Origin of the sequence: Anaerobutyricum hallii (genome assembly GCF_900209925.1) — a bacterium.
In the GTDB taxonomy this organism is placed as follows: domain Bacteria; phylum Bacillota; class Clostridia; order Lachnospirales; family Lachnospiraceae; genus Anaerobutyricum; species Anaerobutyricum soehngenii.
In genome coordinates this window covers 2,128,015-2,243,357 of sequence record NZ_LT907978.1, presented here as the reverse complement: position 1 = coordinate 2,243,357, position 115,343 = coordinate 2,128,015, and the positions used below count along the sequence as shown (strand labels likewise).

The 115,343-nt window shown below is 41.3% G+C and carries 105 protein-coding genes, 2 pseudogenes and 1 riboswitch (2 of these 108 only partly in view); of the genes and pseudogenes, 96 read left to right on the top strand and 11 right to left on the bottom strand.

Going from position 1 to position 115,343, the window contains the following annotated elements; all coding sequences use genetic code 11:
• The 24 genes from lspA to EHLA_RS10120 form a co-directional block, all read left to right on the top strand.
• A protein-coding gene (gene lspA, locus EHLA_RS10230) for a signal peptidase II (RefSeq protein WP_021907119.1) crosses the window boundary here: on the top strand, positions 1-360 show its 3' portion. Its footprint begins 156 nt before the window's first position; 360 of the gene's 516 nt are visible here — the last part of the coding sequence; its start codon lies off the left edge, out of view; its stop codon occupies positions 358-360.
• Between the two features lie 2 nt (positions 361-362).
• Positions 363-1,322: an RluA family pseudouridine synthase gene (locus EHLA_RS10225; RefSeq protein ID WP_021907118.1), complete on the top strand. Its 960-nt coding sequence runs from the start codon at positions 363-365 to the stop codon at positions 1,320-1,322.
• A gap of 129 nt (positions 1,323-1,451) precedes the next feature.
• Positions 1,452-1,718 (top strand): 30S ribosomal protein S15, encoded by a 267-nt coding sequence (gene rpsO / locus EHLA_RS10220; protein ID WP_021907117.1) that lies wholly within the window; start codon positions 1,452-1,454, stop codon positions 1,716-1,718.
• A 108-nt stretch (positions 1,719-1,826) separates the two neighbouring features.
• Positions 1,827-2,483, top strand: a complete 657-nt coding sequence (locus EHLA_RS10215; protein WP_157908581.1) for a tetratricopeptide repeat protein — start codon at positions 1,827-1,829, stop codon at positions 2,481-2,483.
• 227 nt (positions 2,484-2,710) lie between these two features.
• On the top strand, positions 2,711-2,974 hold the full coding sequence (locus tag EHLA_RS10210) for an HPr family phosphocarrier protein (protein WP_021907115.1): 264 nt from the start codon (positions 2,711-2,713) through the stop codon (positions 2,972-2,974).
• Positions 2,975-3,002: 28 nt separating this feature from the next.
• Positions 3,003-4,712 carry a phosphoenolpyruvate--protein phosphotransferase gene (gene ptsP, locus EHLA_RS10205; protein ID WP_096240742.1) on the top strand — a complete coding sequence of 570 codons (1,710 nt, stop codon included), beginning with the start codon at positions 3,003-3,005 and terminating at the stop codon, positions 4,710-4,712.
• A gap of 139 nt (positions 4,713-4,851) precedes the next feature.
• Positions 4,852-6,855: an ATP-dependent helicase gene (locus tag EHLA_RS10200; protein ID WP_096240741.1), complete on the top strand. Its 2,004-nt coding sequence runs from the start codon at positions 4,852-4,854 to the stop codon at positions 6,853-6,855.
• Between the two features lie 117 nt (positions 6,856-6,972).
• Positions 6,973-7,791 carry an undecaprenyl-diphosphate phosphatase gene (locus EHLA_RS10195; RefSeq protein WP_096240740.1) on the top strand — a complete coding sequence of 273 codons (819 nt, stop codon included), beginning with the start codon at positions 6,973-6,975 and terminating at the stop codon, positions 7,789-7,791.
• Positions 7,792-7,853: 62 nt separating this feature from the next.
• Complete coding sequence (locus EHLA_RS10190) at positions 7,854-8,429, top strand: class I SAM-dependent methyltransferase (RefSeq protein WP_096240739.1); 576 nt, start codon at positions 7,854-7,856, stop codon at positions 8,427-8,429.
• Between the two features lie 132 nt (positions 8,430-8,561).
• Entirely contained in the window at positions 8,562-9,329 is a 768-nt protein-coding gene (locus EHLA_RS10185) for a dihydroorotate dehydrogenase electron transfer subunit (RefSeq protein WP_173854291.1), read from the top strand.
• Positions 9,326-10,228, top strand: coding sequence for a dihydroorotate dehydrogenase (locus tag EHLA_RS10180; protein WP_096240738.1), 903 nt, complete (start codon positions 9,326-9,328; stop codon positions 10,226-10,228). The genes EHLA_RS10185 and EHLA_RS10180 overlap by 4 nt, the downstream gene beginning before the upstream one ends.
• A gap of 146 nt (positions 10,229-10,374) precedes the next feature.
• Positions 10,375-11,049: an orotate phosphoribosyltransferase gene (gene pyrE, locus EHLA_RS10175; protein ID WP_021907108.1), complete on the top strand. Its 675-nt coding sequence runs from the start codon at positions 10,375-10,377 to the stop codon at positions 11,047-11,049.
• 20 nt (positions 11,050-11,069) lie between these two features.
• Positions 11,070-11,222: a hypothetical protein gene (locus EHLA_RS16430; protein ID WP_021907107.1), complete on the top strand. Its 153-nt coding sequence runs from the start codon at positions 11,070-11,072 to the stop codon at positions 11,220-11,222.
• A gap of 82 nt (positions 11,223-11,304) precedes the next feature.
• Entirely contained in the window at positions 11,305-11,811 is a 507-nt protein-coding gene (locus EHLA_RS10170) for a VanZ family protein (protein WP_096240737.1), read from the top strand.
• On the top strand, positions 11,808-12,113 hold the full coding sequence (locus EHLA_RS10165) for a hypothetical protein (RefSeq protein ID WP_021907105.1): 306 nt from the start codon (positions 11,808-11,810) through the stop codon (positions 12,111-12,113). The genes EHLA_RS10170 and EHLA_RS10165 overlap by 4 nt, the downstream gene beginning before the upstream one ends.
• A gap of 85 nt (positions 12,114-12,198) precedes the next feature.
• Positions 12,199-14,316, top strand: a complete 2,118-nt coding sequence (locus EHLA_RS10160; protein ID WP_096240736.1) for an aminopeptidase — start codon at positions 12,199-12,201, stop codon at positions 14,314-14,316.
• Positions 14,317-14,338: 22 nt separating this feature from the next.
• A complete protein-coding gene (locus EHLA_RS10155; RefSeq protein WP_021907103.1) occupies positions 14,339-15,607 on the top strand; it encodes a dihydroorotase in 1,269 nt (422 codons plus the stop codon).
• Positions 15,608-15,702: 95 nt separating this feature from the next.
• Complete coding sequence (gene pyrF / locus EHLA_RS10150) at positions 15,703-16,629, top strand: orotidine-5'-phosphate decarboxylase (protein ID WP_021907102.1); 927 nt, start codon at positions 15,703-15,705, stop codon at positions 16,627-16,629.
• Positions 16,630-16,729: 100 nt separating this feature from the next.
• Positions 16,730-17,242 (top strand): 5-(carboxyamino)imidazole ribonucleotide mutase, encoded by a 513-nt coding sequence (gene purE / locus EHLA_RS10145; protein ID WP_096240735.1) that lies wholly within the window; start codon positions 16,730-16,732, stop codon positions 17,240-17,242.
• A gap of 166 nt (positions 17,243-17,408) precedes the next feature.
• Positions 17,409-18,434: a phosphoribosylformylglycinamidine cyclo-ligase gene (gene purM, locus EHLA_RS10140; RefSeq protein ID WP_096240734.1), complete on the top strand. Its 1,026-nt coding sequence runs from the start codon at positions 17,409-17,411 to the stop codon at positions 18,432-18,434.
• Positions 18,428-19,054 (top strand): phosphoribosylglycinamide formyltransferase, encoded by a 627-nt coding sequence (gene purN, locus EHLA_RS10135; RefSeq protein WP_021907099.1) that lies wholly within the window; start codon positions 18,428-18,430, stop codon positions 19,052-19,054. The genes purM and purN overlap by 7 nt, the downstream gene beginning before the upstream one ends.
• A gap of 89 nt (positions 19,055-19,143) precedes the next feature.
• A complete protein-coding gene (gene purD / locus EHLA_RS10130) occupies positions 19,144-20,421 on the top strand; it encodes a phosphoribosylamine--glycine ligase (RefSeq protein ID WP_096240733.1) in 1,278 nt (425 codons plus the stop codon).
• 122 nt (positions 20,422-20,543) lie between these two features.
• Positions 20,544-21,245 (top strand): AzlC family ABC transporter permease, encoded by a 702-nt coding sequence (locus tag EHLA_RS10125; RefSeq protein WP_021907097.1) that lies wholly within the window; start codon positions 20,544-20,546, stop codon positions 21,243-21,245.
• Positions 21,235-21,552, top strand: coding sequence for an AzlD domain-containing protein (locus EHLA_RS10120; protein WP_021907096.1), 318 nt, complete (start codon positions 21,235-21,237; stop codon positions 21,550-21,552). Before EHLA_RS10125 ends, EHLA_RS10120 begins: the two co-directional genes overlap by 11 nt.
• A gap of 379 nt (positions 21,553-21,931) precedes the next feature.
• Here the strand turns inward: EHLA_RS10120 and EHLA_RS10115 are convergent, their stop codons facing one another.
• The 3 genes from EHLA_RS10115 to EHLA_RS10105 all read right to left on the bottom strand — a co-directional run bounded on the left by EHLA_RS10115 (position 21,932) and on the right by EHLA_RS10105 (position 26,799).
• Positions 21,932-23,491, bottom strand: a complete 1,560-nt coding sequence (locus EHLA_RS10115; RefSeq protein ID WP_096240732.1) for an AAA family ATPase — start codon at positions 23,489-23,491, stop codon at positions 21,932-21,934.
• Positions 23,492-23,851: 360 nt separating this feature from the next.
• Positions 23,852-25,411, bottom strand: coding sequence for an AAA family ATPase (locus EHLA_RS10110; RefSeq protein WP_096240731.1), 1,560 nt, complete (start codon positions 25,409-25,411; stop codon positions 23,852-23,854).
• A gap of 566 nt (positions 25,412-25,977) precedes the next feature.
• A complete protein-coding gene (locus tag EHLA_RS10105; protein ID WP_096240730.1) occupies positions 25,978-26,799 on the bottom strand; it encodes an AraC family transcriptional regulator in 822 nt (273 codons plus the stop codon).
• A 486-nt stretch (positions 26,800-27,285) separates the two neighbouring features.
• Here EHLA_RS10105 and EHLA_RS10100 point away from each other — a divergent pair, with 486 nt between their 5' ends.
• From EHLA_RS10100 to EHLA_RS10050, 11 genes are all read left to right on the top strand, one after another.
• Entirely contained in the window at positions 27,286-29,214 is a 1,929-nt protein-coding gene (locus EHLA_RS10100) for a helix-turn-helix domain-containing protein (protein ID WP_096240729.1), read from the top strand.
• Positions 29,215-30,005: 791 nt separating this feature from the next.
• Positions 30,006-30,515, top strand: coding sequence for a hypothetical protein (locus EHLA_RS10095; RefSeq protein ID WP_096240728.1), 510 nt, complete (start codon positions 30,006-30,008; stop codon positions 30,513-30,515).
• Between the two features lie 14 nt (positions 30,516-30,529).
• Positions 30,530-31,723, top strand: coding sequence for a leucine-rich repeat protein (locus tag EHLA_RS10090; protein ID WP_242970717.1), 1,194 nt, complete (start codon positions 30,530-30,532; stop codon positions 31,721-31,723).
• A gap of 120 nt (positions 31,724-31,843) precedes the next feature.
• Positions 31,844-34,453, top strand: coding sequence for a DUF4430 domain-containing protein (locus EHLA_RS10085; protein WP_096240726.1), 2,610 nt, complete (start codon positions 31,844-31,846; stop codon positions 34,451-34,453).
• A gap of 314 nt (positions 34,454-34,767) precedes the next feature.
• Positions 34,768-36,990, top strand: a complete 2,223-nt coding sequence (locus tag EHLA_RS10080) for an Ig-like domain-containing protein (protein WP_242970716.1) — start codon at positions 34,768-34,770, stop codon at positions 36,988-36,990.
• 43 nt (positions 36,991-37,033) lie between these two features.
• On the top strand, positions 37,034-38,374 hold the full coding sequence (locus EHLA_RS16650; protein ID WP_242970715.1) for a DUF4430 domain-containing protein: 1,341 nt from the start codon (positions 37,034-37,036) through the stop codon (positions 38,372-38,374).
• Between the two features lie 92 nt (positions 38,375-38,466).
• Positions 38,467-39,408 (top strand): energy-coupling factor transporter transmembrane component T, encoded by a 942-nt coding sequence (locus tag EHLA_RS10070; RefSeq protein ID WP_096240724.1) that lies wholly within the window; start codon positions 38,467-38,469, stop codon positions 39,406-39,408.
• A gap of 41 nt (positions 39,409-39,449) precedes the next feature.
• Positions 39,450-41,243 carry an ABC transporter ATP-binding protein gene (locus tag EHLA_RS10065; protein ID WP_242970714.1) on the top strand — a complete coding sequence of 598 codons (1,794 nt, stop codon included), beginning with the start codon at positions 39,450-39,452 and terminating at the stop codon, positions 41,241-41,243.
• Positions 41,244-41,246: 3 nt separating this feature from the next.
• The gene (locus EHLA_RS10060) at positions 41,247-42,221 is read left to right on the top strand and encodes an ECF transporter S component (RefSeq protein WP_096240722.1); all 975 of its coding nucleotides are present in this window, start codon (positions 41,247-41,249) and stop codon (positions 42,219-42,221) included.
• A 135-nt stretch (positions 42,222-42,356) separates the two neighbouring features.
• Positions 42,357-43,370 (top strand): TIM barrel protein, encoded by a 1,014-nt coding sequence (locus tag EHLA_RS10055; RefSeq protein ID WP_096240721.1) that lies wholly within the window; start codon positions 42,357-42,359, stop codon positions 43,368-43,370.
• Positions 43,371-44,063: 693 nt separating this feature from the next.
• On the top strand, positions 44,064-45,164 hold the full coding sequence (locus tag EHLA_RS10050; protein ID WP_157908580.1) for a GGDEF domain-containing protein: 1,101 nt from the start codon (positions 44,064-44,066) through the stop codon (positions 45,162-45,164).
• 799 nt (positions 45,165-45,963) lie between these two features.
• On the opposite strand, the gene EHLA_RS10045 is transcribed toward EHLA_RS10050, so the two are convergent.
• Positions 45,964-46,605: an orotate phosphoribosyltransferase gene (locus EHLA_RS10045; RefSeq protein WP_096240719.1), complete on the bottom strand. Its 642-nt coding sequence runs from the start codon at positions 46,603-46,605 to the stop codon at positions 45,964-45,966.
• Positions 46,606-47,320: 715 nt separating this feature from the next.
• On the opposite strand from EHLA_RS10045, the gene EHLA_RS10040 reads away from it, so the two are divergent.
• From EHLA_RS10040 to EHLA_RS10020, 5 genes and pseudogenes are all read left to right on the top strand, one after another.
• Positions 47,321-48,745 carry an acyl-CoA carboxylase subunit beta gene (locus EHLA_RS10040; RefSeq protein ID WP_096240718.1) on the top strand — a complete coding sequence of 475 codons (1,425 nt, stop codon included), beginning with the start codon at positions 47,321-47,323 and terminating at the stop codon, positions 48,743-48,745.
• 18 nt (positions 48,746-48,763) lie between these two features.
• A pseudogene (locus EHLA_RS10035) lies at positions 48,764-49,105 on the top strand (OadG family protein); the annotation flags it as partial.
• A 104-nt stretch (positions 49,106-49,209) separates the two neighbouring features.
• Positions 49,210-49,578: a biotin/lipoyl-containing protein gene (locus tag EHLA_RS10030; protein WP_096240716.1), complete on the top strand. Its 369-nt coding sequence runs from the start codon at positions 49,210-49,212 to the stop codon at positions 49,576-49,578.
• Positions 49,579-49,611: 33 nt separating this feature from the next.
• A complete protein-coding gene (locus EHLA_RS10025; protein ID WP_005349917.1) occupies positions 49,612-50,736 on the top strand; it encodes a sodium ion-translocating decarboxylase subunit beta in 1,125 nt (374 codons plus the stop codon).
• A gap of 72 nt (positions 50,737-50,808) precedes the next feature.
• Entirely contained in the window at positions 50,809-52,221 is a 1,413-nt protein-coding gene (locus EHLA_RS10020; RefSeq protein ID WP_096240715.1) for an oxaloacetate decarboxylase subunit alpha, read from the top strand.
• A 255-nt stretch (positions 52,222-52,476) separates the two neighbouring features.
• On the opposite strand, the gene EHLA_RS10015 is transcribed toward EHLA_RS10020, so the two are convergent.
• Positions 52,477-52,866, bottom strand: a complete 390-nt coding sequence (locus EHLA_RS10015) for a type II toxin-antitoxin system HicB family antitoxin (protein WP_096240714.1) — start codon at positions 52,864-52,866, stop codon at positions 52,477-52,479.
• 45 nt (positions 52,867-52,911) lie between these two features.
• A complete protein-coding gene (locus tag EHLA_RS10010; RefSeq protein ID WP_096240713.1) occupies positions 52,912-53,100 on the bottom strand; it encodes a type II toxin-antitoxin system HicA family toxin in 189 nt (62 codons plus the stop codon).
• Positions 53,101-53,324: 224 nt separating this feature from the next.
• On the opposite strand from EHLA_RS10010, the gene EHLA_RS16260 reads away from it, so the two are divergent.
• Complete coding sequence (locus EHLA_RS16260) at positions 53,325-53,483, top strand: hypothetical protein (RefSeq protein ID WP_157908579.1); 159 nt, start codon at positions 53,325-53,327, stop codon at positions 53,481-53,483.
• 185 nt (positions 53,484-53,668) lie between these two features.
• On the top strand, positions 53,669-54,901 hold the full coding sequence (locus EHLA_RS10005) for a DUF6273 domain-containing protein (protein ID WP_096240712.1): 1,233 nt from the start codon (positions 53,669-53,671) through the stop codon (positions 54,899-54,901).
• Positions 54,902-55,535: 634 nt separating this feature from the next.
• Here the strand turns inward: EHLA_RS10005 and EHLA_RS10000 are convergent.
• Positions 55,536-56,925 (bottom strand): annotated as a pseudogene (locus EHLA_RS10000) (transposase).
• Between the two features lie 305 nt (positions 56,926-57,230).
• On the opposite strand from EHLA_RS10000, the gene EHLA_RS16425 reads away from it, so the two are divergent.
• The 42 genes from EHLA_RS16425 (at position 57,231) to EHLA_RS09805 (ending at position 94,868) form a co-directional block, all read left to right on the top strand.
• Positions 57,231-57,398 carry a hypothetical protein gene (locus EHLA_RS16425; RefSeq protein WP_173854288.1) on the top strand — a complete coding sequence of 56 codons (168 nt, stop codon included), beginning with the start codon at positions 57,231-57,233 and terminating at the stop codon, positions 57,396-57,398.
• Positions 57,399-57,414: 16 nt separating this feature from the next.
• Positions 57,415-58,200: a ParA family protein gene (locus EHLA_RS09995; protein WP_096240711.1), complete on the top strand. Its 786-nt coding sequence runs from the start codon at positions 57,415-57,417 to the stop codon at positions 58,198-58,200.
• Positions 58,190-59,104, top strand: a complete 915-nt coding sequence (locus EHLA_RS09990; protein WP_096240710.1) for a ParB/RepB/Spo0J family partition protein — start codon at positions 58,190-58,192, stop codon at positions 59,102-59,104. The genes EHLA_RS09995 and EHLA_RS09990 overlap by 11 nt, the downstream gene beginning before the upstream one ends.
• Entirely contained in the window at positions 59,101-60,048 is a 948-nt protein-coding gene (locus tag EHLA_RS09985) for a DUF6017 domain-containing protein (protein WP_242970713.1), read from the top strand. Before EHLA_RS09990 ends, EHLA_RS09985 begins: the two co-directional genes overlap by 4 nt.
• 23 nt (positions 60,049-60,071) lie before the next feature.
• Entirely contained in the window at positions 60,072-60,317 is a 246-nt protein-coding gene (locus tag EHLA_RS09980; protein WP_096240708.1) for a hypothetical protein, read from the top strand.
• Between the two features lie 22 nt (positions 60,318-60,339).
• On the top strand, positions 60,340-61,071 hold the full coding sequence (gene srtB / locus EHLA_RS09975; protein ID WP_096240707.1) for a class B sortase: 732 nt from the start codon (positions 60,340-60,342) through the stop codon (positions 61,069-61,071).
• Between the two features lies 1 nt (position 61,072).
• The gene (locus EHLA_RS09970) at positions 61,073-61,534 is read left to right on the top strand and encodes a single-stranded DNA-binding protein (protein WP_096240706.1); all 462 of its coding nucleotides are present in this window, start codon (positions 61,073-61,075) and stop codon (positions 61,532-61,534) included.
• A gap of 43 nt (positions 61,535-61,577) precedes the next feature.
• A complete protein-coding gene (locus tag EHLA_RS09965) occupies positions 61,578-63,026 on the top strand; it encodes a leucine-rich repeat protein (RefSeq protein ID WP_242970769.1) in 1,449 nt (482 codons plus the stop codon).
• Positions 63,027-63,239: 213 nt separating this feature from the next.
• A complete protein-coding gene (locus tag EHLA_RS09955) occupies positions 63,240-68,486 on the top strand; it encodes an isopeptide-forming domain-containing fimbrial protein (RefSeq protein WP_096240702.1) in 5,247 nt (1,748 codons plus the stop codon).
• Positions 68,487-68,568: 82 nt separating this feature from the next.
• On the top strand, positions 68,569-69,087 hold the full coding sequence (locus EHLA_RS09950) for an immunoglobulin-like domain-containing protein (RefSeq protein ID WP_096240700.1): 519 nt from the start codon (positions 68,569-68,571) through the stop codon (positions 69,085-69,087).
• 6 nt (positions 69,088-69,093) lie between these two features.
• Complete coding sequence (locus EHLA_RS09945) at positions 69,094-70,173, top strand: hypothetical protein (protein WP_096240697.1); 1,080 nt, start codon at positions 69,094-69,096, stop codon at positions 70,171-70,173.
• Between the two features lie 12 nt (positions 70,174-70,185).
• Positions 70,186-70,608 carry a hypothetical protein gene (locus EHLA_RS09940; protein ID WP_096240695.1) on the top strand — a complete coding sequence of 141 codons (423 nt, stop codon included), beginning with the start codon at positions 70,186-70,188 and terminating at the stop codon, positions 70,606-70,608.
• Positions 70,609-70,821, top strand: a complete 213-nt coding sequence (locus EHLA_RS09935; RefSeq protein WP_096240693.1) for a hypothetical protein — start codon at positions 70,609-70,611, stop codon at positions 70,819-70,821.
• A gap of 5 nt (positions 70,822-70,826) precedes the next feature.
• Positions 70,827-71,150 carry a hypothetical protein gene (locus EHLA_RS09930; RefSeq protein ID WP_096240691.1) on the top strand — a complete coding sequence of 108 codons (324 nt, stop codon included), beginning with the start codon at positions 70,827-70,829 and terminating at the stop codon, positions 71,148-71,150.
• 10 nt (positions 71,151-71,160) lie between these two features.
• Positions 71,161-71,985: a hypothetical protein gene (locus EHLA_RS09925; RefSeq protein WP_096240689.1), complete on the top strand. Its 825-nt coding sequence runs from the start codon at positions 71,161-71,163 to the stop codon at positions 71,983-71,985.
• 9 nt (positions 71,986-71,994) lie between these two features.
• The gene (locus tag EHLA_RS09920) at positions 71,995-72,396 is read left to right on the top strand and encodes a PrgI family mobile element protein (protein ID WP_096240687.1); all 402 of its coding nucleotides are present in this window, start codon (positions 71,995-71,997) and stop codon (positions 72,394-72,396) included.
• Positions 72,368-75,016, top strand: coding sequence for a VirB4-like conjugal transfer ATPase, CD1110 family (locus EHLA_RS09915; RefSeq protein WP_157908577.1), 2,649 nt, complete (start codon positions 72,368-72,370; stop codon positions 75,014-75,016). Before EHLA_RS09920 ends, EHLA_RS09915 begins: the two co-directional genes overlap by 29 nt.
• Before the next feature lies 1 nt (position 75,017).
• Positions 75,018-77,306 carry a CHAP domain-containing protein gene (locus EHLA_RS09910; protein WP_096240683.1) on the top strand — a complete coding sequence of 763 codons (2,289 nt, stop codon included), beginning with the start codon at positions 75,018-75,020 and terminating at the stop codon, positions 77,304-77,306.
• A 22-nt stretch (positions 77,307-77,328) separates the two neighbouring features.
• Positions 77,329-78,123, top strand: coding sequence for a hypothetical protein (locus EHLA_RS09905; protein WP_096240681.1), 795 nt, complete (start codon positions 77,329-77,331; stop codon positions 78,121-78,123).
• Positions 78,124-78,238: 115 nt separating this feature from the next.
• Positions 78,239-78,790 carry a hypothetical protein gene (locus EHLA_RS09900; RefSeq protein ID WP_096240679.1) on the top strand — a complete coding sequence of 184 codons (552 nt, stop codon included), beginning with the start codon at positions 78,239-78,241 and terminating at the stop codon, positions 78,788-78,790.
• Positions 78,791-79,138, top strand: coding sequence for a hypothetical protein (locus EHLA_RS09895; protein WP_096240677.1), 348 nt, complete (start codon positions 78,791-78,793; stop codon positions 79,136-79,138). It abuts the gene before it with no gap.
• Positions 79,139-79,282: 144 nt separating this feature from the next.
• Positions 79,283-80,317, top strand: coding sequence for a DUF4238 domain-containing protein (locus EHLA_RS09890; RefSeq protein WP_096240675.1), 1,035 nt, complete (start codon positions 79,283-79,285; stop codon positions 80,315-80,317).
• A gap of 220 nt (positions 80,318-80,537) precedes the next feature.
• Positions 80,538-81,548 carry a hypothetical protein gene (locus EHLA_RS09885; RefSeq protein WP_242970712.1) on the top strand — a complete coding sequence of 337 codons (1,011 nt, stop codon included), beginning with the start codon at positions 80,538-80,540 and terminating at the stop codon, positions 81,546-81,548.
• A gap of 275 nt (positions 81,549-81,823) precedes the next feature.
• The gene (locus tag EHLA_RS17145; RefSeq protein ID WP_416791030.1) at positions 81,824-81,946 is read left to right on the top strand and encodes a hypothetical protein; all 123 of its coding nucleotides are present in this window, start codon (positions 81,824-81,826) and stop codon (positions 81,944-81,946) included.
• A gap of 74 nt (positions 81,947-82,020) precedes the next feature.
• Complete coding sequence (locus EHLA_RS09880; protein WP_096240673.1) at positions 82,021-82,683, top strand: HEPN domain-containing protein; 663 nt, start codon at positions 82,021-82,023, stop codon at positions 82,681-82,683.
• Between the two features lie 494 nt (positions 82,684-83,177).
• Entirely contained in the window at positions 83,178-83,453 is a 276-nt protein-coding gene (locus EHLA_RS09870) for a hypothetical protein (RefSeq protein ID WP_096240669.1), read from the top strand.
• A 38-nt stretch (positions 83,454-83,491) separates the two neighbouring features.
• Positions 83,492-83,794: a hypothetical protein gene (locus tag EHLA_RS09865; protein WP_096240667.1), complete on the top strand. Its 303-nt coding sequence runs from the start codon at positions 83,492-83,494 to the stop codon at positions 83,792-83,794.
• Positions 83,794-84,180 (top strand): plasmid mobilization relaxosome protein MobC, encoded by a 387-nt coding sequence (mobC, locus tag EHLA_RS09860; RefSeq protein WP_096240665.1) that lies wholly within the window; start codon positions 83,794-83,796, stop codon positions 84,178-84,180. The genes EHLA_RS09865 and mobC overlap by 1 nt, the downstream gene beginning before the upstream one ends.
• Positions 84,143-85,381: a relaxase/mobilization nuclease domain-containing protein gene (locus tag EHLA_RS09855; RefSeq protein WP_096240663.1), complete on the top strand. Its 1,239-nt coding sequence runs from the start codon at positions 84,143-84,145 to the stop codon at positions 85,379-85,381. The genes mobC and EHLA_RS09855 overlap by 38 nt, the downstream gene beginning before the upstream one ends.
• A 4-nt stretch (positions 85,382-85,385) precedes the next feature.
• Positions 85,386-86,180: a hypothetical protein gene (locus tag EHLA_RS09850; protein WP_123864852.1), complete on the top strand. Its 795-nt coding sequence runs from the start codon at positions 85,386-85,388 to the stop codon at positions 86,178-86,180.
• 12 nt (positions 86,181-86,192) lie between these two features.
• Positions 86,193-86,327, top strand: coding sequence for a hypothetical protein (locus EHLA_RS16790; protein ID WP_278277453.1), 135 nt, complete (start codon positions 86,193-86,195; stop codon positions 86,325-86,327).
• A 4-nt stretch (positions 86,328-86,331) separates the two neighbouring features.
• The gene (locus tag EHLA_RS09845; protein ID WP_096240659.1) at positions 86,332-87,363 is read left to right on the top strand and encodes a DUF5688 family protein; all 1,032 of its coding nucleotides are present in this window, start codon (positions 86,332-86,334) and stop codon (positions 87,361-87,363) included.
• A gap of 57 nt (positions 87,364-87,420) precedes the next feature.
• Positions 87,421-87,576, top strand: coding sequence for a hypothetical protein (locus EHLA_RS16255; protein WP_157908576.1), 156 nt, complete (start codon positions 87,421-87,423; stop codon positions 87,574-87,576).
• A complete protein-coding gene (locus EHLA_RS09840) occupies positions 87,560-89,242 on the top strand; it encodes a JAB domain-containing protein (protein WP_096240657.1) in 1,683 nt (560 codons plus the stop codon). The genes EHLA_RS16255 and EHLA_RS09840 overlap by 17 nt, the downstream gene beginning before the upstream one ends.
• 25 nt (positions 89,243-89,267) lie before the next feature.
• Entirely contained in the window at positions 89,268-89,408 is a 141-nt protein-coding gene (locus tag EHLA_RS16250; protein WP_157908575.1) for a hypothetical protein, read from the top strand.
• Entirely contained in the window at positions 89,401-90,675 is a 1,275-nt protein-coding gene (locus tag EHLA_RS09835; RefSeq protein ID WP_096240655.1) for a DUF5688 family protein, read from the top strand. The genes EHLA_RS16250 and EHLA_RS09835 overlap by 8 nt, the downstream gene beginning before the upstream one ends.
• 19 nt (positions 90,676-90,694) lie before the next feature.
• A complete protein-coding gene (locus EHLA_RS09830; RefSeq protein ID WP_096240653.1) occupies positions 90,695-91,396 on the top strand; it encodes a YodL domain-containing protein in 702 nt (233 codons plus the stop codon).
• A 14-nt stretch (positions 91,397-91,410) separates the two neighbouring features.
• Entirely contained in the window at positions 91,411-92,691 is a 1,281-nt protein-coding gene (locus EHLA_RS09825; RefSeq protein WP_096240651.1) for a hypothetical protein, read from the top strand.
• Positions 92,692-92,828: 137 nt separating this feature from the next.
• Positions 92,829-93,518 (top strand): aspartate/glutamate racemase family protein, encoded by a 690-nt coding sequence (locus EHLA_RS09820; protein ID WP_096240649.1) that lies wholly within the window; start codon positions 92,829-92,831, stop codon positions 93,516-93,518.
• Between the two features lie 30 nt (positions 93,519-93,548).
• Positions 93,549-94,040 carry a hypothetical protein gene (locus EHLA_RS09815; RefSeq protein ID WP_096240647.1) on the top strand — a complete coding sequence of 164 codons (492 nt, stop codon included), beginning with the start codon at positions 93,549-93,551 and terminating at the stop codon, positions 94,038-94,040.
• 58 nt (positions 94,041-94,098) lie between these two features.
• On the top strand, positions 94,099-94,431 hold the full coding sequence (locus EHLA_RS09810; protein ID WP_096240644.1) for a DUF3784 domain-containing protein: 333 nt from the start codon (positions 94,099-94,101) through the stop codon (positions 94,429-94,431).
• Positions 94,432-94,484: 53 nt separating this feature from the next.
• Entirely contained in the window at positions 94,485-94,868 is a 384-nt protein-coding gene (locus EHLA_RS09805) for a hypothetical protein (protein WP_096240642.1), read from the top strand.
• Positions 94,869-94,894: 26 nt separating this feature from the next.
• Here the strand turns inward: EHLA_RS09805 and EHLA_RS09800 are convergent, their stop codons facing one another.
• Positions 94,895-95,176, bottom strand: coding sequence for a hypothetical protein (locus tag EHLA_RS09800; RefSeq protein WP_123864851.1), 282 nt, complete (start codon positions 95,174-95,176; stop codon positions 94,895-94,897).
• 235 nt (positions 95,177-95,411) lie between these two features.
• Between EHLA_RS09800 and EHLA_RS09795 the strand changes: the two genes are divergently transcribed.
• Complete coding sequence (locus EHLA_RS09795; protein ID WP_096240638.1) at positions 95,412-97,673, top strand: VirD4-like conjugal transfer protein, CD1115 family; 2,262 nt, start codon at positions 95,412-95,414, stop codon at positions 97,671-97,673.
• 98 nt (positions 97,674-97,771) lie between these two features.
• On the opposite strand, the gene EHLA_RS09790 is transcribed toward EHLA_RS09795, so the two are convergent.
• Complete coding sequence (locus EHLA_RS09790; protein ID WP_173854286.1) at positions 97,772-98,716, bottom strand: Abi family protein; 945 nt, start codon at positions 98,714-98,716, stop codon at positions 97,772-97,774.
• 234 nt (positions 98,717-98,950) lie between these two features.
• The gene (locus tag EHLA_RS09785) at positions 98,951-99,154 is read right to left on the bottom strand and encodes a helix-turn-helix domain-containing protein (RefSeq protein ID WP_096240636.1); all 204 of its coding nucleotides are present in this window, start codon (positions 99,152-99,154) and stop codon (positions 98,951-98,953) included.
• A 209-nt stretch (positions 99,155-99,363) separates the two neighbouring features.
• On the opposite strand from EHLA_RS09785, the gene EHLA_RS09780 reads away from it, so the two are divergent.
• The gene (locus tag EHLA_RS09780; RefSeq protein WP_096240634.1) at positions 99,364-99,795 is read left to right on the top strand and encodes a BlaI/MecI/CopY family transcriptional regulator; all 432 of its coding nucleotides are present in this window, start codon (positions 99,364-99,366) and stop codon (positions 99,793-99,795) included.
• A 183-nt stretch (positions 99,796-99,978) separates the two neighbouring features.
• Here EHLA_RS09780 and EHLA_RS09775 read toward each other — a convergent pair whose 3' ends face one another.
• On the bottom strand, positions 99,979-101,016 hold the full coding sequence (locus EHLA_RS09775; protein WP_096240632.1) for a tyrosine-type recombinase/integrase: 1,038 nt from the start codon (positions 101,014-101,016) through the stop codon (positions 99,979-99,981).
• A gap of 422 nt (positions 101,017-101,438) precedes the next feature.
• Here EHLA_RS09775 and EHLA_RS09770 point away from each other — a divergent pair, with 422 nt between their 5' ends.
• The 10 genes from EHLA_RS09770 to EHLA_RS09725 form a co-directional block, all read left to right on the top strand.
• Positions 101,439-102,428, top strand: a complete 990-nt coding sequence (locus tag EHLA_RS09770) for a hypothetical protein (RefSeq protein ID WP_096240630.1) — start codon at positions 101,439-101,441, stop codon at positions 102,426-102,428.
• 48 nt (positions 102,429-102,476) lie between these two features.
• A complete protein-coding gene (locus EHLA_RS09765) occupies positions 102,477-104,192 on the top strand; it encodes a helix-turn-helix domain-containing protein (RefSeq protein WP_096240628.1) in 1,716 nt (571 codons plus the stop codon).
• Positions 104,193-104,272: 80 nt separating this feature from the next.
• Positions 104,273-104,469: riboswitch (cobalamin riboswitch) on the top strand.
• The gene (locus EHLA_RS16785; protein ID WP_278277452.1) at positions 104,427-104,549 is read left to right on the top strand and encodes a hypothetical protein; all 123 of its coding nucleotides are present in this window, start codon (positions 104,427-104,429) and stop codon (positions 104,547-104,549) included. Its footprint overlaps the riboswitch before it by 43 nt.
• A gap of 337 nt (positions 104,550-104,886) precedes the next feature.
• The gene (locus tag EHLA_RS16245) at positions 104,887-105,048 is read left to right on the top strand and encodes a hypothetical protein (protein WP_157908574.1); all 162 of its coding nucleotides are present in this window, start codon (positions 104,887-104,889) and stop codon (positions 105,046-105,048) included.
• Positions 105,049-105,207: 159 nt separating this feature from the next.
• Entirely contained in the window at positions 105,208-105,738 is a 531-nt protein-coding gene (locus tag EHLA_RS09755; RefSeq protein WP_096240624.1) for a hypothetical protein, read from the top strand.
• A 214-nt stretch (positions 105,739-105,952) separates the two neighbouring features.
• The gene (locus EHLA_RS09750; RefSeq protein ID WP_096240622.1) at positions 105,953-107,497 is read left to right on the top strand and encodes a helix-turn-helix domain-containing protein; all 1,545 of its coding nucleotides are present in this window, start codon (positions 105,953-105,955) and stop codon (positions 107,495-107,497) included.
• Positions 107,498-108,037: 540 nt separating this feature from the next.
• Positions 108,038-109,852 carry an Ig-like domain-containing protein gene (locus tag EHLA_RS16645; protein WP_242970711.1) on the top strand — a complete coding sequence of 605 codons (1,815 nt, stop codon included), beginning with the start codon at positions 108,038-108,040 and terminating at the stop codon, positions 109,850-109,852.
• 920 nt (positions 109,853-110,772) lie between these two features.
• Positions 110,773-112,329 (top strand): DUF4430 domain-containing protein, encoded by a 1,557-nt coding sequence (locus EHLA_RS09735; RefSeq protein WP_096240620.1) that lies wholly within the window; start codon positions 110,773-110,775, stop codon positions 112,327-112,329.
• Positions 112,330-112,545: 216 nt separating this feature from the next.
• Positions 112,546-114,831 carry an Ig-like domain-containing protein gene (locus tag EHLA_RS09730; RefSeq protein WP_157908573.1) on the top strand — a complete coding sequence of 762 codons (2,286 nt, stop codon included), beginning with the start codon at positions 112,546-112,548 and terminating at the stop codon, positions 114,829-114,831.
• Positions 114,828-115,343: the 5' portion of a DUF4430 domain-containing protein gene (locus EHLA_RS09725; RefSeq protein WP_173854284.1), read on the top strand. 705 nt of this gene lie beyond the right edge of the window; only the first 516 of its 1,221 coding nucleotides appear in the window; its start codon is at positions 114,828-114,830; its stop codon lies beyond the right edge, outside the window. The genes EHLA_RS09730 and EHLA_RS09725 overlap by 4 nt, the downstream gene beginning before the upstream one ends.

Below are 115,343 nucleotides of genomic sequence, written 5' to 3'. Positions count from 1 at the left end.
GCATTTGGAATCATGCAGAATAAACAATGGTTCTTTTTGATCATTACTCTGGCGGTACTGGCGGGTCTTATATGGATTTCGGGAAAGATACCGGAGGAAAGACATTTTACTCCGTTAAAGATATGCCTGTATTTCGTGGGAGCAGGAGCTGTAGGAAATATGATAGACCGTATTTTCAGGAAGTACGTTGTGGATTTTGTTTATTTCAGCCTCATTAACTTTCCAGTATTTAATGTGGCAGATATTTATGTGACAGTGGCGGCGGTTATGCTTGTTATTTTAATTTTATTCTTCTATCAGGAAGAAGATTTTGACAGGATATTTCCTAAAAAAACAAAAGAGGGCAGGCGGGAGTTGTAACGATGACAGAAACGGCAAAGCAAGAGAAAGTAAATCAGGAAAGTAAGCAGGAACAAAGATATTATTATACGGTTATGGAAGAACAGGAAGGGATGCGTTTAGATCAATTTCTCGCAGCAGAGTTAAAAGAACATTCCCGTTCTTATATTCAAAAGCTGATCAAAGAAGGGCAGGTTCAGGTAGGAGAGAAAAAACAAAAACCAGGATACCGTCTTCGTGTGGACGATGCCGTTGTGATCTGTGTCCCTCCATTAAAGGAATTAGAAGTTCTTCCGGAACAAATGGATCTGGACATTCTTTATGAGGACGAAGATGTTATTTTAATTAATAAACAAAAAGATATGGTTGTTCATCCTTGTCCGGGACGTTATAAAGGAACACTTGTAAATGGACTCCTTTATCATTGTAAAGATAATCTTTCGGGAATTAACGGTGTTTTACGACCGGGAATCGTTCATAGAATCGATAAAGATACGACAGGAGTTCTTGTTGTGTGCAAGAATGACATGGCGCACAAAAGCCTGGCAGAACAGTTAAAAGAACATTCAATCACAAGAAAATACGAAGCAATCGTATATAATAACTTTACGCAGGAAGAAGGAACTGTTGACGCACCGATCGGAAGAAGCCCGGTTGACAGAAAGAAGATGGCTGTCGAACCTAAAAACGGAAAGCGGGCAGTAACACATTACAAAGTACTCAGTCATTTAAATCATCAGGTGAATCATATTGAGTGCCAGTTAGAAACAGGCAGAACGCATCAGATTCGTGTGCATATGGCAAGCATACGCCATCCTTTATTAGGAGATACGATTTATGGTCCAAAGAATGATATGGGACTTACCGGACAGTGCCTTCATGCCAGAGTGCTTGGATTTGTTCATCCAAGGACAGGAGAGTATGTAGAATTTGAGGCGCCGCTTCCTGAATACTTCCAGAAACTTCTTGAAAAATATTCTTAAAAAAACTTTACAAAAAAAGAATAGTATGCTAATCTATGAAAGATGCTTTTAGCTAGAACCTTTGCCAGGGTATGGAGTCTCCGACCTTATCTTCGTAAAGGTGATTATAATAATAGGAGGAATTGTAACATGATTACAAAGGAAATGAAACAGGAAATTATGACAAAATATGCAAGAACAGAAGGAGATACAGGTTCACCTGAAGTACAGGTAGCACTTCTTACAGCAAGAATTAATGATCTTCAGAATCATTTTAAGGCAAACCCTAAGGATCATCATTCAAGACGTGGTCTTTTAAAGATGGTTGGTCAGAGAAGAAACCTTCTTGCATACTTAAAAGGTAAAGATATTGAACGTTACAGAACCTTAATCGAACAGTTAGGTTTAAGAAAATAATAATTTTTGAGGAAAGGATGCTGCGGCATCCTTTCTTTCGTTCAAGTATTCCCAAAGCTTTTGCACTTGATTTCAAAAGTGCATCATTTAAGAGAAATGAGGTTTTCTATGCGTAAAATTATCATTCGTGGTGCAATTGTCGTTGTGATTTTATTAGCCGGAACAGGTATTTTTCAGTGGCATAATTATCAGCAGAAGATCGAATACCGAAAAGAGGCATTGCTTTATTTTAAGGAAGAAGATTATTCTAAAACAATCTCATACCTGGAAGAAGCGTTAAAGCGGAAGTCTGTGTTTGCCAGAGAGATTGATCTGGATATGACCTGTTATCTGGCAGAGAGTCATTATCAGCTAAAAGAATATGATAAAGCGGAAAAAATATACAATAAACTTATTAATAATGACAGTAAAAATGCACAATATTATATGTTGAAGGGCGAGTGTGTCGCAAAGTCCGGTGATGCACAAGGAGCCGTAAAAGTGTATGAACAAGGCTGGAATCATACACAGGATACTGATTTTCTGGAAAAAATCTGTGAAATATATGTAGAAAAACAGAATTATGATAAAGCACTGAAGTATGTTCAGAAGGGGATTGAACAGGGCGGTGAAACGAAGGCAGATTTTATGTATGGAAAGATTGTCATCTATGAAAAAGCAGAGGCGTATGATAAGGCATACGAGGCAGCGAAAAAATATGTAGAGCTTTATCCAGATGATGAAGCTGGGAAGAAAGAGTATACGTTTTTATCGACAAGGATTTAAATTACATTTCTGAAAAAAAGTTACAGATGATTTTACCGGAGTCGGGACGCTGTTATATTGACAGTGTATATAAAAAATGGTAAAATAATGAATACTAAAGGAATAAGGGGAGGTATGATCGCAGGGTATAATACTAACCGAATGCATCAGCCAGCAGCACAATATCCTGTTTTCTTTAGCTATTATTTATTTTTATATTACCCTATTTAAGAAAAGGAGAAATAACTATGGTATCACAGAAAGTTACAATCAACAACCCACAGGGACTTCACATGAGACCGGCAGGAGTATTCGCTAAAGGAATGGCTAAGTTTGATAGCGATGTTACAATCAATTTCAACGGAAAAGCAACGAATGGTAAGAGCCTTCTTAACATTATCGGTGCTTGTATTAAGTGTGGTTCTGAAGTAGAGATCCAGTGTGACGGACCTGATGAAGAAGACGCATTAAAGACTGCTATCGAGATGATCGAATCCGGTTTAGGAGAATAATTGTAATTCAAAATTTGAGGTGAAGATAATGTATACTGGTATTGGTGCATCAGCAGGAATCGGTATCGGTTCCGCTGTTATTGTAAAAGAACCTTCCCTTGCATACGATAATAAAGCAGTCAGTGATGTTGATGCTGAAAAGCAAAGATTAACAGATGCCCTTGACAAATGTATCGCAAAGACACAGGCAATGGCAGATGACATGAAAGAAAGAGTAGGGGAGAAAGAAGCAGAGATTCTGGAAGGACATGTCCTTCTTCTTATGGATCCGGAGATGACCGGCCAGATGGAATCAAGCATCGCAGATGACAAGATGTGCGCAGAAGCTGCCGTAGAGAAGATTTGTGATTATTATATGCAGATGTTCGCAGGTATTGACGATGAGATGTTTCAGCAACGCGCAACAGATGTATGTGATATAAAGACAAGATTATTGAAGATACTTCTTGATGTCGAAGATGTCGATTTAGCAAGTGTGCCGGAAGGAACTGTTTTAGTGGCAGAAGATTTAACTCCTTCTATGACAGCAGGAATTAATCCAAAGAACGTAACAGGTATTCTTACAGAAGTTGGAGGCAAGACTTCTCATTCAGCAATTCTTGCACGTGCGCTTGAAATTCCGGCGGTACTCAGTATACCGGGAATCACAGAAGAGATTTCTAATGGCGATAATGTAGTATTAGACGGCTCAGAAGGACAGGTATATGTTAATCCTGATGAAGCACTTCAGGCAGAATATGAGCAGAAACGAGCTGCATATCTTGAAGAGAAGGCAGCGCTTGCTCAGTTTATTGGCAAAGAGACCGTAACAGCAGATGGTGTTAAAGTTGAACTTTGCGCTAATATCGGTAAACCGGAAGATGCATTGAAAGTAGTAGAATGTGACGGTGAAGGAATCGGTTTATTCCGTACAGAATTCCTTTTCATGGATCGTCCACAGATTCCTACAGAAGAAGAGCAGTTTGCTGCTTACAGAAAAGTAGCTGAGACTTTAGAAGGTAAGCCGGTTATTATTCGTACATTGGATGTTGGAGGAGACAAAGAGATTCCATATCTTGCTCTTGAAAAAGAAGAGAATCCTTTCCTTGGTTTCCGCGCGATTCGTTTATGCTTAAAGAGAGAAGACTTATATCGTCCTCAGTTAAAAGCATTGCTTCGTGCCAGCGCATATGGCGATATTCGTATTATGATTCCTATGGTTACCTGTTTAGATGAGCTTCGTGCAGTAAAAGATATGGTAGCAGAAATTAAGGAAGAGCTTAAAGCAGAAGGTGTTGCATATAATGAAGATATCAAGGTTGGTATCATGATAGAGACACCTGCAGCAAGTTTAATGGCAGATGTTTTTGCAAAAGAAGCAGACTTTTTCAGTATCGGAACAAACGATCTTACAGGTTACACTATGGCAGTAGACAGAGGTAATGCAGAAGTTGCATATCTTTACTCTGCGTATAACCCGGCAGTACTTCGTTCTATTGAGCGTGTGATCAAGGCCGGAAGAGCGGAGGGAATCATGGTTGGTATGTGTGGTGAAGCAGCTGCAGATCCATTACTTGCTCCATTATTAATTTCCTTTGGTTTAAGTGAATTTAGTGTAAGTGCTACTTCTATTTTAGCAACAAGAAAGGGAATCTCCCTTTGGACAAAAGAAGAAGCAGATGCCATTGCAGCAAAGGCTATGTCTATGACAACAGAAGCAGAAGTTGAGGCATATCTTAAAACTGTTGCAAAACATTAATAGCAAAGAATAGCAGAAAGAGTATCCTCGAATGGAGATTTAACTGCGTGAATGATAAAAGGGTGTTGAGAGACACCCTTTTATTTTGCAAGGATTTCAATGATTAGAGAATATATGTCAGGGGAAAGGAGGAAGAAACGTGCCAGGTACATTTAATAGAGAGCAGGAAGAGGCTATTACACATAAAGGTGGTCCGCTGATGGTTCTGGCAGGACCCGGATCGGGAAAGACACTGGTAATTACTTATCGTGTAAAGTGGCTTATAGAAAATGCAGGAGTTTATCCGTCTAATATTTTAGTAATTACATTTACCAGAGCAGCGGCAGAGGAAATGAAAAAACGATTTTTTATGTTTGACGGAATGGAAAATGCTCCGGTAACCTTTGGTACTTTTCATTCTATTTTCTTTATGATTCTTCGTTATGCATACCGTTATACTGCTGCAAATATTATCAGAGAAGATGTAAAGCGGCGATACATAAAAGAGATGACAGAGAATATGGAACTTGAGATAGAAGATGAGAATGAATTTCTTTCCGGAATTATCAATGAGATCAGTTATGTAAAAGGAGAGATGATGTCCCTTTCCTACTATCACAGTAATAACTGTTCAGACGAATTGTTTGCTCAGATTTATGAAGGGTATGAGAAAAGACTGCGGGAAGAGAATCTCATAGATTTTGATGATATGCTGGTTTTTTGTTATGAATTGTTAAGAGAGAGAGAAGATATTCGGACTTTATGGCAGAATAAGTTTCAGCATATTTTAATTGATGAGTTTCAAGATATTAATAAAGTGCAGTATGAGATCGTACGAATGCTGGCAGGTAAGGGAGATCATCTGTTTATCGTTGGTGACGATGACCAGTCTATTTATCGCTTCCGGGGAGCAAGACCGGAAATTATGCTTGGATTTGAGAAGGATTATCCAGAGGCAAAAAAGGTGATTTTAAATACGAACTATCGGTGCAGTGAAGAAATTGTAGAGAGTGCGGAACATCTGATCAGTCATAATACAAAGCGTTTTCCAAAGAATATGCAGGCGGCTCGAGGGAGTAAAGTGCCTATTACATTTCGAAATCTAAAAGATGCGGGAGAAGAGTGTACAGATATTTTAAAAGGAATACGTTTTTATTATAAAAAAGGAATTCCACTAGAAGATATGGCGGTTATTTTCCGCACCAATACGCAGCCGAGATTACTTGTTGGACGATTAATGGAATATAATATTCCATTTCAGATGCGGGATGTGATTCCAAATATATTTGATCACTGGATAGCAAGGAATATATTAACGTATATAAAGCTTGCTATGGGAAACAGAGACCGAAAGCTGTTTTTACAGATAATGAATCGGCCCAAACGATACATATCAAGAAGTATGATTACAGAACCGCAGGTAGATTTAAAAAAACTAAAGCAGCAGACCTTTGGGAAGAAGTGGCTTTATGAGAAGATTGATAAATTAGAAATGGATCTGTATCTTCTAAGGAAGATGGAGCCATATGCTGCGATTCAATATATACGTAACGGGATTGGTTATGAAGATTATATGAATGAGTATGCACAGTTTCGGAGAATGAACCCGGATGACCTTGAAGAAGTCTTGAATCAGATTCAGGAAAGTGCAAAGGAATATCACAGTTTTGAAGAGTGGTTTACTTACATAGAATCTTATGGAGAGGAACTCAGGAAACAGATGGAAGCCGGAAGGCAGCAAAAAAGCGGTGTGACACTTACAACGATGCATAGTTCAAAAGGATTAGAATATGAAGTTGTATTTGTCATGGATATAAATGAAGGAGTAACGCCACATAAAAAAGCAGTAAAAGAGGCAGATCTCGAAGAAGAGAGACGGCTGTTTTATGTAGCAGTTACAAGGGCAAAAACATATTTGTTTCTCTATTCGGTAAAGGAACTTTATCAAAAAGATGCACAGATTTCTCGTTATATAGGAGAACTTCGTTATGACAAGAAAGAATTTCAAAAAGGAAAAAGAGTGATCCATAAAAATATTGGTAAGGGAACGGTACTTGAATTAAAAGAAGATAAAATTAAAATAAAGTTTGATAACAGTAAAAAACCGCGGCTGTTTTCCATAAAGTATCTGATGGAACAGGGACTTTTAGAACTTGAAAAATAATTTTCCTGTAAAAAGTACGGAAAGACTTTTTTCTTTTTAGTATGCAATAAAGAGGACAAATACAGGAATCTGTGATAGAATGAAGCGATAAAATATTACAGGAGGTAATTATAGAAAATGTTAATTGAAATGTTAAAAGTAATTCTGCTTGGAATTGTGGAAGGAATTACGGAATGGCTTCCGATCAGTTCTACCGGGCATATGATACTTGTAGATGAATTCATTAAACTTAATGTATCGAAAGCATTTATGGAAATGTTTCTTGTAGTAATCCAGCTTGGAGCAATTCTTGCGGTCTGTGTGATTTATTTTCATAAACTCAATCCATTTAGTCCCAAAAAGTCAGCCAGAGAGAAAAGGGAAACTTTTGATATATGGGGCAAGGTAATTGTAGGATGTCTTCCGGCAGCGGTAATCGGTCTTGCATTTAATGATAAGATCGATGCACTTTTTTATAATGCGCAGACAGTAGCTTTTACATTGATTCTTTACGGTATTTTATTTATTGTTGTTGAAAATCATAATAAGAATAAAGAAGCACAAGTAAAAGAGTTATCCGATTTAACCTATAAGATTGCATTGATCATCGGATGTTTTCAGGTACTTGCTCTTATTCCGGGAACTTCCCGTTCCGGAGCAACAATCATCGGAGCAATGCTTCTTGGAACCTCTCGTTTTGTAGCAGCAGAGTATTCTTTCTTCCTGTCCATACCGGTTATGTTCGGGGCAAGTTTCTTAAAACTTGTAAAATATGGTTTCCATTATACAGGGAATGAAGTTGCTATTCTTGTAGTAGGTATGGTTGTAGCATTTATCGTTTCTATTATAGCAATCAAGTTCCTGTTAGGTTATATTAAGAAAAATGACTTTAAAGCCTTTGGTGTCTATCGTATTATTTTAGGTATCATTGTTGCTGTGTACTTTTTCATAAAGTAATAGGATAATCAGACGGAATAACGATAATAATTCTATTTAAAAATCGGAGAGTATAGATTATAATGAAAAGAAGAACACCTATTACACAGTATTGTCATGAGAGAATCCGCCAGCTTATAAAGAATCCCTCCTTGTGTATTGATGCGACAGCAGGAACAGGAAAGGATACGGTTTTTCTGGCGTCTCTTGCAGGTGCCAATGGCAGGGTTATTGCCATGGATATCCAGGAGACGGCGGTGGAACAGACAAGAAACCGCCTTATCAAAGAACATCTTTCGGACAGGGCAGAAGTTGTTTTAGATACGCATGCACATATGGATGCATATGCCGATGAGGGAAGTGTTTCTTTGATTATGTTTAATCTTGGCTATCTTCCAGGTGGAGATCATCATCTTGCGACAAAGGCAGAGACAACAATAGAAGCGCTGAAAAAGGGACTTACCTTACTTTGTGAGGGTGGTATGATATCTTTGCTGATCTACAGCGGGGGAGACAGTGGTTTTGACGAAAAGGAACAGGTGCTGCAGTGGCTTAAAGAATTGCCAGATGATCAATATACCGTACTTGTAGAAGCATTTTATAATAAGCCAAATCATCCGCCGTTACCAGTGTATATTATAAAGAATGAGACAGTTTAGATCAGATGCCGGCTGCAATGAAAAGCAGCAGTATGTGGATCGTTTGATTTATGTACTCTTGGAATCTTCTCATAAAAGCAAGTGCAAGAAAGACTCCGATAGTACATATTTAATAAAAAAGGAGGCATATATATGGAGATGATAAAAGAAACAGCGAAAGTTGTTCGTCAGCAGCAGATCGATGAAGGAATATTTGATATGGAATTATCCTTTCCAAAGGGAGCTGCCTTAGCAAAACCAGGACAGTTCATTGCAATGTACTGTAATGATAAGAGTAAGCTTTTACCTCGTCCGATCAGTATTTGCGGGATTAATCCAACAGAAGGAACATTGCGGGTTGTTTATCGTGTTGCAGGAGAAGGAACAAAAGAGTTTTCAGAAATGAAAGCAGGAGATACATTAGAAGTCATGGGACCTCTTGGCAACGGGTTTACAATGAAAAATGAAAAAGCAATTATTATCGGTGGAGGTATTGGAATTCCTCCGATGCTGGAGCTTGCAAAACAGTTAGATGCCGAGAAGACAGTTGTACTTGGATACAGAACATCCACTTTCTTAAAAGAAGAATTTGAAGAAGTGTGCGATGTAAAGATTGCAACTGAAGATGGAAGTCAGGGTGCTAAGGGTACAGTAATTGATGCAATTGAAAAGTATGGTGTAGAAGGAAAGGTCATCTATGCCTGTGGACCAATGCCGATGTTAAAAGCGCTTGCAGCGTATGCCGAAGAACATGGAATGGAAGCCCAGATTTCCTTAGAAGAAAGAATGGCATGTGGAATCGGAGCTTGTCTTGGCTGCATCTGTAAGTCAAAGACAAAAGATCATCACACGAACGTAAACAATACACGAATCTGCAAAGACGGTCCGGTATTTGATGCAAAGGAGGTAGTATTCTCATGAATTTAGAAGTAACACTGGCTGGAAAGAAGTTTAAGAATCCTGTGACAACTGCCTCAGGAACATTTGGTTCTGGTGCAGAATATGAACAGTTTGTTGATCTTGCAGCACTTGGAGCTGTAACAACAAAGGGGGTGGCAAATGTACCTTGGGAAGGAAATCCGACTCCTCGTGTAGCGGAAACATATGGCGGAATGCTTAATGCGGTTGGACTCCAGAATCCGGGAATCGACTTATTCTGTAAAAGAGATATTCCTCATTTAAAAGAAAAAGGAGCATCTATTATTGTCAATGTATGTGGAAGAAGTACATCGGACTATGTAGAAGTTGTAGAACGATTAGCAGATGAGCCGGTAGATTTATTAGAGATCAATGTATCCTGTCCGAATGTAAAAGAAGGTGGTATCGCCTTTGGACAGAATCCAGATGCATTATATGAGATTACGAAAGCGATCAAGGCAAAGGCAAAACAGCCAATCGTAATGAAGTTAAGTCCGAATGTCACAGATATTACGGAAATGGCACGAGCAGCCGAAGCAGGAGGCAGTGATGCTCTTTCTCTTATCAATACACTTACCGGAATGAAGATTGATATTCACAGACGTAAGTTCGTTCTTGCGAATAAGACAGGCGGTATGTCCGGCCCTGCAATTAAACCAGTTGCCGTTCGTATGGTATATCAGGTAAGCCATGCCTGCAAGCTGCCGATCATCGGTATGGGAGGAATCCTTACGGGAGAAGATGCTATTGAGATGATGATGGCAGGTGCCACAATGGTTTCTGTAGGAACTGCTAACTTCCACAATCCACGTGCCACAATGGATGTGTTAGACGGAATAAAAGCTTATATGGAAAGATATCATATTGAAGATATTAACGAGATTATCGGATGTATTGATTAAAAGAATCTGTTTATACATATTTTATCTAAGTTGAAAATACAAATAATCTGTGTTAGAATCAAAACAACAGATGTACTTTTGGAATCTTAAGTACGAGGAAGATTTCAAGAGAACATATAAATCAAAAGGATAAATCGGAGGCTGTTATGGAACAATACAAAAAAGAGTTTATAGAATTTATGATTGACTGCAATGTACTGAAGTTTGGAGACTTCGTAACAAAAAGTGGAAGAAAGACTCCATTTTTTGTTAATACCGGATTCTACCGTACAGGCTCTCAGTTAAAGAGATTAGGTGAGTATTACGCACAGGCAATTCATGATCATTTCGGTTTTGATTTTGATGTACTGTTTGGACCTGCTTATAAAGGAATTCCATTAAGCGTAGCGGCAACAATCGCCATTTCAGAAAAGTATGATAAAGATATCCGTTACTGCAGTAACCGTAAAGAAGTAAAAGATCATGGTGATAAAGGAATTCTCCTTGGAAGCCCGATTCAGGACGGAGATAAGGTTATCATCATTGAAGATGTTACTACAGCAGGTACGTCTATTCAGGAGACACTCCCAATCATTAAGGCACAGGGAGATGTAGAAGTTGGTGGTTTAGTTGTTTCTGTTGACCGTATGGAAAGAGGCCAGGGAGAGAAGAGTGCGCTTACAGAAATCAGTGAGAAATACGGAATGAAGACAACTGCTATCGTTACAATGGCAGAAGTTGTAGAGCATCTTTACAACAAACCATACAAAGGAAAAGTCATTATTGATGATGAATTGAAAAAAGCAATTGATGCATATTATGACCAGTATGGAGTAAAGTAGTATTCTGACAGGAGATTTGTATGAACGAAAAGATTTTTAAAACATTGGGACAGATTGGTGCTGCAGGAATTATAGTAGGAATTATCACAACAATTGTCGGAATTACAGCAGGAGTGATTTCTATTGTAAGTGGAGCGCGTGCCCTCAAGTTAAAAGGGAAAATAATGATTTAAAAATGATGGGAACCGGCGTTATGCCGGTTCCTTAAAATGTATTATAGGAGAATAATAATTATAAGAAAAGGCTGGAAAAAGAATGAATGAAAGCAGAAAGAGACTGGGGTCTCTGAGCCGTTTAATATTGATTTTATATGGCTGTGTTGTAATATATTTTGTATTATTCAGTGACCGACTGGGACGGGTAGATGGATATAGTACTTATCGCTATAATCTGGTTCCTTTCGAGGAAATCCGTCGTTTTATTATATACCGGAATTATGTTTCTATCGAAGCATTTTTATTAAACTTATTTGGTAATCTTCTTGTATTTTTCCCAATAGGTTTTTTAGTTCCGATATGGAGATTGGAGAAAACCGGATGTATCCGGATTATTATATATACGTTTTTATTTAGCCTTTGCATAGAAACATTGCAGCTTGTTACAAAAGTAGGAGTGTTTGATGTGGATGATCTGATGATGAACACTTTTGGAGGACTGTTCGGATGGATCAGTTATTGTATCATCCGTTTTATTTATCATAAATGGAAGGCCGATCATAAAAAGAAAGAAGAGAAAGAAAAGAAAGGAAAGGCAGAGATATGAATACAGGAAATATTTCTTTTTCTGAGAAAAAAGTTTCAAAAAATGCAGTACTTACTCTGGTCATGGGAATAGGGATACTGATTGGATTTGCTATTTTGACAGTGTTGTCTATCGTGACAGAAGGAAGATTGAATGTTGTCGGAGGTCTGCTTGGATGTATTTTCGTTGTACTGGCATTCTTTTGTGTCCTTTGGGGCGTGATGAGCTATGATGATGCTAAGACCAACCAGAAGTATAAGATATCCGGAATATGTATTAATATTGTGGCTATTTTTATAGGGATTACTTTTATCATGATGTAGGAAGATGACATGACGCGTATCTCGCAGCAAGAATGCCGGACATTCTTGAATTTGGGAATAACAGAAAGAGAGTGATATATTTTATATGGATTATAGAGAGTTGTTTAAAGAAAGCAATAAAGAAGTGGAAGAACGCTTTTTACTGACAAAAGAAAGAATCGAAGAGATTGCCGCAGGGGAGAAAAACGGCATGAACGAAAAGATTCAGAATTATTTTAAGAAGACAGCACAGCTTCTAAAAAAATGTGCAGAGGATTTTGTATGTATTTCTTCTGATGCGTGGAAGTCCCGTTCTTTTGAGCAGTTAAAGAGTGAGAATGCATTATTTTATCAGGATATCTTACCTCAGAATTACGGACATTCTTTTGCGAATCCGGCATTTGCAGTGCAGGAATTAGGAGAAGAGTTTGGCCGGATTCTGAGTTTTTTATATACGGAATTACGTTCGGAAAGAGCGTTTGTTTTTGAACAGAACCTTGAAAAAATCACGATTTTAAATGAACTTTTTCTGGAAATATACTGTATGTTTGAAGAAGGGGATGTAACATATAAACAGATTAAAGATACCATCTACTGGTTCCTCTATGATTATGCAGATGACTGGGCAGGCTACAGGGTACGAGAACTGGTGGACCCGGCACTTGATTTTGCAACATCAATTATCATGGATTCTGACCTTTTGGATCTGACGTATCTGTATTCTTATGGGGATTATATCTCAGAAGTGGAAATTGAAACGGCAAAGTTTTTAAACAGCCTTACGGAAGAAGAGATTTCACAGATAGCAGAAACATTTACAGAAGGATATCGAAGAGGATTTGAGTTAAAAGGGGTGGATGTTTCAAAGAAAGATACAGTGAATATCCGTTACCCGATTGGCTTTGAAAGAGTGATCCGCGCAGCAATCCGCCAGTTTGCCGACATGGGATTGAAACCAGTTATTTACAGAGAGGCGCTTAATACATTAAATAAACGCCAGAATCTCCGTATCGGATATATTTCAACAGATCCAAATCCACAGTATGGCTATGACCATCGTTTTGATAATGCTATTTACCTTGATAAGCGCATGATTGACCGGAAGCTTAGCTGTATGAGAAAGGCATACGAAGAATATGAACAGGAGGCGGCAGGATTTGCAGGTCCGGCATGCTTTGAAGTCTTTGGAGAAGAACCGTTTGAACCGGTAAATAAGCCGGAAAGCTATCATTTAAGTGAGCGGCAGCAGATTCTTTCCACAGAGTATTCCTCTTTATCTAACGAACTTTTGAATGAATTTATCAATCAGGAGGAAAGGAGTTTTACGATTATTGCGTACCCAGTTCCTTCGATCGGAGAGAATTTCCCGGAAATTTTTGAGGAGATTCGTAAAGTAAATACGTTAGATAACGAAGTGTACAAAAAGATTCAGCAAAATATGATTGATGTGCTTGATCAGTCAGAAGCGGTGCATATCATGGGACGTGGAAGAAATATGACGAATCTTACGGTTGCTCTATGCGATCTGAAAGATGCCAGCAAAGAAACGAAGTTTGAAAACTGTCTTGCCGATGTCAATATTCCGGTAGGGGAAGTATTTACTTCACCTAAGCTAAAAGGTACAAATGGTCTTTTACATGTGACAGAAGTCTATTTGAATGGTCTTTACTATAAAGATTTAAAGATTACTTTTAAAGATGGTATGATCGAAGAGTATTCATGTGCAAATTTCCCGGATGAAGAGGACGGACAGAAGTTCATTAAGGAGAATCTTTTATATAACAGAGAAACACTTCCGATTGGAGAGTGTGCGATCGGAACAAATACAACTGCCTATGTGATGGCTGAAAAGTATGGTATTATGTCTAAACTGCCTATCCTTATTGCAGAAAAAATGGGACCGCATATCGCAATCGGAGATACCTGTTATTCTTATTGCGAAGATGTTCGTGTATATAATCCGGATGGGAAAGAAATCGTAGCAAAGGAAAATGAATGTTCTGTACTTCGAAAAGAGGATCCAAAGAAAGCCTATTTTAACTGCCATACAGATATTACGATTCCGTATGAAGAGCTTTCAAGAATTACAGCCGTAACTGTGCGGGTTGTGGAATCAGAGGTCATGCATGATCTGGCAGAGGAACGGGTAGAGATTCCGATTCTTTTAGATGGAAGATTTGTGCTGGAAGGTACATTAAAGTTAAATGAAGCATTTGAAGGTTAAAATAAAGTGAGGAGATACAAAGATGAAGTTAGTAATTAAAAATGGACATGTGATGGATCCGGCATCTGGAAGAGATGAAGTTACAGATATCTGGGTGGAAGATAAGCGGATCATCGGATTTGGAGAACATCCGGAATGGGAAGAAGATGCTGAAAAACTGAATGCGGACGGCTGTATTGCGGCACCGGGACTTGTTGATGTGCATGTACATTTTCGTGATCCGGGTTTTACGTATAAAGAAGATCTGGAAACTGGAAGTCATGCAGCAGCAGCAGGAGGATTCACAACGGTTGTCTGTATGGCAAATACAAAACCAATCGTTGATACTCCAGAAGTAATTCAGGATATTTTAAAAAGAGCAGAGAACTTACCGATTCACGTAAAGCAGGTGTCTGCGGTTTCCAAAGGATTTGAGGGAAAAGAGTTAGTGGATTTCCAGGCGATGGTAGATGCTGGTGCCTGTGGATTTACAGATGACGGAATCCCGTTAACAGATGCCGGATTTATTAAAAAAGCAATGGAAGAGGCAGCGAAAATGGATATGCCAATCTCATTGCATGAGGAAGATCCAGCACTTAACGAAGTAAACGGAGTGAACAAGGGTGTGATTTCTAAAAAGATGGGGATTGGCGGAGCACCGGCAATTTCAGAAGATGTGATGGTGGCAAGAGATGTCATGCTGGCACTTGATACTGGAGCAAAGGTAGACATTCAGCATATATCTTCTGGTCGTTCTGTAGATTTGGTTCGTTATGCGAAAAAACGAGGAGCAAAGGTTTTTGCGGAGGCTACACCACATCATTTTACATTAACAGAAGAAGATGTACTTAATTATGAAACGATGGCAAAGATGAATCCGCCACTCCGTACAGAATGGGATCGAACAAAGATTATCGAAGGATTAGCAGATGGAACGATTGATATGATCGCGACCGATCATGCCCCTCATTCTATAGAAGAAAAAGAGAGAGAATTTACAAAAGCGCCAAGTGGAATCATTGGACTTGAAACATCATTATCTCTTGGTATTACAAGTCTTGTAAAAAGAGGCTATCTTACGATGATGCAGCTTCTTGAAAAAATGACGGTTAATCCGGCAAAGCTTTATAATTTTGAATGTGGAACATTAAAAGAAGGAGCGGCTGCAGATATCGTTATTTTTGCACCGGATGAAGTCCGAACAGTAGAATCTTTCGAGTCAAAAGCGGAAAATTCTCCGTTTCTTGGTGCACAGTTATATGGAAAAGTAAAATATACGATTTGTGATGGTAAAGTTGTATATCGCGGCTAAGAATAATCGTGTCGTTTTTTGGCATATCGTGAGTGTACATCTGAAAAAATTTATGCTAGAATGAAAAGGATATCAGTAGAATTCTGGAGGAAGTTATGATTAATCAGTTAGTAAAAGGAATCAAAGAAAAAGATGCGCCTATCGTTGTTGGTCTTGACCCGATGCTTTCTTATGTACCAAAACATCTTGTAAAAGATGCTTTTGCTGCATACGGAGAGACATTAGAAGGTGCATGTGAAGCAATCTGGCAGTTTAATAAGGGCATTATCGATGCAACTTATGATCTTATTCCGGCAGTAAAGCCACAGGTTGCCATGTATGAGCAATTTGGTGTTGAGGGATTGAAAGCTTTCAAAAAGACATGCGATTACGCAAAGAGCAAAGGACTTGTTATCATCGGAGATATCAAGAGAGGCGATATTGGCTCTACATCCGAAGCATATGCGATCGGACACCTTGGAACAGTAAAGATTGGTGAACATGTATATTCTCCATTTACAGAAGACTTTGTAACGGTGAACCCATATCTTGGTTCTGATGGTGTAAAGCCTTTCTTAAAAGTGTGCAAAGACACAGATAAGGGTGTATTTATTCTTGTAAAAACATCCAATCCATCCAGTGGAGAATTCCAGGATCGTCAGATTGATGGAAAGCCACTTTATGAGATCGTTGCTGAAAAGGTAGCTGAGTGGGGCGAAGATGTTATGGGCGAAGACTACAGCTATGTTGGAGCCGTTGTAGGAGCTACTTATCCGGAGATGGGAGCAGCACTTCGAAAGATCATGCCTAAAAACTATATTCTTGTACCGGGATATGGTGCACAGGGTGGAACAGGTAAAGATTTAGCACCGTTCTTTAACGAGGATGGACTTGGTGCTATCGTAAACTCCAGTCGTGGAATTATCTGTGCTTATCAGAAAGACCCGTATAAAGAGAAGTTTAGTTCTGTAGACTATGCGGATGCCAGCCGCCAGGCAGTCCTTGATATGAAGGAAGATTTAAAGAACGCTTTTGTAAAATAAAGCATTTTGTTATAATTTTATAAGTTAGTTATAAACATTTCACCATAAAAATATACTCTTGGAATTTTAGAGTATATGTAATGAAAAAAAGGAGCAGACAATGGCTAAAGTAGGTATTGTAATGGGCAGCGATTCAGATATGCCAATCATGGCAAAAGCTGCAGATGTACTCAAGGAACTTGGAATTGACTTTGATATGACGATCATCTCTGCACACAGAGAGCCGGAAGAATTTTTCGCTTACGCAAAAGGTGCAGAAGAAAAAGGTTATAAAGTGATTATCGCAGGAGCCGGTAAGGCAGCACATCTTCCGGGAATGTGCGCAGCTATTTTCCCAATGCCGGTTATCGGTATTCCAATGAAGACATCAGATCTTGGAGGAGTAGATTCCCTGTACTCTATCGTGCAGATGCCAACAGGTATTCCTGTAGCGACAGTAGCGATCAACGGTGCAGCCAACGCCGGAATTCTTGCAGCAAAGATGCTTGCAACATCCGACCCTGCACTGTTAGAAAGATTAAAAGCTTACTCTGAAAAGTTAAAGAATCAGGTAGTAGCCAAGGCAGACAAGCTTGATGAGATTGGGTACGAAGCGTACTTAAAACAAATGTAATGACATAGCTCAAAGGTGATAAGAAGGTTTGTAAATTTGTAAAAGGGGAAACTATAATTAAGTATTTATAACAAGATAATGTATTCTCGGAATCTTTTTGTGCTTAATCACAAAAACAAGTGCAAGAAAGACTCCGAGAGTACATGATAAGAGAAAGGAGTCTGTCATGGACTATAAGAAAGCCGGAGTTGATATTGAAGCTGGATACAAATCAGTAGAATTAATGAAGAAATATGTACAGGGAACAATGAGACCTGAGGTACTTACAAACCTTGGTGGATTTTCAGGTGCATTTTCATTAAAGAAGTTTATGACAATGGAGAACCCTACACTGGTTTCAGGTACAGACGGTGTTGGAACAAAGTTAAAAGTTGCGTTCCTTATGGATAAGCATGATACCGTAGGTATCGACTGTGTTGCCATGTGTGTGAATGATATTGCATGTGCAGGTGGAGAGCCATTATTCTTCCTCGATTATATTGCATGTGGCAAGAACTTCCCAGAAAAGATCGCTTCTATCGTAAGCGGCGTTGCAGATGGATGTAAGCAGTCTGAGGCTGCTCTCATCGGTGGAGAGACAGCAGAAATGCCAGGATTTTATCCGGAAGATGAGTACGATCTGGCTGGCTTCGCAGTTGGAATCGTTGATGAAAAAGACCTGATTACAGGAAAAGACATTAAGGCAGGGGACGTCCTCATAGGAATTGCCTCCTCCGGAATTCACAGTAATGGATATTCTCTTGTTCGTAAAGTATTCCCTATGGAAAAAGAAGCATTAAACGAATACAGAGAAGAACTCGGAAAGACATTAGGAGAAGCACTCCTTACTCCTACAAAGATTTATGTAAAAGCATTAAAGGCAGTAAAAGAAGCCGGCATTACGATCAAAGGCTGCAGCCATATCACTGGTGGCGGATTCTATGAGAATATTCCAAGAATGCTCCCAGACGGTGCTCGCGCTGTCGTAAAGAAAGACAGTTACGAAGTACCAACTATCTTCCGTCTTCTTGCAAAAGAAGGAGATATTGCCGAAGAGATGATGTACAATACATACAACATGGGAATCGGTATGATGCTCGCCCTTGATCCAAAGGATGCAGAAAAAGCAATCGAAGCATTAAAAGCTGTTGGTGAGGAAGCATATGTTGTTGGTTCCATCGAAGCAGGAGAAAAGGGAGTAACATTATGCTAAAAGTTGCAGTTTTAGTATCTGGCGGCGGTACGAATCTGCAGGCGATTCTTGATGCGATAGACAGCGGAAAGATTACCAATACAGAAATTCGTGTCGTAATCAGTAACAATGAAGGTGCTTACGCATTAGAACGTGCAAAGAATTATGGAACAGAAGGTTTACTTCTTTCGCCAAAGAGCTTTGAGACAAGAGAAGAATTTAACCAGAAGCTTTTAGAAGCTTTAAAAGAAAGAGAAATCGATCTTGTTGTTCTTGCAGGATATCTTGTTGTTGTGCCTCCATGTGTTATTCAGGAATATGAGAACCGGATCATTAACATTCACCCATCTTTGATTCCATCTTTTTGTGGAAAAGGCTGTTATGGCCTTCATGTTCACGAAAAGGCACTGGAAAGAGGCGTAAAAGTTTCCGGAGCGACGGTACATTTTGTCGATGAAGGAACCGATACCGGCCCGATCATTATGCAGAAGCCGGTTATGGTGGAACAGGGAGATACACCGGAAGTTTTACAGCGCCGTATCATGGAACAGGCAGAATGGAAGATTTTACCGGAAACAATCAATCTGATTGCGAATGGAAAGGTTCATGTAGACGGCAGAGTTGTTACAATTGATAAATAGTTATGCATTTCTGGAATTATTCCTGCACTGGCTTTATGCTTTGCGGGAAGATTCCGGGAGCATATTAGTTATAAAATGGAGGAATTCCGATGAAAGTATTAATCGTAGGCAGTGGCGGAAGAGAACACGCGATCGCATGGGCAGTTTCTCAAAGTGCAAAGGCAGATAAAATTTACTGTGCACCGGGAAATGCAGGAATCGAAGAATATGCAGAGTGCGTGAACATCGGTGCAATGGAATTTGATAAACTGGTTGCTTTTGCAAAAGAAAAAGAAATTGACCTTACCATTATTGGTATGGACGACCCACTGGTAGGTGGTGTTGTAGATGCATTTGAGGCAGAAGGTCTTCGTGTATTCGGTCCAAGAAAGAATGCAGCGATCATTGAAGGTTCCAAAGCATTTTCCAAAGATTTAATGAAGAAATATAACATTCCAACAGCTGGATATGAGAACTTTGATTCTGATGAGAAGGCACTCGCTTACCTTGAAACTGCAAAGTTCCCAATCGTATTAAAAGCAGACGGACTGGCACTTGGAAAAGGTGTATTAATCTGCAATACTTTAGAAGAAGCGAAAGAAGGCGTAAAGACGATCATGGAAGATAAGAAGTTCGGAGATGCCGGAAATCGTATGGTAATCGAAGAATTTATGACTGGTCGTGAAGTTTCTGTTCTTGCATTCTGTGATGGAAAGACAATCAAATGTATGACAAGTGCACAGGATCACAAACGTGCCAAAGATGGGGATCAGGGCTTAAATACCGGTGGAATGGGAACATTCTCCCCAAGTCCATTCTACACAAAAGAAGTAGAAGAATTCTGTGAAAAATACGTTTATCAGCCTACTATGGATGCTATGGCAGCAGAAGGAAGACCGTTTGTCGGTATCCTCTTTACCGGTCTGATGCTGACGGAAGATGGACCAAAAGTTCTCGAATACAATGCCCGTTTCGGAGATCCGGAAGCACAGGTAGTACTTCCTCGTATGAAGAACGACATTATTGATGTTATGGAAGCTTGTATCGACGGACGTTTAGATGAAATCGATCTGCAGTTTGAAGATAATGCAGCCGTTTGCGTTGTCCTTGCTTCTGACGGTTATCCAGTTTCTTACGAAAAAGGTTATGTGATTAATGGCCTTGAAGAATTTAAGAAACACGATGGCTATTATTGCTTCCACGCCGGAACAAAGCGCACAGATAAAGGAATCGTTACAAATGGCGGACGTGTACTTGGTGTAACTGCCAAGGGAACAAACCTAAAAGAGGCAAGAAAGAACGCCTACGCAGCAACAGAATGGGTAACTTTTGAAAATAAATATATGCGTCATGATATCGGAAAAGCAATTGATGATGTAGAAGCATAAAAGTCATTAACAATGTAGCAGCGTAAAAAGTAACTGATGATCATAGAACAATAAAAAGATACAGTAGGAACAGAGACTGCAAGTGAATAAAGCTGGCAGTCTCTGTCATTGTTGGGGGAAACATGAACTTTAAACAGGGAATCAGAGATGGAATCCCCATCGGACTCGGTTATGCTGCCGTTTCCTTTGCCTTTGGGATTCTCGCGGTAGATAAAGATTTAACTGTCAGTGAGGCAGTACTTATTTCATTCACAAACTTAACATCTGCAGGGCAGTTTGCAGGACTTACGATTATTGCAGAACTTGGAACATTAGTTGAGATGGCACTTTCCCAGTTCATCATCAACTTAAGATATATGCTGATGGCAATTTCACTTTCCCAGAAAGTGGATGATGATTTTTCAGGAATCTGGAGATGGATACTCGGCTTTGCTATTACCGATGAAATCTTTGCTGTAGCAATCCAGAATCCAGGAAAAATTAAACGAAATTACTTTGCGGGACTTACGATAGTTCCGATTATTGGGTGGACGATAGGAACCTTAGGCGGCGCTTTGATGGGAAATATTTTACCGGCCATTATCACAAACGCTTTAGGTGTCGCTCTTTATGGAATGTTTATCGCCGTTGTCGTACCAAAGGCAAGAGAAGACAGCCATGTCTTCATTGCGGTATGTATCGCAATCGCGATCAGTACAGTACTGAAATACACTCCAGTATTTGCGAATCTCTCCGGCGGTTTCGCAATCATCATCTGTACCGTAGCCGCATCACTTATTGCGGCAATATTATTCCCAGTGGAGGTAAACGAAGATGAGCTTTAAAATATTTTTACCCTATCTTTTCGTAATGGCAATCGTAACCTATTTAATCAGAGCCATTCCACTCGTACTTGTAAAACACAAAATAAAAAACAAATTTTTTAATTCCTTTTTATATTATATTCCATATACCGTATTAGCAGCCATGACGATCCCGGCAATCTTTACAGCAACAGGAAGCTTGATTTCTGCTATTGCAGGACTCGTAGTCGCTGTTATACTCGCTTACCAGAGAAAAAGCCTGATCGTGGTAGCGATTGGAGCCTGTGCAGCAGTGTTTATTATAGAAGGAATCATAACCTTAATGTAAATCCTGATCTGATGGAATAAAGAAACGAAAATCAGAAACTTGATATAGCATAAAATGTGAAGATAGTCGCGGCATATTTTATTCTACTGCTGAATTGCATTAAGGTTTCTAAAGAAAAGAGAATTTTTATAAGTTTGATTTTGCTTGGTTGCGCTAAACGCTTCATTTTGTCTCAAAAAACAAAAACTTCGGAAAAGCGAGTCCGAAGTTTTCAGAGTCAAAATTCCGCAGCGCAAAGTCACAAAATGCAATACTTATAAAAATTCTCTTTTCATTACTGTAGTTTCCTTGCAATTCAGCAAGAAGTTTTATTACAGCGACTACAGAGCGGATGGGATGGATTCTTTTTTTCTTTTTTCGTCTATATTAAATCTACAGATCAGTATTCTTCGATTACACATGTATGATGTTTTTCTGTATCGTAATTAATTCCAACCAATAAAATCTTTCCTTTATATCCAGACAAAGCACCCTGGTATCTTTTCTCTTTGATTTGAGTGATTGCTGCATCTGCTGTCTTGTTGTGTTTTAATTCCACGATCATCGCAGGGCGATTGCCCGCATTTGCTCTTGGAAGGAAAACAAAATCAGCAAAGCCCTTTCCGGAAGGCATCTCCCGAATGATATTATAATAAGCCGGTGCTGTAAAGTAAGCCATGGTAAGTACACAGCTTAGGGAATTTTCATCGTTATATTTTAATACAGAAGTGTAGGTTTCATGAGCAAGCTCAATGAGTTCAGCTACCTTTTCCGCATTTTTATTTGTCGTGGCTATAAGAAGTTCATCACATCTGGAAATGGATGCGGCGATTTCCTTCCAAGAGCCTGTCTGTAAAGCAGATTCAAATGCAGTTGCTACTTCATAATTAGGAATATATGCACTTTTCATGTCTGCATCGTATCCAAGATATCCAAGATGAATTAAAGCAGTTAAGACATCGCTTTTTGAAGCTATCATAGAAAAATCATTCTGAAAAGTATTTGTATTTACCATCACTTTTTCGCCAGCTAACATAGCAAGCACATCTTCTTTTAATCCAGCATAATTCATTGTAATAAAAGTATTGATCGTACCAAAGGCAGAAGTATTCCTCCAATAAGAATCAAAATCCTGGTAGTTTATAGCCATTGATACAGAATTCGGATTATACATATGCATTCCGTCAATCAAATATCCGTTATACCATGCCTTCATTGTCTCAAAATCCATATCATACTTTTGGCATAGTTCCTTAACTTCATCTTCTGTGAATCCATAGTATTCTGTAATAGGTCTTGATTTTAACATAGTATATTCTTGAAAATTATTTAAAGCAGACTCATCTTTTATCTTCTTAATCGGTAAAATTCCTGTGATATACCCCAGAGCCAAAAATGATTTCGATTCTTCTGATTTAAAAAGTGAATGCAAGAACTGCAAATATTTATGCACTAAAGCCTGGTCGTTACTGTTTCGGATAACACAATCCCATTCATCAATGATAATAACAAAAGGAATTCCCGTCTTTTCATAAATTTTCATTAGTACATAACTTAACTTCTTTTTATAATCCAGAATATTTCCCAGTTCTTCTTGTATATCATCATAAATATATTCCACAATCTTTTCTATCAGATTGACTTTGTAATCATCCCAAAAAGATGAAATATCTAAATGAATAACATTATACTTGTTTCGGTATTTTTCATAATCAGGGTCAGACGCAATCTTGGTATCTGCAAACAGTTTTGAGGAATCACTGCCAAGGCTGTAGTAAGCATCAATCATTCCGGCAGCATGAGATTTACCAAAACGTCGGGCATGACTGACAGCAATACAGTTTTTAGGAGTATCAATTGCTTTATTCAAAAAACTTAACAGACCTGTTTTATCTACATATATTTCATAATTTCTATCTTTAGAAAAACTTCTATTTTTCGGATTAAAATAGATTCCCATGTTGTTCCTCCTTCCTATGAACATTTATATTGATAGTATATCATATTTTTAACTATTTGTTATGTTTTATTATAATTGTTCTTTGACGTCAGATGAAGTCAGGATTTTGCCTCAAAAAACGAAAAATCTAGAAAAATGCGTCAATCCTTTAGACTTTAATTTCCCGGAAATCCATAACTTTCTGGAGAATTTCATTTTCACTAACTGTAGATTTAGATAGTCAGAAAAAAGAAAAAATAATCCATCCCAGATGCGGCTTGGGAGCGTGTTTAAGATGCGGATGAGCATCTTAAATACAGCGACTACAGAGCAGATGGGATGGATTATTTTTTCTTTTTTCGTCTATATGAAATCTACAAATCAGTATTCTTCGATTACACATGTATGATGTTTTTCTGTATCGTAATTAATTCCAACTAGTAAAATCTTTCCTTTATATCCAGACAAAGCACCCTGGTATCTCTTCTCTTTGATTTGCGTGATTGCTGCATCTGCTGTCTTGTTGTGTTTTAGTTCCACGATCATTGCAGGGCGATTGCCAGCATTTGCTCTTGGGAGAAAAACAAAATCAGCAAATCCCTTTCCGGAAGGCATCTCCCGGATGATATTATAATAAGCCGGTGCTGTAAAGTAAGCCATGGTAAGTACACAGCTTAGGGAATTTTCATCGTTATATTTTAATACAGAAGTGTAGGTTTCATGAGCAAGCTCAATGAGTTCAGCTACCTTTTCCGCATTTTTATTTATCGTGGCGATGAGTAGCTCATCACATCTGGAAATAGATGCGGCGATCTCCTTCCAGGAACCTGATTTTAAAGCCGACTGAAATGCCTTAGACACTTCATAATTTGGAATATAGGCACTTAACATGTCTTTATCGTAACCAAGATAACCAAGATGGATCAAGGCAGTCAGAGCATCGTCTTTTGAGTGGATTTCTGTAAAATCGTTCTGGAAACATTCAGTGTCAACCATCACTTTTTCGCCAGCTAACATGGCAAGCACATCTTCCTTTAGTCCGGCATAATTCATTGAAATAAAGGTATTGATCGTACCAAAGGCAGAAGTGTTTCGCCAATAAGAATCTACTTTATGTCTTTCTAATGCCCTCGATACAGAATTCGGATTATACATATGCATACCATCGATCAAATATCCGTTATACCATGCCTTTATTGTCTCAAAATCCATAGCCTGATCTTCGCATAAATCTTTCACTTCTTTTTCGGTAAAGCCATAGTATTCTGTGATTGGATAGGAATCCAGCATAGTATATTCTTGAAAATTATTTAAAGCAGACTCATCTTTTATCTTCTTAATTGGTAAAATGCCTGTGATATACCCCAGAGCCAAAAACGATTTCGATTCTTCTGATTTAAAAAGTGAATGCAAGAACTGCAAATATTTATGCACTAAAGCCTGGTCGTTACTGTTTCGGATAACACAATCCCATTCATCAATAATAATAACAAAAGGAATTTCCGTCTTTTCATAAATTTTCATTAATACATAACTTAACTTCTTTTTATAATCCAGAATGTTTCCCAGTTCGTCTGTGATATCATCATAAATATATTCCACAATCTTTTCTATCAGATTGTCTTTGTAATCATCAAAAAAAGATGAAATATCTAAATGGATAACATTGTACTTGTTTCGGTATTTTTCATAATCAGGGTCAGATGAAATCTTGGTATCTTCAAACAGTTTTGAGGAATCACTGCCAAGACTATAGTAAGCATCAATCATTCCGGCAGCATGGGACTTACCAAAACGTCTGGCATGACTGACAGCGATACATTTACCATTTGTTTTCAGTCTTTTATTTAAAAATTTCAAGAGCTCCGTTTTATCAACATAAATTTGGCTATTCTTATCTTCTGTAAAACTTCCATTTCCTGGATTAAAATAAATCCCCATGTTGTTCCTCCTCCCTATGAACATTTATATTGGTAGTATATCATATTTTTAACTATTTGTTATGTTTTATCTCAGTCGAGAAGACTCCCACCTCTTTCAGGTGGTGAGTGACAGCAAATTTGTCTCAGTGGGAATCCAATCTCCAACTGAGATAAACGCTCCGCGAGGATGCACAGTGATTTTGTAAAGAATATGTCAGCTTACGCTGACCAGAATCACACGCCAAGTCTCGCGGCGGCTCGACTTGAATATAATTGTTCTTTGGCGCCAGATGAAGTCAGGATTTTGTGTGGGAAAAATAAGGGGTTCCCCCGAAAGTGAGTATCTTTCTGCAGAATTGCATTGAGATTTCTAAGGAAAAGAGAATTTAATTTTCCCGGAAAGCCCTAACTTTCTGGAGCTCCCTTCTCACCAAACTGTGGATTTAGAATAGTCAGAAAAAAGAAAAAATAATATATCCCAGATGCGGCTTGGGAGCGTGTTTAAGATGCGGACGAGCATCATAAACACAGCGACTACAGAGCAGATGGGATATATTATTTTTTCTTTTTTCGTCTATACCAAATCTACAAATCAATCACTGGTAGATAAAGATATGCTTCTTCTCCCTGATAGCATTCAAAACACATCCCCTGATGTGATATTTTATACTCTTTTTGCGTACAGAGCCATTCGGTAAAGACGTAACGCCAGCCATCCCGTACAGCATCCGCCATTTTTTCAGGAGTTTCCTGTGATTTAATTGTAAAAACTGCGTATCGTCCGGCAGGAATCTCCACCTTATGGAAACCTTCCGGAATTTCTGTAGAGTCAGTTAAAAAGCCAAAGAAATAGTGTAATTCACCGCTGATATGGTCGGGATGGGTCCATAGTCCAACTTCGCCATAATCATGGATTCCTTCTGGATAGGCAGGGTATTCTTTAAAATTAATGTGATTCCAGTAAGCACCGGATTTGCTGTAATCACTGTCATATTCGCCGGGAATCTCGTACCCAAGTGCTGTCTGTGACTGCAATGTTTTAATTTCAACGTGTAGCATAATAAGAACCTCACTTTCTTTATTTTGTTTTAAATATTCTCGTGCGCTAATACCATATTCTTTGCGAAATGCTTTAGAAAAACCGGAACTGGTTTCAAAGCCATTATCAAATCCGGCCTGTGTGATACTCATTCCAGATAAAATATCCTTTTTTGCTTTTTCCAAACGGAGAAGGCGTATGTATTTTCCCGGTGACATATCACAGCAGATTTTAAAAATGTGGCAGAAATGATAAAGAGAGTAACCATAGCGGGAAGCCAGAGATTCTGCTGTTAATGTGTCTTGAAGGTGATTTTCTATGTATGTGGTACAATCTTTTATTACTTCTAAAGAATTATTTTTATTCACGATCTCTCCTTTCCGCAGTTTCTATGAGTGCAGTCGGTGCGACTGCTCGACTTGAATATAAATATCATACACCAATACACAGGTTATGTTTTATAAATATTGTACCAGAGAAAAGAAAAAAGACTTTTCCAGAGTTGCGAAGTTTATCTGAAGAATAGAGATTGTCCGTAGTGGGAGTTGTAAATTGACAGAATGTTAGTGGTGATTTACAATATAACTAAAAAACATTTGGATATTAAAAAAATAATATTCAAGTCGAGCAACTGCGAGACTTGGCGCGTGATTCTGGTCAGCATAAGCTGACATATTCTTTACAGAATCACTGCGCATCCTCGCGGAGCGTTTATCTCAGTCGGAGATTGGACTCCCACTGAGACAAATTTGCTGTCACTCACCACCTGAAGGAGGTGGGAGTCTTCTCGACTGAGATAAAATAACAGAGAAAATGAAAGAAAAAGAAATAGAAATAATAGAAGGATAGAGAAAATGAACACAGTGAATGAGACAAAAACATTTTCCTCACTTCCGGAGGAAGAATCAGCTTTATGGGAACGTATGAGAGACACTCTTTTGTGCCTTCAGACAGATAACAGCATTTCGGTAAAAGATCTGGCAAGCAGACTGGCATATTCTACGCAGGAATTCCTTTATCTGGCTGACATTTTCTTTGACAATTCTCTTGATACAATCAGGGAACAGGTGCAGGGATTGAATATGGAAGAGGATTATACAAATCAGGTCCTTTCATTTGAACGGATTCCTGATAGTTCTATGATAGAATATAAAGTTGTGAGAAGAATGGCACAGACAGTAGAGGCAGATATGTTGCCTTTAGAAGGTGATGTTTTTCAAAACGGAATGGAATATATCGAGAAGGATGTAAAGGAAAAGTGGAAGGAGAGGGAGCGTGCCGGAGAGTATATGCAGTTTTGGTGGCATGATGATTCATACCATTTCTTTTATATGATCGGGCAGGAAGTTCCAAAAGATGCCGGAAGGGAAAGTGAAAAGAAGAGAATTGATATTGGGGCATCGGATTATGCAGTTTTTACGTTAAAAGAGCAATATTGGGATAAACAGGCACCGGATATGATAAAAATGTTGATAAAATATGCGTTATGTGACTGGATAAAGCAAAGTGAAATGCACTATGACAATCGGAAAATGTATTTTATTTCTTTTGAAAACGGACTGTACTCAGTATATCTTCCTCTTGAAAAAAGAATGCATTCGGATTATGTAATGAAAAATAAAAAAGAGGAGAAAAAGATTTATGGAGTTGACGAGTGGATTAGTTATATTGATGAGCATATTACGGAGAATTTAACAGCAAAAGGCCTTGCAAAGCTGTTTCATTATTCCGAGAAACATTTAAAAAATATTTTCCAGCTTTATTATGAAACGAGAATCACCGATTACATAAAACAGAGAAAGCTGTACTTTGCTGCAGAAGAATTAAAAGAAGGAAAGAATCCGGAAAAAGTATGTGCCAAATATCAATTTGCAAGTTATAGCGTTTTTTCTAATGCATTTCGCAAAGAATACGGTGTTGTTCCGGCAAAGTATTACCGGATGGAATTTCAGAATATTGCATGGATCAATTACATTGATGAGCATATTACAGAAGATATCACACCGGAGATGATGGCGGAACATTTTAACTATTCCAGAGACTATTTTCGCAAAGCCTTTCAGGATGATTTTGGAATGGGACTTAGTGCGTATATCAGTCAGAGGAAAATACAAAAAGCCGCCAGAGAATTACGTCAGGGTGTCAAGGTGGCTAGTTTAGCAAAAAAATATGGTTTTAAGTCGAGAAATGGATTTGATAAAGCCTTCCGCAAAGCCTTTTGTACCAGTCCTTCCAAATATGCTAAAGCAAACACAGAAGTTGTTGACCTAAATCAGTTTTACTCAGAATATAAAGATAAAATGAAGGTATCCTTTATGGACGTTGATGATATCAAAATGGTTGGCTGGACGATCATCCCAAATCGTGGACGGGAAGTAGATATACCGGCACAGGTAGCATTCTGGCTCGATGAGGACTCACCATACTTCAAGAAAATGAACTCTGTAGCCGGAAGTGCGAATGGAAATGATAAGATTGCCATGTGGTATCATGACCCGGAATGTATCAATATTCAATATATCCTTGGACCGGTTGTAAACAACTTTACAAATGTGCCGGAAGATTCTGTGAAAATAGAGATAGCCGCCGGACGATTTGCTGTATTTGAAACAGACCGCGAAAGCGATGTGGATAATCTCGCAGATACCATCCGTATGTTTTCCCGATGTGTTTTTTATGGCTGGATAAAAGAACACCGCGACATGGTCTCTTTACAGAACTTTACTTTTGAAAGATACATCAATAAAAAAGTATACATATATGTTCCGATAAGCGTAAAATAATGAAGATAAAACAAAAGTTGTATTATCTATAATAAGCAAAAAAGAAAAATGCCCCGTCAGATTATTCAGTCTGACGGGATTTTTTTCTGCAAAAAATGTCAAGCCTTTTTTAAAAAAATCTAAAAAAGGTTCCAAAATGACGAAAAGACATCCGTCTGGTTGGAATACTTTTCAGAAAAGCTATGAATAAATGTACAAAAAAATACATTCTATTTTAAGAAAGTTGGTACAAACCACACAGGCTTACCCCTACTGTGAAAGCGGATGCCCTCACAAATACCACTGGATCTTCCGGGAAGGTGTGAAAAGGCAGAAGAAGCTTAAGTCAGGATATTTAAAATAGAATTCTAATGAACAGGACTTTGGGTGGGAGTGCTGAGTACATTCATTCGATATGTTTAGAGAAAACTTTACAGAAGTCAAAAAGCAAGTCTCAGTTTATTTGTTTTTATCCAATTATTTCTATCCGAAAGTTCCACACATAAAATCCTGACACAGCGTTTGGAAATTATAAATATCTGTAATTTTCAAACGGGTAATATCAAAGGAGGTAAAACAACAATATACAGTTATTTCATATGCAGATAATAATGTGAGAGTAGTTGAGACCACAATAAAAAGGTTCAGTAGAGAAAGCATATAAGCAGATAAATCGTATAGAAGTTGTTTTAAATCAATATATTGCTAAAGGAGCTATCCTTTGGCAATGGGAGTCGCGACCCCTTAGTAACATGTAGACAAAACCCAAAGAATGCTATCTAAATAGCGGAGTTTCTAAAGGAGGAAAACTTATGAAGACTTTAAAAAGAATGCTCGCAGTGATGCTCGCAGTAGTTATGATGATGGGACTTGGTGTAACATCAATGGCAAGGGAAACAACGTATACTGTAAAAATTTATTTACAGACAGCAACGAGAAATGCTAGTGGAGTAGTGACCGGAACGGATAAATTGAATTCAGGTAATCCAGTAACTGTGACAGTAAATGCAGGGACAACTTATGCGGATGCAATTGATCAGGCTTGTGCAACTAGTGGAAGTGGTATTTCAAATGCTGTATGGACTGGAACAACAGATAAATACCTTGATTCTCTTAAAGTAGGTGATAAAACTTATACAAATAAGGGAAGCTATCCAAATACAAATACATATATTGGAAATTCATGGATGTACTTTAATGGTGAGCCATCTACAATTCCAGCAGATATAAATAGCTATCCAGATGTAGTACTTTCTAAAGCAACTGTTAATGGAAACGTAACTTTTACATTAAGTTATGAATCAATGATTTATACATGGTAATATTGGAGGAAAATATGAATAAAATTAGAAAAATTCTTTCTGTTATTCCTATTTTATCATGTATATGTGTCCTTTCATTAACGACACATGCAGCTGAGAATCAAAATAAAAACTATTTATCAGATTTAAGGGCGTATGCAGGAGTTGAAAGTAAAGAAAATATAATTAAAGATTTTAAGCCTGATAAACTTGAATATTCAATTGTTGTTCCAAATGAAAAGGTAAGCGTTGGAGCAAAAATGTCCGAAAATGTGCCTGAAAATAGTAAGATTGTTGCATATTATACATGTCATATGTTTGGATATAGTTGGCCTGACAATGTAAAACTTGAAAATTCAGATTCTGCTAGTACAGATATATCTGCAATGTTATCAGACGAAACAGTTGAAGGTTCCACTGTTGAGATAAAAGTTGGTGTAGAAGGCAATGTAGATGAAGATATTCAAGAAGATATTCAGACTTATATGATCTATGTTCACAGAGAGGGTACAAAGTCTGCATTATTAACTACGAAATTAGAGGATTTACCAGGAGTGAGTGCATTAACATTAGCAGATAAAAATGCAGTAGTAGAGGCGAGAGTAACATATAATGAATTAACAGATGCACAAAAAGAATTAATGGCTCCATCTTTAGTTCGGAAATTGACCGACTCAGAAGCTAAAATTGCTGAACTTACAAAGTCAGAAGATGATAAAAAACAGGAAACGCCTACAACAGAAGCTAAACCTACAACAAAGCCATCCAATCCACAAGTTAATACTGTTGCAGTCAAAAAAGGTACAACCTTTACTGTAAAAGGGTATAAGTATAGAGTAACAAGTAATCTTGTGAAGAATCCTACAGTTACAGTTGTTGGCTATAAAAATAAAAAGCTTGCAAAAGTAAATGTTGTTTCTGCTGTAAATTATAAGAAAGTTAATTTTAAAGTAACAGCCATTGGAAATAAAGCTTTCAAAAATCAGAAGAAAACAAAAAGTATTGTCATTGGAAAGAACGTAAAAACAATTGGAACTCAGGCATTTGCTGGTGACAGTAAGGTGAAAAAGATTAAGGTAAAATCTACTGTACTTAGTAAAGTGGGAAGCAAGGCATTTACTGGCATTGACAAAAAGGCTATAATTAAGGTTCCTGCGAAACAGTTAAAATCTTATAAAAAGATGATGAAAAATAAGGGACAGAAAAAAACGGTAAAGATTACAAAGTAAAATATCTGAAAATGATATAGCGTAGGGCAGGAAACATAAAATACAATGTGTTTCCTGCTTTGTGCTATCTAAAAATGAGGTGACAATACACGATAAGAAGTTATCAGCAGGAGGGATTAGATGAAAAATATAAGTAAACTGATAGTAAGTATAGCCTCAGTATTGATTGGAATGTTATTAATGCCGATGATGTTATTTGCGGCAGAAGGAATGCTGACTGGTACAGGAACAGAAAGTGACCCATATATTATTAACACAGTAAATGATTTTGGGATAATACAGGATGGGATTAAAAGTGGAAAGTCCTACAAGAATAAATATTTTCGCCTGGAGTCAGATATAAAACTTCCTACTGACTGGAAACCATTAGGTATGTTAAAAGAAGGAGTAACTGATGCAGGAAACGGACGCAATATATTACCGTTTTCTGGGATATTAGACGGAAATGGTCATACACTAACTTTTTCTAAAGGAAGCAAACCATTATTTGGTTATGTGCGTGATGCTAAAGTAGAGAATCTCAATATTTATGGTGAATATATTGACGGATATGGTCTTGTAGAAAATTATGTTGTTGACTACGGAAAAGATGCGAAAAATTGGACAGATGATGACCCGAAAGTAACGATTACCGCAGAAAATGTTACAATTAAAAGTGGGACAAAGATTTATCAGTCAGGTTTTATCGGAGGCTATGCATCTGGAATTGACCATGCAGATTTTACAAATTGCACGATTGAACAAGGAGTGACTATTGGTTGCAATATTGATGGGACTTCTGCAGGATTATCTAATATTGGATCATTTGGGGGAGCTTTAAACGGAACAATTAAAAATTGTGTCAGTTATGCTACGGTATATGGAGATTCCAATGTTGGTGGAATTGCCGGTATTCGTGGACAGAGTACAGACACATTTAGCATTGAAAATTGTGCATTTCATGGAACAATTAATGCAACAGGAAATAATATTGGCGGTATTTTAGGTTCTGGTTATTATATGTATAATGCACCAAATGCCTTTGGAGCTGTAATTAAAAACTGTACAGTAGATGGTAACATATCAGGACGAGATAATATAGGTGGAATTTTTGGTGCAGAGGCAGGAATTGATCAGGCATGGGATAATGGAATAGGGGAGATTGTATCAAATACTTTTTTAGGAAAAGTATCTGGAAACACTAATGTAGGTGCGATTATTGGCTATATAAGAGCATTAAATGTTAATAATGTGATTAAGGATAATGTATATGCAAGTCAGTGTGGTGCCAATAAAGGTTTAGGAAAAGTAGTACATGTAGATACAAATGCTGTACCATTTGGTATGAACAATGGAGTATTTTATTATAATACTGCTAATTATTCAACTTATACGCAAGAGGATTGGGATCAAATTTATAAAGTAGTAGATGGAGATTGGAAAGATACGGGAAGATATCCAGGTAAGGCAATTGCTATGCCAAACTACAATCGTTCTGATGATCCTCTGGGAAAAGATTTAAAAACGTTAGTGAAATGTTCTGATGATGCGATTGAGCCAGTTTGTCACGAACTAACTATTTCGGGAAATTACAAAAAGACATATTATATCGGAGAAAAATTAGATTTAACAGGATTGACATTCACTGCACATTGGACTCAGGGAAAGGCAGATACAATTGTCAATATAGACGATATTACTGTTGGGCAGTTTGATAATGAGACAAGAGGAACAAAGATTGTTCGTTTATATTATGGAAGTGCAATGACAACTATTTCTGTTAATGTAATTAAAGATTCCTCACAACAAATATCTGTAACATTTTCTCTTTTAGGAGACGAGATTCACAATTCGGAAAAAGATAAGAATACACATGTTTTAAGTATGGGAACTTTGCAGACTTGGATAGCACCGAAAAAATATACAATTAGTGCGAACGCAAATGTAAAAGATTTACTAAATATGGTTCTTAAAAATAATAGTATGACCTGTTCCAATCCGACTGGAAATTATGTGGAAAGTATTACGCGAAGGGGAGTAACGTTAGGAGAATTTGATAACGGAAAAGGCTCTGGCTGGATGTATACGCTAAATGGTATTCATCCTAACTTTGGAGTTAATCAACAATATTTAGAAGATGGGGATGTAGTTGTATTCCACTATACAGATAATTATTACTATGAAGAAAGCAGTCCTGATTATGAAAAAGTAAAAGCAGCACAGGATGCGGTAGCAAAGATTAATAATATAGGAGCAGTTGTATTGAATGATTCCTGTAAAAAGAAAATTGATGCTGCACGAACAGCATACAATGTATTAAATGCAGAACAGAAAACGTTAGTAGTTTATTCGCAGCTTAAAATTCTTACAGACGCAGAAGCCCAATATGACAAATTAAAAACTACGGCAGATAATATTGCGAAACAGAAAGCTCAGCAGGAAGCTCTGAAAAAGAAATACACTCCATCTAAAACATCTATAAAATCCATTAAGAAGCTGAAAAAGAATCAGGCGAAGCTTACATGGAAGAAAGTAAAAAATGCAACTGGCTACGAAGTATACCAGTCCATGAAGAAAAACAGCGGCTATAAGAAAGTGAAGACAATTACCAAAAATAAGACAGTGACTTATAAAGCCGGAAAGCTAAAGAAAAAGAAAACTTATTACTTCAAGATCCGTACTTATCGTAAAGCAGGAGGAACAACTTATTACGGTAATTACTCAAATGTAAAGAAAATGAAGGTGAAATAATTGCAGGACAATTTCACCCGCTTAATTTCCTAAAATGAAGCAAATACACCCGTCTGGTTGGCATATTTTTTTAAAAGTCTATGTTATAATATGTACATGGCTTGCTTCTCAGGCTCACTTAGGGGACTCTCCTTATTTTCATTCTGAATTGCCAGCCATTTGATTTTAGAATGAAAACAAATATCTGGGCTAGAGAATATAACAGTTTTATAAAAGTATTTGGCCTGTGCACATAATGCATGGGCCTTTCTTTTCTACGGAAAACTCTCAATTTCTCTTGGATATTTTGTAAAATGAGTGAAGGAGAGGGTAGAATGAACAAGATGTATCAAAGGTTAAAAAGAAAATGTATATCGCTTGTACTTTTTGCTCTGCTTGTGGCATTTATAGTTCCATACTATGCATATGCGGCAGATAATGGGACAGAACCGGCCGCGGCTGCTTCTGCAGCAGAGAGTACAGGCGATTTTTCTATGTCAGAAAGTGAGACATCAGAAAACGAGACATCGGAAAGGGAAGAGACGGAGTCTTCGGAAGAGGAGGAACAGCAGACCGGGGAAGATGCAGATGCATCAACAAGTACGGAGGCAGATGTACAGGAAAATACACAAGAACAGACATTAACAAAAAAAGAGAGAAAGATGGTCCGTAAGAATTTGCAACTTGGAAGAAGTTTTAGTTTTTATGCTTACGGGGCAGAAGAAAGTGCAGAGCAGTCTTCTGATGCAAAGGAAGAAGTGGCAGAGGCGGAAGTTTTAAGCCCGGATATTGATACGGTTTTATCTAAGGTAAGAAGCTATATCTTAAGTAAAGATACGAAGCCGGATTACAGTAGTATATGGAATGTTATTGGTTTAAAAAGGAGTGGGCTGTATGTGCCGGAATCTTATACAAATCTTTTTTACAGCAATGTGATCGCATACTGTGAGAGCAAGGACTGGCAGATTACAAGAGCAAAGTATTCGGATTATTCAAAGCTTATTCTTGCATTAACAGCGATTGGTGTTGATGCAAGAGATGTGATGGGACATAACCTATTAGCGTATCTGTCAGATTATGAGAATGTAAGCAGACAGGGGAATAACGGCACGATTTGGGCTTTGATCGCGTTAAAGAGTAATCCGGCATATGAGATTCCAGAAGACCCTTCTGCAGTGCAGCAAAACTCAGAGGAGTTACTTGTTAAGAAGGTTGTAGGAATGCAGTGTCAGGATGGTGGCTGGACAATGATGGGGACAACCGGAGATTCTGATATGACGGGGATGGCGATGCAGGCACTGGCTTCTTATTATAATAAAGATGGATATGAGGATGTTACAGCGGCAATTGACAAGGGACTTGCATGGATAGAAAAGAATCAGCTTTCCAGTGGTGGTTTTGGCACGATGAATAATACAGAAACTTCGGAAAGTGTGGCACAGATTATCACAGCTCTTTGTGGCGTGGGAATAGATTGTGGGGAAGATGCCCGTTTTATTAAGAATGGGAAATGGCCGATGACAGGATTATTCCAGTATTATATGCCAGAAGGCGGATTTATGCATGTAGCTGCTGGTGCCGGGAATAATGGTGGCGGTGCCGGTGGCGTTATCGATGGAATGGCAACGGAACAGGGATTGTATGCAACAGTTGCTTACCGTAGATTTTTGGATGGAGAGACATTTCTTTATGATATGAGTGATGTGGCTATTTCGGCAGGAACGAAGCCGGTAGTCAGCCCGACGATTGATACGGGGAGTAATAGTGGAGGAAATTCTTCCCAAACGGTAACGACAGCAAAAAAGACAGAAACAAAACCGGCAGCTTCTAAAGTAAAGGTAATAAAAGTAGGGTTAAATTATAGTACGATTTATCTTACAAAAGGAAAGAGCAAGACGTTAAAAGCGACGGTTTCTCCGTCAAATGCCACGAATAAGTCAGTGAAATGGTCTTCTTCTAATAAAAAGATTGCAACGGTAAATGCAAAGGGAAAGGTGACAGGAAAGAAAGCAGGCACTGTGACGATTACAGTAAAGGCAACGGATGGAAGCGGAAAGAAGGCAGTCTGTAAGGTTGTCGTAACAGCTCCAGAAACAACAGCTAAAAAGAATACTACAGCAGCATCAACAGCGGCAACAAGCCAGACAAGGCAGATTACAACACCGGCAGCTTCAAGTACAGGAAGTTCCCGTACTTCTGTTCCTGCCACATCGGGAACGACGAAGAAGCTTTCTTCAGGAAGCAGTGAAACTACTACCGCAAAGAAAAAGAATACTGCAGCGGAAGCAACAACGGGTGGCTGGAGTTTTAGTGGAGATAATTATGTGCCGGAAACGGACAGTGCAGAAAGCGAGACAGATACAGTGCAGGAAGATACAGGGGTGTCTGATGAGGGTGATCGTTCTAAAGCAGATGGAATCCGTTCGGTGGCATTACCTGTAGCCGGAGGTGCAGCAGGACTTGTGGCAGTGGAAGCGTTGGGATTTGTTTTATATAAAAAGCGTCGTGGTATTGCAGGATTATTAAAGAAAGTGATGAAAGGTGGAAAAGCAGAGTAGAGACTTTTGCAGACTACAGAAAAAGAAAAAGGAAGGTGTTACTATGAAAAGAAAAAGAGGACTGGTACATGTTATTCTGGCATTACTTATGAGTATGTTGCTGGTTGTTTCAACGGGCTGTGGAAAGTCCGGGAGCGGAGACAGTTCTTCTGATAAAAAGACGGATAAGACAGAGACACTTGCAGATGTGAATACCATTCCGGAAGATGGGGTTATTACAAAGGAACAGTTTAAGACGGTTGCCGGAGAGAATAAAAAGGTACAGTTTAAGGGGACAACAGATGATGGAATTACATATATCTGGACATATGACTGTTCAAAGATTCAGAATCCGGCAGATCAGAATTTAAAGATTGATTTTTCAGAGAAAGGTCTTGATGATTTAAAGAAGCAGGCGAACAATGCAAATGATGCATTGAAGATGACAATGTACGGGAAAGGGCTGATCTGTGTACCAGATCTAGAGGTACAGCTTCCGGAAGCGTGGCAGTCCAATTCTGCATATCTTGTAAAAGAGCAGTCTGGAAAGCTTGCAAGGATGAGCGATGTTGCGGTAACAGCACAGGTAAAGGAAGAGGATACAAAGAAACAGGATAAAAAGTCGCAGGATACAAATACAGAAGAGGAAGATTCTTCGAACAAAACCGCAGAAAGTGCAACACAGGCAAAGAAAGATACGAAGCCAAAAGAAGGAACGACATCTTTAAAAATGAGTGTTACTTCGCTGGATGGAGATTGTTATATTATTGGAGGAATTACGGAGCAGCAGAATAAAGGTGCAGCATCGGCGAATAAGGCGGAAAACGGAACAATGAACAGTAAATCGGAAGGAAGTGATGAATCGGGGAATTCAGGAGAGAATTCCTATAATGAAGAAGGAAGTTCAGGAAGTGGAGATGTTTCTGATGGAGGCGCTTCTTCCTCTGGTTCTTCAAGTAAGCAGGATGTTGCAAACGATGAAGAAGTTTCAGGTTCTTCCCATACGTGTACGATTTCGATCAGCTGCGCGACGATTCTTAATAACATGAGTGATTTAAAAAGTGGTAAGGAAGAATTTGTTCCTTCTGATGGATGGATTCTGGCGGCTTCCGAGGTAGAATTTACGGAAGGAGAGTCTGTACATGACGTATTACAGCGTGTATGTAAGGATGCAGGAATTCAGATGGAGTCTTCTTTTACACCGGCTTATAATTCAGCTTATGTGGAAGGAATTAACAATCTATATGAATTCGACTGCGGACAGCTTTCCGGATGGATGTATAACGTAAATGGCTGGTTTCCTAACTACGGATGCAGTAAGTATACGGTACAGGACGGCGATGTGATCAACTGGGTTTATACATGTAATCTTGGTAAGGATGTTGGAGATAATTCGATGTATTAAGGATGTATGAAATAGAGATTTGATCTAATAGAGATTTAATCTAATAAAGACTTGATATAATAGAAATTTGATGTAATGGAGATTTGATTTAGATGAAAGATACATTTTCGACATATCATCCTGTTTTAAATATGCTGTATTTTTGTGGGACGATCGGGGTGACGATGTTTGTTGTTCACCCTGTGATTCTGGCAATTTCATTTATATGCGCTGTTGCGTATTCCGTTGTTTTAAAAGGATGGAAAAAGACAGTAAAGTTTAATCTGCTCTTCTCATTACCGATGATGATCATTGTTGCCCTGATCAATCCGATGTTTAATCATTATGGAGTAACGATTATAGGATATCTTCATAATGGAAATCCGTTTACATTAGAAAGTTGTGTGTACGGTCTTGTGATGGCAGTGATGCTGGTATGTACTCTTGTATGGTTTTCCTGCTACACAGTTGTTATGACATCAGATAAGTTTATTTATCTTTTTGGAAGGATTATCCCGGCACTTTCTTTAGTACTTTCCATGTGCCTTCGCTTTGTACCGAAGTTTATCAAAGAAGCATCTGTTATTTCTGATGGGCAAAAGTGTGTCGGGCGAAGTGTAGAGAATGGGAGCCTTATTAAGAGAGCAAAGCATGGGATTACGATTTTTTCGATTCTGGTTACCTGGTCTTTGGAGAATGCGATTGAAACATCGGATTCAATGAAGTGCCGGGGATATGGAGAGAAGGGCAGAACCGCCTTTTCCTTATATCATTTCGATAAAAGGGATTTTTTGTGCTTTATTTTTATGATCCTTACATTCGGAGCAGCGATGTGGGGCTTTTCAAAGGGGTATGCATTTTGTTCTTATAATCCTCGAATCGTCGTAAAGGGAGTACCCTTTACAGCAGGCAGCTTGCTTGTTTTTGCACCTTTTTTATTGTTTAGTATCATGCCAGTAGCGATGGAGATTTTAGACCGAAGGATGTGGAAGGCGAGAAGAGGACAGGTAGAAAGTGCAGCACAGGCTGGGTACCGTTTGTGGGAAGTTGAATGACCATATATACAGGAGATAAAAAGCAAGTTTGGAGGTGCAGGGTGACAGCGAATGCTTTGTCAGAAAAGAAAAATAGTATATTAGAAATCAATGATTTGTGTTTTGCTTATCCAGAAGAAAAAAAGAGGGCGCTAAATCATGTTTCTTTGCATGTGGAGGATGGGGAATTCCTTGTTCTTTGCGGAAAGAGTGGATGTGGAAAGAGTACACTTCTGACACATTTAAAGACTCCTCTAACACCGCATGGAAAGCGAAAAGGAGAGATTCTTTTTCAGAAAGTACCAATCGGGGAGATGAGTAACCGGGAGCAGAGTCAGAGGATTGGCTATGTATTACAGAATCCGGATAATCAGATCGTGACAGATAAAGTGTGGCATGAGCTGGCATTTGGTTTGGAAAGCCTTGGATACAGTAACGCAGATATTCGTATCCGGGTAGCGGAAATGGCAAGTTATTTTGGAATTCAGGACTGGTTCTATAAAAATGTATCGGAACTTTCCGGAGGACAGAAACAGCTTTTGAATCTGGCATCTATCATGGCCATGCATCCGGATATGCTGATTCTTGATGAGCCGACCTCTCAGCTTGATCCGATTGCAGCTTCTGATTTTTTGGAAACAGTAAAGAAGATTAATCGTGATCTTGGAACGACAATTATTCTTACGGAACATCGTTTAGAGGAAGTATTTCCTTCTGCTGACAGGGTAGTGGTCATGGATGAAGGGCAGATTTTATGTGTTGGCACACCGCCAGAAATAGGAGAAGAATTAAAGAAGCGTAATCATGAGATGTTTTTAGCTATGCCGGTACCGATGCAGGTTTATGCCAAAGTAGAGTCAGAGCAGCCCTGTCCGATTACTGTTCGTGACGGGCGGAAGTGGCTGGACATAGTTTGCAAGAAAAAAGGCATTTCACCAGCAAATGCATTTTCTTCATATAAAAAAGAGAGTGATTCCCCAAAAGGAAAATCTTCTTTTGCTAAGATTACGGAAAAGTTTACAGAAAAGTTTACAGGGAAAAAAGAAGATATCATCTTAGCGTGTGATGATCTGTGGTTCCGCTATGATAAAGAATTGCCGGATGTCGTAAAGGGACTAAGCTTTTCCTTAAAAAGAGGAGAATTCTTTGCATTGCTTGGAGGAAATGGAACCGGGAAGTCAACAACACTTTCCCTTTTGAGCCGTTTGAGAAAGCCGTATCGTGGGAAAGTACTTTTAGAAGGTAAGGATATCCGTCGTTACAGCGATAAAGAACTGTTCCGCAATTTTCTTGGAGTACTGCCGCAAAACCCACAGTCCCTTTTTGTAAAGAAAAGTGTGGAATTAGAACTGTTTGAGATGGTAGGCGGTGTAAAAGAGAAAAAGAATGAAGAATATCAGCTTGACATGGATAAAAAGGATGCGGTGGAAGGAATCATTAAAGTAACACATTTGGAAGAATTACTGCATCGTCATCCGTATGACTTAAGCGGAGGAGAGCAGCAGAGGCTCGCTCTGGCTAAGATTTTGTTATTGCGGCCAAAGCTTTTGTTGATGGATGAACCGACCAAAGGACTTGACAGCTATTTTAAAAAAGAATTTGCCGGCATACTGGCATTACTCAAAGAGCAGGGCGTAACTGTTTTTATGATTTCTCATGATATTGAGTTCTGCGCTTCTTATGCAGACCGATGTGGTTTATTTTTTGATGGAAATATTGTGGCATGTGGAACTCCGGGAGAATTCTTTGCCGGAAATAATTTTTATACAACAGCGGCAAACCGAATGGCTAGAAGGTATTTTCCCATGGCAGTTACCGGGGAGGACGTTGTGGAATGTCTTAAAAAAGGAGTGTGAACAATGGCAGACTGGAAATCAAGTCAGGAGTTCTTGAAAGAATTTTACGCTTCTCCGATTGTGAATGAAGATACGATCCCTGCAAAGATAAAGCGTATCTTTTTACCAAAAAGCAGGAAAGCTTCTGCTTTAAAAGAATTAGCAGGAGATTTGTCAGGAGAAGGCAGGGCGGGAGATGTCATTTTAGATAATGATATGTTTGAGATGGATACCGAAATCTGGAAAAAGCAGGAAAAACGCAGGCTTTCTGTTCGTACCAGAGTAAGTCTGTTTCTCTTGCTTGTAGCGATTCCTCTCACAATTGCTGTCGGATTTTATGTTATGGATGTTGCTGCCATCGGCACAGTATTTGAAAAGATTTTTGGTCCAAGAAAGTATTATTTTATTAGCCTGGTAATCATCATATACTCTTTATTACCGTTTTTTATGGTATTTGAGGGACGAAAACCTCAGGTGAGAGAACTAGTTGTTCTTGCCACTATGGTCGCACTGGCAACCGCCGGCCGGGCAGCATTTTTTATGATACCGAGCTTTAAGCCGATTATAGCAATCGTGATCATCAGTGCAATCGCATTTGGCGGCGAGGCAGGATTCTTAGTTGGTGCCATGACGATGGTAGTCAGCAACTTCTTATTTGGGCAGGGGCCATGGACCCCATGGCAGATGTTTGCGATGGGTTTTATCGGATTTTTATCAGGAATCCTTTACCGGATAGGACTGCTTCCGACCAAACGGCTCAGCCTTTGTATATATGGATTCCTTGTGACGGTGTTCATTTATGGAGGAATCATGAATCCGGCGGCCCTCTTTATGAGCGTGTACGATTTTACATGGGAAGGACTGCTTGCAATCTATATTTCAGGTATTCCGGTAGATCTTGTTCATGCCAGTTCTACATTTATCTTTCTGTGGATTGGAGCAAAGCCATTGTTGGAAAAGCTGCAGCGGATAAAAATAAAATATGATCTGATGAGATGAATAGCCGGGGCGTTCTTGAATTTTAGAAAGATTGCCAGAATACCGGGGATTTTTGAAATAAGTATAGATGATAAGTATAGATAAAATGTATTCTTAGAAAGATTCTGAGAGTATACGAGATTGAAGGGGGAAAATATGCAAAAAATACCAGAATGTCGTTCCATGAATTTTTCAATTTATGAAGGGATGCTAAATCGTTATAAAGACAGTGAAGATATCAGAAAGTCCTATGAGTCACGAGGATTAAATGGATTGGAAGTGATTCGGGCAGGCGAGCCAGATGAAGGAAAGATTCTGCCAGATATGGTGAACGGGGTACATCTGTATTTTCATATTTTCTGGATGGACTGGTGGAAGGGAAATTATGAACGCCTAGATCAGGAATTTGATTCAAGAGAGCAGTGGCTGGAATACTTTGGAGGAATGAGCAGGGAATTCTATCTGAACAGTTTGCGGGATGATCTTGCCTATGCAGAACAAGTCGGAGCAAAGTATGTAGTTTTCCATGTTTCGGAAGTGACACTCCGGGAGAGCTATATTTATAAATACCGCTATACAGATAAAGAAGTGATTGATGCAAGCTTAGAGGTCATCAATACCCTCCTTGACGAAAAAGAATATCCATTCGACTTTCTTGTAGAGAATCTCTGGTGGAGCGGTCTTACCTTAAAAAATGTCCGCCTTACCCGCCGGCTTATAGAAGGAATGCATACACAAAGAAAGGGAATCATGCTCGATACCGGGCATTATATGAATACAACAACACAGTTAAAGACTCCGGAAGATGCCGTAGCATATCTGAATAAAATGATAGACAAATACGAAAAAGCACAGATGCTCCACTGGTTCAAAGGAATGCACCTGCAGCTGTCACTTGGAGGCGATTATGTAAGAAAGCAGCGAAAAGAATGGAGAGAACATCCGATAGACTTTGATAAGATTCCATTTTATGAACTATTTCGCCTTGCATATGACCATGCCTGTCATATTGATCTGCATCAGCCTTTTATCGGAAAAGGTGTCCGGGAATTCGTAGAACGCGTAGCACCAAAGTATATCACACTGGAATATCAGCAAAACAGCCGGGAAGAATATGAACAATTTGTAGAAGCCCAAAGTAAAATTTTGAAATGGATTACGATTCATTAGGGGAAAACAGACGAAAAAAGAAACCATGCCATATCCCATCTGCTCTGTAGTCGCTGTGTTTAAGATGCTCATCCGCATCTTAAACACGCTCCGAAGCCGCATCTGGGATATGGCATGGTTTCTTTTTTCTGTGTGTTGGCTCTAGAAGGGATGAATGTAATCGCCTTTGGGAGGGATAAGGGAGCGAAGTCAGAAGGTCGTGGCTTATTCTGATGCCATTTTCACTATGCTGAACCTTTTTTTCAAGTTTCACAGATAATAAGATGATTCCGCAAGCTATCACTGTGCATGATGGAGTTGTCATTATATCTTTTTTTCTTCTGACGAGATATACCTTTCGAGCAAACAGTAGACTACTGACCTCTCCTCCTTCTCTCCCTCAAAGACTATTACATTCATTCACGTGGAGCCAGCAAACAGAAAATAAAAAGAATAAACCAGAGGAAATGTAATGTGAGAGCAAGTAAAAATGCCGAACAGGCATTTTCTACGCAGTGATATCTTTACATTTCCTCTGGTCTATTCTTTTTATTTTCGTCTGTCTCCTTCTAAATGAATGAAATAGTAAATATATTTTGATTATGTGGAGAGAGGGGAGTATAATGGAAGTAGTTTGATTTTTTGGGAAGGTAACGGCTTTTTATCATGTATGCAATTTCTTATTTGGAACTTAATATCTGCTGTTTGATTATTATGATGCTAATATTACACAAACAGGTGCAGGGATTAGATAAGCGCCTGACTTCACAGACATTTACGGAGTTGATCGTATCTGCGATGGTATATGTATTTTTGGATATGATATATGGGCTGCAGCAGAATGCAGTGATTCATTTGCCGGTTACAGTGAGTAAGTTTGTAAATGTAATGATGTTTGTTTCGTTATATTCGTTAACGCATCTTGTATTTGCGTTTATGGAATGTGAACTTGGAAGAACGTGGGTGGAAGATTCTAAAAAAAGACAGCTTAGTCTCATTCCGGCTGTGATTTTAACGATTATGACAATCTGTTCACTAAAGTGGCATTTTTTCTTTTATGTTGATGCGGAGGGCATTTTTCAAAGAGGATCTTTTTATGGTGTGATTATACCATTTGTTTATATTTATATTTTTTTGGTGACACTTCGCATTTTTACAATGTTTCCTCAAAAGAAGTATTATGCACTTCGTGGAAAGCTGGAGATGATATTTGGAATGGTCGTATTTCCGGTTATTGCAGGTATTTTGCAAATGTTTTTCACAGAGATTTCTATTATTTGTTTTGGACTGACACTCGGAATTATTCAGGTATTTACGGCATTTCTTACAAATAGAATTACAATGGATGAATTAACGCAGATTAATAACCGGACAAAGCTGATGCAGTATTTGGAAGGATATATGGAAAGACATACAGAAGGGGAAGAAACAGATTTACATTTTTTGATGATTGATCTTGATGATTTTAAACAGATTAATGATACATATGGTCATGTTGAAGGAGACAGGGCATTGATAAGAATAGCAGGGGTTTTGAAAAAAACACTGGCAGGACATGCAGGTATTCTTGCAAGATATGGCGGAGATGAATTCTGTATTGCAGGAGAGATGATTCAGGAAGATGCAGAACGACTGATTAAGAACTTATATGAAAATCTGGAGAAAGCGAATAAACAGGCGGCCTGTCCATATGATATAGGAATGTCCGTTGGCTGTGCACAGTTTACAAAAGAAGTCAGAACTATTCCAGACCTTATGAATAGTGCAGACGAGGATATGTATTTACGAAAAGAACAAAAACGTACTAATTTGTAGATTTGATGTAGACGAAAAAAGAAAACATACCATATCCCATCTGCTCTGTAGTCGCTGTGTTTAAGATGCTCATCCGCATCTTAAACCCGCTCCGAAGCCGCATCTGGGATATGGCATGTTTCCTTTTTTCTGACTATCTAAATCCACAGTTGGCTCCAGATGGAAATTAGTATTTTAGTCTGAGGGAAAAAGAGGGGATTGTCCAGAAGTCTATGGTTTTCACTAGAATAAAAATCTCCAGAGGAGAATATTTTCCCACTGGATTTGTAGTCGATCTTCTAAATCAAAAGGAATTGTAAGGATATTATTATAGGGAAAGAAATCGGATTAATCGGAAGGCTTTGACCTCTATTGCTATTTTCTTATGCGGAATAGTTCTTTGATTAAAAATCATAGCCTTTTGGGCAATCCCCTTATTCCCATCCAAGATTTAAATACTAATTTTCATCTGGAGTCAAAGAACAGAAAAGCAAAAATTTGATAGAAAAGAAAATGTGATGTCGGAGCCAGTAAAAATGCCGGTCAGGCATTTTCTATGAAGCGACTATCTTCACATTTTCTTTTCTATCAAATTTCTGCTTTTCGTTTCTTTAGTCCCTCAAATAAATTAGTATTTAATCCCCCATTCTCGCCAACTGTAGATTTAGAATAGCCAGAAAAAAGAAAAAATAATCCATCCCAGATGCGGCTTGGGAGCGTGTTTAAGATGCGGATGAGCATCTTAAATACAGCGACTACAGAGCAGATGGGATGGATTATTTTTTCTTTTTTCGTCTATACGAAATCCACAAATTAGTAGTTATAGTAATTCGGAATACCCATGTCCGTTTACAAGCGCATCGATTTTTTGTCCATTTTTGCAATATGGGCAGTCGTGTTTGCTATATGTATGATAGGAAGGAATATCATTCGTAGTAAACAATGCATTTACAGGAAGGTTACCGTATTCAGAGATGGCACTGAAAATCGCAGAGATTCCCTGCAGCTTACCGCCATAATATTCAATACATTCCCAGCTTCGGTTGATTGTGATACCGGTTGTGATGGATGCCATTAAAATGATAATATTTCTGTCTTTGATCATTGGTTGGATATTTTTGCGGAAGAACATCTGTCCATCCGTATCAATTTCAGGGGTAACGATATAGATAGACTTATGCTGGTTATAGGAGAAGAAGCCACTCTCTGTCAGCTTTTCTGCAAGGAAGGCTCCGATTACTTCTGTTCCGTCAAGACATACGATCGTATCGACGACAGTGTTATGTTTGTAAAGTGGAACTAAAGCTTTTGCTGCTTCTTCTGCGTTAGACTGACGTATTTTTAACGTTGTCATATCTAAGAAGTAGTTAACGTGGGAGTGTTTTGTTGCGAAATGTCCCGGATAGGCAGAAATGTGCAGGTTACAGGTTTTTGAACGAAATTCAATTTTACGGTTTTCCATGGAATATCCCCCTTTACTTGTAATAGAAAAACTTTGTTTTGTATATTATACCTGTTTATGATGAAAAAATAAAGAACCGATTGTGCAAAATCACAGGTTTTTCTTGCAGTTTATAATTTTTTTCTGATTTTTTTAGAAAAATACTTTGTGGTAGCATATACAGTTGCATAAAACGAAAGGAAGCATTATTGGTTTATGAAAAAAGTTTGACAAAAATAGTTCAAAATTGATTTTGGATACTAAATCTTTGATTTAATATGGTGTATAAAATCTTGATGTTCGTTTGTTTGAAAAGATTGAATTGCAAATGGAATTATATAGAAAGACGGAAGTGTGTTTTGATACTGAAACTATTTTGTGCAAAATGACGAAAAAAGTGGACAGGGTAGGATGGTAATGAAATGTCAATTAGTGTTAATAATATAACAATATAAAATTAGATAAAAACAGTAATTATGGATTTTTTTATAGTAAAAGAGAAGAAAACGAAAGGACGCCCGAAAAAAATATAGAATTAAGAAAGGAAATTGAAAGAATTGTTAAAAAATTTGCAACTAGGCATAATCTTTAGTTTGTTTAGTAGATGGTGTGAAATAAAATAAATGTTAAATAACTAACAGAAAATAGTTGCTATTATGATAATAATTTGTTATTATTACATAGAATGAAAGAGTAACAACGTATACAATATAGTATTTTTTATGGAGGAAAGAATATGGGTAATTCAAAAATGAATGCCAGAGAGCGTATTGACTATCTGTTTGATGACCACAGTTTTGTGGAAGTTGGCGGATATGTTTCTGCTCGTAATACCGATTATAATCTCGGTGCGAACAAGGTGGAAGGTGATGGTGTTATCACTGGATATGGAGTAATTAATGACCGTATGGTTTATGTTTACAGTCAGGATGTTTCCGCACTGGGCGGTTCTGTAGGCGAGATGCATGCGAAGAAGATTTCTTCCCTTTATGATTTGGCGATGAAGACAGGGGCACCGATCATTGGAATGCTTGACTGTGCAGGGCTTCGATTACAGGAAGCGACAGATGCACTTCATGCTTTCGGAACTATTTTTAATAAACAGGCACAGGCATCCGGAATGATCCCACAGATTTCTGCAGTATTCGGAATGTGCGGAGGAGGAAGTGCCGTAATGTCCGCTATGTCTGATTTTACATTAATGGAGAAGGAGAACGGCAGTCTCTTTATCAACAGTCCGAATGCATTAGCAGGGAATGAAGAATCCCGTCAGAATACAGCAGGAGCGCAGTTCCAGTCTGAGCAGGCTGGTAATGTAGATTTTGTTTGTGAAACAGAGGAAGATCTTCTTGAACAGCTTCGAATTCTTGTTGATGTACTTCCTTCTGATTATGAAGCAGAAGATGCATACTTTGATAATGATGATGATTTAAACAGAATTATTCCTGAATTGAATGATGCAGCTTATGATGCACCTGCTATTTTAAAGGCTGTTTCTGACAGCAGTATGTATATAGAGACAAAGGCAATGTATGCAAAAGAGATGGTAACTGCATTTATCCGTTTGAACGGCGAGACGGTAGGTGCCGTTGCAAACCAGCCGGTAGACGGAGAGTCTGTTTTGACAAGGAATGGCCTTGAAAAAGCAGAAAGATTTATTAAGTTCTGTGATGCATTTGCGATTCCTCTTCTTACAGTAACGAACGTGACAGGACTTCGTGCCAACGCCCATGAGGAGAGAAAGCAGGCACTCGCATTAGCGAAGTTTACGACAACACTTGCACAGGTTAGTGTACCTCGTATTAATCTCATTGCAGGCGAGGCGTATGGAACTGCTGCGGAAGTAATGAATTCTAAAGCTATTGGGGCTGACTTTGTTCTGGCATGGCCACAGGCATCTGTAGGAATGATGGATGCAGAACAGGCAGTCCGTATCATGTATGCAGAGGAAATTGATGCTGCCGATGATAAGATGGCATTGATTGCAGAGAAAACTACGGAATATGCAGAAGGACAGAGCAGTGCATTAGCAGCTGCAAAGAGAGGATATGTAGATGACATCATCGAGCCGGATGCAACAAGAAAGCGTCTGATTGCTGCTTATGAAATGCTTTACGGAAAGAAAGTAACTCCAGTGACAAAGAAGCATACGGCAGTATAGTGAGGTGAGAGTATGAACGTATTTGAACAAGCCTTATTAAATACTTTGATGGGTATGGGAACTGTATTTGCAGTACTGATTTTCATTTCTTTACTGATTTCTCTTTTTGTATATATCCCATCCATTGAAAGAGCGTTGAAGAACCGTTCTTCCAGAAAAGAGAAAAGGGCTGCGCAGGAGGAAAGACCAGCTCCAAAGCGTCCGATCATTGAAGAAGCAGCAGAAGAAGAAGAGGAACTTGTAGATGACGGTGAACTTGTCGCAGTGATTACCGCAGCCATTATGGCAGCAAGTAGTGGTACGGCGGTAAGTGCAGATAAGCTGGTTGTCCGTTCAATCAAGAGAGTGAAGAGAAGATAGCAAAAATGTATTCTTGGAATCTTTTTATAAAGCCTTAAAAAGTTTTAAAAAGTCAGATATAGAAAGATTTTAAAAGTACATAAAATCATTCAGGAGGATTTACAATGAAAAATTATAGAATTACAGTTAATGGTGTTGCTTATGATGTGGCAGTAGAAGAATTAGGTGCAGGAGAAGCAGGTGCAGCGCCGGTAAGTACACCAGCAGCCGCTCCGGCTCCAGCTAAGAAAGCTGCTCCAAAGACTTCCGGAAGTGCCGGTGCCGTAAAGATTACAGCACCAATGCCAGGTAAGATCGTAGCAGTAAAAGCACAGGCAGGTGCTTCTGTAAAGAAAGGCGATGCGGTTCTTGTATTAGAGGCTATGAAGATGGAGAATGAGATCTGTGCAGCACAGGATGGTGTTATCGCAAGTGTGGAAGTAGCAGTTGGAGATATGGTAGAAGGCGGAGATGTACTGGCTACAATGAACTAGAGCATATTTGCAAAATAAAACGGAGGAAGATTTATGAGTTATGTTGTAGAGACAATGACGAATCTCGCAGCACAGACCGGATTTGCATTCTTAAAGCCAGGTAACTTCATTATGATACTGGTTGCTTTAGTCTTCTTATATCTGGCCATCGCCAAAGGATATGAGCCACTTTTGTTAGTGCCGATTTCTTTTGGTATGCTGCTGGTTAACTTATATCCGTCCATTATGGAAGAAGGCGGATTATTACATTATTTTTACTTATTAGATGAATGGAGTATTCTCCCTTCACTGATTTTCTTAGGAGTTGGTGCCCTGACAGACTTTGGCCCGCTGATTGCCAACCCGGCAAGTTTTCTGCTTGGTGCGGCGGCACAGTTTGGTATTTACAGTGCGTATTTCCTTGCAATGCTTATGGGATTTAACGGAAAGGCAGCAGCAGCGATTTCCATTATCGGTGGAGCGGATGGTCCGACCTCTATTTTCCTTGCCGGAAAGCTTGGACAGACAGATTTAATGGGACCGATCGCGGTAGCGGCATATTCTTATATGTCACTCGTTCCGATTATTCAGCCGCCGATCATGAAGCTTCTTACAACAGAAAAAGAACGTCAGATCAAGATGGAACAGTTAAGAACGGTCACAAAGACAGAGAAGATTATGTTCCCGATCGTCGTAACAGTTGTTGTATGTCTGATTCTTCCTACAACAGCACCATTAGTTGGTATGCTGATGCTCGGTAACCTTTTCAGAGAGTCCGGCGTAGTAAAACAGCTTTCAGAGACAGCGTCTAATGCTCTTATGTACATCGTAGTTATTATTCTTGGTACATCCGTTGGTGCGACAACAAGTGCAGAGGCATTCTTAAATGTCAGCACAATCAAGATTGTAGTATTAGGTCTTGTAGCTTTTGCTGTTGGTACAGCAGCCGGTGTTCTTTTCGGAAAGCTTATGTGTAAGGTTACCGGAGGAAAGGTAAACCCATTGATCGGTTCTGCCGGAGTATCTGCCGTTCCTATGGCAGCTCGTGTATCCCAGAAGGTTGGAGCAGAAGCAGATCCATCGAACTTCCTGCTGATGCATGCGATGGGACCAAACGTTGCCGGAGTTATCGGTACGGCTGTAGCAGCCGGAACCTTTATGGCGATTTTTGGTGTATAAAGAATCGTTAGATTTGATGATGATTTTATAAGAGTAATTCATTACGTGATTTGAAATAAAAGAGGAGAAATTATGGCTGAAATTAAGAAAAAACCAGTTAAAATCGTTGAAACTGTTCTCCGGGACGCACATCAGTCTCTGATTGCTACAAGAATGACAACAGAGGAGATGCTGCCAATCGTAGATAAGATGGATCAGGTTGGTTATCATGCAGTAGAATGCTGGGGAGGCGCAACATTTGATGCCTGCCTGCGTTTCTTAAAGGAAGATCCATGGGAGAGACTTCGTAAATTAAAAGATGGCTTTAAAAATACAAAGTTACAGATGTTATTCCGCGGACAGAACATCTTAGGATATAAACCATATCCGGATGATGTTGTAGAATATTTCGTACAGAAGTCTATCGCAAACGGAATTGATGTTATCCGTATCTTTGACTGTTTAAATGACCTTAGAAACTTACAGACAGCGGTAAATGCAACAAAGAAAGAGGGAGGACACGCACAGATTGCCCTTTCTTATACAATTGGTGATGCCTATACATTAGACTACTGGAAAAAGACGGCTAAGAATATCGAGGAGATGGGTGCAGATTCTATCTGTATCAAAGATATGGCAGGACTTTTAGTGCCGAATGAAGCAACTCGCCTTGTAACTGCATTAAAGCAGGCAACAGACATCCCTATTGAGCTTCACACACACTATACCAGTGGTGTCGGCGGAATGACCTACTTAAAAGCAGTAGAAGCAGGCGTAGATATCATTGATACAGCCATGTCACCATTTGCAATGGGAACAAGCCAGCCAGCAACAGAGGTTATGGCTGAAACATTCCGCGGTACAGAATTTGATACAGGATTTGACCAGAAGCTTTTAGGCGAGATTGCAGACTATTTCCGCCCAATACGTGAGAAATATCTGGCAAATGGTTTAATGAGTCCAAAGGTACTTGGCGTAAATATCAAGACGTTAATGTATCAGGTACCGGGTGGAATGCTTTCTAACCTTGTATCTCAGTTAGAGCAGCAGGGAGCATCCGATAAGTTCTATGAGGTATTAGAGGAAGTGCCAAAGGTACGTAAAGACTTCGGTGAACCACCGTTAGTTACACCATCCAGCCAGATTGTCGGAACACAGGCTGTATTAAATGTACTTACCGGAGAGCGTTATAAAATGATTACAAACGAGTCAAAAGCCCTTCTTCGTGGAGAATACGGCCAGACCGTAAAACCAATGAATAAAGAAGTACAGAAAAAGGCAATCGGCGATGAAAAGCCAATTACCTGCCGTCCAGCCGACCTTCTTGAACCGGAATTATCTAAGATTGAGGCAGAGATGAGCCAGTGGAAAGAACAGGACGAAGATATTCTTACTTATGCATTGTTCCCACAGGTAGCAACCGAATTCTTTAAATACAGAGCGGCACAGGAGAATAAGATTGATCCTGCAAAAGCCGATGTAAAGAATGGAGCATATCCAGTGTAGGATTGGATTGATTTAGATTTAGATTAAAAACAGACGAACCCCCGCAACTTTATAGATAGCACATGTGAAGATTTCGCTGCGTAGAAAATGCTCAGCCGCATTTTTACTTGCTCCGACATCACATTTGCTATCTATAAAGTTGCGGGGGTTCTGTTCTTTATAAGTCAAAAAATACCACATCTGTTTTTTTACTAATATTATTTCGCCGGGTGGGTAAGAGACTTTACCTTCTGACCTTCCTGTTAATTATAGCCATTAACGAGATTGAATTTTGTTTAAAAGAGCATCCTGCAAAATCTGTGAAAAGTTTAAATTCAATCGCAATGCTTCGTTATTCAACCATTCAGGGATTGTTAAAGTTTTTTTGATAGATTTATTATGATACTTTCGATTATATTCCAAATAATCATATGGGATGATTACGACAACTCCATCATCAACATGTGTGATGTTAGACGGTTCTGGAAGTTCTTTACGGTCGTTAATGTCATCAGTTAAGATAAGTCCTAAAGCATCTATAGCCATATCATAGGCTTCTTGCATATTTTCTCCCTGAGTTAGACATTCGGGAAAGTCAGGAAAAGTCACCCAATAACCGCCTTCTTCTGCAATATGAAATACAGCAGGATAAAATAATTTTTTCATAATGGATACCTCCAATGTATGTGAGTTATTATAGATGAAATAAGGCTATTTTAAGCCCGCTTGTTTTAGGATAGCATCTTCTAGTCCTTTTTTTAAATCTTTGCTATGAAGAGGAACTGTTGTTTGCTTGCCAGTTTTAAAATTCTTCATTTTCACATGGGAACCATTTTGACTTATTTTTATGAAACCATTCTTTTTTAATAATCTTATCATTTCTTGTGGTTTCATTGGCATAGTATGCCACCCCTTTCTATAATTATATTATAATACGTATAGTATACGTGTGTCAAGAGCTCGGTGATACAACTGGTGAGGGATAGTATATCATATTTAAGAAGAAAAACAACTAATAAATGTAAAATAATATAAAAAATGTAATTTTTAAAATGAAAAATTTTTGATAAAAATACAGAGATATGGTAAAATGAAGTATCAAAAGATAGTCAGGGGGAGATACAATGAATAACGCAGTTTCATATGCTATGGATAGTCAAGTGATTTTTCAGATGTTTTTTTCAATTGTATGTATAGCGGTAGCTATAGGTGTATCCATTTTGGTTCTTCGTTTTATGAGGAAGTTTATAGATTTTTTACTGGAACAAGCAGGAATAAAATAGTCTATAGAGGAAAGTAGATTTGGAAGATAATATCCACAGACAGATGTCATTGGGGTACGGGAAAATGAAATGAGGTCATTTGTTTTTCATGTAGTCAAATACCACATCTGCCTGTGGATATTTTTGTTTTCGTCCCGGCGAACTTATGATAGAATAAACTTATCAAATGAGGGAGAAAGAAAAATATGAAGAAAAGAAAGATTTGGCATCGAGTACTGCCGTTTGTATTAACGGTAGCGATGCTCGCAGGTTTTTGCCCGCAGGGGATAAGTTTTAAGGATACGCAGTTGACTGTGCCGGAAGTGAAAGCAGCGACAACGCTTAAGAATCCGATAACAATTCCAGATGATAGTCTAGAAGCAGGGCAGAGAACGACATGGAACTGTATCTGGTTTGGAAGTTATCCGCAAAGTGAGGTAACAAAGGCAGATGGAACGATTTATAATACTCTGAAGAATAAGTTTAACTGGGATGATAACGGGGATGGCTATGTTGGAAAGAATAAGTACAGAAGAGTAGCCAGGAAAGATGTTGAATATCCTGCAAACTGGGAGAATAACCAGGATTACCGTTATTTTAAGTATGAGCCTGTTAAATGGCGTGTGCTGAATGTAGAAGGGGAAAAGGCTCTTCTGGTAGCCGATAAGGCGCTGGATCTAAAGCCATATCATAATACATATACGGATGTTACCTGGGAGAAATGCAGTCTGCGAAGCTGGCTTAACGATGAGTTTATAAACAGTGCATTTTTAGCAAACGAACGAAGTGCAATACCAAGCACAACGGTGAAAGCAGAAAGTAGTATAAGACCAACGACAGATGGTAATAAAGTAGACGGTGGAAAGGATACAACGGATAAGGTTTTTATATTATCTTTTTCGGAAGTAAGCGGAAAATACGGATTCCGTTCGGTTGACGATTTGGATTCTTATGGAGACCATGATGAGGCAAAAAAATGTAGTATGACGAATTATGCTTATGTGTTTAATGGTTCATCATACGAAGAAAAAAATTGCTACTGGTGGATTCGAAATCCGGGAGATTATTCTAATATGGCAGTAATATCTGGTGAGAATGGAAGAGTTTTAGGATATGGAAATGGCGTAAATGCAAGTCAGCCGGCTGTTCGTCCTGCTCTATATCTCAATCTTTCCAACAAGAAAGTGTATTCGGATGCCGGTACCGTATGTTCTAATGGTAAAGTAAAAGAATCGAAAAAAGAAGAGGGCTATGTAGAGGACAATGATTTTGTCAATCAGCTTGACGTGGCAAATATGCTGGAAGATATTGAGATAAGTGGCGGTAAATTTTCTTCTCCTGAAATGGAAATTCTAGGTAAAAAAGTATCTTTGATAAATGCAGATGCAGATGGGCATGTAGCGCAAAGTTTGCATAGAAAATTCATCTTAATGATATAAAGGTCCAAGACCCTTATAATTACGGTATAATCAAGTGATTATGGGGGTTTTGGGCCTTTTTTTCATTCTATTTGAAAGCAATGGGAAAGAACGCTGAAAACCGTCAAAAACCGTTTAAATTTTCTAAAAATTGAGTACAGGTTGAGTACGCAGTTGAGTAAAACGCGTGGCAGAAATCTTCAGCGAAGTTTACACAATTTCTGTTGAGTATAAAATCTTTACATAATCTTCAGCGAAGTTTTTACCTATTTTAGGTATGGGATTTCGCTTCTAAAATGGACAATAAATAACAATTTGTTTCGAACTCTAAAAGATCCAATCATAATAAAATCAAATTTCCAATTCTATTAATTTATTATCATTTTTTCATTTCAAAATACTATGAAATGGATATTATTAGTCGTTTATCTATTTTAGGTAATTGCGAAACTCGCGATGCTCGTTCACAATCTTGAACTTAAACAGGGAAGGATTCGTGCTTAGCACGAATCCTGGAATAAAAAGTGGATAACCGGACATTTTAGGCGCACTTTAATAAGCCCTCGGCTTTATGGAGTTGGTAAGTCCTAGGCTATGAAAGATTTTAAACTTCTGATGTATTGTCGTTGATGGATTTTGTCGGCAACAACTACAGTTAATAACTGTGATATACCAGCAAGAAGTAAATCTGCATGAAGTGTTTTTTCGTTTGTTGTTTTTCGGTTAGCGACACAAAAACTGTCTTTAAAGTGGTTGATTGATTTTTCAACATTTACTCGGATTTTGTAAGTGTCATCCCATTCCTGTGAGCCACGCTCCACGCCGGGGTATGCTCTAAGGTTTTTTTCGGGATAAACGTAAATCATTCTGCCACAGGAAGAAGTTGTACATGGATTATCGCAGTGGCACACCCGTCGTTTTGATTTGTCTTCACGATTGTATTCCCATTTCATTTTGGGACACACAAATTTCATGGTCGGAAGATTACTTCTTAAGTGAGACTTGCTACCTTCCCGTTTCATAGGGAGTGAAGGATCATGAGGACAGCAGGGAATACCATTTTCATTGAATGTATAATCCACGTTATCCAGTGAAAGTTTTACCTTTAAAGGAATAAATGCTTTTTGAAATTTAAAATCTTCAAATAAGGATTTGTAGATTTCAATCGTATCAAAGGCAGCATCACCAAGAAATATCTTGGGATTGATAAGAGGGTGCCGTTCTTTGAAATCTTTAAGGGTTGGAATCAAGGCTTTCGAATCGGCAAGTGATTTATCTTCATCAGGAGATTTTGATTTCTTTTCAACAATGATGTCAGGGTGAGAATCCAGATAATCCTTGTTATAAAAATCAATGGAGCGAACAATGCCAAGTCCATTGGTCGTAATGCCAAATTTATAAGCATAGCAGAAATGACCATTCACATACTGTTGCTTTACTTCATGGTTAGCAGCGGCGGATGCAGGCATAGAGGCATAGGCTGCCTTGTAAGGATCATAAGAATCATCGAAGTTATGAGCTTTAGCATAGGACTTAAGCTGTTTAATAATGCGGTTAGCGTATTTGGGATTGTTTTCAGTCACATATGCTTTAATCCCTGAAGTATCAAACAAAAGCATAGAGGCGAGATTACCGTTAATGTCCTGGCAGATTGGTTCTGTGATATCTACGAGATTATCAAAAACTGATTGTAAGTCCATTAAAAAATCCTGTTTGAAACGAGTGATTTTTGAAGCGTCAGGAACTTTAGTAAAGCCACAGAATTCCCTCAGATGTCTGGAATAATGAAGGAAGATTAACAGGAGGGAATCTGTTGGAATAGAAAAGAGGCGTTGAATAATCAAAGCCCAAAGCATTGCATGCAAAGGATATTTACGATTTCTTCCAGTGGATGCGTAGTAATGCTTGTAAAAAGAAGTCGGAATAATTTTATCAAGGTCAATGTGATTTTCGAGCAGAGTAAGGAAATGAGGTTTGTCAGATTCATAAATATCTTTACAATCTTCAAAAATATCTGCCAAAGAGAGTTGTTTTTGTGGTATCATAGACATATCTCCTTTCGGGGCGTGATTTATGGTTTCTAGTCAACTCCATTATATCACAAACCGTGAGGAGATTTTTATTTTTAACAACAAAAAAATGACGTATTTATGCGGCTTGTGGCGTTTCGCAAACGCCTAGTTTATCTATTTTATGGAAAGGAGACTTAACATGGAAGCTACGGCGTTAGGTGCAGGATGGAAAATTTCTCGCACAATAACTTTTAAAATTGATGCACACAAAAAGACTTATTTAATGTATCTGTCAAAATTCAGATACCTGGGAAACTACTATAATCAGGAGGGTGGATATGCTGAAAATCAGATTACAGGGTACGACCAATGATATCAAATGGTTCCGAAAAATATTAGAAAGAAATAATAAGATCAAGCTCCTTCATTTTTCAGAGCCATTTGCAAATAAAGGAACAAAGAAATACTTTCGTGTGTATGTCGAAGTAGAAAAAAACAGAGAGTAGATCAGGAGGAAAAGTTATGTGTAGAGTCATTGTTATTTGTAATCAAAAAGGCGGAGTTGCCAAGACCACTTCAACGGTCAATCTTGGCATTGGACTTGTAAAAGAAGGGAGAAAAGTTTTATTGATCGATGCCGATCCGCAGGGGAGTCTCACAGCCAGCCTGGGATATGTGGAACCGGATGAGTTAAAAACGACTCTGGCGACGATCATGATGGCGGTCATCAATGAGGAGGAAATCCAGCCAACCGATGGCATCTTACATCATAAGGAAGGCGTGGATCTTCTTCCGGGAAATATTGAATTATCCGCATTGGAAGTCATCATGGGAAATGTGATGAGCAGGGAACTCATCATGAAGGAATATGTGGAACAGCTTAGAGAAAGATACGATTACATACTGATCGATTGTATGCCAAGTCTGGGGATGATCACGATCAATGCTTTAGTATCGGCAGATCTTGTATTGATTCCGGTTCAGGCTGCTTATCTCCCGGTCAAGGGTCTTCAACAGTTGATAAAAACGATTTCCATGGTAAAGAGACGGTTAAACCGGAAACTTCAGATTCAGGGGATCCTTTTAACTATGGTAGATTTTCGGACAAATTATGCAAAGGACATTGCAAGTAGGGTTCATGAAACCTATGGGGCAGAGATAGAGATATTTCATACGGTGATCCCATTCTCAGTAAAAGCGGCGGAAGCCAGTGCAGAGGGAATCAGCATTTTAACTTATTGTCCGGGCAATAAAGTTGGCATTGCATACAAAAATCTTACCCAGGAGGTTTTGTCCTATGAAAACTAGAAGTGGAGAAAAAATCAAATTAGCAAGTATTGAAGAATTACTTGGTGTTGTAAATGAAGAATCCGCTATGGATATCGAGATCGCAAAGATTCACAGCTTTAAATCACATCCATTTAAAGTGCTGGATGATGAAAGGATGCAGGAACTGGTGGAAAGTGTAAAAGAACATGGGATTCTCACACCGGTTCTGTTACGTCCCTGTGGTGTTGATGAGTATGAGATGATCTCCGGTCACCGAAGAATGCACGCTGCCCAGCTGGCAGGGCTTACAACTGTTCCTTCTATTATAAGAGAGATGGATGACGATGCTGCTGTCGTGTTTATGGTGGATTCCAATATTCAGAGAGAGGAACTTTTGCCGAGTGAAAAAGCCTTTGCCTTTAAAATGAAGATGGATGCAATGCGACATCAAGGAACTTGTCGCCACGATGGCGACAAGCTGGAATCTGTGAGTGAAAGAAAAACAGCATTTGTTGTAGGTGAAAGTAGTGGAACTTCAGCACGAAGTGTTCAGCGTTATATCCGTTTAACGGAACTGATTCCGGAATTACTGGACTTTGTAGACCAGAAGCGTCTGCAGTTTACTGTTGCGGTTGACATTTCCTATATAGATAAAGAGATCCAGAAGTGGCTGTATGAGTACATCAGGGACAATGGAAGTGTCCGGGCTAATCAGATCGCGGCCCTCCGGAGTGAACTCGGACAGGGGGTCATGACGCAGCCAAAGATGATCTTGATCTTAAACGAGAATCTGCCCGGGAAGAAACCGGGGAGCAAGATCACATTATCAGAAAAGAAGTTACGGGAATATTTCCCTTCAGGATATACAACAACGGAGATGAGAAGTGTCATTTTGGAACTTCTGGACAACTGGAAAGAATGCCAGAATGGAGGGATAGAATGAAGTTCGATTACTTTTATGGTGCACAGGCCAACCAGTTTAACTTTATCAAAATTCCGAAAGACCTGCTGACGGAATCTGTTTTTGCTAAACTCTCCCTTTCTGCGAAGATATTATATGGGATTTTACTGGACCGCATGAGCCTGTCGATGAAAAACGGATGGTTTGATAAAGAAAATAAACCTTATATCATCTATCCGATATCAGAGATCCAGGAGGATCTGAACCTTTCTAAAAGAAAGGCGATGGATCACCTGTTGGAACTGGAGCAGATCGGGCTGGTGGAAAAGAAAAAAAGAGGGTTTGGCCTGCCGAGTATTCTCTATATTAAAAACTTTGTCGTACCAAGGGATTGTACCAGAGGTATCGAAAATGGCACCTCTGGGAACCCAAATGGCGATTCCAGAGGTGCCGGAATCCGCACCCCAGAGGTACCAAAATCGACACCTCAAGAGGTGCCAAAATCGATACCTCTTAAGAATAAGACTAATATAAACCATACATACGGGAGTAAGAATAGACCCTATCATATCGTATCCGGAGAAGAGGAACGATACGATACGATCGGATTGGATGAGGAGAAGAAAGTCCTTGCCTGCCAAAAGGTGGTCAAAGAGAATATCGAGTATGATTCCCTTCTTCGGAGTTTCCCGATGGACAGGGAGCTGATCGAGGGGATATATGAGCTGATCGTGGAAACGGTCCTCTGCCAGGGGGACTCTGTCCTGATCGCCCAGAACCAGTATCCGGCCCAGCTGGTAAAGTCAAAATTCATGAAACTTAAGTTTTCACATATCGAGTATGTCATGGACTGCTTTAAGAAAAACACGACGGAGATCCGAAATATCAAAAAATATCTTCTGGCGGCGTTATTTAATGCCCCGTCAACCATTGACAGTTATTATAAAGCGGCGGCAAACCATGACATGTACGGCAGCCATCAGTAAGATCATTGCGAGGAGGGGGATTTATGAGAAAGATTCCAAAATTGATGAACGAATACCAGTTTGAACAGTTTATGCAGCCTGTTTTAAAAGAGATCTACCTGATGCAGTCGGCAGGAGTATCCCCGATGGAGCAGACGGCCTATCTCGCCAGATGCGTGTTCGGGGCACAGACCGGAAGAGAGGATGAGGAAGTGGTCTTTACCACTTCCCAGCTAAAGCGGATCTTCTTTCTGGCGGGCGAAGATACTGTAAAAAAGCGGGCAGGCTGAAAGGAGGAAGAAGGAGCAAAAAATGAGACAGAAAAAGAAAAGAGCATGGCTTTCCGACCTGTGCCTGTTGATGGCGGTCATCTGCCTGGTCCTTGCTGCCAGGGAATATTATCCCTATATGAAAAATGATATCGAGCTTAGGAAACTGAGGGAAAAGGTGGCAGAAAATACGGAGGAAGAGGAGGACGGGGAAGCGATCGACTGGGACAGGTTAAAAAAGATCAATCCGGATATCATCGCATGGATCAGGGTACCCGGCACAAAGATAGACTACCCGGTCCTTCAATGCAGTGAGTGGAACGAATACCTCCACAAAAACTATAAAGGGGAAGAGAGCTATCCCGGCTCCATATTCATACAGCCGGGATGCCCTGCCGACTTTTCGGGCAGCCACAGCATCCTCTATGGACACAACATGAGAAACCAGTCCATGTTCGGTTCCCTCCACCGGTTTGAGAAGGAAGCGTTTTACCGGAAACATAAAAAGGTATATCTCTATCAGCCGGATCAGACCATCATCGGGACCGTGTACAGTACCTATGACTGCAGGGATACGGGCAGGACCTATGAAACGGCGTTTGACTCCGGAGAGGAATGGGAGGACTGGCTCCTTATGAGCCGGGAAAACAGTTATTATGATACGGAAAAGGTACCGGAAAAAGAGGACAGGGTAGTCACGCTGTCAACCTGTTCCAATGGCAGGAGCAGGGATTCCCGGTACGTGGTACACTGCATCGCAGTAAAGGAGGGATGAGATGATCAATGAGGCATTCTTTTTGGGACGGTTTGTAAGGGAACCGAAGCTCAGTTCCAAAGAAAAGGAAGACGGGATACTGTACTGGGCCCGGTTCCGGATCGCGGTGAACCGGAATTATGCAAAGGACGGGGAGGCGGATTACTTTAACTGCGTCGCCTATCACGCAAAGGCAAAGCACCTTGTAAAGTATGGGAAACAGGGAGGCAGGGTGTTCGTCAAAGGCCGCCTCCGGTCGGGGGCGTATGAAAAGGACGGGAAGAAATCTTACTATGATGAACTTGTGGTCACGGACTGCCAGGTGATCGACTTTAAGGAAAGGCCAGATGGCAAGTACCCAAAAGAAGAAGCAGTCCGTCATCAGGAAGAGGACTTTTACCCGGCAAGGGAAGAACGGATCCCGTTTCCGGAAGAAGAACGGTACCCGGATTATGATCTTGGGGATGGGTTTTCATACTCCTGAAAGAGAAAAAAGAAAAAGAATGGGGGAGATCAGTTTGAAAAAAATGATACATCTGGCTATGCTGGCCGTCTGCTTTATCCTGATGGGAATATTCCATGCGGATGCGGCAGCCAGCGGGAAGGTGACAGTCACGGTCCCGGGGAAACGGTTTTACACGATTGCCGATGCGGCAGTAAAAGAGATCAATAGGAAAAGGACCGCCAATGGGCTGGATGCTTTCTGTGTCGATGGGGAACTGATGGAGACCGCCATGAAGGCTGCGGCAGAGTACCAGACGGGAAAGGGATACTGTCCGGAGGATGGCATCGCCTGTCCTTACTGCGCGGTGCGTCTGGTCTCCTATATGGAACCGAATCTATACCAGGAAAGCGGGACTGTGGTCATGGATGAGGTCAGCCGGATCGTGGCAGGCTGCGAAAGCCTGACGGAGGGCTGGGAAGGCTATGATACCATCGGCATCGGCTGCTTTGCCGCAAAGCCCGGAGAATTCTTAAACAACAATACAGGCATCGTGGTCCTGCTCGGAACGGGCAGGGCAAAACGGCAGTATACCAGTCCCGGAAGGACCGTGGCCTGCCAGGAAAAGGTCACAGTGGATCCCGCGGATTTTGGCCTTACGGTCTCCGGAAAGATCAGCCAGACAAAAGACGGGGCCTATGATGTGATGAAAAAAGGAGAGAGCAAAGCCTTGTCTCCAGCCTTGGAGAGCAGGCGCAGGTTTAAGCAGGTCAACCTGGAAAAGGTGCCTTATCGGACCATCCTCTCCAGTGCGGGAGCGTCCTGGAGCAGCACGGCGTCCCCGGTCGTCTCTGTACGGGCGGATGGAACGGTGAGGGCGGAGACCTGCGGGGTTGCTCTGGTGACGGTAAGCCTTGGACCATGGACGGCCAGCCGCAAGATCGTGGTGGCAGACCGGATCGGGAGCACCAGCCTTGGCAGTGCATATCCGATCTTTGACAGCAGGAGCCGCATCCCGGCAGGGTACTCGGGCGTATGCAGCGTGGACGGGACCATCTATACCATAAAAAACGGAAAGATCGTGGCCGGCGGGAAGACCTCCGGTCTCAAAGTGATAAAAAAAGACGGCCTTTCCTATAAAGTAGTGTCGGAGAAGGAGAGGACAGTCCAAGTGAAAAAGCCGGTCACAAAGACCATACCGGTGGCGGAAATTCCGGCAACGGTCACGGCCGGAGGGAAAAAATACAGGGTCATCTCCATTGCGGCAAAGGCATTCCAGGGATGCCGGAACCTTAAGAGGGTGACCATTGGAAAGAATATAAAGAAGATCGGGAAAAAGGCTTTCTATGGATGTACGGGACTAAGGAATATCGTGGTCCGGACGCAAAAACTGTCAGGCCGGACGGTCGGGAAACAGGCTTTTGGGAACACCGGCCCGAAGGTGAAGGTCAAAGTCCCGGCAAAGAAGCTCTCCCTCTACCGGAAGCTGTTTTATGCCAGAGGGATAGGAAAGAAAGGAAAGATAAAAAAATAGGATACAGGGCATTGGAAAGAGTTCTTTCTTCATGATATATGCCAGACAGGAAGACGCATTCTGGAAGTTCCAGGGTGCGTTTTTTCCGTCTTTTCACAGCCGGGACATACCTACCGGCTTATTTTATGGGAAAGGAGGGGTCAGGGATGGGACGTTCCCCTTAAATGGACAAAAAGCATCTTTAAAAAGCACAAAGAGAGGAGTGAAAGATTCATGCGTTTTAAGAAATGGAAGAGAAAGTTAAAAAAAGGGACCCTTTTTGCCCTAAGTGCCCTGCTCGCAGTCGGCGCTTCCTGGGCGGGATGCATTGGAGGGATCGAGACCCGGGCCGCAGGCGGATTTTCCGACTCCGGTGTCTACAAAAAACCGGCACAGACGGTCTCCATGGAGTATGCACATTCGTTTAACCGGGCAGTCACGAAGAGCCGGACTACCGTGCCGTCCTTTATGAATGACAGCAATGCGGAGGAGCCGAACAAGAGCTTCAAAGCCCAGCAGGATGCGGCGGGCAACAGCGATGCCGATGCGACCTGGCACGGCTATGGTGCCTATGCCAAAAACCATGACCCGGAAGATTTCTGGGTACGCTACAGCGGCGTGACGACCGTTGGCGGGAAAGCAGTCGATCTGACCATCCAGGTGACAGACTGGAAGACACAAAACGATGAGGCAAAGCCCCTCCCGTCAGCCGGGGACATCTTTGGCCATGACAATGACCCGTCCCATCTGGGCTATGCCATCGGTTTTTCCTATAAACAGACGGGCGTGGTCATGTTCAGCGGGTTCAAATGGGTGAAGTTTAAGTACAGCTTTTCCTATGCAGACGGAAGCGGGTCCGCCCCGTTTACCGGTTACATGACATTCCAGGATATCGACCAGAACCAGTACGTGACAGTTACTGACGGGATGGATAAGATCCAGTATGCTTCCTACATCGGGGGAGCCGACGGGAACAGCCGGTGCGAAGCCGATGGGTGGACCTACCGGTCCATTCTGGATACCAATGCCAGTGAAGATCAGGATACTTTTTTAAAGACCTGTCTGACAGCCTATGTAAAGGATATGACATCCATGTCCATCAAATACGGATGGACCGGCCATACGGCGATCGCCTACTTTGACCTGGCACCCTTTGCCATGAACAGCTTTGCCCAGGAGTATGAGCCAAAGAGTCCGGAAAAGCTCATCTATAACGGTTCCGCCTGGGTAAAGAACAGCAAAGAGACCGCCGTATCACACAAGCTGGGGGATACGTATTCCTACCGGTATGTGGAGGAGACCCCGGGATACGGGACGGACATCGTGGAGACACTGGGGACACCGGTCTCAAAGATGGTGTACACCGACCGGCTGGATGACGGGCTTTCCTATGTGATCGGATCGATGAAGGTATCCGTGGGAGGCATTTCCCACAATGACTGGTTTACGGACAGCTCCAGCGGACAGGACATCCGGTTCACGGCAAATGCAGGTGCACTGTCCAGCGAAGGCTTCTATGGCAGGCAGCTGGTCATCGAATTCCAGGTGAAGATCAAGGATGCGGCTTATGACTGGCTTGGCCATGAAAGGACAAGTGATAATAAGTACCGTCTGATCCCGAATACAGCACACCGGGATATGGAATATGTGAGCCGGTATGACAGCCAGTCAGGAGAAAAGCAGACAAAGGCATCCGGCCAGGATACGGAGACCGTCTGGGCGAAAGTCCCGGTCGGGGACCCGGATCATCCGGGGGAGATCCCGCCGCCGGAAAAGACGGTCACGGATGACGATGAGAAGGAGGTAAAGAAAGATACCCTGACCAATGCAGACGAAGCCTTCCTTTACACAGTATCTCAGGCGATTCCAATCAATATGCCGTCCACGGACCGGTTCGCCCGGTTTACCTTTGAGGACCAGATCGATACCTGTTTGACCATCGATGAGATCCATTTTTACACCGGGGAGAAAGAGGTCACAGAGCAGTTTTCCATCGATGGGACAGAGTATCAAAAGAACCATATCGTGGCATCCGCTTCCGAAACATTATTAAAGGATGCCTCCTTTTACGGGGGCCAGAAAGGGACCGTCGTAAAGATGACGGCAAAAGTTCACATCGATCCGGACAAGTCCCCGCTCTCCGTGCTCCGGGAACACGGTCATATGAATGCCGGTGACACGGAGACGGCCCTTACCTTTACCAACCAGGCATCGGTCATCACAACAAGGATCGACAAAGGAGGCACATGGAATGCCGATAAGAAGCAGGATACCGGAAAGACGACGACGACCGTGGGGATTCCGGAGATCCCGTTGCCGGAAAAACAGGTCTCGGATACGGATGACCTTAACTGGGATGGAAGCATCAAAGAACAGGGGGAAACAGAACCCGGAGCCCATGACCGGGTGACCGATGTCACAGGGGAATGGACCTATACCATCACACAGAAGATCCCGGAACACACGGTGAAACTGTTTTATTATGCATCTTTTAGCATCACGGATGCGGTAGACGGCTGCTTGTCTTATGAGCCGGAAGATGTCCGGGTCCATATCGGAAAGAGCGACGTAACGGATCAGTTTACCATTGAAAAAGGGGAGGACAATACCCTTACCGTATCAGCAAAAGAGGAACTGCTCGCTTCGGAAGAATTTTATGGAAATAAGGATGGAAATGAAGCCGTGGTCATATTCCCGGTAAAGATCTCCGCAGATGCAGAGACCTTAAAAGCAGTGGAAACCGGACATCTGAAGCTGGGAGAAGAGACGTTTGCCCATCTGATGAAACTTTCCGAACTCAAGAAAAAGGAAGGATTTGACGACCTTGGAAAAGCAGGAGACGGGGAGTATGTTTATGCTTTCTTAAACCAGGCGGCAAGCCACATCGATTCCAATCTGAAATATGATGGAAAACTCGGTGTAAAAGACCGTGAAACAGAAACGGTGGAGACCGTTGCTGAAACAGCAGAACCTGTGGTTTCCAAAGAATCCAGCCAGTTTGAATGGCAGATTGGAGATAAAGTGGATTATACGATCCGGATCGGGAATAAGAACACAAATTCCATTGCGGACAATGTCATCGTTACCGATGCGGACCTTCCAAAAGCGATGCTCCCGGATGCGGATTCCATCCAGATCACCAGTGTTTATGAGAGTGAAGAGGCGGAGGCAGCTTCCGGAGCGCCGGATGACAGGGACATCATGAAAGACAGTGATATCCAATACACCGAAAACGGTTTTGTCCTGACGATCCCGAAATTATACCGGGAAGAGACGGCTGTGATCACGTTGACCTGTACGGCCCAGGAAAAAGCGGCCTATGACACGGTCACAGACCGGTGGGAAGACTGTCTGGAAAAAGCGGATCCAAAGAAGAAACTTACCTGTGTGAATGGAGAGGTCGTGGATAATATTGTATCTGTGACCGCAACCTTAATGCTTCAGGATATTCCGGAGGAAGATGAAGAACGGGTCTGGATAAATACCCCGCACCTCACGATCAAAAAATCCGCAGAAAAGAAAGAGTATGAGGTCGGGGAAGTGGTGAAATACACCCTGGAGATCACTAACGACCATGAGGGAACTCTGGCAAGGGATATCGTCATCACAGACCAGATCCAGACGGAAGGGACCCGCATCATTGAGGGAAGCATCCACTTAAAGGATGAGACCGGGGCGTCCTATGACCTTGGAAAGAAAGCCGGGAAAGAGGCAGATTCCCCTTATGTCACCTTAAAGGATGACCGTTCCTTTACCATCACAACGGGGATGCACCTTCGGTATGACGGGGAGAGCCCGTTTAAGATGATGGACCAGATCGATGAAAGAGTCCATAACCTGCGGCTGGAAGGGCTCTCGCAGGAGGAATGGGATTCCCCGCTCACCCACACAAAATTTGTCGTGACGTATGAGGCAAAGATCGAGAAGGAGCCGGAAAATACGAACCAGATCATCAACGTGGCAACGGCAGAAGGTTCTAATGCAGAGAAAGTCAGTGATGATGAAGTGGTTTATCTGAAATCCCCGGTCATCGATATCGAAAAAGAATCCGATAAAGATGTATATCGGAAGGATGAAATTGGAAAATATACGCTCACTGTCACCCAGACCAGGGAGGACCGGACCGCAGTCAATATGGTGATCACCGACGGGCTTAGGGAAGAAGACAAAGGAAAAGCGGAGATCCAGACGGATACCATAAAAACATTTTTTAATGATAAGGAATTTGAACCGGTCTCCATCCAGGCGGATAAGGATTCTTTTACCATTGAGACCGGAAAGGACCTGACGGTCAAAGATACCCTTTGCGTAAAATATGATGTCCTGTTCTTATCCGATACCAAAGAAGATACGGTGACGAACATCGCAAAGGCAAAAGCAGACAACGCCTATGCCGAGATCGAGCTGGATGTGCCGCTTGCGAAAGTCACTACGGATCTTTCTGCCAGAAAGACTTCGGACCCGGCAAGCGGGACTGTGGTGAAAGCGGGCCAGCAGATCATTTATTACATCGATGTCCATAATGATTCCGATCAGACCCTGACGGATGTCCTGGTAAAAGATGCGGTCCCGGAATCTACAGCCTATGTGGAGGACTCTGCTTCGGATGACGGAAAGGTCATGGTCCTGGATGGAAAAGAATACATTACCTTTGTGATCGGCACCTTACGGGCCGGAAGCACCCAGACGTTATCTTTTGCAGTCACTGTAAATGAGGGAACGGATGCAGAGAAAGTCATCGTGAATACCGCAGAAGTCCGTGAGACCTCCGAAGAGGACAGAGGCGAAGACGGCTCTGTCCCGGATCCTGTCTGGGAGGAACCGTTCTCCCCGACCAACACCACGACCCATCCGCTTTCCACCTGGGCAGTCGATACGAACACAGTCAGACTGGAAGTGCCGGATATCATTATCACGAAAAAGGCGGAAGAAAAGACTGCCATGGTGGGAGACCGCATTTCCTGGGTGATCGGGGTGGAGCAGACCACGCCGGAGTGTAAAGTGACGAACCTGGTCGTGGAAGACCTGGGACTCCCGGAAGGAGTGGAGATCGATCACAGTTCTATCCTGGTGGATGGAAAGAAAGTTACGGAGAAAGAAACGGTGGAAAGGGATGCAGCAGAGATCTCTTTCGTAAAGACCCAGAACGGTTTCCAGATCGTTTATCCGGTACTTGCCGGAAAGTCTGAGATCACCTTTCAAAGCAAAGTCACCGATGAAAACCTGAAAGGAAAAGAGGTAAAGAATACAGCAGCAGCCATTTCGGACCAGACACCGTTAAAAGAAGATTCGGCAACGGTGAAGATCCCGAAGAATGCCGTTGACAAGGCGGTAAAGGAAGTGACCGGCGGATTAAAGGGAGTCCAGACGGGGCTTAAGGACCATGTGGGAGTCCTTTTAGCCGGCGCTTTCTGCCTGCTTGGCGGGGCATACTTTTTCCGGAGACGCAGGAGACATAACAGCAAAACAGGAAAGTTCTGATAGTGATCTCAGAGTGTGACCTGTTGTAAAACCCGCGGGGGATCCCATTGGGGTCTCCCCGAAAAAGTTGGGAGAAGAAGAGATGAAGATGAGAAAGCTGCTGCCAGGGCTTCTTTTGTTTTTCATGTTTTTATCATGCAGTGTCCTGGCTGTCTGCTTCCTGTGGAAAGGAACAGAGGTGCCGAAAGAGCCGGTCCTCTTTGGGATGGTGGATATCACGGTGGATAAAGGGGATAAGCTGCCGGACCTGAAAGAAAACCTGACCATGAATGAAGCAGTGGAGACTGTGGTGATCGATACCAGTGAGGTCGATCTTAACGAACCGGGAGAGTATCCCATCCGGTACCGTTACACGGATCTATCCGGGCAGGTCTATGAAAAGACCGTCTGGTGTACCGTAGAAGAAAAGGACCCCGGAGAAGAAGAAAGACAGGAGGCTCCAGAACCCGGCGGGACAGGCATCGTCGTTTTCCGGGCAAACGTCCCAAAGACAAGGGATACTTCACACCTCCTGTTTTATACCCTGCTGTTACAGCTGTCACTGGCAGGGTGCGGGGCCAGTGTCTACCGGATCATCCGGTCAAAAAAGGAGGGACGATAACAAGGTATGAATGGACATTTTGAAAGGGAGACGGAGACGATGGAACGGATCCGGAAGCTCTTTGCGGAACGGGATGAGGAATACGCAAAGAAGGAATCCCTGTATAAAGAAAGAAAAGATGCTCTGTGCCGTCAGGAAACCGCCTGTGAAGCGAAGCAGGAACAGCTTAAAAAGAGAGAAGAGGCCCTGGCGGAAAAAGAAAAGGAGTATGCCGGGAGGGAAGCAGTGCTCCTTGCCGGTGAAGAAAAAATAGAGAAAGAAAAAGAAAACCTGAAAGAGGAAAAAGAAAGGCAGGAAAGGGAGAAGGACCATGCCATGCTCCAGATCTCCATCTTAAAGGAGGAGGCACGGAATGAGAAACTGAAAGCCCAGAGATTATCGGAAGAGTATGAAAACCGCCTTTTGCTTCTAAATGAAGGGAAGGTTGTGTTGGAACAGGAGAGAGAGCCTTCACCAGATGAAATCCTTTCTCTGAAAGAGCAGTGCCAGACCCTTCAGGAAAAGAATGAGGCTCTGGAGAGAGAAAATGAAGCCCTGAAGGAAGAGAAGGAACGGCTGCAGAAGGAAAAAGGGGAGCTGTTTCGGAAACTCATGATGGCTGGAAATAACTACTTCCCTGAAAAGAGTGATCCTGTAACGGAAGAGAGAACCGAGAGCAGGGGACAGGAAGTATTGACAGAGACAGCAGAGATGGAAATGGTCGTTGTTGAAAATAAGGAGCCGGACAGAGGATCCGCCGAAGACTTGACTGCCGGGCATCTCCTTGATCACCTGCAGCAAAAAGGCGCGGAGTGTGAACTGCTCCATGCGAAAGCAGGGGAGATGGTCCGGATGGCCTTACATGGCCTCATCGTCATGGTCACATTTGAGGATCCGCCTTCTTTCCATATCCATAAAAAAGTGAAGCAGAACCGAAGGGTAAAACAGATGCTTGAAAAGATCAATATCCAGGGCATGGAAGTGAAGGCTTCCTATCACATGGAGGAGCAGGAAGTCGTACTGACGGGGCAGTTTGACCGGCAGGACAGCCCTGCTTATCTGATGGAAAAGATCGAAGAGACCATGAAGGCCTACTTTGCATGGTAAAGGAGGGGAAGGATGCCAGAGATCGATCTGATGAAAGCCGGGATCTGCCTTTCCTTTCTGGGAGGGCTGTTCCTTCTGTTTTTTGTGGTATGGCTCTTATACCGGCAGGACAGCAGGCCCGCATATAAAAAAAGGCTCCCGAAGGTCATATACGGGGATGAGGTCCGGGAGACCCTTGCCCTCTGCTATACAACGGCGAAAGACATCGAGGGGATGCTCTTTCTTGCCGGGAAGCACTGCCGGGTGAAGAAAGCAAGGATGCGGTTCAGAGCCGCCCGGAGTTACCTTGTTTCAAGCCGTTATAAAGATTATGAGACGGCGCTTTTTGTCTATGCGTCGGACGGGACGAAGACCCAGAAGGAGTTTTTTAAAAAGATCATACAGGCGGAAGCCTCCAGGTACCGGCGGCTTCCAAAGAAGGAGGATGGAATGTAAATGAGAAAGAAAAACGGGATATCAAAGATCATCATCGCCCTTGCCTTCGCAGCAGGGATTGCTTCCAATTTCGCAGCACGGTTCCTGCTGCCGAAGGTACTGCCGGAGCCATGGGTGCCCATGACGGACCTGCTCGCTTTCCTGGTGCAGGTCGTGGTATCTGTCCTGCTGATCGTGGGCATCGTCTTTGTATTTAAAATTGGAGAGGATTAAAAGAAATGACAAAAAAGAAAACATTCGATATGAAAACGGCGGGGAAGGCAGGGATGGCCTTATTCCTCCTTGCCCTTTCCGCCGGGACACCCGTCAACGCGGCGGCAGCCACAAACAGCATCACTTCGGCCTTTGATTCGATCTATGACATCATTGCCGCCATCGTGTCGAGCATCGGCCAGCTGTACCTTCTATGGGGCGTCTTTGAGTGGGCCACTGCCTTGAACTCAACCGACGGCTCCATGCAGTCCATGGCATTTAAGCGGATCGCTGCCGGTCTGGTCGCCTGCCTGGCACCCCAGATCATCAAGCTGATCAAGATCAGTTAGGAGGGATCATATGCCGGACTGGCTGACCGATTTTCTCGGAGGATTTTCCATCAACCTGGCAAACGCGGTCTGGAATAAGGCGATGGGGCTTATCAGCGGGATGCTGGCCACCTCGCCCCAGGCCTTTTCGACCGGCGCATGGGGATTTGTGGAGAATACCCTTTATCCCTGGGCCCTGTCCATCGGGGTGGGGATGTTAAACCTCTTTTTTATCATCGCCATGCTCCAGGCTGTCAGCGACTTCAGCCATAACATCACCCTGGAGATGACCATAGAGGCCCTCATCAAGATCGTTGCGGCAAATGTCATCTTCCTGAACCTGCTAAGGATCATCAAGCTGTTATTCCTTGCCGCTTCGCTGATGGCCGGGGATGTGTTCACCTTAAATGCCCCGGACCTGATCGTGGAGGACATGGACCTTGGTTCCGTCCTGTTTTACCATCTCTTCGGGATCTTTTTTGTCCTGGCGGCGGTCGTGTGCAGCTTTCTGATGCTCCTTACCGTGTATGGGCGCTACATCAGGCTGTACCTTCTGGTGGTGATGGCGCCCTTTGCGGTGCCTGCGCTGATCGGAGGCCGCGGGGTGGAGAGGAGCTTTTATGCATGGGTAAAGACGTTCCTGTTAAATGCCTTTGAGATCGTGGTGATCGCCCTCGTCATGGCCATCTCCTTTCAGATCTCCAGCTCCGGGATCACGATATTTGACGGGCATTCCATGGCGGCATCGGCAGTGGACGGGTTCTGGGACGCCTTAAACGCCCTGTTTACCATGATACTGATGACGGCATCGGTAAAAGGCGCAAACAGTCTTTTGCAGCGTGCCTTTGGATTATAGGAGGATGAGATGAAGATCAATATCAATGAAGACTTTAATGAAGCGTTCCCCGATGAGGCCTTTGCGGGGTTTACCTTAAAGCAGTGCCTGGTGGGAGGCGGGGCCTTTGCCCTTGCGGTAGCAGCCGCCCTTCTCTTATGGCGGTTTGCCGGGATCGGGATCGTGGAATGCACCTACATCGCGGTGCCTGCCATGTTCCCGGTCTGTGCACTGGGGCTTGGGAGATACCAGGGGCAGGGCATCCTGCAGATCATAAAAGAATGGGATTACTGCCGCAAGACAAGGCGGCTTTTGTATGAGGCGGGGGAAAAGCCGGAGGGAAAGGAACGGACATTCCATATGGAAAAAGGAGCAGAAGACAAGACAGGAAGGAGGGGAGAGCATGGTCGTAAACGCAAACGCAAGGTTTAATGCCGCCAGGAGAAAGAGCATTCCCTGTGTGAAGATCCCGAAAAACGTAAAACAGGCCTTAAACATCGATACGATGTATCAAAACGGGATGGCAAAGGTGGAGCCGCTAAAGAAGAACTGCCTGTATGACCGGTGCTATCTCTTTGAGGAGATCAATTACATCAATAAGGACGAGGAAGAAAAAGACCGGTTTTTAAACCAGTTCATGGACTGGCTCAAGGCCATGAACGTGGATTTCAAGATCAGCATCGTCGATGAATACCAGAGCATGGATGCGTTTTTAGAAAGGATACGGACAGTGCCGAATGAAGGAGCCTATCCGGAAGTGGAGGAAGGGATAAAGGGATGGATCGGGGAAAAGCTTTCCGAGACGAACCCGAACGTTGCCACCCTCCGGTACCTGACCGTCTCCTGCCGGGCGGATTCCCCGGCGGAGGCAGGGATCCTCTTTAATGCCCTGGATACGACGATTTGTACCATGTTCCACTGCTGGCAGGGCAGGATCCACCGGATGGACGGGGAGGAGAGGCTTAGGTGCCTCCATTCCCTCCTCCGCGTCGGAAAGAAAGAGGAAGAGAAATATCAGTATCTGGATGAAAAGGGCCGGCATGACTGGAAAAATGACGTGCTGCCAAAGACCATCCGGCAGAAAGAAAATTTCCTCATCCTGGATGATGTCTGTCTGTCCGTCCTGTTCGGATGGAAGTTCCAGAGCGCCATCGATCCGGATACCTGTATCCGGAAGCTGGCAAATGTGGAGTTCCCCTCCCTGGTCACCATGGACTTTGCCCCGGTCCCGCAGGAGAGGATCCTCGAAAAGCTGGCGGCGGCCTGCATGAACAACGAAAAGGCGATCAGCGAGGAGGAGGAGAGGAAGCGGAAGAACCAGGTGATCTCCATCGGGCCTTCCTATCCAAAGCAGAGGAAAAAGGACGGGATCGAAGGCTACCTTGACCAGGTGGTGGAAAACGATGAGACCGGGTTTTTCATGAACTTCCTCGTGGCCGTGACGGCGGGGGATGAAGATACCCTTGCCGAGCGGGTAAAAAAGATGCAGGCCATCGGTTCCAAAGAGGGGATCGTGCTGGAAACGGCAGACTACCAGCAGTTAAAGGCGTTAAATACGGCCCTGCCTTACGGCGGAAGGCAGGTGGACTATATGCGGTTCTTCCTTTCCTCTTCCGTAGCCGCTTTCCAGCCGTTTCATGCCCAGGACATCATTGAGCCCGGGGGATATATGTACGGCCTGAACAGGACCACGAAGCAGCTGATCTTCGGCAACCGGAAGATGCTGATGAACCCCCATGGGATCATCATCGGGCATACCGGTTCCGGGAAGTCCGTCCTCGTCAAGATGACGGAGATCCTCCAGACCCTGGTCAGTACCGACGATGACATCCTCATCATAGACCCCCAGAACGAATTTGAGGATATCGTAAAAGATAACGGCGGTTCCTATTTCGACCTGACCCCGAAGAGCCGGATATACCTCAATGGGTTCGAGGTCCCGGAGGGCGTGTTTTATGGCAGCCGGGATATCAGGGAACGGTTCACCGCCACGCAGGCAAAGTATGCAAAGAGCCTGACGGCGGCCATCATGAACAACATCACCTTTACCCAGGAACACGCCTCGGTCGTGGGACGCTGCACAAGGAAGATGTTTGAAGAGTGTTTTGCCCAGAAAAACCTGAAAAAACAGCCAACACTCCGTCTGTTAAGGGAGGAGATACGGAAAGAACTGGACCGGGCGGAAAACGAGTATGACAAAAATGTGATCCGCCCGATTTATAACAGTATGGAGGAGTACACCGCAGGCTCCTGTGATATGCTGGCCCGCCCGTCTACGGTCAGGCTGGAAAACCGGCTGGTAGGCTTTGGGATGAAAAATGTGCCGGAGGATAACTGGGAGGCGGTGATGCTCACCATTATGCACTATACTTCCTCCAGGATGGAATATAACCAGTCCCTGCAGAGGGCCACCCATTTCATCGTGGATGAGACCCAGGTGGTCAGCAAAAAGGGGACGTCGGCGGACCAGCTGAACACGGCTGTCGCCACCTTCCGTAAATTTGGCGGGATCTGTACCATGGTCCTGCAGAACCTGACGGCAGCCCTTCACAATGAGCAGTTAAAAGAACTGTTTTCGAACTGTTCTTATAAATGTTTTTTAGATCAGGGAGGCGTGGATGCCAACGCCTTAGCAGAGATCCAGGAATTATCCAGGGCGGAATTTGATGCACTGAACTCCGGTGAGACCGGGCAGGGCGTGATGGTCTGGGGGAAAAAGGTGGTCCTGTTCGATGCCAAGATATCGAAGGAGAATGTCCTTTACCCGCTCATCAGCACCAACTTCCATGAAAAAGCGGAGGAAAAGAACATGGCACCGGCGGATATGGCTAAACTGCCAGAGCAGAAACCGGAAACAGACAGGGAAGAAGACCACATGGAGCAGATCATCATCCGGATGGCAGGGATCACACCGGTCACAGCTGGGGATATCCTGTCGGTGTTAGACATCACGGAAGAGGAAGCGGAGGAAAAGCTGCTTGCCTTATGCCGGGATGGAAAACTGATATCCACCTGGGAAGGCGGCATCCTCCGCTATAAGAAAGAGGGATGATATGGGCATAAAGAAAAGCAGGGGCACCGCGCTCCGGAAAGTAAGCGCCTCCTATCAGGTCTCTAAGAGCGGGGTAAAAAAAGCAAAGCAGCAGGTCCGTCCCATGGGAGAGGATGAGGAAAGGGAAGGCAGGGAAACCGTTCCCTCCTCTGTTCCTTTGTCCCACTTTTTAAACCGGAAGGAGAAGAAAGCATGGGACCGGCTTCCGGAACGCAGGAAACAGCAGTACATAAAAGAGGCATCCCGTGATGTGGAAAAGAAAAAGGGAGCCAGAGGCGTCTTCATTTCTGATGCAGAAAAAAGAGCGGCAGGGCAGTCTTCAAAAAGAAAAGAGGAGCAGAGAAAAAGCCTGCAAAACAGCCGTATTCAGACGGAAAAGACGACCGGAGATAAACGGGAGCAAAGAAAGGAAACAGAAAGTAAAGAGGTTTCAAATGCCGTGCCGTTATCCGGCCACCGTCCAGCGGGGACAGCAGCTCCCGGCGTGAAAAGCGGTACTGCTCCCACATCCCCTGCCGGGCTCACGGTCCTTATCGCAAAGCGGACGGCAGAACGGTTTAAGGAAGCGAACCGGCGGAAAAATGCTGCCATTGAGAGCAGACGTGTCCAGATCCAGTCAGAACTGTCCAGACAGATGCAGGACAACCGGGAGATGGGGAACGTAAAGCAGGCGGCTGCTTTTGTGACCGCGGCCATGGCTTCTGCCATCCTGGCAGTCACTACGGCAGCCATCCAGCTTGCCGCAACGGTCGTGGTCACGATGCTTGCCATCCTGATCCCGGTGATCGTGGTGGCGGTGGTGATCGGCGTGGTGGCCAGCCTCATTGCCGGGGTCATCGCAGCCCTCAGTACGACCTATGCATCCGGTTCCGGGGAGGATATCGTTGCCGTTGCCATCCAGGAGATCGGCTACCGGGAAGGACCCGGAAACGAAACGAAGTACGGGGAATTTACCGGGGCCAACGGCCTTGCCTGGTGCCATTCCTTTGTGAGCTGGTGCGCCAACGAATGCGGGTTCATCAAGATGGGCATCCTACCGAAGACTGCATCCTGTGAGGAGGGCAGGCAGTGGTTCATCCGCCATCAAAAATACCAGAAAAAAGAGGCCGGTTACATCCCGCAGCCGGGGGATATCCTTTATTTTGATTACGAAGGGGAAGGGGAATCCCATCATGTAGGGATCGTCGAATACACGGAAAATGATGTGGTCCATACCATCGAGGGGAACAAAAGGGACCAGGTCATGCGGGCCCATTACCCGCTTGCCTATGGCGGCATCATGGGCTACGGGCAGCCGGATTATCCGGAAAACGGCATCAATGCCTGTGGGAATGTACAGGATTTCCTGGGGTACTGTGACAGAATCTCGGCGGCCATCTTAAATGACGGGAACTGGGTCTATTCCAACTCCAATCTGGAAGGTTCTTTTGAAAAAGCGAGAAATGCCAGCGTGCGAAAGACCAACTGTGCCCATTATGTGAGCATGGCCATGCAGGAGTTTGGCACTTTAAAACCGGGCCAGTTCATTTACAGCAACGCCGAAAACAGGCTGGTGGCCAGCAGCCAGGTGAGAAAACAGCTTGAAAAATACTATGAGATCATTTCCGTCGGCGGGAAGATGCCAACGGAAGCCGGGCTCAGGGCAGGGGATATCTGCCTCTACCACCTGCACACCAATGTCTATGCCGGTAAAAATACAAATGGAAAAATGATCTGGTATGATTACAGCCGTTCCCAGACCTCAGACGGCAGAGAAAACAGCGGATATTTCGTAAAAGGGATGAAGACCGGGGACAGTGTCGGAGGAAAGATCTATACCATCCTCCGGTTAAAAGACCAGGATGCCTATGGGACAGGAAAGACCATCACCCTGCCATCAGGACTGGGCGATGTGTATTCCTACATGGGATGGAGCATGGTCACCAACCGGTTAAGCCGTCAGTACCGCCTACGGGTAAACTCCGGGGAGCATTATGATGCCAACGGCTTTGGAAAGATCGGGGACCGGTACGTGATCGCCTGCACTTCCACCTTCGGGGAAGTCGGGGATGAAGTGGACTTTGTCCTGGCAAACGGCAGGGTCATCCACGGGGTGATCGGGGACCAGAAAAGCCAGGCGGACTCCGACTGCAATAAATGGGGGCACCAGTACGGCCACTGTGTGGTGGAGTTCTGCGTGGACAAAGCATCATGGTACGGTTCCGGGAAAACGGTCACAAGGTATCATCCGGAATGGGCGGGGACCACCGTCGTGAAGGCAGTCAACTTAGGAAAGAATCATTTAAAATAAGAAACGTTCATGGAGGGATCCGATGAAAAAAAGAAGGATAGTGATATTTATGGGACTGTTTTTATCAGCCATCCTTGTTGTGGCACTGGCAGGGATCTTTTTTATGAGGGGAGGTGAAAAAACAAAAAAACCGGAAACCGATACCGAAGCAGAGATCAGGGAAACGGAGGTACAGGAACAGACCACAGAAGGAACAGATGGTTCCTGTACATTCCTTTCCCTAGGAAATATTTATTATCTCCTTCCGGAAGAGGAAGCCGGATTTAAAGAGCAGGTCAGGGATTTCCTGAAAGAAAATGGAATGGCGGCAGATACAGTCACGGCCCTTGGAAAAGTGGAGGATGACAAGGCATCCCCAAAAGGAACGGCGCAGTTTTATCTGCAGCTTGATGATGCTGGCCGGTCTGTTTTACAGGTCCGTTATGAAAAAGAAACCGGGAAATTTTCCATTGCTCCATACGAAGAGACGATAGAAGACATCGAAGACTACGGTGGAATGAAACAGCCAGATGGGGAAGCCACGGAAGCTGCACCGGAATACTCCGCCCAGGGAACGGAACCGATCGACTTCGGCCTTCCCCAGATCACCGATCCGGATGGGGAACTTTCCAGTATGGGAGATATGGAGACCCTGCAAAACAACCTCCTTATCTTTCTCAATGAAAACCTGGAAGAGCGGAGATTATTTTACGTCTCTTCTTTTGAAAAAACAGAGACGGGATATGAAGTGGTCCTGGAATTTGAAACCTCCCGAATCGATGGACAGAGCATTGAAGTGAAATATTCTGACGGGAGATATGAATTTAGGTGGAGATAATACTATATGTTGTGGTTGCTTGTCTGGTAATTCTTTTGATTATATGTTATATTCATAATATTAATTAAAGTATTATAAGATCGAAATTTATTGAAAAAGGGAAAAGGTTGAAAATATGGATAATACTAAGAGAGAAAAGACAGAATTAGAAAAAAATATCTATAAAGATATTCAATCTGAAATTCGTAAGTACTATGATAGTGAGGGTGTAGAATACAAAGATAAAGAAGAACCAGAGGACACTATAATAGACTTTTTTTCATATCTATTTAGGCTGATACCTGTGACTCAAAGAAAAGTACATTATTCTAAGGAACTATTGAGCAAATTAAATTTAAATGAAATATCAAAAGAATATGTAGAAATCCTAAAAATGTTTGAAGATTCATTTTCAGCAGGAAAGGATATGAACATCTTTCTTTCAAACAACATAAAAAAATCACGAGCAACAGATTTTTTACGATATACATGGCAGCTGTTTCACTTGCATATGAGTGGAAAATATGTTGAAGATAAAAAGCAAATGAAGAATAACAGAAGTGATATGCAATTACTTTCCATAATTGATTTGAATGATGTATATTTCATAGATGTAATACCACATCCAACAAAGCCAGAAGAATATTTCAATATACAAAGTTTGGAAATAATTATAAAAAATGGATGAATGAATAAAATAGGTTTTATTGAAATAACGAATATGATTCCGGGAACATTGGAACCGAAAATAACAGAGGATAAAGACATTTTTAAAATATACAGCAAAGGTAGTGGAAATATAGCATTTGAATTTCAGAAAAAGGGTTATTGTTCTATTCGACCATTAAATTGTACGAGAAGACCATATGTAGCCATAAAAAAAATGGAAAAAATTAATAGAGAAATATACAAATTTAATAGTATTAAAGGAACATATATAGGATTTGAATTAAGATGTAATGATCAAGGAATTTTGGTAGGACGTGTTGAGTTTAAGACATCAACAGGCAAAATTAACTTTTACAATATTTTTTAGCAAATATGATTTTAATAGAATGCTTATATGAAAAACGAGATGTACACTCAGCTTCCTTTAGTAAATTGGAATTGCTACATTTGATAGAACTGAGAGTGTTTGGTAAAGAAATTTGAAATACGATAAGATAATTGGAGGTGTAACATGGCAGATACAAAAAAAGAGCATTATGTGCCTAGGTGTTACCTTGAAAATTTTGCAACTGCTGGGAAGCGAATTGATGTATTTGATAAATGGAAACTAATGGTTCGAACTAACCAAGATATTCTGAATGTAGCAATGGAAAATGGCTTTTATGATTTGGATCTTCTTCGGCTTATGAAAGGTCTTAAAACAGATGTGTACGAACAAATGAAAGTAGATTTAATGAAAATTGTGGGGACAGACTGTTGGAATGATGTGGAAGCTATTATTGGAAACAGCAAATATATTGAAAAAAAACATTTTGCAGGATTTGAAGGAGTATATAGCCAACTATTGAAATCTATAATTGGTAAGAGCTACAATGGTAATAAATGGGTTATTAAAAACTGCCTAGCGATGTCAGAACATGAGAAAGAGATGCTTTCTTTTTTTATATCCATTCAAGTAATTAGGACAAAAAAATTCAGAGAAACTTTGGGAGATATGGTTGCCGGTACAGCTCAAACTCTTGCGTATAAGACGCAGATGAATAACATAGACGCACAACCAAAAGAAGCGTTTGAAGTGAAAGCAAATCCAGATTTTATTAAACTACAACATAGTATGATGATTCTTGATCCAGCGATTACAGTTCGCTTGACAGAAATCTTGGTTGACCATGTATGGGTAATGTGTGTAAATAAAACAGATATACCTTTCTACACATCGGATGATCCAGTAGTAAAAATCCCACATAAAAAGGACAAGTTTATTAATTATGGTGGATTCGCATCTCCAGGAATTGAAATAGTGTTTCCAGTATCGTCTTCATTATTGCTTTGTATGTTTGACTCAAAAACATATGGACCTATTTTCAAAGACAGACAGTTTTATGTAATGTCTGATGTGGAGGAAGTTACATACTATAATTTACATCAGGTAGCACATAGTTATAGGTGTGTATTTTCTAATGGAGACGATTTTAAGGTTGCAAAAAAATATTGTAAGAAATATCCCGAATTGCAGGAGTATCAATCCGAGATAGAAGTTCTGTAATATGGAATAATAGATATTTACGTAGACGAAAGAGTTTATTCCAGAGCTATTCCGGATATTTCCATGTCAAAACGTAGGTGATACAGTTTAATCAACGAAGAACTGAACGCATCCCTATAAAAGAGTGCGACAGATTCCAGTTTTAGAACTGGAGAAATCGGAATTTAGAGGGATAATAGGGTGAAAAAAAGATCTAATTCATGGAACAAGGAGAAAGAATATGATTGATGTAAATGTATCTGTTTCAGGTATTATAATGTGTTGTGATGAAAGCCTTTGTGGCTTAGCTTTGGGCAGGGGATATACTATTGAAAAATGTAAGTTTGATACGTTATTTTTCAAAGATAAAATAACTAATGGACGGGGGCAGTTAGATACTGACTATTTTGGCTCTCGTATAATTGAAGACGGAAATGTATTCTTCATCTGTATAAACAAGAATGAGGTTATACAGATAGAAGGTTCAAACTTCAGCACATTTAAACACGTGGCAACAGGTAATGATTTTATGTGCGAAGATAAACTTGGACAGTACATGGAAAAGGAAAAGAAATTTTTATACGAACAAATCAATCTTCTCAGACTTTTTAAGTCGGGTAATATTGGATTCAGAGATGTTTTCTTCCATTGCTCGTTCCATGAAATGGGCATAATTAGTAACACGATAGATCATTGTATCCATAATCAAACACGAAATACTATTGAAAGTGGACGATTTACGTTAAGTGAGGCAGAAATTGTTTCATGCAACCAGTGGCTGAATGATTATTGTAATGCACCGTATGCACTGTTGAAAGATTGTATTGATGAGTTTTCTTGGGGATTAGAACAGATTGACATTCCGACTGGATTCGAACAGTATACAACGGCATTGGAAATGACTCTCCTGCCACAAAATCAGCCCGGTAAAAAACAAATGCTGGCTAATAGAATCAGTGCGATGTTAGGAAATACATCGGCAGAAATCCAACAGCTTCATCAAAAAGTACTGAATTTTTATAGATTTCGTTCTGAATCGTTGCATGAGGGTGATGGTTCTAATATTACAGATTCCGAGTTGCATAATCTTGAAAATATAACAAGAGAAATATTAAAAAAATGTCTTATTCGTTGTAAAATTGAGCATAATTTAAATTCTAATATTACATGGAATGAAATAAAAGATATGATTATGAATGACCTGATTGCGCAAGTCACATCATTAAAAAATGCAGGCGTTTTGCCCACATAAAATTATTTTAAAGGTTGTTATAATAATATAGATGATAATGGAAAGATAACTTTGAGTTTTTTAGAAATGAAAAATCAGTAATTGTGAATTAAAAATTCTTCGCAATCAGAGAGGTGACTAAATCAACATAGAAACAATTAATTTAGCCATCAATATAGTTTTTTTGCTGATAAAAGCATTGAAAAAGTATATTAAAATTGAACCAGTAAGAAAGTAAAAGCAGAAAATGCAAAATCGCATGGAGAAGTTTGAAAAGACATCGAACGGAATGCAAGATGATTCAAGAGTTTCTAACGGAGACATTAGGTGTGAGTAGACAGGCAGTTTCTAAATGGAAAAACGAGATGTCTGGTCCAAGTACGAGGAATCTTATGTATTGGAAAAATTTTTTAATATGACACCAGAAGATTTGCTGAAAGAAGCACAGTGAAATTACAGTTTAGAAACCAGTATTTGTATGGAGAAATTTGATATGAGATTATTTAAGACATTGGGAAATACTTTGAGTTACGAAGATGTTGTACAGCTTGATGGCGCATTCTCGGTTGCCCACCTGAATTATGATAAATCACCGATGTTTAATGGATCTGATTGTAGAAGTCTGGCAAAAGATTCAAGAAGCAATAGTTTATCATCTCAAGATAAAATTGAAAATGTTATTGAATGTATAGATTCCTTTGATGGAACAGAAAAAAATTTCAAAAAGAATGACCGAATATTATTATGGAAAAATTATTGGATGGAATATATAAATGCTTTTGATAAACTTATGGATTCTTTGCCGCATTCGGTAGTTACAATTTTTGTTGGCAGACAGGCAATTGAAATTGGTTTTAAGTATTTATTGCTTAAAAAAACTGGGCAAATAAATAGAAAACATGATTTAGGAGAATTAGCTGATTTATTCTTTAAAGAGTATGAAATTAATGAGAGTTACATGGAATGGGTGGATGTGTTTTGTAAAAAATATTGTATGTATATTGAAGGTGGAAATGATGAGTATTTTAGATATCCGGAGTATAAAAAAAACACATATTTTGCAGGCAACCGGTTAGACATAAAATGGTTGTCTAATAATTTCGCTTTGATATTATTAAAGTTAATTCACTTTGCTGAGTTAGACACTGAAATGTAAAAAAGCCGATTATGCTTAATACTTGTAGTTTGGAGAAATACAGAATCTATATTACAAATTTCCATTTGCATTAAAATAAGAAAATTTAATATTATGAAATGAAATCCTCAAACTGAGCACATGCAATCCGTTTGAGGATTTTTTATGCCTTTTCCAATGGAAAATGGCATTTGCTGCCGTAGGGTTTTAGGGGGCATCCCCTAACAAGATCATGGCATTTTGTATATACAAAATGCGTATCTTGCAAAAGCCTTGCGGCTTTTTTGTCCCATAAATGGAACAAGGTTCGAGAAATGGAACGAGGAAATGTCCCAAAAATGGAACAAGGTTCGAGAGTGGAACGAGGAGATGTCCCCAAAATGGAACAACGTTCGGGAGTGGAACGAGGAGATGTTCGAGAAATGGAACAACGTTCGAGAATGGAACGGGGAGATGTTCCGGAAATGGAACACGGGAACGTATAAGAACAGGGACTTTTGAAAGGAGGTGGACAGATGATCGATAAACATTTCCGGCTGACAGAAGAAGCCGTTGAGCAGATCGGGAGGAGGGATAAGATACGATACCCGACAGAAAGCAGGTTTATTGCCGATGCAGTCAGTGCATTTTCCGAAAAGGCAGATAACGAAAAGGAGGAAAAGGAACTAAAAAGGTTATGCAGGAAGCTGGAAGGATTTATCCGGTGGCTGCAGGAAAATTCCCCGTGGGATGGGCAGGGTGAACCTGCAGACAGGCAGGCGGATCCCTACGATTACCTGGACGGGATATGATCCTGTAAAAAGAAAAATGAAAAGGAGGTTTTGATGCCATGGGATGGAAAGAGACCATCGAAAAGCTGGAAAAGGAGCTGGAAAAAATAGAGGAGAAGGAGAAAAAAATCTCTGAAAATAAAAAAGAGGTCCGGGCAAAACTTGCGGCAGCAAAAAAGGGCCAGGAAGCAGAAAAGAATAAAAAGATCGCATCCCTCATCGAAGGCCAGCTTGGAGACCTGAGTGATGAAAAACTGGATATGTTAAAGCTCATCCTGGAAGACAACGCATCCGTATTTCATATCGGGAGGGAGCAGGCAGGGAGTGATCCGCAGTGGAAAGGAGGTGACGGGGAAACATAATGGGGAGGGACAAGACATTTCTCATCCGTTTTACGGAAGAAGAATTCGCCCTGCTGGAGGAGTATGCCGAAAAAGATGCCGCGACCCACACGAAAAAGACAAAGGAAAAAAATATCTCTGCTTACATCAGGAAATGTATCTTTTCTTCCGCCAGGCAGCCATGGGAGCTGAAAAAAGAATTAAAGGAACTCAGCTATCAGGTCCGGAAGATCGGCGTGAACATCAACCAGGCCGTCACAAAAATAAACAGCGGGTACGGCAGCCCCTCTGACATCCGGATGTTACAGCAGTGCCTGGCTGATGTGGAAAATAGGGTGAAGGGGGTGGAGATGCAGATCGAAAAAAACTATGGCGATAACGAAACTCATGCACATCAATCCGGATAAGAGAGGGGGAACTGGACATCTGAAAAACAGCCTCCGGTATATCTTAAATCCGGAGAAAACGGAGAACGGATACCTGGTGGGAGGCAATGCCGGAAATGACCCGGAAGAGATCTTCCGGGTGATGATGGAGACAAAAAAAGAATGGGGAAAAACAGATAAGAGACAGGGATATCATTTCGTGATCTCGTTTAAGCCTGGGGAAGTCACTTCTGACCAGGCTTTTCTGGTCCTTAAGGAATTCTGCGAGGAATATCTGGGGGAAGATTACGACTATGTCTTTGCCATCCACACGGACCAGGACCACCAGCACGGGCATATCATCTTTAATTCCGTGAACCGGGTGAGCGGATATAAATACCGTTATGAAAAAGGTGACTGGGAAAAATTTATCCAGCCTGTCACGGACAGGATCTGTGAAAGATATGGGATCTCCAGGCTGGAGTTTGACCAGGATAGAAAGGCCGGGAGATCGTATGCAGAACATGATGCCGAAAAAAAGGGACGGCCCACCTGGACGAAGATCATACAGGCCGACATTGATTTTGCGGTCTCCCGTTCCCAGTCCTGGGAAGAGTTCCTCGTGCAGATGAAACAGCTCGGATACCGGATCAGAGAAGGAAAACATACCACCTTTATCCCGCCGGGTGCGAAAAAGGGAAGGAGGGACATCACATTAGGGGAGGGATACCGGAAGGAAGACATCCTAAAAAAGATATCACAGGAAACACTCCGGGCAGAGACGGTTAAGATCCTGTCCTCCAGGCTGGAACAGTCTTATGAAAAAGGCCTGGAAAAATATCTGACAGTCACACTGACACGGTATCAGATCCAGAGGGTGAAGCTGTTTTACCGGGCGGGCCATTATCTCGAAGAAAAAAATCCCTATGCGGTCTCTGACCGGGATATCAGAAAACATGCCATCCATATCCAGAGGCTGTATGAGGAATGCCGGTACATCCTGGAACATGATATCAAAGACCTGGATGGATTAAAAAGCCGGATGGAAGGATTGAAGGAAAGGGAGGCGGGACTGAAAAAACGAAAGGGGGACAGGAAACAGGATCCGAAGAAGGAGCAGGAGAGGAAAGCCCTCCTCCGGGAGATACGGAAAGAGAGGAGGATGGCAGAGCGGATGATAGAAGAGGATGAAAAGCGGAGGATGCCGGAAAAAGAAAAGACCAGAGAGCCAAAAAGGAGATGAGCAGATGGATGAAACGATCACAGCTGTCAAACAGCACCAGGGCATCCTGAACCAGAGCAGATGCCCCGAAGAAGTAAAGCAGTATGTCCAGGCCATCCCGGACGGCCTGGTCTGTGAGTGGCTCTATATCTGTGCCCTGGACGGGATGGGACTGGAACAGCTGAAAAAACTCAATGAAGCGCCGGTAAAGGAGAGCCTGAAAAAAGCAGCATTCATCCAGAAAGAGAGGCAGAAGTTCCTGGCCAGGAAATACTGGAAGGATCCGGAGACCCTGCGGCAGGTAGAGGAGCTGCGCCAGAGGGTCTCAGAGCTCCATGAGGAAAGCCGGGAACTGCGCCATGCGGTGGATACCAGCCTGCAGGAAGCCATGAAATACCAAGAGGAGGCAGCCCGGAAACAGGAAACATCCCTGTACCATCTGATAGGTGGAAAGAATGAGCAGATAAAGGAGCGTGATAAAAAGATAGAGGAACTGGAGGGGCAGCTTCGGGAACTGAAAAAGGAACAGGAGCAGATTTATAAGAAGACGGCCCCGGAGGAAAAAGACCGGGAGGAAACAGGGCACCGGGATGCCCAGCCGAAAAAGGGAAGGCTGCCCTGTCTCTTCCGAAGAGACCCCGCCCGGATCTTTATCAGAAGGTATCTGGAAAATGAAGCATACACACAGGAACAAAAGGAATATCTCATCCGGTGTCTGGAAGAGGGGGATACGGCAAAAGAAATGGAACAGTACGCCATACCTGCCCTTTCCGCTGACATGATGGAGAGACTCAGGAAGATGATCAAAAAACAGCGATAAGGAGGAAGAAAGATGATACCGCAGACAGAATATCTGGAGAGAAAAGACCATATGGAAGGATGCCAGACGAGGATGAAGGCATACCGGGGGATCTTAGAACAGAGAAAAGACAAAAAACAGGAAAGCCGGAAGGAGAAGGGGGAATAAAGGGATGGAAAGAAAGACCGGATTTGAGGAATTTGAGGAAAACGTAAAGGACAGGATCAAAGACTATCTCCCGGAAAAGTATGAAGATGCTGTCATAGAGATCCGCCGCCATGAGAAAATAAATGAAAGCTATCTGGGAATGTGTGTGTGGACCGGAGGCAATGCGGCCTCCCCGGTCCTGAACCTGGAAAAGTACTATGCCCTGTTCCAGAACGGCCTGACCGGAATGGAAGATGTAATAAGACGCATGGCAGATATCGTACAGGAAAACACGATCCTGGTGGATCTCAGCCTCGTGACGGATTATAGCAGGATAAAAGAGAATCTTTTTATCCGGGTCTGTGATGCGGCACGCAACGGGGAGCTGCTCAAAAACATCCCGCATACCCGCATCGATGACCTGGCGGTCACCTATCATATCTTAGGGAGCATCGATGCAGGCGGCATGTCATCGATGACAGTGACCAGCCAGATGATGGCTGATCTTGGCATCACGAAAGAGCAGCTCCACCAGGATGCCATGGAAAACAGCCCGCACCTGTTCCCTCCTATGATAGAAAACATAGGTATCATGATGCGTCTCATCGATATGAAAACGGCAGGACTGGGGGAAGAGGTCATCAATGAAGTAAGGAAGACAATGGATCAGGAAATGCAGATCCCAATGCTCGTTGTCACGAACAGAGAACAAATAAACGGCGCTTCCGCCCTCTTTTATCCCGGCATCCTGGATCAGGTCGCAGAGATGATGGGGGAAGGTTATTTCATCCTTCCATCCTCAGTCCATGAATGGATCGCCGTCCCTGACCGGGAAGGGCTTGATGCCAGCCAGATGCAGGCAATGATAAAGGATGCCAATCAGAATGCAGTCACACCGGATATCCAGCTGGGGGATGCAGCATACCACTATGACCCGAAAGAGCATGTCTTTGAGAAAGCGTCTGCCTATGAGGAACGTCTTAAGAGCAGAGAACAGGATATGAAAAAAGAGGAGAAGCAGAAACAGAAGGATAACGTGATCCGCCTGTCACTGTAAAACGAAAAAGTCCTGCCGTCCTTTTAAGGGCGGCGGGACACAGAAAGGGGATTTGCAATGGGAGAAGAAAAACTGGAATGGATCCCTGTCTTCTGGGAAGAGGCAGGAGAGATCCTTACGTTAGAAGAACTAAAGCAGCAGGTCCTCACCATGGAAGGGGAGTTTGTGATGACCATACCTTTGGGAGGAGAAGACTATGTCAGACAGACTTAAGCAGGTTGCGATACGCCTGGTCGAACAGCCGCCATTATACAGCGAGACCCCGATGGACGGTCCGGAAGCCGCGGTCCGGGTGATGCATGACCTCCTTGCGGATATGGACCGGGAGGTCTTCTGCATCGTGAACCTGCAGAGTGACTTAAGGCCGATCAACATGAACATCGTATCCGTCGGGGCACTGGACCACACGATCGCCCATCCGCGGGAGATCTTTAAATCGGCCATCCTGTCAAATGCCAGCAGGATTCTCCTGGCCCATAATCATCCCTCCGGTGTCCTTACCCCTTCCAATGAGGACATCCAGACCACCGCAAGGATACAGGAGGCAGGAGAACTGATGGGGATCCCGCTCGTTGACCATATCATCGTGGCAAAGGGACAGGAATATTATTCGTTTAAAGAAAAAGACGTACCGCCCCTTCCCGGGGCAAGTCTGGTCCGGAAGCTGGATGAGCTGTATTTTGCAGGTGACAAAACGGAGGAGGAAAAAGAGTATCCTCTTCTCAGGGAAGGGGAGGGGAAGGGAGCGGAAAAGGCCGGGACCGCCACGATCCCCCTCCCGGTATCCGGGAAAGACATGAAGAGCATCCTGGCATCGCTCGAAGAAGGGGTGAAGGGGATCTTTACCGGTGAGCGGTATGCTGAATTTCTTAAGACCATGTCCCGGTTCCACCGCTATTCCTTCCAGAACACACTGCTGATCGCCATGCAGCGCCCGGATGCGACTCTCGTGGCAGGATACCGGAAGTGGCAGTCCATGGGAAGGCAGGTCCGCAGAGGGGAGAAAGGGATCACGATCGTTGCCCCGGCCCCGGTAAAGAGAAAACGGGAACAGGACGTCTCCGTCCAGAACGAGAGTCCTGTCCCTGACGGGGAGGGAAAGGAGGAGGAAGCAGAGACCGTCATCCCACGGTTTAAAGCTGCCACAGTGTTTGACATCGGCCAGACAGAGGGGAGACCGGTCGAGACACTGGAACCGGAAGAACTGACGGATGCGGTAAAAGACCATGACCTGTTCTTAAAAGCTATACGGGAACTTTCCCCGGTGCCTATCCGGATGGATGAGATCGAAGGGCAGGCAAAGGGATTTTATGACACGGGAGCCAGAGAGATCGTGGTCCAAAAAGGGATGAGCGAAAGCCAGACTATCAAGACGGCCGTCCATGAGACCTGCCACGCCATGCTCCATGACAGGGAAACGATGGAAAAAGAAGGGGTACAGAAGGACCAGATGACCCGGGAGATCGAGGCGGAATCGGTGGCGTACTGTGTATGCTCTGCCTTCCGGATCGATACCTCCGGATACAGTTTCCCCTACATTGCAGGATGGAGCAGTGGACGTGATATGAAGGAACTGAAAGCCTCCATGGACACGATCCGGGAGACGGCAGGGAAGCTGATCGACGGGCTGTCTGAAAAGCTGCGGCTGTTCCTTGCAGAAGAAAAACAGCAGGCCATGGAAGAAGACCGGGACCAGGGCCTTTTCCTTCTTGAAGACATCGGAAGGACTCTGGAAGCAGCAAAAGAGAATAACCGGTATGTAAAGGATTCCCTGAAACAGCTGGGGATCCGGCAGGAGGGAAAGCCAAAGGAGGTGCCGGGCGTCAGGCCGGAACAAAAAAGAAAAGAGCACAAAACAGAGAAGGCCATTGGGAGATGATCAAAGGGAAAGGAGACCGGAAGAGATGAGGAAGATAGAAAAGACCGACCCAAAAGAACTTATGGAAAAGAGCCTTTCCAGAATGGAGGGGTACCGGAAACAGTGGGAACAGTTATGGAAGGAACGTGAGGAAAACACAGAGAAGGAGGAGAAGGGGAATGCTTGACCGATACGATTTTTTTGAATATGTGAAAAACAATATCAGGGATTATCTTCCGCCATCCTATGAGGATGCAGAGATCACCATCACACAGATCCCGAAACACAATGATGCGATACAAACATCCCTTACCATTAAAATGCCCGGGGAAAGGTTCACACCGAACATCAGCATGGAACCACTGTATGGGATGTACCGGGATGGATATTCCATGGACAGATGCACCGGCTTTCTTGCAGATGCTTTTATTGAACACGGCATACTCTCCAGAGAACAGCGAAGGAGCATGGAATCGATCTTTGATTATGAAAGTGTAAAAGGAAACCTGCAGGTACTTCTGTGTGACCCGGAAGACAACCGGAGGGTGCTGCAGGGCACGGTATACAACCGGTTTGGCGATTATGCCGCCACTTACTGTATCACGATCCCGGGACAGGATGGCGAGATCTCAAGTATCCGGGTAACAGAAGATCTCCTGTACTACTGGCAGATCGATAAAGAGACCCTTCACAGGGATGCCCTGGAAGCGGACAGGAAAAGAGGCCCGTTCCTGCTCGAAGTAAATGAATCAAACCTGTTCCTTGCATCGAACGGATTTGAAATGGAAAATCTCCTGAAAGGAGACCGGAAGCTGGATATGAATGACGGGATGCCCCATACATTTGCCCTGACTACGGAAGACAAGATAAATGGAGCCGGGATGATCCTGCAGGAAGATGTCATGAAAAAGACGGCGGAAGTCCTCGGCAGGGATTATTTCGTTCTCCCTTCTTCGATACACGAAACGATCATCGTGCCGGTGACTGGGAATATATCCGTCAGAGACCTTACTGGGATGGTGCAGCAGATGAATGAGACAGAGATCGATCCGTCCATCCGTCTGTCCGACAAAGTCCTCCATTATGATCCGGAAGGAGCTTATCTGGAAAATGCCGCCACCTGGGAGATGAGAGCAGGGAGAGCCCCGAAAAAAGAATTATCCGATGTAAGCCGGAACATGCAGGATATCGTAAGAATGTGTGCCGGTTCAAAAGGAGCCTACATTGCCCTGGAGAAATATTCCATGCCCCTTGGAAGACTGAAAGCCTTCCAGATCGAATCCAGCCTCCATGGACTTATGCAGTACATGGACTTTGAAAAGGAAGGATATGATGTGGTCTGTGATACCCGTCTTGCGGAGTGTTTCGACCTGTCCCCGGAAAAATTAAAGGGAACGGAACAGGAACAGAGAAAACAGCAACTTAAGCAGGAAGAAAAACGGATCGTTCTCTGAGAAAGAAAGGGGGAGCCAGATGGAGACGAAGCAGACGGATATCCGCCCGAAACCGGCGGAGGATACAGAGAACGTGGAAGAGAAAAAAGACCGGGAGTTCCTTAATAAAAGGGAAGACTGCTATGCCATCTACCAGATCGACGGGAGCGGAGACCGGGTCTTCTATCATTTCATGGGAATGGATTACGTGACAGAATCCGGGAGCATGATCCGGAGACAGGATTACAGGATGGTGTACAGCGATGTCCTCTTACAGGAGGACACGCTGGACTCCTTATATGAGAAATTTAACCTGCATCATCCAGAAGACTATACAGGATATTCCCTTTCGGTCAGTGATATCATCGTCATAAAAAAAGGGGATACAGCAGAAGCCTATTATGTGGACAGCATCGGATTTGAACGATTGAACGGCCATCCCCAGACGGAAGGTTGGTATTTTTCTGATCCAGCACGGACACTGAGCAATGCCATGGAACTGGAGGCAGTCGGACAGGAAGACCTTCAGAAAGGGAAGGAGCATTTCCGGAAAGAGCAGCTTGGACAACTGATCGATGAGATCGAAACCTATCTGGAGATGACTGATGCCATCAACCAGTATATCCGGGGATTCTTAAGTGAACTGGGGATCGATATGGACGACTTAAAAGAAAAAAAGACAGGGCCAAAACCGGAGATGAAAGAAAAAGAGCAGAAACCGGACAAGGGCTTTAAGATGTGAGAGAGGTGGAATCAATGAGCACAGAACATGAGGTAAAAGATGTTTTCCTTAGTATCGTCAATACGATGAAATACATGGATCCCGTACTGAAACTGACCACCCTTGGAGGCGTGATGCTGTTTCAATACTTTGCCCGGATGGTAAAAGAGAAGAAGCTGAACGCCGATGAATTTGTGGATTTCCAGTCCTTTATCAAAGCAACAGACGGCCAGTACGACATCATGAACATCCCCGCCGTGGAGGAGGAGCAGTTAGAAGAAGAGCTGAGATCCCTGGGAGTCCATTCCATGGTCCTTCCGGACCTCAACAAAGAAGACGGGATGATACAGGTGGCAGTCTACCAGCCGGACCGGGACAAGTTTGGGGCCTGGTATGAGAGATATTTAAGGAACCAGATGCAGGGCGGTGAAAAAGCCCTGCAGGAGTTAAAAAATCTCACGGCAGACCACACCAGTATTGTTTCTTTCCCGTTAGAAGGACAGGAGATGTCACTGGGAGAAGACTTTGACTCCATGGGCATCAATTATGCAAGGCTGCCAGATCTCAATGTGGGAGATGGGAGCATCCAGATGGTCATTGCCAACAGCGATATGCCAAAGGTAGAGCAGTGGTACCGGCTAAAACGAGGAGACCTGTTAAAGGACGGCGTCGTTTTACCGGATTATGATACGGTAACGATGCAGCAGTACCAGGAAACAGGCCATCAGAGCGAAGAGACCTACATAGAAAATGCATCCCCGGAGTACCAGGAAGCCAACGCAAAGTATGAGGGAAAGGAAAAAGGGGAACTGGAACAGACCGTGGAAGAACAGCAACACAAGATCCGGAGTGAAACAGCAGCATCCTTTGAAAGCTATGCCAACGATCCGGATTATATCCCCTTAAGCATCAACCACAAGACCCTGGTGGAGAATACCAGCCTTGCCAACCCGGAAGGGCTCCGGAAATGGAACCAGTTTTCCTGCCGGATCCCTGGCACCTGGGGCGAGAAAGAAAAACAGGTCATCATCCCTGTGGACCAGGTCTTCCAGATGGACGGTTGGACAGACTATATCGCTTTTCTAAAAAAAGACAAAGCCCCTCTTGTGGTTGATGCCACGTCCGGAAAAATCGATGCCATGATCCGGAAGATGACAGGGACAGAATTTGCAAAACAGTACTTTGATAAAGTCGAGAAGCAGGATCTTACACTGAAGAAAGGGGAGGTTCTGAAGAAAGACAAAGTGGTCACAGTGAAAGGAAAAGAGATTGAAAAGCTGAGGCAGCCAGCACCGCCGATGAAGGTAAAGCTGTAGAAATGGTAAAGATTGTGCCCATTCTTATAAAATGCTATAATATTTTACGTATTTTTGTTGAAGAAAATGGTCATACAAGCAATACGTGAATAAATATATTGAATGAAACAACTCGGAACGAACGAAGGAGATTGAAAATGAAAACAATTGGTTTAATAGGTGGAATGAGTTGGGAAAGTACAGTCACATATTATCAGATTGTAAATAAAACCATTAAACAGGAACTTGGTGGATTACATTCTGCAAAAACTCTTCTTTATAGTGTGGATTTTGCTGAAATAGAAGAATATCAGGCAAATGGAGAATGGGAAAAAAGTGCCGAAGTTTTGTCGGAAGCGGCGGTTAACCTTCAAAAAGCAGGTGCGGATTACATTATTATCTGTACGAATACAATGCACAAAGTTGCACCAGAAATTCAGAAACATATTTCAATTCCGATTATCCACATTGCTGAAGCGACAGCAGAGGAATTAAAGAAAAATGATATTTCCAAAGTGGGGTTGCTTGGTACAAAATATACTATGACTCAGGAATTCTATAAAAACAAGTTGATTGACGCAGGTATTGATGTGGTAATCCCAAATCGGGAGGGAGTCGAAATTGTTAATAATATCATATACAATGAGTTATGTCTTGGAATTATTTCTGAGGAATCAAAGATGAAATATCTTGCTATTATTGATGAACTTGAAAAAAATGGTGCTCAAGGGGTGATTTTGGGTTGCACTGAAATTGGTTTGCTGATTCAGCAGAAGGAAGTAAAATTGCCAGTGTTTGATACGACTCAGATTCATGCGACCAAAGCAGCTTTACTTGCTATTGAATAACAACTCGGAATTTGATGGGATGGTGATATTATGAAAAAGATAATGGCAGTTATGCTATCGTTGCTTGCTTGTACGGTTCTGCTTGCAGGGTGCAACACTTCCTCCGAAAGCAATGAAGAACAGTCCTTAAAGGTATATTCATTTAGCGGAGAAAATGAATATATTTCTGTGTCGAATGGTGTAATTATTTTAGATGGCAAAGATGAAATTTGCTATGGTGGCGATTTGAAAGTGATGTCAGACGATTTTGCTGATATTACCACATACTCAACTACCATTTATATCAATGGAAGTGAAAAAGAAACTTTGCTTTCTAATGGTGTTGATGATCAGACAGGTGGGACAATAGATGTTTCTGGAAATATTGGAAAAATTTCTGGTGACATTCTCAGAGATAGTGACGCTGATAAGTTGACTGATAATTTGTGGTTTGAATTGAAAACAACCAATTTGAGCGGAGAAGAAAACACTTATCAGGTACAATTAGAGACAACTGAAATCACAAAGGAAGTCAAAAAGTAACTTCTAAATTCCAGTTTTTAGCTCTGGATCAATCGGTATTTGAGGAGAGGATTGTGTTATGACATTAAAAGATATAAGTAGCGGTCCTGATTGGATTATATTGGGCGTTGGCATTATCTTGGCTATATTTAGTATTATTCTTCTTACAGGACATGGTGCAAATCTGATAGCTGGATATAATACAGCAAGTAAGGAAGAAAAGGATAAGTACGATGCTAAGAAACTTAGTAGAGTCATTGGAAGTGGAATGGTCGTTATAACCGGTTTGGTGTTTGTTATGGGGATTTTTGAGAATGTATTGCCAGTATCGTTTGCTACGGTCTCTTTGATTATTGTTATAATAGATATTGTAATAATGCTTGTGATAGCAAATACTGTCTGTAAGAAGTAGACAGATTCCAATTGATGATATGCTGGAGAAAAGATAAAAATAGGAGCCGATATATGCATAAAATAAAGGGATGTTTTATTTTGACGCTGCTTTTTATGATATTGTTAATAATCCTGTTTGCTGGTTACAGGTATCGAACAACTTATGCCAAAACAGAGATCATGACAGAGACATCAGAAGATAATCAATATACATTAAAAATATATATGATTGGGGAACCGGAATGGCCTTTCGGTGCTACCCACTGCCGATTGGAATTATTCAAGGATTCAAAGAGAATCATAAAGTATCCAATAGATATCTATGATGATGGGGCCATAGTGCATGAGGACAATTTTGACATAAGATGGCATGAAGATAATGTTAATGTTACTGTATCCGGCTCTGAGCAGGATGATAATAGGTACATTCTGTCTATTGACGGAACAGTAGAATAGAAGATCATCCTATTTTATGCGATTCCCTATCCTGGGATCATCCATGCATTTTCAGATCGGTAATAGGTCAGTGTTAAAGGTTTCAAACAATCATTGTCTATAACACGGCATTTGAATTCAAAAGTATTGGGAAGCTTATGATTACAGTGACAGGACTGTATTTTAAAAACCTCTCCATTGATCCTGACATATATCGGTTTGATCTGCCCGGCAGCGTCAAAAGATGCGATGACGGGAACCTGTTTCAGTTTAGCAAATGAGAAAAAATCATGTGGATTGTCCTGATGCATGAGATAACTTCCTTTCATTAATTTATACTTCTATTATACGAACTGGTGTTTGGAAAGTAAAGAGGGAAAATCAGAGAAAAAGGGAATTGTAAACTGCAAATCACCAGTGTATAATCAAAGCATGAAAGGTACTCAGATACAAAATCTGATGCCCTCAGTTAAGTGAATAATAAGTATGACAAGTCTTAGCATCCATTCAAACTTTCTCAGGGTTTACTTGTGGATGCTATTTCTTGTATTTTAAGGAGGCAAAATGACTGAAAAACGGAAAACTCCCTGGAAATTATTTTTACTGCTTCTCCTGCTGATAGAGATCCTTGCCTATTACATGGGAGGACTTTTTTTATTTGGAGACCTTACTCTGTCCAATTATAAAGAAAAATTAGCCTATATTTTCATGCACCCGATCCATAACTGGTTCAATGAAAAGACACCGTTTGCCATGGGGCTTGCCCTGATCCTCTGGCTGATGGCCGTGTCTTATTTTATTACCTATTACCGGGATTATCATTTTGACAAGGAACATGGAGTAGCAGAGTGGGAAAATATCAAAAGGGCAAATAAGAAACTGCGTGATCCTGATGAGGACAGAAATACTTATCTCAGTGAGAACATTGCCATCGGATTTGATGCACTTTCCAATATGAATCTGTTGGTCATCGGTGGATCCGGGTCTTATAAAACAACGTCTGTCCTGACACCGAATCTGCTCCGGGCCAACTGTACCAATATCATTCTGGATATCAAAGGGGATCTTCTGAAAAAACATGGAAGGTATCTGAAGGAAAAGGGAGTGACAGTCAAGGCATTAAATTTTAAATCCCCACTGGAATCGGACCGGTACAATCCATTTTTATATATCAGGAATGATTCCGATCTGATCGGATTGATCACCAATATCCAGCAGTCGGTAAAACCTCCGGATGCCATGCAGGGAGAGCCTTTCTGGGAAGACGGGGTTGGCCTTTATCTCCAGTCCATGTTTGAACATGAATGGCTGACATCAAAGGAGCAGGGAAGAAGACCGACTATGAACAACATCCTGAAACTGGTTAATATGGAAGCCAGAAAAGTGGATGACGAAGGAACGACAGAACTGCAGCAGGAGATGGATAACCTGGCATCTGTTTATGGTGACGACTATCCTCCGGTGAGGGATTACCGCAAATTAAAAGAGGGGGCAACAGAAACGGTCCGTTCCATCATCATCATGGTAAATGCGGAGCTTCGGCTGTTTGAACTTCCTGATGTAAAGAGGATCTTTGAAGATGATGATATTGATATTCCATCCCTGGGATTGGGGGTAAATGGTGATCCGGAGAAAAAAACTGCCCTGTTTCTTGTCATGCGTTCCGGTGACACATCTTATAATCTGTTCATCAATCTGTTTTATACCCAGCTGTTCCGGGTACTCAGGGATGTGGCTGACAATGAATGCAAAGGTGGAAAACTGCCGATCCATGTGCGTCTCTGGGCAGATGAATTTTATAGCGGTCCAAAGCCTGCAGATGCAGAAATGCTGTTGGGTGAAATACGAAGCAGGAACATCTCTATGGTGCCGATCTTACAGGATGTAGCACAGATCAAAACATTATATCCCCAGGAAAAATGGGAGATATTCACCTCAAACTGTGCTGCCACGATCTATCTGGGTTCTGGGCCTACTGCCCATTCCACCCACCAGTGGATCTCGGATATGTTAGAAGATATGACCATTGATACCCGTTCGGAAAGCCTGGGACAGGGGATGCACAGCAATTCCAATCTGCAGATGTCAAAGGCTGGGATAAAGCTGATGACACCAGGTCAGGTCCGAGAGATGCCAAAAACAGACTGTATCCTTTTTATCGAAGGATTAAAACCGATTTATGACAGAAAAGCCCTGCCTTTTTACACGCAGCCATGGCTGGAATCGGAGAAACTGGCAGGAGAACATGGATATACCAATCCGGTCCGGGTAATCTATAATCCAAAGAACCGTATCTATAAAACTATCCGGTCCGAAGAAAAGATCAAAGCACTGACCAAAAGAGAGTTTGAATTTTTTAAAGAAGCGGAAAAAACAGATACTTCTATCAAAACTTTTGAAGTAGATGCTGAAGAATTTCTTTATCTGAACTGGCACGAGCGGCCACATCCTTCGGATGAGGAGCTGGCAGCAATGGTACGGGAAATGTCAAAAAGGGATGTAAGTGCCATGGAGGCTCCTCCGGACGTGGTAAAGGAACGAGAGCGGAAGTCCATAAATAATGCAAATCGGAGTGAACAGAAGAAAAGCAGAAATACTGTACTGAAATTCAGTACAAAAGAGAAATGGGATTTATCCGGAAGCATTTTGGACTGCTTGCTGCGGTATGCCGATCGATTATCAGAGGAAGAGTTGGAAGAAATTATAGGTGGTATTGAAGATGGATTATCCGATCAGCAGATAAAAGAATATTTTTCACTACAGGATGTAGAAAAAATGAGCCAGTTCCGAAGAATGTTCCGAAGTGTAAATCGAAGAAATATATAGAAGGAAAAGAAAATAGCCGCCAACTACTGGAATAGTTGACGGCCGGATCAAATAAGTTTGACTTTAGATATTCGAGGGTAGCCACTTCTGTGATTTTCCTATGGTGTTAAACGGTAGCGGGTAATATTTTTCCAGTTAGGCGGAAATCCCATTTTGTTCAGGAGTTCATCACTGTCTATATGGATTAGTTTTTTCGAAGTATGATCAATCAAAGCAGCTAATTTTCTTTTGAAAACAAGAAAATCTTTACTTGGTATTAAATAACGAAAGGCGATGACAACAGCAAATAAATCATTTTTTCCGTATTGATACTGGATTCCGTTCATAGGTATTGACATTTTTCTATGCAAGGGAAGATCAGAAATATTATCTATTGTCCGGTATGTAAATAGCCGCTCGCCGTGGGCACATACATTTCTGAATTTTGTCAGGACAGATAAGAACTGTTCCATTTGTCGTTGGTTAATAATACCGAAATTTTTACATACTTTGGATTGCAGGGATTGTGGGAAAACCTTATACATTTTTGAAAGATTTCCGAAAGTAAGGACGTTAATCAGCACCCAAAGTGGTATGTTCCCATAGGTATTCCGGTAATAATTAATATAAACATAATCGGTTGTTGATGCAGCTCTCTGTAAAGTCGCAATTAATCGGCTAACAGTATTACGGTTTCGGCGGCTGTTGTTAAAATTGTTTGCATCCAGATAAGCGGATTGTGATTCTCCATATTGCTCCGAAAAATAGTAGGACATCAGTGAACGAAGATGCCGCTCTATCTGCAGCAGATATTTGAAAAACAATTCTCGAAGTTCCGCATCAAATTCATAAAGAGAAACGATTTCATCAAAAGAAGTTCCAGCTTTATATTTTTTGGTTAAGGGAATTCGGAATAAGTGTTTGTAGCCGCCCATTAAAGGGAAATAACCGATATGTTTCAGAACATTTTCAGCATACTGCTTGTTAGAAATAATGAGTTTTTTCTCATCCTGGAGCCATTCAACCTGCTCTGAAAAACTGGAAAATTTCTTTTGTGGTAACATACATTTCTCCTTAAAATAAAAGAGGGAGAGACCCGCAGGTTCTCCCCCGGTCACGGGCTTCGCAAGTATCCGTAACACGATCACTGAGCTTAATATAGCAGAAACAGCGGTAGAAGTCAATATACTGAAAATTTTTCAGTCAGTTCTAGCACTGGAATCTGTGTTCGGCTCAAGTATAGCGTATGCTGTAAGAGTATTTATTATACATAAAAGTTGACTTAATACATTTGTGGTCTACTCTTCATCGTCAACAAATTCTATGATCTCGGAAACGGTACAGTTCAGTATTTTACATAATTGATTGACTGTGTTTGTGCTGATACTGTTCCCCTTTTTAATAGAATGGTAGGTCGATTTGGAAAACCCCATCTTAAATAGAGCATAGGAAGTAATATTCTTTTGAGCCATGGTTTCAAACAAAGGTCTGTAACTGATCATTTTCTCTTCCCTTTTCTGATAATATGTTAAGAATATTGTAAAGTTATACTTAGATATTGAATATGTACGAAAATACGAGTATAACTATTTGTATATATTTGAGTTAAAAATCAGGAGTCGAAGAGAATTGTTATGATTATATAAATAGATTAAATGCATTATTTTGGAATAATATTTTAGATTATCCGATAAAAGAAAGGAAGGAATTTATGATAAAATTGACAAACAGCGAAAAAGAAGTAATGGATGTGTTGTGGAAATCGGATCAGCCATTAACTGCCAGAGAAATCGTTGTTAATTGTGTTAAAAAGACATGGAAGTCCAGTTACATACATATTATGATTAACTCTTTATTAGAAAAAGAAATGATTCAAGTGGAGGGTCAAAAACGCTCTGGAAAAAATTATGCCAGAACATATAAACCGACTATGACGGAAGACGAGTGGTATGCCACACAATTGATCAATCAGGCAAAAGATAGAAAGAACTTTATTTCGATTGTTTTTAAAGAATTGTTGGAACAGATTGAGGATCCTGAAAAAATAGTTGAACTGGAAGAGGAGATAAATAAAAAAAAAGAAAGAAATAATATAATATATAAAAATGTAATAAAAAATATATATTTATATGATATAATTTAATATAGAGTTAGTTCTTAAAGACATGAAAAATTCACCTCATCGCTTCTTAAGGATTGAGATGAATTTTTTTATCAGTCATTGCATTTTCTTGGAATAAACTATTCCTAGAAAATTTTTTCAGAAAAAGGCTTATTTCCTTATTTTTTCATGAATGAGATAATAATCTGACAAGATTTTTGACGGTTAAAAAATATTATTCTGGATTTGAAGTATGGAAAGCTGCTGTTGTTTATATTGCATGGAAAGATGGACATAAAGGTCCATCGTTATCTTCACAGAAGAATGTCCAAGAATTTCTGAAAGTACTTTGATATCTATGCCTGCTTCGACACAATTAGAAGCAAAAGTATGCCGGAGGGCGTGGAAATTTATATCCGGAAGATTGCAGGCTTTTAACAAGCGTTTGAAATGATTCGAACAACTCCGGGGTTCCATTGGCTGCCTGTTTCCAGATAAAATATAATCATCCGGCGAATAAGACTGTGACATCTCCCATAAATATTCTGCCAATTGTGGCTGCATTGGAATCAGCCGTGTTCTCCTGTTTTTTGGAAGATCAAATCGTAATACTGTTTTAGGCTTCCCAGCAACAGTTTCAGGCTGGGAAATCCGATGATAAGTTCTAAGAATATAAATGGTCTTTCTTACAAAATCAAGATCTTTCCATCGTAACGCACACAGTTCGCCAATCCTCATCCCTTCATAAAGGGCAATTAATATGCCGATATGAGAAGGAGAAGAATGACATACCAGATATTCTGTGATCTGAACCATCTCTTCCTTACTGAATATCCGGATAGCATCATCATATTGATCAGAAAGCATTTCTTCATAAGTTAAATCGACTTCGGTAAACAATATTTTCTTACGTGTACTTTTGGGAAAAACAAATGAAATAGAACATAAAAAATGCTTTGAAACTGCATATTTACAGATGCCTCTGACTACAGTTGTTATAGTATCTAAAGTACTTTGTGACAAGAACTCTTCTAAATATTCTCTAAGCATATCATAATCTGATTGTTGCAAAGATGAGATTAACTTATTTCTCCATGCTGGGAGAATATAACTATCTAAAACATTTTGATATTTTGCATAAGTAGATGGTTTCCAGTATGGCTGATTGTCTGTAAGCCAAAGGTCTGAAACTTCCAAAAAAGTCAAAGATATAATCTCTTGTTTCTTTAAAAATGTGGGCTCATCATCTATTTTATAATTCATTTTTTATTATGGGCTTCTTTATATGAGTGCCCATAAAACGATTTATAATGTGGTATTCCATTTGAGGAATATCCAACCAGCAGATGTGCTTCCCATCGACCATCCGAACGGTGATAAACATTTGCACCTTTTCTCATATATCATTTCTCTTATTCGCATATTATTTTGACGGCTTAAAAAAATAAAAAACAATAAAAGTACATTTGATTTTCTGATTATTACAGATAATATCAACATTTTGCCGATATTCTTTTGTAAGATTTGACAATATTCCGTGAAAATGTTAAAATTCCGATAAAAAAATTACTCATTTTTTCTTTCTAGGAATAGTTTATTCCACGAAAACTATGGGTATCTGTAATTAAAGTATACCCTCAAAATCGGAAAAATATTAATCCATATTAATCTACGAGGTAATAACAATGTCAGATCAGTCTTTTCAGGAAAAACTCCTGCAGGGAGCAGGAAAACAGTTGGCACAATTGAAACCATGGAAATATTTTCAGGCAGACGATATTTTAGTGCTGCAATCAAATGGAAGTCTTCAAAAAGCCCATGTTTCTTTTTTTTCACAAACTTACTATCAGTCATTAAATGAGGAAAAATTTAAATATTCTCTCCGGATTTATCCGGGATACAGTGGGAAAAACAATCTTTTTCGGGATCGCTGTCTACAACTATCAGATAGATACAAAGAATATACAGAAGAATACATGGAGTGTTTCTGGTTCGTGAAAGAAGATGAACTATCAGGAGATGGTGTTTATTATCAGGTTTCCAGATTGAATCAGTTTCCGGATGAGATGAAGATATATGAAATGCAGGATCTTTTTGATTATCTTATCCTGATTCGGGAGGCCCTGGAACAGATCATAGACCACAACTTTTATGGAGGTCCAGAAAATAAAATGTACAGCTATTCTGCAGGAAATTTCCCGTGGAATGTTCTGGCAGGGTTCAGGGATGTGGAAAAATGTTTACAGATTTACCACACTCCGGAAAGCAGTCGTTCCATCCGTAGAGAACCATTCCCTTTGGAAAAATTTTGTATGGAAGGAAGACTTTACATTACACCGAAAGAGAAAAAAATGCTTCTTTCTGCAGAAAAGAGAGAGAGCACTTTGGAAACAGACATTACTTTCGACGAAGCTTGGTCTGCTTTCGACTTTAATAAAAAAGGAAAAAAGGATGGGCCGATCATCATCAGCCTGAAAGAAAATGAAAAAGTCATTGATCTGAAAAGAAAGTGGGATGAAAGAGACGCGCAACAGATTCTGATAGAAATGCTGGAGAAATACATTTTAGAGAAGGGAGTTCCTGCCTGCGTTATTGTAAAAAATCCTGTTACAAAAGGAGCCTTGATAGAGCTAAGTAAAATACTAAAAATCGAATTAATAAATATAGAAATATGATTTTTTATAAATATTAAAAATGATAAGACAGATATCGAGGCGAAGAATATGATAGAAGAAGAAAAAATGGAGAAGATTACAATCTTTATCCTGAATAATATTAAAAAAAAGATTACTCAAGAAGATGCAGCAAGAGTAATGGGGTACGGAACCAATGCTTTTAAAAAACATTTTTCTGATTATTTTGAAACCTCCTTCGGGAAATTTGTGAAAATGCTGCGGATGCGTTGCGCTGCACAGGATGTATACGACTCATTCAAATCCCTTTCCAGTATCAGTGAAGAATATGGTTATCAGTCAAAACAGTTTTTTTCTGTTTTTCGAAATGAAATAGGAATGAATCCAAAACAGTTTCAAAAGAGAGGAACCATGATCCCTGATATGCCCTGCAAGAAAAAAATAAACGGACATCCCATGCGGATGGAATATAAAAAAATGGAACCTGTGACAATACAGAGCTATCCTCAGCCTGTTACAGATATTGACTCTAAGTGGCTCTTTTGTGCATATCCATTTTCTAACCGAACAGGTATATTTGATCTTTCGAAACCGGAGAAACAGTACGGAATTTTGTGGCATGATATACAATCGACGAATCAGATGGCCTACTTTCTGGGAACAGAGGTCGATAATGAAGAAGAATGTCCGGAAGGAATGGAGAGAATATCCACAATGGGGGGAAATTATGCAGTGTTTACGGTCGAGCGAGGTGCTGATTATTATGATATTGTTCAGACGATGAAAGCATTATCCTGGTATGTCTTCCGGATTTGGAGAGTGCTCAATAAAAAGAAAATGGTCAAAATGGGTTTTACTTATGAAGCCTTTGATGCAGAACATATTTATCTTTATATACCTTTATCGAGTGGAGTCGGAGGTATTGAACTGGAAAAGGATAGAGGTAAAACGGTAGAACAAATCGCTCTTTATGTGGATGAAAATATTCAAAATGAGTTGACGGTAGAAAAAGTTGCAAAACATTTCGGCTACTCTGTTTATTATTGTCAGGACCGTTTTCAGGCTTGCTATAATGTTTCTTTGGAGAAATATATCCGTCAAAAACAGCTTTATTTGCAGGCGGCCATGTTGAAAAACAATGATATAACAGAGCAGGAATTATGCACCCAATATCATTATTCTGACATATCACAATTTCAGAAGGCATTTCGAAGGGAATTCAAGGTCAGACCAGAGGACTACCATATGGTCAACCTCGAATTGATTGATATTAAAGATTATTATTCGGAAAATTTCAGTCAGTTAAAGATGTCGGTCCAGAAAATGAATGAACAGTATTTTGCCGGGAAAACGATCCAGTCATGGGAAGATCAAAAATACTTAAACAGTGATGTAACTGATCTTGCCGGATTCTGGATGATTCATGATTATCCGGAAATGGGAGACAGAGACTGGAGATGCAATTTAAAAGAAGGAGAAAAGATTGCTCTTTATGCAAAAAAACAAATGGAAGGACAATCAAAAAATATTTATGATTATGTCCTCGGCCCGGTTATGAAAGAAAAGGACTGCAAAATACCGGAAAAAATGTGTATATATCCGATCCAGGGAGGAAAGTATGCAGTCTTTGAAAGCCTCCAGGAGAAAGATGATCCGGAAAAAATTCCGGAACTCATCCGTTTGATAGTGCGGTGTATCGATCAGGTATGGATCTATGATAACTGGAGACGGACAGATTTCCAAAAAAGAATTGCTTTTTTATATTACAAAAATGAGAAAATATTTTATTATATTCCAATCAAATAAATGGTAATGATTTCCAGATTAATCGCCCGGATTCGAACATAATATTTGTTGATTTGTATGAAATGGTGCGATAATATTAGTATATAAATAATAAGTATATATCTTGCGTCAAAGGAAGGAATCCGGTGAAAATCCGGAGCAGGCTTACCCCTACTGTGAAGCAGACGAAAATCAGCAAATGGTGTCAAAAACCATAACCACTGGAGATAGATCCGGGAAGGGGCTGATTCATGAATGAAGCGAAGCCAGGATACTTTTTATGACAGACAGTCCGTTGCTTTGGGAAGAGGCAGGAAGGCATTTCTTTACTTTCTTTTATGTTTATCTTCCTTCTTCCAGATTAAAGCAGATATGTAAAAAAATAATAGTAAGCGTTTACTTTTTAGGCTCAATATCATCCTGAATTGTCAATGAGTCCTGTATTGTTTCCGCATGACGATGTGGGAACAATACAGAAGACAATAGAAATATTGGGTGTATATTGGTAATCGAATAGAGAAAGCAGATAGTAATGCTTTTTATTTTGTAACATTTTTATGTGAAAAAAATGCAGAAAAGCATAAAAAGTACATTAATGTAAAATTCAAAAGATCATTAATAAAGTATACAAAAGAGAGCAATTCTCTTGTTATAAAGCAACTGGTAACAGTATTTTTTCGGGTAGATAATGCCCACATGTAAAGGAAGAATTAACATGAAAAGATTATCGAAGAAACTTATTGCATTATTGATGGCTATGACGATGGGACTGGCAATGGGAGTGACATCATTTATATATAATGTACCGGAAAGAGTTGGATCTATACACAGGTCCAACTCTTTTTCAAAAGAAAGGATATTTTTACGAAAAAAATAAAAAGATATCTTTACATTACAATAATGATTATCAATGTATTTTTTGTATGGGAAACTGGTATAGTTCATGCGGTGCAAGATGATTCATTATTTAATGAAATATATTTAACATGCTCAGAAGGAGTAATAACTGGAATTTATTATTAGTGATTATCAGATTTTGCCAGGGAATACTAAAGGAATTCAATTTGCATCAGAAGATATTTATTCTTTTGCAAATGTTAGTACCAGTGTGTGGAGCATTCAGGGAGTATTGAAATCAGAGACATCACAGATAAGTTCGTTTCGTTCTTTGCGCAACCCACACGCTGATATATCATATAGGTCTGATGAAATTTCTTGTCTTCCTGAAGAGGTTGATATACAGAATTATTATACCCATGCCAATGGAATTACAGATAAAACTATAATTAAAACGCATAATTCTGGAGAAAATATCTTTTCTGTTGATTTTGAGAGTAAGAATAAAATCCTAAATGGCGGTATGGTATATCAACTAGAAGTTGAAGACCAAGGAGAGAAAAATAGAAAATATGTTGTATTAAAAGAAAGAGATAAGGAGCGATATCGTCATAAAAGTACACGAAAGATAATGATTAATACAATATATGGTGAGGTAACCTATAGCAGAGCTTTTGATGAAAATGGTCACGGAACTGTCCTACAGAAAATATGCCTCGAAAGTCAGTGAAATGACAGGCCGGACAATCAGTGTAATGGGAGTAGGAATGTTATTCAGGCATTGAGAGAGAAAGTCTGTGATGAAGAAAAGAAACTTAATAATACAAAAAAGGGCATATGCACGGCGAAAAAGAGATTCCGGTGCTGTTTGAAAAGGCAGATGGAGTTTATGTAAAAGTAAAAGACAAAAGCACCGAAAAAGATGGAGGAGAAAATTCGGTAAAATGAATTATAAGGAAATTATGGTGGATTGTGCCAGCTATATAAAAAAACATAAAAATGAACAATTAATGGTAGAGGATCTTGGAAAATTGTATTCTTTCAAACCGGAATATCTGGGGTATCTTTTTAGTTGCTTTTATCAAGAACCCCTTGATCTTTATATGGAAAGAATGAAAGAAGCAGAAATGAATCCTGATGAGTTCTGCCAGAAGCCAATACAAAAGCGTTCCACCTCTACTGTAAAGGTTGATGTAAAATATACAGAAACAGTTCCATTTTATCTAAATGTATCTCCAGTGATAAACGAGGAAAAAGAAGTATATCGTCCTTTGGATACTGCGGTTGAGATTTACGAAAGATATGTAGATACAAATAGCACTCAACTTGCTTTATGGTTGAATGATGAGAACTACAGCAACTATTATATGTATGGTAATATCAGTGAATCATCAAAAGATTTGCCGGCAGACCTTACCCAAATTAGAATCCCATCTGGTCGATATGCGATTTTTTCTTTTGGGGAAGAACAAAAAGGTGGATTAGCAGAACAAATGAAAGATTTGATCAATTATGCCCAAACTGAGTGGATGGAAAAGAATGCCCAAAAAGTAGACCTTCAAGGCTATACTTTCGAGTGTATCAGGGATGGAAAAGTTTATTATTGCCTTGCACTTTTGGAAAAAGAAAAGGAGGAACCTCCGGAAAAAGTATACGGTGTAGATACATGGACAACGTATATCGATGAAAATATTACTGGAAATCTGACAACGACTTCCCTGGCCCAAAAATTTCATTATTCTCCAACTCATTTTAAACGGATTTTTCGATGTTACTATAAAATGTCAGTTTCAGACTATATCAGGAAAAGACGTATGACCATGATTGCGGAAAAAATCAGAGAGGGTATGAATCCGAAAGAGGCAGCAGCTTTGTATCATTTTAAAACCTATGCCGGTTTTGCTAGAGCTTTTCAAAAAGAATTCCATGTGCTTCCGACTATGTATAGTAAAGGGATGTTTGAAGTTATTGACCTTGCGAAATACTATTTTCAGAATAAAGATAAGATTCGGATGAGTATTATTAAGCTTCAAAGTATCAAAATGATAGGTCATACAATTATTCCTTGTAAAAAAGAAGAGGTGGATATTCCTGCTCAGATGAATTACTGGCGTGGGAGAGCTTTTCCGTGTCTTGAGAATACCCGATTTTCCAGTAATGTGGAGAGAAGAGAAGATAAGATTGCTCTGTGGTATCATGAACCGGAGAGTAAAAATATAGATTATATCCTCGGGCCTGTAGTGCAGGAATTTCCGGATAAAATTCCGGAGAAAATGATAAAAGTTACTTTGGAGGAAGGCAAATATGCAATTTTTGAGACAGATAAAATATCAGACGAACGAGATATAACTGAGACTCTTCGTATGTATATCCGTTGTATATTTTATGGTTGGGTAAAAGAGTACCGGGACAGAGTAGATTTAAAACGGATTACATTTGAACGATATGTGGATTGTAAGATATATTTTTATGTTCCGGTTAACCATTAAAAAATAATTTACGATCAAACCGACTATCTTGATAAAAAGATAGTCAGTTTGATTGTTTTATAAATTAAAAAATTCGGTCTTTTTTGTTTATCGAAAAGAACAGGAGCTAGCATCTCTTTACTATATCCTCTGTCTTGTGATGAAAGAATATATCAGCGGAAAGTTTGTGCAGGTTGGCTTGTAGTTTGTAAATGAATCATGAAAGATACAAAGAGACCATGTTGCCCGTTCAAGTGGGGAACTCATTGACATTCATAAATGATAAGTGATAAATTAAAATTGTTAAATAACAGTTCAATTACCTTTTGCTGAAATGGACAGATAAAATGTTAATTGTTCACTGATATTACTTCAAGACCGTCAGAGTGTTCTTGAAGTAATATTACGATTGCAACAACATATTTTGCTTTTGCAATTTGGGGCATGGATCCATTTTCCATTTTCTGTGGCTTGTCATCTGATTTTTTCAGAGTATATCAGTAAAAGGGCATATGACTGCGAATGCTGTTACAATACTTGAAGAAAAAGGGAGGAGAAATTATGAAGAAAGTATTGGCAATCATTTTAACGTTGACAACGATACTGAGTTCCATCAGTTTCGGAGTTTCTGCAGAGACTGTTCCAAGTAACAGTTTGACAGACGGTACCTTCCAGACCGTGGGCACGAAGATAGAAGACACAATTTTTGGCAATGCCAATTGCAAAGGCACGGATAATTGCTTTGGTTCTGTCTATTATCGAGTGTTAAAGGATGACCATGGATATTATAACGGTGCTGCACCGATTGAGAATTATCTAAAAAATGTTTTTGTGAAGGATTCAGAAACAGGGCCAATTACAGTTAATTCTTCGTCAAGTTTAGGACAAATATCTTATACAAATGCGATGACTATAATCAACTTTGCTTCTGCTTTTTCCTCTTATGAGGAATATATCATACGTAAGGGAAAAACTTTGTCCGATGAACTGAAGGAGCAGAAATCTTTTGCTATTGAATATTTTAATACTGTAGATACAAAAGTTGAAGGGTATCATACACATACGACGGGTAGAGGTTATACATTCCCTTCCATGGCGGTAGCTGTGGTAGCGATGGGTTCTTTGATGGAACAGTATCACACAGAACGTTACGATGCTTTGATTAAAGAAGCATATGAAAAAGTAGATAGTGCTTTCTGGGATTCTATGAAATATCTTAAACCATTTTATCAGCTCTGCTCGAAATATGACTGGTTTGATGCTGCAAAGAATGATCTTAAAGTGAAACCGGCCGATGGTGATACGTTGACTGCTCTTGATGTAAAAGATTATTATGCATATGGCACTAATCTGGAAAAAGATTATCCGGATCAGTGGGAGGCTTATAAAAATCGTGTTTTGGAAGCAGAAACTTTAAAACCAGAAGATGCACAGGCTTTTGCTTATCACTATGCATATCAGATTACCGATGGAGATGTTTATCTTGGTATCTATGGAAGCAGCCGAGATATTGTTGATTTTGATGATGAAATGACACAGACTGTGGCTGCAGTGAAAGCTGCCATTAATGCATTACCTGATGTTTCAGATATAACACTGGATAATAAAGCTGAAGTTGAGGCTGCAAGAACAGTATATGAAGCTCTTACAGAAAAGCAGAAGAATTATGTTCCTACAACAACATTAACAATTCTCGCAGCAGCAGAAGCTAAGATTAAAGAGCTTTCTGCAACACCAGATCATAAACATAGCTATGGTTCATGGGAAACTGTGTCAAATGCAACTGTATTCCAGGCAGAACAGCAAAAACGTACTTGTACCTGCGGCGATGTTGAAACACGAACCGTTGGATCAAAATTAGCACCGGTATTAGAAGTGCAGGGAAAATTGAAATCTATTCCTGTAAAAGCAGGAAAGACAATTACAATCAAGCTTTCTTTAGCAAACGGAGATTCTCTTGATTCTGTAAAGGTAAGTAATTCAAAATATGCAAAATTAATTTCTTTAAATAAAAAGAATGGAACAATCAAGCTGAAATCACTGAAAAAAGGAAGTACTACTTTGAAAATCCGTCTTGCCAGCAAGAAGACAAGAAGTTACAAAGTGAAAGTGACAAATGGCACTGTTAAAACAACAAAGCTCACTGCAAAACAGAACAAGATTACACTGAAAAAAGGAAATACCGTAACATTGAAGTCTGTACGAGTTCCATTTACCAGCACAGAGAAAGTGATATACAAATCTTCCAATAAGAAAGTGGCTGTTGTTACTTCTAGTGGAAAAGTGAAGGCAGTAGGAGCCGGAACAGTAAAAATTACTATGAAATCAGGAACTAAGAAAGCGACAGTTAATGTAATCGTTCCTAAAAGAAAATAAATAATTTGATATGTACTCTCTTGGGGTAATATTATCAGATTAAAAAAGCTAGAGTTGGCAGATTACAAGTACGTCTGCCAGCTCTAAATTTTATATCAACTTATGATTCTTTTGTTATGTCTTGGATTTGCTGCTATAAGTCTGAGCATGACGTAATTCGGTACATTAGAGAGTGGTGCCGATTATTACGATATTGCTATAACAATAAAGATTCGTAAATAAAAATTGCTTAAGGCGGCTAATCGTAGAAGTAGCGCAAAATTATACACGAGGCAATATAGGACACAAATCAATAGCATTGAAACAATGTCAACAAGGATGTTCTGCAGAAGTAATAGTATATGCAGATAAGGCTAATAAAAGGCTGCGAAGACGATTCTACAAGATGACATTAAATAAGGGATAAAAAGAAATGCAGTTGCCACTGCAATAGCAATAGAACTTGCCTGTTTTATGTGGAGAATGGCTACAGGAAATATCTCGTAAATATGATATTCAGCTGCTTCAATTAAGCTTGCTATTGCACCGCTTTGCCGCCAAGCTTATGATAGAAATATCTGAATATCATGAATGGTTATTAAGCAGATGAAACTGATGTTATCAGATTCCATCTGTATAGTAACACTAGCACTGGATGCAGAGGCAGAGTATTGGAGTATTATTAGGTTCGAATTATTTGCGATTTATCTCTATTGATTTTATTAATATATTTTGATTCACGTTTAGAGATGGCAAGATTCACGTCGGATCATTAACTTGTTGGTAACCAATCTACGTATAACAGAGTGACAAAGGCCGACGACTGTTAGATATGAGGCTCTGTCTCTGTACCCGGTGTTAAAATTTGGGAAAGGAAAAGTTTGTGGTGATTTTTGTGATTTTCAATTGATAAAGGTCACCTCATAATAGGTGTAAGATGCATGAGAAAAGAAAATAAATGGAAGAAATGGTTTCTGGTATTTGCATTTACAATGATGCTGGGATTCATTTGGAAAACAGATAGTTTTGCTGCTGAAAAAGCTGGGAATATTATAGTAAGTGTGGAAAAATTTACAATAGGACAAGGCTATTTGATTGATCCGACAATAACCCCATTTTATAAAGGCGAACATTTTTCAGATGTACTGTTGAGGGTTCTGAGAGAAAATGGATATGAAGCAAATGTAAAAAATTCAGAAATGGGATTTTATCTTGCATTAATTTATAATGCAGATAATGGAAAATATGAGGTGCCGGATTGCATCAAATCAATGCCTAATATGACTACAGCAAATGGAGAAGGCCTGAAATGTCCGACGGGAAACGAGAAGAACAAAGATGCTCCCAAACTTGGAGAATTTTCATATATGCCATCCTCAGGATGGTTGTATAGTAAAAATGGAGAATTTCCAAATTATGTAATGTCTGATTGCGAGATGAGCGATGGAGATGTGATACGGGTACAATTTACTTTATATGGATATGGTGCTGATCTGGGCGATTCGAATGAAAGTATGAAAGATGCTTTGAATCTGCCGAAAAGAGAGGAAATTACTAAGAGACTAGCATTGATCAGTCAAAACCGCGCAGCATGTTTTCTAAATGATGATTGTAGAAAAGCATATGGAGATGCATATGATGCAGTGATTGATCTGGATACACTTCAAGAAAAAATGGACATGGTATATAATGCACTTCCTTCAGAAGAAGCAATTAATGATTATGTAGTTTCATATAATGAAAAACTTGTTCAGGATTTAATGACACGTATTAAGAAAATCGGCGAGGTGACATTAGAGAAGGAACGAGATATTATAGGAATAAGAAATACTTACAATTCATTTAATGATGAACAAAAGTCAAAAGTATCACCTGAGTCTTTAGAAATATTAACTAATGCAGAAAAGGAGATAGTCCAGTTAAAAAATGAACAAAAAGCAGATTCGGTGATATCCCAGATTAATGCACTTGGAACCGTATCTTTATCTAATGAGAGCCAGGTTGTTGCAGCAAGAAAAGCATATAATGCATTAACAACTGAACAAAAAGCACTGGTTTCTGCTGAAATTCTTTCTAAACTGACCCAGGCAGAGCAGAATATTTCCCAGTTGAAAGCCCAGGTAGCAGCAGAGAAGGCTGCGACTGAACAAAAAGCAGAGCAGGAGGCACAGCAGAAAGCATTGCAGCAGGCTCTCATAAATCAAAATACACCTGCAAAGACGACCTTGAAATCTGTGAAAAAAATAGGCACAAAAAAAGCAAAGCTTACCTGGAAAAAGGTGAATGTTGCTTCTGGCTATGAGATCTATATGTCTATGAAAAAATCATCTGGATATAAAAAGATCAAGACAATCAAAAAGGCAAAAACGGTTACATTCACAAAGAGCGGACTGAAAAAGAAACAGACCTATTATTTCAAGGTACGGACATATCGGATAGTAAACGGTGTCACTTATTATGGAAACGATTCTAATGTAAAAAAGGTCAATATCAAATAGTGTAGTTACTATCAAAATAGGCAGGACAGCATATGCTGTCCTGCCTGAAAGAGCGTATAGGAAAAGTAACAGGATGTAAAGGAAAACTTTTCCGATAGGCTTGGGAAGGAGACCTGTTATATATTTACGAACATATTATTTCGGTTGACGGAAAACAGCAGTTTTTAAAAATAAATGCCTATCAGGCAAAGACAGGATAAAAAGGAGAAGTGTTGTATGAAGATGAGAAGAACGGCTTGCTGGGGGCGCAAGGGTGTGTGCGTTTTGCTGGCTGTTTTTGTGTTTATAGGCCTATGCCCGCTGGGTAATATGCCGGTTTGTGCACAGGAAAAACAGCCCGAAACCGTAGAAGGTGTTCAAGCAGTGGCGGATGCTTTTTCTGCTGATAAAAAAGAACAGGAGAGAGATACTCCTGCTCCAGCTGGAAAAACAGTAGCAGATTTGGCTGAAGGAGAGGATGCAGAGGGGAATGATGCAGCAGAAGAAACAACCACAGAGGAAGAAAAGAAAGATAAAGTCACCAAGGAAGATCCTGAGACGGATAATAAGACAGAAGTTCCGGAGGAGCCGGTAACAAAGGAAGAAGCCAAAGAATGCACAACAGAAAAAACAGAGGAGGCTTCCACAGCAGAAGAAAAAGGATCATCGAAAGAAGAGGTCCGAAAATATCTGCAGCTCGGCAGGGCTTACGGCATTGGGATCCCTCTGGAGACTGTGGAAACCACGGAACAAAAGGAAGAGACTGTTTCCGATAAAGCGGAGAAAAAAACCGTTTCCGCTGAAATAAAATCGGAGAAAACAGCGGAATCATTAAACCCGTCTGTGGACACCGTACTTGCTAATGTCCGTTCCTATATGCTGAGTGTCGATACGGATCCGGATTACAACAGCATTTGGAACGTGATCGGCATGACCAGGAGCGGTCTGGGGGTTCCTGCCAGTTATACGGAAACCTTCTATAAAAATGTTTATGCATACCTGGAAGAAAATAACTGGATTTTGACAAAGACAAAATATACGGAGTATTCCAAACTGATCCTTGCCCTGACTGCAATAGGGAAAGATGCCCAGAACATAGGCGGCCATAACCTGCTTGCTAATCTATCTGATTTTACAGATATAAAGTATCAAGGATTTAACGGACCGATCTGGGCACTGATCGCGCTGAACAGCCATCCGTCCTATACTATTCCGATAAACCCTGATGCAGAGGAACAAACAACAGAAGAGGGCCTGATCAAATATCTGTTAGGAAGAGAAACATCAAAAGGCGGCTGGACCCTTGCCGGAAATGAGCCGGATGTGGATATCACCGGCATGACGATCCAGGCTCTTGCCCCGTATTATGAAACAAGTGTAAATGTGAAAGGTGCCATCAACCGTGCGGTAGAATGGCTGGCATCTGTCCAGCTTACGAGCGGCGGATATGCGACCATGGGGACAGAGACCTCGGAGAGCACAGCCCAGGTCATCACCGCCCTGTCAGCCATCGGCATTGATCCGGCAACGGATGACCGTTTTATCAATGAGAACGGCAAGTGGCCCCTGACAGGACTGTTCCAGTATTATCTGCCGGAAGGCGGCTTCATGCACGTGGCTGCCGGTGCAGGAAATAACGGAGGTGGAGAAGGCGGGACCTTAAACGGCATGGCGACGGAACAGGGCATGTATGCCACTGTGGCATATAAACGGATGCTGCAGGGTAAGACTGCCCTGTATGATATGAGTGATGTGACCATTACGGCAGGGGAAAAGGTGGAGGCTTCTTCCACAGGAAACAGTACCGGAAACACCGAATCAATAAAGGAAGCAGGCGGGACAACGACCTCGCTGACTGTCCCGGTATCCCAGATCGTGCTGGATTACAGCTCCATCACTATAGTAAAAGGAAAGACAAAGAAACTGACGGCAGTGGCGTCCCCGTCCAATGCTACTAATAAAGAAGTCAAATGGTCTTCTTCGAATAAGAAGGTGGCAACGGTCACCCAGAAGGGAAAAGTGAAAGGCGTCAAGGCAGGCTCTGCCGTGATCACTGTCACGGCAAAAGACGGAAGTGGTATCTCGGCGTCCTGCATCGTGAAAGTGAACGCGACCCCTACGGCAGCAGCTTCTTCTTCCGGAAGCAGCACAGGGACAAGCGGCACTGCGACAACGAAAAAGCTCGGAACTGCAACGACGAAATCCCTCGGGACATCATCAGCTGGTGCATCCGGGACAGCTACAGAAAACGGGAAAACGGAAGCAGGGGGCTGGTCCTTTACAGGGGCAGACTATGTTCCGGAAAGTTACGACAGTGGTGACACTATACCGTTGATAACAGAAGCAGAAGCGGAAGTCCCGGCTGCAGCGGCAGAAAAAAGCTGGCAGGACAAGACCATCAAGCTGGAGATTCCTATGGGTTCAGTCTTCTATGCAGGAGTCGGAGGGACCGGCCTACTGGCCTTTGAGGCGCTGATCTGGTTTATATGGAAGAAAAGAAAAGGGAAGGTGACGTTGGAATGATTAGACCGGAAACAACAAATCAGAAATACAGTAAGAAAAATACGATCAGGGGCAGGCTTCTTGCTTTTCTCTTGGCTTTTGTACTTGTCCTAGCTGTTGGCTGTGGAAGTGCAAAAGACGGAAGTGAGGGCAGCACCGGTGCAGACGGTACTGCAGGGGGGGCTGGAAACGTGGAGACCCTGCAGGATATCAATGAGGTCCCAGAAGACGGCGTGATCACAAAAGAACAGTTTGCCACCGTTGCCGGGCAGGACAGACAGGTGCAGTTCACCGGGCAGACGGAGGATGGGATCTCCTATGTCTGGACTTATGATGCATCCAAGATCCAGAACCCGGAAGACCAGAACCTGAAGATCAATTTTACAACAGAGGGACTGGATGAGATCAAAAAACAGGCTAACAATGCCAATGATGCTTTAATGATGACCATGAATGGGAAAGGCGTGATCAGTGTCCCAACCCTGCAGGTGACCCTACCGTCAGCCTGGGAGTCCGATACAGGGCTCCTCTTA

Coding starts and splice junctions, on each gene's coding strand:
- pyrE (WP_021907108.1), top strand. CDS start 10,375: ATGGAACAATACAAAAAAGAGTTTATAGAATTTATGATTGACTGCAAT.
- EHLA_RS10225 (WP_021907118.1), top strand. CDS start 363: ATGACAGAAACGGCAAAGCAAGAGAAAGTAAATCAGGAAAGTAAGCAG.
- EHLA_RS09915 (WP_157908577.1), top strand. CDS start 72,368: ATGGTCGTAAACGCAAACGCAAGGTTTAATGCCGCCAGGAGAAAGAGC.
- EHLA_RS09885 (WP_242970712.1), top strand. CDS start 80,538: ATGATTGATGTAAATGTATCTGTTTCAGGTATTATAATGTGTTGTGAT.
- EHLA_RS10090 (WP_242970717.1), top strand. CDS start 30,530: ATGAATAAAATTAGAAAAATTCTTTCTGTTATTCCTATTTTATCATGT.
- EHLA_RS16785 (WP_278277452.1), top strand. CDS start 104,427: ATGAAGCGAAGCCAGGATACTTTTTATGACAGACAGTCCGTTGCTTTG.
- EHLA_RS09910 (WP_096240683.1), top strand. CDS start 75,018: ATGGGCATAAAGAAAAGCAGGGGCACCGCGCTCCGGAAAGTAAGCGCC.
- EHLA_RS09800 (WP_123864851.1), bottom strand. CDS start 95,176: ATGAAAGGAAGTTATCTCATGCATCAGGACAATCCACATGATTTTTTC.
- EHLA_RS09900 (WP_096240679.1), top strand. CDS start 78,239: ATGGATAATACTAAGAGAGAAAAGACAGAATTAGAAAAAAATATCTAT.
- EHLA_RS10215 (WP_157908581.1), top strand. CDS start 1,827: ATGCGTAAAATTATCATTCGTGGTGCAATTGTCGTTGTGATTTTATTA.
- EHLA_RS10155 (WP_021907103.1), top strand. CDS start 14,339: ATGAAGTTAGTAATTAAAAATGGACATGTGATGGATCCGGCATCTGGA.
- EHLA_RS10010 (WP_096240713.1), bottom strand. CDS start 53,100: ATGCCAATGAAACCACAAGAAATGATAAGATTATTAAAAAAGAATGGT.
- EHLA_RS10050 (WP_157908580.1), top strand. CDS start 44,064: ATGATGCTAATATTACACAAACAGGTGCAGGGATTAGATAAGCGCCTG.
- EHLA_RS09930 (WP_096240691.1), top strand. CDS start 70,827: ATGACAAAAAAGAAAACATTCGATATGAAAACGGCGGGGAAGGCAGGG.
- EHLA_RS09890 (WP_096240675.1), top strand. CDS start 79,283: ATGGCAGATACAAAAAAAGAGCATTATGTGCCTAGGTGTTACCTTGAA.
- EHLA_RS09750 (WP_096240622.1), top strand. CDS start 105,953: ATGAATTATAAGGAAATTATGGTGGATTGTGCCAGCTATATAAAAAAA.
- EHLA_RS16790 (WP_278277453.1), top strand. CDS start 86,193: ATGATACCGCAGACAGAATATCTGGAGAGAAAAGACCATATGGAAGGA.
- EHLA_RS10015 (WP_096240714.1), bottom strand. CDS start 52,866: ATGAAAAAATTATTTTATCCTGCTGTATTTCATATTGCAGAAGAAGGC.
- EHLA_RS09780 (WP_096240634.1), top strand. CDS start 99,364: ATGATAAAATTGACAAACAGCGAAAAAGAAGTAATGGATGTGTTGTGG.
- EHLA_RS09995 (WP_096240711.1), top strand. CDS start 57,415: ATGTGTAGAGTCATTGTTATTTGTAATCAAAAAGGCGGAGTTGCCAAG.
- EHLA_RS16245 (WP_157908574.1), top strand. CDS start 104,887: ATGAAAAGATTATCGAAGAAACTTATTGCATTATTGATGGCTATGACG.
- EHLA_RS09850 (WP_123864852.1), top strand. CDS start 85,386: ATGGATGAAACGATCACAGCTGTCAAACAGCACCAGGGCATCCTGAAC.
- EHLA_RS16645 (WP_242970711.1), top strand. CDS start 108,038: ATGAAGAAAGTATTGGCAATCATTTTAACGTTGACAACGATACTGAGT.
- EHLA_RS09970 (WP_096240706.1), top strand. CDS start 61,073: ATGATCAATGAGGCATTCTTTTTGGGACGGTTTGTAAGGGAACCGAAG.
- EHLA_RS10005 (WP_096240712.1), top strand. CDS start 53,669: ATGAAGAAAAGAAAGATTTGGCATCGAGTACTGCCGTTTGTATTAACG.
- EHLA_RS10190 (WP_096240739.1), top strand. CDS start 7,854: ATGAAAAGAAGAACACCTATTACACAGTATTGTCATGAGAGAATCCGC.
- EHLA_RS10030 (WP_096240716.1), top strand. CDS start 49,210: ATGAAAAATTATAGAATTACAGTTAATGGTGTTGCTTATGATGTGGCA.
- rpsO (WP_021907117.1), top strand. CDS start 1,452: ATGATTACAAAGGAAATGAAACAGGAAATTATGACAAAATATGCAAGA.
- EHLA_RS16650 (WP_242970715.1), top strand. CDS start 37,034: ATGAAAAGAAAAAGAGGACTGGTACATGTTATTCTGGCATTACTTATG.
- EHLA_RS16250 (WP_157908575.1), top strand. CDS start 89,268: ATGAGGAAGATAGAAAAGACCGACCCAAAAGAACTTATGGAAAAGAGC.
- EHLA_RS10045 (WP_096240719.1), bottom strand. CDS start 46,605: ATGGAAAACCGTAAAATTGAATTTCGTTCAAAAACCTGTAACCTGCAC.
- EHLA_RS09840 (WP_096240657.1), top strand. CDS start 87,560: ATGTCAGACAGACTTAAGCAGGTTGCGATACGCCTGGTCGAACAGCCG.
- EHLA_RS09865 (WP_096240667.1), top strand. CDS start 83,492: ATGGGATGGAAAGAGACCATCGAAAAGCTGGAAAAGGAGCTGGAAAAA.
- EHLA_RS09825 (WP_096240651.1), top strand. CDS start 91,411: ATGAGCACAGAACATGAGGTAAAAGATGTTTTCCTTAGTATCGTCAAT.
- EHLA_RS10210 (WP_021907115.1), top strand. CDS start 2,711: ATGGTATCACAGAAAGTTACAATCAACAACCCACAGGGACTTCACATG.
- EHLA_RS09965 (WP_242970769.1), top strand. CDS start 61,578: ATGATACATCTGGCTATGCTGGCCGTCTGCTTTATCCTGATGGGAATA.
- EHLA_RS09845 (WP_096240659.1), top strand. CDS start 86,332: ATGGAAAGAAAGACCGGATTTGAGGAATTTGAGGAAAACGTAAAGGAC.
- EHLA_RS16260 (WP_157908579.1), top strand. CDS start 53,325: ATGAATAACGCAGTTTCATATGCTATGGATAGTCAAGTGATTTTTCAG.
- EHLA_RS10020 (WP_096240715.1), top strand. CDS start 50,809: ATGGCTGAAATTAAGAAAAAACCAGTTAAAATCGTTGAAACTGTTCTC.
- EHLA_RS10120 (WP_021907096.1), top strand. CDS start 21,235: ATGAGCTTTAAAATATTTTTACCCTATCTTTTCGTAATGGCAATCGTA.
- EHLA_RS10060 (WP_096240722.1), top strand. CDS start 41,247: ATGGCAGACTGGAAATCAAGTCAGGAGTTCTTGAAAGAATTTTACGCT.
- EHLA_RS16425 (WP_173854288.1), top strand. CDS start 57,231: ATGCTGAAAATCAGATTACAGGGTACGACCAATGATATCAAATGGTTC.
- EHLA_RS09980 (WP_096240708.1), top strand. CDS start 60,072: ATGAGAAAGATTCCAAAATTGATGAACGAATACCAGTTTGAACAGTTT.
- EHLA_RS10115 (WP_096240732.1), bottom strand. CDS start 23,491: ATGGGAATCTATTTTAATCCGAAAAATAGAAGTTTTTCTAAAGATAGA.
- EHLA_RS09730 (WP_157908573.1), top strand. CDS start 112,546: ATGAAGATGAGAAGAACGGCTTGCTGGGGGCGCAAGGGTGTGTGCGTT.
- EHLA_RS09805 (WP_096240642.1), top strand. CDS start 94,485: ATGCATAAAATAAAGGGATGTTTTATTTTGACGCTGCTTTTTATGATA.
- EHLA_RS09815 (WP_096240647.1), top strand. CDS start 93,549: ATGAAAAAGATAATGGCAGTTATGCTATCGTTGCTTGCTTGTACGGTT.
- EHLA_RS09905 (WP_096240681.1), top strand. CDS start 77,329: ATGAAAAAAAGAAGGATAGTGATATTTATGGGACTGTTTTTATCAGCC.
- mobC (WP_096240665.1), top strand. CDS start 83,794: ATGGGGAGGGACAAGACATTTCTCATCCGTTTTACGGAAGAAGAATTC.
- EHLA_RS09925 (WP_096240689.1), top strand. CDS start 71,161: ATGCCGGACTGGCTGACCGATTTTCTCGGAGGATTTTCCATCAACCTG.
- purE (WP_096240735.1), top strand. CDS start 16,730: ATGGCTAAAGTAGGTATTGTAATGGGCAGCGATTCAGATATGCCAATC.
- EHLA_RS09945 (WP_096240697.1), top strand. CDS start 69,094: ATGAATGGACATTTTGAAAGGGAGACGGAGACGATGGAACGGATCCGG.
- EHLA_RS09940 (WP_096240695.1), top strand. CDS start 70,186: ATGCCAGAGATCGATCTGATGAAAGCCGGGATCTGCCTTTCCTTTCTG.
- EHLA_RS09775 (WP_096240632.1), bottom strand. CDS start 101,016: ATGAATTATAAAATAGATGATGAGCCCACATTTTTAAAGAAACAAGAG.
- EHLA_RS16255 (WP_157908576.1), top strand. CDS start 87,421: ATGGGAGAAGAAAAACTGGAATGGATCCCTGTCTTCTGGGAAGAGGCA.
- EHLA_RS09765 (WP_096240628.1), top strand. CDS start 102,477: ATGATAGAAGAAGAAAAAATGGAGAAGATTACAATCTTTATCCTGAAT.
- EHLA_RS10095 (WP_096240728.1), top strand. CDS start 30,006: ATGAAGACTTTAAAAAGAATGCTCGCAGTGATGCTCGCAGTAGTTATG.
- EHLA_RS16430 (WP_021907107.1), top strand. CDS start 11,070: ATGAACGAAAAGATTTTTAAAACATTGGGACAGATTGGTGCTGCAGGA.
- EHLA_RS09935 (WP_096240693.1), top strand. CDS start 70,609: ATGAGAAAGAAAAACGGGATATCAAAGATCATCATCGCCCTTGCCTTC.
- EHLA_RS09955 (WP_096240702.1), top strand. CDS start 63,240: ATGCGTTTTAAGAAATGGAAGAGAAAGTTAAAAAAAGGGACCCTTTTT.
- EHLA_RS09830 (WP_096240653.1), top strand. CDS start 90,695: ATGGAGACGAAGCAGACGGATATCCGCCCGAAACCGGCGGAGGATACA.
- EHLA_RS10100 (WP_096240729.1), top strand. CDS start 27,286: ATGAACACAGTGAATGAGACAAAAACATTTTCCTCACTTCCGGAGGAA.
- EHLA_RS10125 (WP_021907097.1), top strand. CDS start 20,544: ATGAACTTTAAACAGGGAATCAGAGATGGAATCCCCATCGGACTCGGT.
- EHLA_RS10170 (WP_096240737.1), top strand. CDS start 11,305: ATGAATGAAAGCAGAAAGAGACTGGGGTCTCTGAGCCGTTTAATATTG.
- EHLA_RS10080 (WP_242970716.1), top strand. CDS start 34,768: ATGAACAAGATGTATCAAAGGTTAAAAAGAAAATGTATATCGCTTGTA.
- EHLA_RS10180 (WP_096240738.1), top strand. CDS start 9,326: ATGAATTTAGAAGTAACACTGGCTGGAAAGAAGTTTAAGAATCCTGTG.
- EHLA_RS09880 (WP_096240673.1), top strand. CDS start 82,021: ATGAGATTATTTAAGACATTGGGAAATACTTTGAGTTACGAAGATGTT.
- EHLA_RS09735 (WP_096240620.1), top strand. CDS start 110,773: ATGAGAAAAGAAAATAAATGGAAGAAATGGTTTCTGGTATTTGCATTT.
- EHLA_RS17145 (WP_416791030.1), top strand. CDS start 81,824: ATGATTCAAGAGTTTCTAACGGAGACATTAGGTGTGAGTAGACAGGCA.
- EHLA_RS09870 (WP_096240669.1), top strand. CDS start 83,178: ATGATCGATAAACATTTCCGGCTGACAGAAGAAGCCGTTGAGCAGATC.
- purN (WP_021907099.1), top strand. CDS start 18,428: ATGCTAAAAGTTGCAGTTTTAGTATCTGGCGGCGGTACGAATCTGCAG.
- EHLA_RS09790 (WP_173854286.1), bottom strand. CDS start 98,716: ATGTTACCACAAAAGAAATTTTCCAGTTTTTCAGAGCAGGTTGAATGG.
- EHLA_RS09985 (WP_242970713.1), top strand. CDS start 59,101: ATGAAGTTCGATTACTTTTATGGTGCACAGGCCAACCAGTTTAACTTT.
- EHLA_RS09855 (WP_096240663.1), top strand. CDS start 84,143: ATGGCGATAACGAAACTCATGCACATCAATCCGGATAAGAGAGGGGGA.
- EHLA_RS09895 (WP_096240677.1), top strand. CDS start 78,791: ATGAATAAAATAGGTTTTATTGAAATAACGAATATGATTCCGGGAACA.
- EHLA_RS09820 (WP_096240649.1), top strand. CDS start 92,829: ATGAAAACAATTGGTTTAATAGGTGGAATGAGTTGGGAAAGTACAGTC.
- purD (WP_096240733.1), top strand. CDS start 19,144: ATGAAAGTATTAATCGTAGGCAGTGGCGGAAGAGAACACGCGATCGCA.
- purM (WP_096240734.1), top strand. CDS start 17,409: ATGGACTATAAGAAAGCCGGAGTTGATATTGAAGCTGGATACAAATCA.
- EHLA_RS09785 (WP_096240636.1), bottom strand. CDS start 99,154: ATGATCAGTTACAGACCTTTGTTTGAAACCATGGCTCAAAAGAATATT.
- pyrF (WP_021907102.1), top strand. CDS start 15,703: ATGATTAATCAGTTAGTAAAAGGAATCAAAGAAAAAGATGCGCCTATC.
- EHLA_RS09770 (WP_096240630.1), top strand. CDS start 101,439: ATGTCAGATCAGTCTTTTCAGGAAAAACTCCTGCAGGGAGCAGGAAAA.
- EHLA_RS09810 (WP_096240644.1), top strand. CDS start 94,099: ATGACATTAAAAGATATAAGTAGCGGTCCTGATTGGATTATATTGGGC.
- EHLA_RS10070 (WP_096240724.1), top strand. CDS start 38,467: ATGAAAGATACATTTTCGACATATCATCCTGTTTTAAATATGCTGTAT.
- EHLA_RS10040 (WP_096240718.1), top strand. CDS start 47,321: ATGGGTAATTCAAAAATGAATGCCAGAGAGCGTATTGACTATCTGTTT.
- EHLA_RS10025 (WP_005349917.1), top strand. CDS start 49,612: ATGAGTTATGTTGTAGAGACAATGACGAATCTCGCAGCACAGACCGGA.
- EHLA_RS10085 (WP_096240726.1), top strand. CDS start 31,844: ATGAAAAATATAAGTAAACTGATAGTAAGTATAGCCTCAGTATTGATT.
- ptsP (WP_096240742.1), top strand. CDS start 3,003: ATGTATACTGGTATTGGTGCATCAGCAGGAATCGGTATCGGTTCCGCT.
- EHLA_RS09795 (WP_096240638.1), top strand. CDS start 95,412: ATGACTGAAAAACGGAAAACTCCCTGGAAATTATTTTTACTGCTTCTC.
- EHLA_RS10185 (WP_173854291.1), top strand. CDS start 8,562: ATGGAGATGATAAAAGAAACAGCGAAAGTTGTTCGTCAGCAGCAGATC.
- EHLA_RS10165 (WP_021907105.1), top strand. CDS start 11,808: ATGAATACAGGAAATATTTCTTTTTCTGAGAAAAAAGTTTCAAAAAAT.
- EHLA_RS09835 (WP_096240655.1), top strand. CDS start 89,401: ATGCTTGACCGATACGATTTTTTTGAATATGTGAAAAACAATATCAGG.
- EHLA_RS09990 (WP_096240710.1), top strand. CDS start 58,190: ATGAAAACTAGAAGTGGAGAAAAAATCAAATTAGCAAGTATTGAAGAA.
- EHLA_RS09950 (WP_096240700.1), top strand. CDS start 68,569: ATGAAGATGAGAAAGCTGCTGCCAGGGCTTCTTTTGTTTTTCATGTTT.
- EHLA_RS10160 (WP_096240736.1), top strand. CDS start 12,199: ATGGATTATAGAGAGTTGTTTAAAGAAAGCAATAAAGAAGTGGAAGAA.
- EHLA_RS10055 (WP_096240721.1), top strand. CDS start 42,357: ATGCAAAAAATACCAGAATGTCGTTCCATGAATTTTTCAATTTATGAA.
- srtB (WP_096240707.1), top strand. CDS start 60,340: ATGAGACAGAAAAAGAAAAGAGCATGGCTTTCCGACCTGTGCCTGTTG.
- EHLA_RS09920 (WP_096240687.1), top strand. CDS start 71,995: ATGAAGATCAATATCAATGAAGACTTTAATGAAGCGTTCCCCGATGAG.
- EHLA_RS10195 (WP_096240740.1), top strand. CDS start 6,973: ATGTTAATTGAAATGTTAAAAGTAATTCTGCTTGGAATTGTGGAAGGA.
- EHLA_RS10110 (WP_096240731.1), bottom strand. CDS start 25,411: ATGGGGATTTATTTTAATCCAGGAAATGGAAGTTTTACAGAAGATAAG.